We start from the raw sequence: 82,487 nt of genomic DNA, 5'->3' as shown, positions 1-82,487 counted from the left end.
TGCTGCCTGCTTGGTTCAGGGTACCTGTCAGGTTGACGATGCGGCGATAACCGTTGATCCACCATGCATCTGAATTGTCGTCTTTGATGACGCCTTGGCTGTTGTAGGTGCGGATGACGGAAAGATCATTGCCACGGCTGGCGAGGAAACCGTCTTTGTCTTGCAGGACGAGGTTGCCAGTGGCGATATTGACGATGCTTTGTTCACCGGTCTTGCCCTGGCTGGCGGAACCAAGATTGCCGCGCTGTCCCAGGTTGGAGGAAGATGTTAAATTCAGACCTGTGCTATTTCCGCTGACGATTGCTACCATGAATTCATCCTTTTATGTTCTGACTTATTGTTTGCTTTACGCCGCTGGCTTGTGCACACGCGTCGTTTCTTGAAGCAATAGTCCAAACATTTGGGAATTTGTTTAGGTGAAATCGAAAATAAATTTAAAATCCATTTTTAATTCTTAAAATTAGCTAAACGCATATTGATCGTTAATTAAAAATAGAAAATACAATGAATAATATTCAGCATCAAGTTCAAAGAAAAGCAAGGCAACAACGCATCACAAGTATTGTTAATTAAATAATTAGTAATATTTAGACAATCAATCATGGGGTAAATCAAGGCAAGGTGTATGGCGAAAGCGGTGCCAGTTAAGACTGGATTAAGGGTGGGGCGAGTAAGGAATTTGTTGCGTCGCTTCGCTCCTCAAAAACACTTGACTTGCAAAAAACGATACGAAATGAATACGAGTAGGAGTCTGAATGCTGTCATTGCTGGCTTGGATTCTTGCGCCATGGGAACTATTGTGCGAGACGAGCAAGTTTGAGTGCAAATCAGTGGCGGGTTTGAGATGCAAATTGTTGGCATTTTTCCATTGAAAATCTCCGGCTGTTTTGATGAAAACACTCACCAATCGAAATCGTTTTCGAATTTCGTCATTCAATGCACCATTTTGATTGAAATGACCTTTAGCCCATTCGTGTGTATCGTAGTTCTGATTAATGAAGCTCTCCTGTTATGTGACGAAGACCTGTATGGATCAAGACTTCTCCCATTGGCGTGCCAACAAGAGTGGCCAAGCAGACCTTCCGCTTAACCGAAAATTCCTATGCAACCCACAAAAGCTGCAAAATTCCTAATGAATTAAACAAAATTTGGTTCAACCACGAACGCTTCTTATTGATTTTCAATAAGACAAATTAACATTCCATTGCTAGTAAAGAGAATCGACATCCTCCGCTTTGCTGGCGGAGCTTAGCAAGTAGATTGTTTAATGATTAAATATATTCAAAATCGTTGATTTCAAAATCTGACTTTTATCAAAAAAATTTTGACGAATAGATTGTTGCCAGTATGCAGACCCAAGGGAGGTATTTTGCCCCCCCCCCACACATGGTGGGTAATCAAAAACATTTCCCTGTGACGGTAACTCTACTTAGCGTTCAACGAGTTCGTTGGCAAATTTATGAAGCGCCTTACGATGCTTTTCCGGGAACTGGTGATAAAGCAATATCAAATTAGCTAAACGGTCATCCGCACAGTAAAAGTAAACGGCAGGTACATTAAGTACCACTGAAAGCTTGGAGACAAAATTGGGGGAAGGCATGTACATGCCGCTTTCATATCGGCTAATTCGAGCACTACTTGAAGACTCTTCCAAACCAGCAAGTATGCCAAGCTGATATTGCGGAATTCCAGCCTGTGTCCGGACCTGCCTAAGTCGGCGTCCAAATACAGATTTTTCAAGAGTCTGGGTTGATGACATTCTTCGATATTCGTAGAATCTCCTACAAACATCTCTACGAAAAACGTAGAATATGGCGATTTTTGACCAACCAATGCCTTCAAATGGCTAAGGATGATATGAACGACCGAAAGAAACCCGACATGACAGACAATAATTTTGGATTGACCTCTACGATAGCTGCGCTAGAGCAGGTAACAGCCATGGCTAAGGAAGTGCTATCAAATGTATTAGTTGCGCAGCAGCGTCAACAACTGACTATTGATAGTCACAACGAGGGAGAAGGTATGGATATGGTGGCACCGGAACTTGCTTCAGCACTTATTGAGACTAGCGAGTCAAACAGCATGAGTGAATTTACAAACACAGAACCCCAGCTTGCCCCTTGGGACTTGGTTGAAAAAAATGCGCGTACCAAAGGTTTGAATTTCCCTATGGATGCCGAACTGTACGCCAAAATGCATTGGATAACAGAAAACGTACCCAAAATGTCGTTTCAAAAAATCGTCAAAATAGCCACCGAGGAATATGTAGACAGACTTATAGTCGATCTTTACCGGCCTTAATTTACGCACATGTTAGATTGGTAGAAATGCTATTTAGGTCCGAATTTTTTTACAATTTACCCGAGTTTACTGTTTCGATACCTAACGTAGGTATCAAAAAACCTAGCGAATACAATGCTTTGCATGGGAATGGTGTAAATTTTGGTGTAAAAATAGGCTTTCACTGTTTGCTAACAGCAGCTACCAGGTTGTTGTAGGACATTTTAGCTTGATCGTGAAATATCAACTGACAACATGATCTACGTTTAGTACACCCTCTACAACCGTCTCGCGGTACTGGTGTATGGGTAAAGCCGGAGCGGACGCGCCATTCAGAAACTGGCAGCGCATCTTTGAAGTGCCGAAGCAAGCCATCATGGCGCTCCTCAACGAACTGTCACAGCACTAGGACAGCTCTGCCAACCGCGTCACGCTGGCAGAATTTCGTAAGGAAGCGGAGCATGCAAAACACTAACTAGTGTCGTTCTGAATGCAGTCACCACATTTGGCAAGATAAGTTAATAAAGTAGGCAAGCAACAATTCCAATACGCCCGAGATCTCATTGAAGACACATCGAGAAGAAGCCGAACCCAAACTAGCATCCGCCCTTGGTTACTTCGTCCAAGTAAAGGGTATTACCGAGACAATATTTGCTGTAAAAATTGTGACTCAATCTGACAGGATGTGTCACATCGTGAATGCCGTAATTGTGCCGTAAGTACCCATTGCTATTCACTCAATCGGCATCACACTATTGTTCCTTGGCGTCGCATTTTCGTGAAATAAGTCACCTAGGTATTGCGCCAACTCTTCGGAAGGAATTGAGTTGGGGACTATAAATTCAGCAGGGCGACGCTTACCCTCTGCCCCGATGATAAATGTTTTCCACCCGGTGTCCGTGGCCAGAACAGAGACAAACATACCAAAAACATTAAATCGATAATCCGACATAAAACACCATATTGTTGATTTGAGTGATCCTTGCCGATTTGTCACAAAAATTTCCGCGGCGATAGTTGCTTTGTGTCTTGTATGACCGGCTGCAATTTGCCGAATCCAGCCATAAATCAATCTCAAGTGGTGATCCAATCTGACAGATGCTGGCCGGTCGAGTCTAGCTTTCTACATATTAGCCTACCGTGTCGCCCTTGAAACCCTTTACAAAGCGCGAGGCACAACCAACGCACCAGGTTTCGTACTGTAACTCGCATCATCCGGTCATTAGGTAGAGGCTTCCGTCTCATTGCGCGATCCTTTTGATATTGATCTCTAGTTCAGTATCAGATGTAAAAAAAACCGATCTAAGTCGGTTCATTTGATAAGAAGTCAAAGACAAGACTATCTGCACAGCTCTTTAACGGTTATTCCATTCCGCTCTCATCCGAACTTGGTATTCAAGGCCATCGCCATTCTGTCCCGCCAACATACCGAAAACATCGTGAGCCTTGCTTTCCTCAATGAATTTACTAATTGCCTCAAGCACTAATTTTTCGCGAGGCACACCATTGCGAGCCTCGCTAATTTTCGCAAGTTCAGCGTTTACTTCATCAGAGATATTAATCAACACTTTCACGCAACTCTCCTATGATGCAAAAAATATACACAACCGTCGATCGATTCAACGATCTGACAATTTCAAACTTACTAAATTTTAGAACCTTACCGCGCGCGTGCGTAAAGCAATTGACGGTCGAACCGACCATCCAGCAAGATAAATTCAATGCCAACGGGAACAACGTCAATCCTTGCATAGTTGCATCCTGTTCCTACCTTGTTACAAGGAGGGAAATCAACATATAAATATGCTTTTTAACTTCAATCATATATTAATACACTATAAATATATATATATTACTCTTTACCTTGTCACCTTGTTCCCTACCCCATTCTCCCTAAAAGTTGATATTGAAAAGTGTTGAGCTGAATTCAGTCGGAATTTTGAAGTAAAAAATTCTCAATCGATGATATCTGCAGCAGACCTATGGAAATTTGATTAAACCTGAACCAACCAGTCAAAAATCGATTTCTTTTTAACTCTTGTTGCTACTGCTATTTCTGCTATTCCCGCTATTCCTAAAATTGAGCAGACATCAAGCTAACAGAATCGCAGAATTAGCAAAAATAGCAGTGCTGTAAAGAAGCGCGAAAATGCGTTTTTACGCTGATCCAGGCGCGACTTGAAGAGTGGGAGTCAATTCAAAATAGGTTGTTTCAGGTCTTTGAAAGTAACAATGGATTGATTTGATACACCTTTTTTTTGCCATCGACTGACCTGATCCTATGTGCCGCCTCCAAAATAGCTAAAGCTGCATCCATAGTGGCCTTTTGGCGCAATGAACTTGGTCCAAATTGGGCGATTTTTTGGGTAGAAATATCTGTCTTAATTTCTTGAGTGCACTTGTTTAATATCCAACTATCCAACTTCGCAGCATTTTTTTGCTCCGAGGTTAAGGTAACGCCGTCAAGAAAACGAGAGGACTCGCTTAAATGCCACTTCGCTATGCGCGCAGCGCCAAGCATATGCTCTTGTGAAATCGGACCTGTTGCGCCTTCCAAAACGTGAAAAAGTGCCGCCAAGCGAACTGCGTTATCTGCAGTCTTGCTAGCCACATCCCGGACTGATGAGAAATCTCCGTCAGGTGCAAGCTTTTCTTCAATCTCGTCGTGAAAGTTAACCCATGATTCTTTTGCAAAAGGTGACAATGTAAGAAGGGTTGGTTGAAGTTCACCATCAACCATTGGTTGAGGCATCTCTAAAATGTCGGCAATTCGCTTGTGAAATAGAGTCAGGCTACGCCAGTACTTAGGTGCCTCGGTAAAAAATCGGCTGCCTTGTGTGGAGGTTGGCCATGCAATCAAAAACCGCGCTAAAAATCCAGTACCACGCGCCAAGGAGCCTGATGACTCTAGGAATGTGGACAGTGTCGGCTCTTGTACCTGTATTGCAGCTGTAAGTCGTACACCTCTTGCGCTGTAAGATTCACTAGTGCGCCTATCAACCCTGATACCCTTGCCATCCCAAAGCTCATTATAGTTTGCCATGGTACGCATCTGGCTATCCTTACCCATCGCGTGGCCACCAAAAATAGTGCCCCCTTCTGACGACAATACTCCTGCTGAGGGCCAATCATTGGCAAGTGCGTGCGTCAATTTTTCAATGGTCACATCGCTATAGACTAACCTGACAATTTGAGGTGGAACAGGGCGCTCGGTCTCTAGAAGTTGAAGGTCACTCTCGGATTTATTTGTGTCCTTAGAACTTTTTACGCCTAGAGAGATGCGATCCAAGAGTCCTTTCTTCTTTGCCTCCCAGGCAGCATGTGATGCTTTAAATTCCACTACTTTTGGCTTTGATTCTGCCAGCGCACGAGCCTCAAAATTACGGACAGATTCTGAAAAGAAGTTATCCAGCGTTGTTTTCCGCTCGCCAGAATCTGCAATAACCATAATGAATAAGCCAATGGGACCAGTAAGCAATTCTGCTCGTTGAACGTCATACAGAGATTGTGCCGATAACGACAACGCTGCCAAGGCCGAGCAAACAACCATAGGCATCGGTGTTTTCGTGAACTGCTGAACTTCCTGCGCGGCATCCTGAATTAGGGCGGGTAGTGCATCAAATGGATAAGGATCACCAAGTTCACTCGACTGTAGCGATATCGGTGGCAGCCACCCTGCATTTTTCTGCACTGAGGTTGTAGGTTGAAGCAAAATGGAACTAAGATCAACCTTCTTCGCACGCTCCTCATTAGCCAGGTAATGCAGAGTCTTGATTGTTATACCACCGTCCTGTTTAATTGTGTTCCAAGTGTAGCGCACGTCATCCGGGAAATACTTTTCTGGACAAGATTGACTCCATTTATCCGCCAATTGAAACATTTCTTCAGAATCGCTACGGTCTTTCAATGCCATTAATACTGAACGCCACACAGAACGATCTATCGCGGGTATTTGCGATAAATCATTCTGGTAAATATTAATTTCTTCTGGGGTTAAATTTTTAGCTACTACTTGGTGTGAGCTATCTGTAGAAACTTCACATTTGCCAAATTTCTCAGTAACCCAGCTTGGTAAATCCGCTATGGGAGCATAATCAAAAAGATCGCTAGATGCTTCAGTCTCATAGCAACGACCACTTCTATGCACAGACTTAGGGCCAATTACATACCCACCTGGTCCCTTAATGTCGATATTTGAATCTGCACCCAGTTTAGCTCTAAATTTTTGACCTATTTTGGTCAAATAATATCGATGAACACCATTACCCCCGCTAAGCACAGTAGCCGTATCGGGTAGTTTGCCATGAAGCGCCTCAAGAGCATCAAGCGCGTCTAAGCCACCCTCTTTATAACTATCAATATCGATAACGACCAGAGCTTTTCCTGCATGATTGAACTCCCTACCGGTCACAATACCGTAATTGCATCCCTTCTTGTAATCAAACCACATGTTGATGAGCTTAGGGTCGAGCGTAGCCTCAGGTGAGCCTTTCCCCCACGGATGTTTTCCGATCAAATTCTCTTGGCCTTTATGTTGATCGCCACAAGTGCAGGAGCCATCACCTTTAACTCCATGTATCGCAATCACAGGCAATCCAAGGCTGGCGCACTGAAGAGCGGCAGCACGAATCGCGTCTGCTTGCCCACCACCAAGACATGAAGGTGAAGTAACCATTACTCCCCCTCTCCATTGAGCAGCGCTTTGATATCGCGCACATCCCAAGCCAGGCGACCATGCACGCGACGAGGACGAATAGGTCCATTCTCCAAGCATGCCCATGCTCTTAAAGTTTGTGGTTTTCGGCTTAAGTAAAATGCCGCGGCAGCGGTATTGACTGTAGAACGTGTTTCAGATTCCAGCGGTGCAAACATTACTGTCTTAATCATTACGTATCATCTCTGTTGGTTAGTGATGATACGTATTCTTTAACAGAATCTTTTTTTCTCCGATAGTAGCGCTGCTTAGCGCATCGTAGCGCTGCCTGGCACAGGTTAGCGCGTTCCTAGCGCGTGCGCGCTAGCTAGTCATTTACCTTGTCGCTGCTTAGCACTTCGAAACATCCGGTCTCTTAGGTTCCTATTGGTAAAGAACTTTACTTCGTCCCCCGCCCGGTACTTAATAGCATTGTCGACCGTTTCAACCAAACACCCGTGCCCGCGGTCCGCAAGTTTTACCAATTCAGCAAAAACACTATCCGGATTTTCGGGATCGATTGCAGTTAATCTCGCTTGAGCAATTTCTGTATTTAATGGAGACATTCGAGTCTTCGTACGATGAGTCGTATTTTTCAGGCTGGCAGAACTTTTCTCCCGCTCAAGGATATTGACTACCTCTTCATCTTGCCAAACCACGCCCTCGCTGATCAACAGGTCAATAAACGTGTGTTTGGGCACCGAAACCATATCTATGGTTACCTTTATAGGAAACTCAAAATATTCAATTTCAGATTCGCCCATCCAAGGATCGTCATTATCAATAGAGCTCTCAAAAGATCCTGGTCGCATCCAAATACCGGATTGATTGGTAATCACACTTTTCGATTTCGCAATTTCGACACGCTTAGTTTTTACGAAATCCCATGATACATATTCGCTATCACCGGCTGAAAATGCCGGAAATCTAGTCGTCGTTTCACCTGTCAGCATCAATTGTTTTATTTGAAAAGGGCATAACAGTGCGGGCCGCCATCCGCGAGTAACCGCAAATTCAGAATGACCGCCATAACTACGAGTAACTACTCTTGAAGTTTGAGGTGAACTCGCTTCCAATGGTAAAGCTAAACTCATGGCAGCGTCCAATAAGTCATCTGGAGTTTTCCACGCTTTCCCCGTATAGGTGCTAAGCAATTCTAGGGCTTCAGGAACTTTTGTGTAGGTCTTTATTCTTGGAAGAATCATTTTTGACATGATTATCCTGATCACGGTATGAACGCTCCGGCAAGATAATCACTCGGTAAAAAAGTCGAAACTATAGTAGAAATTTCTATTTTTGTCATTGCAGCCATATTGAATAAATGCCCCTCCCACATTTGTGGATAAATGGGAGTTATCTGTTTTCTAGGACTTAACTAATTAGCAATCCTCTAAGGCAAAGTCAATTTGCGCTTGTGCAAGCATCCATTCTTCAATTTTGACGTGCCACATCCGAAGCAGATCCAGTGGTCGACGTATGTAGTTCTGCTCACGCACTCCCTGAGGAGCATGACCTTGGACTTGTGCGGCAATCCCTGCAGGCGTCTCTGTCCACTCACTTAAAGTCGCGAAACTGCGGCGCAATCCGTGGAGGGTGACAAACAATCCCGCCGATTTGCACGCCTTTCTATGTGCAATACTTGGATCGGTAATATGGCCTGATTCTGCCGTTGGGCTACTAAATACCCATTCACTTCTACGAGGTAGCCCCTTAAGGAGATTCGATACATATGGAGTAAGCGGCACCATTCTGAAATCCTCAACCTTGTCGCTCAGCTTTATGCTCTTCCACTGAAAGTCGACATCTGTCCATTTCAACACTGCGAGTTCTTCACGCCGTGCACCGGTTAACAAAAGCGCCTGTAAATACACACTGATAACCCTATTTTCTATCTTTTGGACTTCAGAAAACCAAGACTTTAATTGCTCGCGTTGCAATACGTCATGCTTAACTTTCGGTTTTCCCAGGCTTTCTCTAGCCTTTCGACTTTGAGCTGAATTTGAAATTATGACAGGACCGTACTGCGGATGTGCGGCACACCAAAAAAGACATGCCTTCAGAAGACGTAGCGCCAACCTAGCACTTGTTGCCCTTACATTGGCTTCTTGCTTGGCCCAAGTATCAATGCGTTCCACAGTCAAATCCACGAGGCGAAACTGTCCGAGTGAAGCCAAAGGCCCTGGTCTCGTCAATTCTTTACTTCGTTTGCGAACTTCCCCACCAGCGTGCATTACGCGCAAATGATCACGAAGATGTAACTCTGACCATTGCTGCTTTCGGTCCTGAACATATTTTGGCCAAACTTCTCCCAACGTGATTGACTCACGAATTTCACGAGCTTTCTTGTTTTCTTCTTCTGCCTCTTTGGCTGCTCGTTGTGCTTGTTCTGCAGCTTTGGCAGCTTCCTTCAGGTGGCGCGGATCTTGGCCATTATCGACAATCACTTTCAGCCTTCTAGCCTCACTTTGTGCCGCAGATATTTCCCATATTTTTGGATCACCAATGGTGATGCGCATCGCTTCACCGTCCAATTTAGCTTGAAAAATATATGCTTTTGCACCGCTGGCCGTTACCCGAAGCCCAAGGCCTGGTGCAGTACTGTCCCACGAAAAGGACTGCTTTTTGCCAGGTTCACAAGTAAATGCATCAACGCGACCAGAAGTAAATTTTATTTTTGCCATTAATTGAAAGTCCTTAAATCAGATCCATGTAACCGCCATGTAACCCGAATTAGAGCATATCAATCAGAGTTAATCAACACTCCAAACAACACGAAAACACATAACCAATTGATTTTAAATGGCTTTCTTCAATTTAAGAATGTTAATCAACAGCAATAAATATAGTTTTTCTAGGATTGAAAATCCTTGTGTCGGTGGTTCGATTCCGCCCCGGGCCACCAAGGAATATGTAGTTAAAAAAAGGGCTTACAGCGATGTAAGCCCTTTTTTCGTTGTTGAATCCGTTCTACAAAATTAAGCTCGTTCTACAATTCTTCCTTTCAGGTCATCAATTTCGATACATGCCTGAAGTGTTTCTAGCCTTTCAGCAACAATGAATCGCTCAGAAAGGCGCAACATTTTCCAGTTAAAATTATTCACTACGTCCGCACTCCATATCGCACCATGTGTAATGGAAATCATCGTATCTGAATTTAATGGATCAGGCAGAGGCAACAGGTTGGAAAAATCCGCGCGATCTCTAACGCCCGAATGCCGCATTAACAATACATAGCGACTACTAAGCGGAAAAAATACCATTGTTCCAGCAAGTCCAATTCCTGCTTCAGCCGGAGGTGGGATCTCAGGATTATATAGTGACAGTGGGCTGTCAGAAGTGATGAAAGCGGCGTCGTTTTCAGCTTCAATAACCTCCCATTCCATGGTTTCAAACCACGGATAAAACTCACCCATTGCCATTTTCACATACTCAAAACGAACCGAATTATTCATGTTTAGAGAGAATTTCCCCTCTCGGACTTCGGACATAATATCTTGAGGCCCTAATCGCATAATCATATCCTTGATGAGTTCCTTTGCCATTTCTACTTGGCGCGGCACACGGATTCGCTGGAATTCAAGATACAAAACAAGAATACAAGTATCCTCTTCCGTCAGTAAAGTTGGACTTTGAATTAGTCGGTCAAGTGAATTTTTTGCCCCTGGCTCTAACCACTGACCTAACGTTATTTCCAGAATATTCGGATCAGTGCCGGCTGGCGCCCAGTCCTGTCGATAAAACTTGTTGACGGCCATAATTGCCTTTGGCAAAGTTTTAGTGAATATGCCAGACTGGCGATCAAAACAATGTAATTGGCCATTATGATCGGTGAATCTTTTTAAATATGTCACAGGCACAAAATGGTGTTTCTTAGGAGGAGTAGTTCCCTTTTTTTTAGACATAGCCATCTAAGACTCCGGAAAATTGAGCGTAACCTAAACAGCATACGTCCATTCAACGATAGGTCACAATTTATTTCGTTGCAACGGCCGCACTACCTCGCCACGCCTTTCCCGAGTATATATCTCAGTAGTGCTTCGATTTTTATGTCCAAGTAGGCTTTGTGCGTGCGCTAAATCTTCTGTATCTGTGGCTGCTTTAGCTCTAAGGTCTCTAAATTGAAAATTCACGCCAGATTGCTCCCTGGCTTTATCAAACCTAGAGCGCATTGCTGAATAGGTCAGGCACTGCCCGTCTGGGTCTTGCAGGAGTGCTTTGTTCACTTTGTCACGTGGTTTGGCCATGATCTGGGCTATAACATCGGCCAGCTCACCTTCAATAGCGATTCTCAATTTTTTACCCGTCTTATTTTGTTTTATGGATAGCTTGGCCTCCTATTGCTTGCTATCCCGAGGACGCATCGCTCTTGGCAACGCCTCCCACCGTAAGGGTAAAAATTACGCTTCGTGACGAGTCTGGTACCACGTTAGTATTTGAGCGAAAACTAGAGAACGGGAGCTTCATCGGAAAAAATTTATAAATGCAGTTAGCGACTTTACCGTCGAGGGATCCGGCCCGTCTGAACGAGCGCAAGGTTAGAACTCACTCTACTTTTCCACAAGTTGCACACGGCTTTGTAAATTGCGCGTAATGACCTGACGTTCAACTTCGGATACAAGCGGAGACCCTTTCTTTACGATGATCCTCATCATTGCACCAGTGTTCTGGGTGGTCGCTTCAATTGTTTGATTCAGCTCCATCGATGGTACTTGAACTTCGCCCGTCAGATCCTTTGTGAGAATAGATTGCCCCACAATGGGTGCGCGAATATCACGATGACCTTGCGGCGTGCGGTCACACGCGGAAAAAGAAAGAAGCAAGATCGAGACGACTATAAACTTGAAGAACGAGTTCATGTGAGTTCTAATGCTGAGCTGATCGGAACTACGCGCTAGGCAATATGACGAAGAGCCGATGATTGAAAAAATGCTGAACGAAAAATTGCCAACAGGTGCGGTTTCCGCGTCGAGCGTCGTGTTAGAGAGCATGCTTACCCACCCCATAAAATAATTGCCGCCTTATTTCTGCCGGCCGCCTCATTGAAGAATTGGTACATCGGCTCAAACAGCCATGAATCTGCATCGCAACCGACCTCCTTAAGTAGGCTCTCGAAGAAGGATTTGCCGTTCTTCCTGATTTCTCCCGCAATTGACTTAACCAGATCAGCGCCGAGAAAGACAACGCTAGGATCGTCGAACTCGTCAGTCTCGGCTCTAAGTTCACCAGTAAAGAGTCTCGCCAGAGGTCCGGAGGCTTCCTTCAGAGCCAGCTCCCATGCCGGAAGAGATTCCTCTGCCTTGCACGATTGACTGTTTTCAATATGCAGCTCACCTAGGACGTCATACCACTCGCCCTTGCTCATGCAGTCGGTCAGAAGATCACGCGCGCTGTCTTCAACCTCGTAAAAAAATCCGAAGCTCATTGGTGCACTCTAACGTTAAAGTGAGGAGCGCCGCGCGGCTTCATCGCTCGGCGTCTCTTCGTAAGCGGTCATTTCCGTCCAATATTACCCCGCCGATCCAGGTCATACAAGTCTGAGCGGAGTGGATTCTCAGCAAACAACTGTTTCCAGACGCGTGGCGTAAGCTGATGCACCAGCGAAGCAGGATGTTGACTGATGCGCTGCAAAACATCCACAAAGTAGTCGTAAGGATTGATAGGGTCAATCCCCTCGTAGACTGTACGCCAGAAGTACGACATGTAACCTATACCTACTGGCAAGCTATATTTCCTGCATGCTGGCGGGGTATATAAACTTTTTTGGTTCTTGGGATGATGAACTCCCAGAATAATATTCTAATTGCAATAATTTCGGAATGACACCAAAAATAAAATAATCGTTGGCAACACGAAATCACAGATAACGAGACGCATCCATACGATCATGCAGGATGCGGATAATCGCAATGCCATATGACGTAATACGAAAATAAATCACGTGCCGCTCAACAGTCTGGCGACGATAACCTGGCCGTATGTGGTCACATGCAGGAGCCAGTTTCGGCGACTGTGCCAATTCATCAAAGGCCGATGTCATAATGTCAGTGTAGCGATCGGCTTGCTCCACACTCCACTTGAGTGCCGTATAAGACCAGATAGACTCAAGGTCATTCTCTGCAGCAGGTACGAGGCGGTACTCAGCTATGCTTACTCAACATTCTTTGCTTAAACGCGCTGGTATCAAAAGCACGGGGTTCCCCACTGGATTCTCCTTCAATCAGAGCAGCACGGATAGCCTCTACCTCGACGCTACGTTCTTGTTCACGGCGGATAAGGTCACGGATGTATTCACTGTCGTTTGTGTATTGCCCAGCGTCTATTTGAGCTTTAATCCAGCTGTCTTGCTTGTCAGTCAATGTGATGGTCTTGCGCACGGTTCCCATGGTGTTATCTCCAAGAATGGTTCAATAGTGCGACAAAAATCACACTATTGGTGCATTATCGCGCACATTGGTGCTGGATACCAGTCTTTGATTTGAGAATTTAGAGATAATTCCAATATCAAAATTATATGTATCCGTGCTGCGAAATAATGCCGGATCACCTTCACCTATTCCTATATATGCTGGATTAATAAGCAACTTGAAAAACGAAAAAGCCCCACGCTGGCAAAGGCTTTGCTGTTATCATTCACACAGCTTTTGTAGAGCAAATTTCTTGTAAGCCTTTGATTTTCCTTAAAAATGACAAAGCTTGAAAATCCTTGTGTCGGTGGTTCGATTCCGCCCCGGGCCACCAAGGAATATGTAGTAAAAAGAAGGACTTACAGCGATGTAAGTCCTTTTTACATTGGTCTTTCAGTTCTACAAATTTTGGTATAGTTCTACAATTCTTATACGTTTATTAAATAACTATCATTGAGAAAGAGGACTATGGCTTGTGAATTGAAAGCGTTAAAAGAACTTGCGCCAGTCATTTCAGCGTTCGCAGCATCAATATCTGATCCAAGTCATCATCGACGCCAACCCTTCAGGTTGGCTTTTTTGTTTGCCCGAGGATGACATGCCTCAAAGTCCCCAACTATTACGACGCTTGCTGCGAGCAAAAGACCGGATGGATGGGGCTGCCCATGAGGACTGGCCTATCCACAAGCTGGCTGAAGTGAGCGCAGTATCGGCGGCGCACTTCGCGCGTGAATTCAAGAAGGCTTTTGGCCTGCCTCCCCATCGCTACCTGCTCACACGCCGTATCGAGCGTGCCAAAACCCTGTTGCGCGATACTGATATGCCTGTGACGGATATCGCCCTCCAGACTGGCTGGGCCAGTCTTGGTACCTTTGGCCGTATCTTTCGTGACATTACTGGCGAAAGCCCGGGAGAACTGCGGGCGCGTGAACGCTCAGTTCCGCATGCGGGGGCACATATTCCCGAGTGTGTACTGCGTGGTGTAGAACGCCCCGACCTCAATACAGCAGTTTTGGAGAAGCGGCGTATAGAAGCCGCTGGCAAACTGGAGCCTCAATCAAATCAGGAGGATATATGACTCAAGGCGTTAATGTTGCAGGTCTGTATGTACACGATCAGGATGAAGCGCTGGCATTCTACGTCGGCAAGCTGGGATTCATCGTCCACACCGATGTTCGCAATGGTAATTATCGCTGGTTGACGGTCCAGCATCCGGACCAGCCGTCTTTCCAGCTAGGTTTGTTCGTACCCGGAGCACCTCTGCATGACGCGGCAACTGCGCAAACCCTGCATGAGATGGTCGCCAAAGGTGCCATGCCGGCAAACGTACTCGTGGTGGATGACTGTCGTGCCACCTACGAGCGTTTGAGCAAATGCGGCGTTGAGTTCACGCAAGAGCCAGTGGACCGCTACGGCACTGTGGATGCGGGCTTTCGCGACCCTTCTGGCAATGGCTGGAAAATGATAGAGGCAGCGTCCAAATCACAAGCGGGGAAATCATCATGAGCTGGAGCGATTGGATACGACAAAGCCATCGCTGGCTGTCCATCGTTTTTACGCTGACTGTCATCGCCAACTTCGCGGCAAGAGCAATCAGCCCGGGTGAGCCGTCGCCGTGGATCACATATGCGCCACTGCCTTCGCTGTTTCTGATGTTATTTTCAGGCCTGTATATGTTTGCATTGCCTTATACGAGCAGGTGGCGTACTAAGGCGCAAGCGTAGCCAATGCCATAAAGAATACGGGAAGGCCACACTTCACGCTTTCAATGAGTAATTGCTCTAGCATGGGAGCCTCACAGCAAGACCGCAGACTCCCTGGTTTATCTAGATGCCTATTACCTTTTTCATCGATGCACCTATCTTGCCGCCGCAATAGTCGTCACCATAATCTTCTCGCGCCTTGGCGTCGAGTTTGACCAGGGGCGGTAATGCACTGACGCGTCGCGACAGGTTTGCTGTCTTGGGTGCTGTTTTCTCCAGTAGCTTTTTGATTTTGGGAAAGTGCCCACCTAAAGTCGACCATAAAGTGGCTGTCACTATGTCTGCAATGCCAGGTTGCTCGCCACCTAATAAAAATCCACTGCTTGCCCGCAGGCCGTGGCGCTTGCCGGTTTCCTCCCATAGCGACATCCACTTTTGCAGCCGTGGAACGAATTCCATCCAGCGTTTTTCGGTCCACATCTGGCGGCCGCCATCGAGGGTGATTTCATCAATGACGTCATTGGCATCATTGACTATTTTCATGGTCATGGCGCGGAGTTCTGGGCTTGCTGGCATGAGGTTTAGCGTCTCGCCAAGATACAACACAATGGCAGGCATTTCAGCGATGGCGAATCTGGTTTTTTTGTCGATGAGCAGGGGTGGCCCCATGAAGGGCACGGGCATATTTTTAATCGGCCCACTCATGAGTTTCATGATGGATGCATCGTCGACCTCAGTCCAGGTTTTTCCGGCACATGCCAGGATAGCCCGCACAAACTGGCCACGAAAAGGTACTGACCAATAGTACAACTCATAATCAGGAACTTTTGAAATACTCATGGCGCTATCCCTTTTTCAATGACTTGCCGTGTTCATCCAGGCGACAGGAAACCCTCATCACCGTATGCCATCCTCGATAATCGTCTCTTGACTGACGAGTGCTGTTTGCCTGTCATCTTCAGTGAGTCTGGTGGTTTTCCAGCTGCCTCTGGCAAACCAGCAGATGGCAATCAGGGCGACCACGATATTCGTTACCGGAAATGACCACCATAAGCCCTGGGCATGGAGTTGCGTATGCTTGGATAATACATACGCCAGCGGAAACTGTATCATCCATTGCGACACCAGTGCGATGATCATGGCATTGAGCATGTTGCCGGAGGCACGAAAAGCTGACACGATGCAAAGCTGCACACCTATACCGCCCCAGGCCAGACACATGATGCGCAAGAAGTTTGCGGCCTCGGCAATGACGGCGGCATCATTGGGAATAAAAAAACTGACGATCAAAGGTGCCAGTGCATAAGCGATGAGGCCCACCACGCTCAGTACAGCAAAGCCTATCAAGGTCCCAAGCACAGTAATGCGCGATGCGCGTTCAATATTGCCTGCCCCGATATTTTGCCCCACCAAGGTGGATATCGCCATGGAGATGCCCATGATAGGTATCGTTATGACTTGCAGAATATTTGCACCGACACCGTAAGCGGCAATCGTGACGGTACCAAAGCTGGACACCAGGAAGGACATGACGATTAAACCCAGGCCACGCGTTGACAGTTCGACCGAACCTGGCAAACCCAGGAAGAAAGCGCGACGAATGTATGCCGGATCTGGTTTTAAAGCGCGCCAATCCAGTTGTATGCCATGTCTGCCACGCAAGAAAATGATCATGCCTATCAACGCTGCCAGCGCCTGTGTCACCAGGGTTGCATAGGCCGCGCCCATGACACCCAACGGAGGAATGATATGCCATCCATAGATGAACAAGGGGTCAAGCAAGAAGTTCAGCAGTACCGTTCCTGCGACGATATACAAGGGGATTTTGGTCTGGCCGACACCACGCATCAGTGCCTGGAACATCGCATAAATGAATACAAAAATGATGCCTATGAAAGACACGCGCATGAAACCCAGCGCGCCGTCATGAACTGCTGGCTCTACCCCCAGCAGTGTCAACAGATGCGGTGCCAGGCTATAGCCAGTCAAGCCCAGCACCACCGAGCTGATAGCGACCATGACCATGGTCTGGGCAGCAACATGGTTGACCATATCTTGCCGGCCTGCCCCCATATACTGCGCAGTCAGCGTCGCCCCTGCCATGGCAAGACCAGAGCCCAGGGCAATGACGAGGAAGGTCACAGGAAAACTGATGGAAATCGCCGCTACCGCTGCAGCACCCAATCGTCCTACCCAGAATGCATCTGTCAACTGATAACCGGTCTGTAAAATATTGCCGAGAATAATGGGCAACGTCAGTGTCGCAAGTGCTTTGGTAATGGGACCTTCCAGAAATAGCTTTTGGCGTTCCACGCGATGTCCTTTATTGGCCTTAGTGGTATTCATTATGCGGCGGCAGCAGACAGATAAGTGTGCGGCACCGAACATTTTGCTTTTGAAAGACCTGTCAACGCTCTTTACAGGCTCATATCTAAAATATGCAATGCATGCATTGCATATTCATAGTCGGAAAGATTCGTTTTGTCGCACAAAGTGCACTCATATACTGGGCCGTCTATCAATTGCACCCTAATCCACTCAATATATGAAAAAGAATCTGCTTGCCCTCGCTGTTGGCGTTTTCCTCATGGGAAATGCTGGGGCCGAAACCAAAGAAGTAGTGATCGCCTACCAGGACATGGTCGTGCCCTGGCGTTATGCGCAGGAAACACAGAACCTGGAGCAAAAGACTGGCTACAAAGTCACTTTCCGCAAGATGGCCAGTGGTGCTGACGTTATCCGGGCGCTGGCTTCTGGTTCTGTTCACATTGGCGAAGCAGGTTCGGCCCCGATAGCCTCAGGCTTGTCGCAGGGTTTGAACATACAGTTGTTCTGGATACTCGATAATATCAATGACGCCGAAGCGCTGGTGGTGCGTAATGGCAGCAACGTCAAAACCCTGGCTGATTTGAATGGCAAGCGCATTGCAGTGCCGTTTGTGTCGACCTCACATTTCCATACCTTGTTGGCACTTGAGCATGCCAAAGTGGATGCGCGTGGCGTCAAGATCATCAATTTGCGTCCACCAGAAATTGCTGCAGCATGGGAGCGTGGTGATATTGATGCAACCTTCATCTGGGACCCAGTGCTGGCCAAAGTCAAGAAGACCGGCAAGACCCTGATCTCTTCTGGCGAGATCGCCAAACAGACTGGCACTGCAACCTTCGATGGCATCGTGGTCAACAAGGATTTCGCCAAACAGAATGATGCATTCCTGACAGAGCTGGTGAAATTGCTGGCAGCTACGGATGCCGATTACCGCAACAACAAGGCTAACTGGAAAGCAGACGCAGCACAAATCAAGGCAGTCGCCAAATGGGCTGGCGCTGAGGCTACTGAAGTACCTGCCAGCCTGGCCTTGTATGAGTTCCCGACTTTGCAGCAACAGGCTTCGGCACAGTGGCTGGGTGGCGGTGCGGCTAAATCGCTGGCGGCTACTGCGGCTTTTCTGAAGACCCAGGGCACCATCCAGACAGTCTTGCCTGACTATAGTGTAGGAGTCAATGCCACATGGGTACGCAAAGCGGCAGCACAATAAACGCAACCGCTGCACACAGCGGTGGTCAGCTTGATATACGACGGCTCTCGGTGCGCTTTGCCGGTGCCGGGGCGGATGAAGCGCTGGCCTTATCCGATGTCAACCTGTCTATCGCGCCGGGCGAATTCGTCGTCGCCCTTGGGCCTTCAGGTTGCGGCAAGACGACTTTGCTGAATTGCCTGGCTGGTTTCATACAGGCGTCTGAAGGCGAACTCACGCTCAACGATGTGGCCATCACCGGCCCCAGCCCTGAAGTAGGTGTGGTGTTTCAAAAACATGCGCTGATGCCGTGGTTGAATGTGCTCGACAATGTTGCGCTGGGATTGCGCTTTCGCGGCATTGCGCTAGACCAGCGCAATGCGCTTGCGCTGGATCAATTGCGTTTGGTGGGCTTGGAGCAATTTGCTTTTGCACCAGTCTATCAATTGTCTGGCGGCATGCAACAGCGTGTGGGGATAGCCCGTGCGCTAGCCAATAATCCCCGCGTGCTATTGATGGATGAACCCATGGGCGCGCTTGATGCCCTGACACGCGAGTCCATACAAGAGCTACTGGTCAAGGTCTGGCAAGGCAGTGGCAAAACTATTTTCTTCATTACCCATAGTGTGGAAGAAGCACTTTTTCTGGGCACGCGGGTGATCGTCATGTCGCCACGGCCAGGCCGCATCGCCCAGCAATTCGAATTGCCGTTTTCTGGTGAATATCTGGCTACAGGCGATGCGCGCGCGGTCAAGTCTTCGCCTGACTTTATTGCCTGGCGCGAACGCCTGCTGCAACTTGTGCATCATCCTGTCTGAACTGCCTCTATGCCCCCATCATCCACATCCCTTGTAAGCCCTGCTACCGTTTATACAGAACCTGCAAAAATAGAACCTGCAAAACGCGAGGCAGAACCACTATTACCAGTAGCGAAGGTTTACCCGCGACCAGGGAGTGGCAAGACCCTGGGCGTGACTATCATCACCATCGCCATACTGTTGTCTGGCTGGTGGTTCATCACCGCAAGGGCCTGGGTAGCGCCCTTGTTCCTGCCTTCACCTGCGGCGGTATGGCTAGCCGCTCAACAGGCATGGAATGGCAATATACAAGGCGGGCTGCCATTGCTCCAGCATCTTGCCTGGAGCCTGGTACGCGTGTTTGGTGCATTCTTGCTTGCTGCCATCAGCGCCGTGCCGCTAGGGCTGTTGATGGGTACCAATCGTATCGTGCGTGGCATCTTTGATCCCATCCTGGAATTTTATAGACCGCTGCCGCCGCTGGCCTATCTGCCCTTGATCGTGATCTGGTTTGGCATAGATGAAACGGCCAAGATCTTGCTGATCTACCTGGCCTGCTTTGCCCCCATCGCCGTAGCTACCCGCGCTGGTGTCATCAAGGTGGCGTCAGAACAATTGCATGCGGCACTGTCCATGGGCGCAAGCCAGTGGCAATTATTGCGGCATGTGATCTTGCCTGCAGCCCTGCCCGACATTTTGACCGGCTTGAGAATAGCAATCGGCTTTGGCTGGACTACCCTGGTCGCGGCTGAAATGGTGGCAGCCACGGCTGGCGTAGGGCAGTTAGTGTTGAATGCCTCCAGCTTCTTGCGTACCGATATTGTGATCATGGGTATTATCCTCATCGGTATCGTGGCCTACCTCTTCGATCTGCTCATGCGCAGGCTGGAACACAAACTGGTGCCCTGGAAGGCGCATAGCTAAAACAGCAAGGATATATTTGGATATAAGCAGGGCTTCAAGAGTTCAGGCAGGCGTGGCACAATGCCAGCATCACTCTCAAAAGAAATGCAAGCATGAACAAAAATCCGGCACTATCCGAAAAAGAGTTGCGCGCCTTGCTCAGGGCGAATAAGCAAACCCTCAAGGCCATGACGCTGCCACAGGCTTTGCGCCTGATGGCGGCGTTTTATCAGGATGCCCGTGATTATGATGTCATTCAGGCGGAAGGTGATGGGCTGGTGGTGTATGAGGACATCACCAATCGCGGGGGTGGTACGCGTTTTGAGATAGGCATAGTGCGGCTGTTTTGCCTGCCGCATGACCAAGCTGCAACGGGGCCGCAGCCCGCCCTGCGTTTGCGTTTGTGCTACAAGCTGGACATGGGCATTGTCACTGAGCTGATGGCAGAAGATACCTGGTCTTATGATTGCTGGTCCGTGCCGGACATGGCGCGGTTGCTGGAGAGCGTAGAGAAAGAACCTGCTTACCGCTTATTGCATGACACAATACCTGCTGAAGTCAATATCAATCTGGAAGAGACAACTTATCAGCCAGCTGAAAAACACCCTCGTCCAGACGCGCAACAAAACTGGTGGGGAGTTTGGGATCAGTTTTAACTACATTGCGGCATTTAAGAATAAACGCGATCCGCTGTAGTAGCGGCTTCAGCCGCGAATGCTCAGGCTAGTCAGAGCGGCAAAAGCAGCATATCACGCATAGCCTTTGCAAATAAATGTTCGCGGCTGAAGCCGCTCCTACTTACGACAAACCAGCGATCCAGCGATTCAACTAACAGATTGCCATAAGCGCAGGGCTTCTTCTGCGATCACCTCTGGAAACTCTTCCTGGAAAAACAGCTTCCCTTGCGGAACACTGCGTATGCCACGTGATGCTGGAAAGATGCGGTCCAGGTATTTGGCATCGTCCATGGAAAAGATGGTATCACTGGCACCCCAGACTATCTTGACGGGTACCGTACTGCGTTTCAGTGCGGCTTCTATGCCAGCCAGGGGATTGGGTTCCAGTGCCAGGTGAAAAGCATGGTATTGCGCACGCCGCAAGGCAGAGCTGACCAGGGGCCTGACGTAATAATCGATGGTCTCGGCTGTCAGGCGGGCAGGCTCATGATATACGGCGGCACCAAAAGTGGCACGGGCCAGGGCAGTATCGCTGAGCCATTTTTCTGTGGTATCTGCCAGTGTACCGGCACGGGCCATGGCAATAACTGGCTGCACGTCGCTGGGCGGGCTGTCGGGCTCGACGTCACAATTACTCAGCAGCATACTGCGCACTCTGTCAGGATGGGCGATCAGGAATAACTGGGCGACAGCACCGCCACTGTCGCTGGCGATGATATCAACTTTATCTATGCCCAGATGGTCCAGCAATGCCAGCAACATGGCGCTTTGTGCATCCGCAGTCAAAGCTTGTGATTCCGTGACTTGTGTATATCCCAGGCCCATGAAATCCGGTGCCAGGCAGCGCCGGTAGGGTGACAATAAATCGATGGCCCCGCGCCACTGAAAACTGTTCAAAGGTGCGCCATGTAAAAACAGCGCCACCTCAGCTTTGCCGCGCTCAATATAGGCGATACGGCCGCAGGCCAGCGTGGCGTAACGTCGCTGTGCATGGAAGGCAGCAGCATCTGACGCTGGCTTAGTCTGTGCGCCAGCGCCATAGGCCATGGCGGATGCTGTCAGCAGGCTGCCGCTCATTTGTAAGAATCGTCTGCGTTGCATATTTAGTCTCCCGGACATGAAGTGGATTAGGCATAGCAGCGATGCTAAACGCTGCACATACCTGCTGCGCGCATAAATGGCCGGGAACAGGCACAAACGGATGATTTGTAGTATCTTTATCGTTCTGCGGATTGTTCTGACTGTTCTGACACTTGCCTGTAGCATACGATGAGCCTGCGACCCCTGTGCTATCCCGACCCCGGCGTGACCCTGCGAGAAAACCTTGTCGCTGGACAATTGCCGCTGCTGGATGTGCTGACTTCGCCAGTCCCTTCAGGTTTATTCAATTCACCGCTGGATCAGCGCCATGTACTATGCCTGCATCTGGGCAGCCCGGTAGCCGTATCTTATCGTGCCGGTAATTATGAGCGCCAGGGGCTGCGCTTGCATGGGCAGTTTTGTATGGTCCCGGCTGGTTCCAGCACACGCTGGACGCTGACCCAAAATGCCAAATCCCTGTTGCTGCGCCTGACACCCGCTTTGCTGGCGGATACGGCAAGCGCCATGGGCCTGGGGGCACACAGCATGGACCTGAACCCTGCCATTCATATCCGCGATGCGCACATCGAAAGCATAGGCTGGATGATGCAAGCCGAGGAACAGGATGATTATCCTGGCGGTCGCCTGTTTGCCGATAGCCTGGCTACTGCCCTGGCTGCCCGATTGCTGGCGCTGCAAACGCGCCGCAAGACGTATAGTGGCAAGCACCATCCTACGCTGCCAGCCTGGCGACTGCGCCAGGTGGTGGAATACATAGAAGCCCATCTGGATCAGGATCTCAGCCTGGCGGAACTGGCGGGGGTAGCTGGATTTAGCATGTCGCATTTCAAATCACTGTTCAGGCAGGCGGCGGGCATGCCAGTGCATCGTTTTGTGCTTGAGAGACGTCTGGAAAGGGCGCGCCTGCTGCTCTTAGCAGGCGGTAAAACCATGACCGAGATTGCGCTGGAAACTGGCTTCAGTCACAGCAGCCACATGGCGCGCTGCATGCAACGCGTGCTGGGCATCAAGCCTGCTCAGCTTCGTGCATGAAGAGAGCTGAGCCGCCTTGTCATCACCAGGTCATAAGTAACTTATATCGTCGCTCTTTTTTCATCAAGAGACGATCATGTTACCTACCCGCACGCCAGAATTTGTATTGGCTTCCTCTTTGCTGGTCTTATTGAGCGCCTGTGGCGGCAATAGCCTTCAAACTCTGCCTACCCTGAATGGCGACAAACCTTTGGTGGTTGCCCACCGTGGGGCATCCGGTTATTTGCCGGAAGAGACTTATGAAGCTTATGTGAAAGCCATCGATCTCGGTGCCGATGCGATAGAACCTGATTTGATTTCCACCAAGGATGGTGTCTTGATAGCACGCCATGACCCAAATCTGCTCTACAGCACAGACGTGGACAAGCATCCCGAATTTGCTTCCAGAAAAAAAACCATCAGCGTTGATGGTGAAACCCAGACAGGCTGGTTTGCCAGTGATTTCACTTTTGCAGAAATCAAGACCCTGGGTGGCATTTCCACCGATGCAGAACGCCCACAGCAATACAATGGCTTATATAAAATCGTCAGCTTCCAGGAAATCATCGATCTGGTCAAAGCCAAGACCAAAGACACTGGCCGCACGATAGCCGTCTACCCTGAAACAAAAAACCCCAGCTACCATCGCGCACTGGGCTTGCCGCTGGAAGACAAGCTTATCGACCTGATCAACAAGGCGGGCTGGAATAGTAAAGATGCGCCCATCTTTGTGCAATCATTTGAACCCGGCAGCCTGAAAGAAATGCGCAGGAAGGGTTTGAACGTCAAGATGGTGCAATTGATCGATGCTGACGACGTAGACTTGAAAACTGGTGCCTTGACCTATGCAGCACCGTATGACAGACCGTATGACTGGGCACTGTCGGGTGACAAGCGCATGTTTAGCGACATGGTGACGCCTGCTGGCCTGGCTGAAATCAAGACTTATGCAGACGGCATAGGCCCATGGAAGCGTTACATCGTCAGTATCAAGGGTACGGTAGGCGCAGACGGCAAAATCGTGGATGTGAATGGTGATGGCAAGATCAATGACACTGATGCAGTTACCCTGGCACCCACAAGCTTGATCAGTGATGCCCACAAGGCTGGCTTGCTGGTTCACCCCTATACTTTCCGCAATGAAAAGCGCAGGCTGGCAGCAAATTACAATGGTGACCCGAAGGCAGAATACCTGCAATTCTTCCGCCTGGGCATAGATGGCATGTTCTCGGACTTTGCTGATACCGCCCTGGCAGCACGTGCAGATTATTTGAAAGAAACAGGTCGCTGATCTGGCCAGTCTGGCAAAAGAGGGGCATCAGTGAAGCGCGTCTTGTTCACTGATGCCCGGCTACTGTTCGTTCTGTTCGGCATCACAGCCCTTTGGCAAGCGCACCCAGTCGTGTAATGTCATTGATCAGGAAGGCTGGTACGCAGGGGATATGCTCGGCTGGTTTTGCCGGGCAATCCATGCGATCTATCAGGTTTGCAGCTCCTCGCTTAGTCATGGCCTGGAAGGCTGAATCGGTATTCCCATAAGGCACGGTCGTATCATCGCGACCATGGAAAAATGAGATGGGCGATTGCGGTGTCCAGTCGTTGACATTGCTTTGCACGACGATGGCAGCATCATCATCGTTGAGGAAATTGTCGAGGAAAGTAGGATCGAAGTTGATATCACTACTACTACCCAGCGCAGAGGACAATAAAAGATTGCGCACATTGGCCCTGTCATTTGCCCCGAGTTTTTTCAGGAAACCAGGACTGATAAGTGCACCGACTAGAGGGTTTTGCTTGCGCACTGCATCCAGCATGGCATTCAGGGTGAGCACGACATCATACGGCCCTGCGCCAACGAAAGTACTGACGGGTAAAGCGCCCGTTTTGTTTTGCGTCAGATAGCGCAAAGTTGCCATGGTTGCGTAGGCACCTTCAGAATAACCCGTCAAGAATACCTGGCCATTGTCGGCGATGGTTTTCATTTGCCGCCAGCGTGAAGTTGCTGTCATAAAATCTGCCACGGAAAGCGCCGTAGGCGCAGCCAGCAAATAAGGATGGGGCATGCCCTTAGTCGTGCCATAACCGACATAATCAGTGGCACTGACCAGGTAGCCCATGGAGGCAAACAAGACAGCAGGCTCATCAGCAGTCGCATGATTGCTGGGTGCCTCGGCATCGGTCTTGATGGTGGCATGCTGATAAGCCAGTACCGGGCTGGCCAGACTGCCAGTCTTGCGCGGGATGACAGCAAGGCCAGAAGCAATCACGTTGCGGCCGGCGGTATCAGTGGTGGTATAGGTAATTTTATACGTGTCGACTGAGTACAGGGGCTTGACTACCGCTGTCACTTCTTTAGGCAGGGCTGCCGTGATGTCGGTAACATTAATTGTTTTGATGAAGGTGGCCACTTCAAAATGCCCCGGACCTGCAGGATTGGGCACTTCTGGCGTCACCACCACTGGCGTAGTACCGGTAGTCGACCCACCGCCGCCGCAGGCACTGAGGCCAAGGCCCAAGCCCAGACAGATAGCCAGGCTGGCAACTTTATTCAAGTTGCTCAGGTTTAATAATTCAGGTTTCATATGCATTTCCATGATTGCCAGGAAGAAGCGCGACTTGGACAATTTTACGTAAGTCCCGTTTAAAATGTTTTAGCCTCACTTCAAAGAAGTTGCTGCATTTCCAGTTAAGTTGCAGGAAAATCACCGATACGGACAGGGCAACGCCTGCCGCATCCTACTATAACGCTGCAGAGTGCAATAGGATGACAAAAAGACGCCTTAGTTCCATCCTGGTGAGGTCTATTGCAAAGACAATACATGATTTGCTATACCTTGCAGGGTGCGCCATGCGCCCCCTCTTTCAGTGCATGATGGCGTATGCCTGAGCTATGTTGATCATCCGTGCGGTGCGCACGGCGCAGCCTACAAAATAACTCAGGCATATCAGCCTGCTACTCTGTTCTATGAGATCTGCCGTTGAATTTCAACTACCCAATCAGGCAATGGTGATTTGCCGGAATAACAGATTTGCCTGCCTTCCAGCGCCAGATGGCAAATCACCTGCTTGCCAGAATTATCACGAATAAAAGTCATGTCGCAGAGGGCAATCGCTTTCAACAGATTTTCCAGACTCTCCTGATAGCGCCTGCGTATCACATTTTCATCGATATGATGGCCGCCCCTGGCCACGCGGTTGGCGACACGCTCTATATTCAAATCCGCACTTGCCAGACCCACATAACGTAGCTGTACCAAAAATCCGGCGGCCCTGGCTTCTGCCATGCGTCGCAGTATTCCGTTTCCGGTCAGCGTGGTTTCCATCGTGAATGAAGTCTTGCTGGCAATCACTGCCTGGAACTGGTGTATGGCTTCGCGACCTGCGGCAACATCGGCAGCACGCGGGTCCTGGGGATTAATGATGCGGGCAATGGCATCCGGGTCTATGTGTTTTTTTATTGTGGTATCGGCATCCAGTTCACGCAAGGTGGATTTGCCAGAACCATTGGTGCCGCCATAAAACAGGGCGATAGGCTGGTTCATCATTCAAGGCTTGACGCTGGGTTTATCATACACCCGGGTGATAACACCATCGGGGGTGCGCCTGACCACATAGCCTTCTTCATCGATATAGCTGACGGTCTCGGTTTGGCTGATTTTTTTAATATGCTCAGCGAATTTCTTATCGAGTTCCAGCTCACGCATGACGGTGTCACTGAATTCATTTTTTGTATCAGACTGATTCATCTCTGTCCTCAAATCATCTTGCTGTAAAAATGGTAAATCCGAATTCATTGTAGTCATTTGCCATAAAAACCGCTGGGGACTTACATCGTGTTGCAAACGAATGTGCTCATACGTTTTTTTATTTTTTTTAAAATTCCTTGCCAAAACCAAAAAATGTCGGCTAATATCGAGCCCTCACCTCAACCAACTTAATCTGAAAGGAGATCACAATGCGACTATTACAAAACCTCTCTCCTTCATTGGGTCTGGTTTTTTGCTGCCTGCATTAATTCGTCTTTTGCGCTGCTAATACAATATACAGCGTACACGTCTGCAAGCATTTCATCCTGCTCTTCAGCTTTATCGATACTAGTCCACACTAGTCGATGAAGTGATGCGCCTATATCAGCATACCAGCGCCCAATTCCTAAAAAAATATTATTTGGAATTCCTTTATGGGCAATTTTATTCAGCAATTATCTGAGCGCGTATCACTGATCGCCTCAGACCGCTTGTGGCTAGAAGATAGCGCGATACAGCAACTCAAAACCACAGCACAATTAACACAGATGGTCAGCGTGGTTGGCTTGCCAGATTTACACCCGGGCCGTGGCTACCCTGTGGGTGCGGCATTTTTGTCGCAAGACCATTTCTACCCTGCCCTGGTCGGCAATGACATAGGCTGCGGTATGAGCCTGTATCAGACCGACCTTGCCATCAACAAGGTCAAGCTGGACAAACTGGACAAGCAAATCGGTAATCTTGATGAGCCTGTCGATGAAGATGAGTGGCAGCAATTGCTCAGTCTTGATCCCGAACTGTCAGCAAAAAAACAGGCGGTTGCCGATGGCTTGCTGGCAGCAGGGCTGGACTTATTGCAAATGCGTTCACTAGGCACAATAGGTGGCGGCAATCATTTTGCTGAGCTGCAAATCACTGACAGAGTCGATGATGCTGCCGGATATGAAACAGCGGGCTTGCAGAACAAGCGTGTGCAATTGCTGGTGCATAGCGGCTCGCGTGGCCTGGGGCAATTTATCTTGCGCCAGCATGTCGATGCACATAGTCATGCTGGTCTGGCCAGCGATAGCCCAGCGGCGACAGATTACCTGCGCAAGCATGATGCAGCGCTGGCGTACGCAGCACTCAACCGTGCCATGATCGCCGCACGTATTTTGCGCCGCCTGCGTTGTCATGGGGAGCTGGTACTCGATGTGCATCACAATCTGGTCACGCCAGTACAAGCAGATGGCAAAAGCTTGTGGTTGCATCGCAAAGGTGCCACACCGAGTGACCAGGGTCTGGTGATGCTGCCAGGTTCACGTGGTGACTATAGTTATCTGCTGCGACCAAAAACAGAGAACGCCGCTGCCAGTTTACATTCACTGGCGCATGGTGCTGGCCGCAAATGGCAGCGTACGGATTGCAAGGACAGGCTGTTCAAACTGGCGACGCCAGATCAACTCAGTCGCACAGAATTTGGCAGCCGCGTGATTTGCGCAGACCGTGCCCTGATTTATGAAGAGGCACCGCAAGCCTATAAAAATCTTGATAGCGTACTCGACTGCTTGCTGGGTGCAGACCTGGTCACAGTCATCGCCCGCAGCAAACCCCTGCTGACCTACAAAACACGCGGGGAGTGCTGCTGATGCTGTATCTACAAATCACTGCCAATACCGGCCCGGCAGAATGTTGCCTGGCTGTGGCCAAGGCTTTGCAACTCTTTAATAAGGAAGCAGCAAAAGCAGGTGTTACTGCGCGCGTCATAGAACAAGTTGATGGTCCGTATGCTGGCAGCTTGCGTTCTGCCTTGCTGGAATTGACTAGCGATAAAAATGAAGATGCTGTGCAAAGTCTGGCGCAGACATGGGAAGGTAGCCTGCTGTCGATATGCAATAGTCCTTATCGCCTGGGTCACAAACGCAAGAACTGGTTTTTGGGTTGCAAGGTATTCCAGGCTGGCAGCAGCATGCCAGAAAGTGAAATACGCTATGAAGCTACACGAGCATCTGGCCCCGGTGGTCAGCATGTCAACAAGACTGACAGCGCCATTCGTGCCACACATATAGCGACTGGTATTTCAGTCAAGGTACAGACTGAGCGCAGCCAGCATGCCAACAAACGCCTGGCTGCACAATTATTGAGTAGCAAACTGGCAGAATTGCATGCTGCCAAAGAACGCGACAGCAAGGCTGAGAGACGCATGCAACATCATGATACGGAAAGGGGAAATGCCAAACGTGTGTTTGCCGGCATGGATTTCAAGGAACAAAAAACTTAAAGCTTCTTAAAACTTCTTAAACCTTTTTGTAGCAGGCTTCTTGAAGGCCTGCTTTACCATCGCCGCACCAGCACCGCTGCCGCTATCGGTAGCGGTGCTTTGTGTTGTTGTCACTGGCAGCTCAGGCTGGCAGGTCAGGGAAGCAAAAGTCGTTTGCAATTCTTTCTTGAGAATTTTTAACTGGCGCATGTGTTCATCTATCTGCGCCATCTTGTTCAATAGTTGTTGCTCTATATCCGCACGGGCAAACTTGCCTCCTGCCAGTCGCGGCATGATGGCCAGTATCTCTGCCAGAGAAAATCCCAAAGCCTGGGCACCGCGAACAAAACGCAGGGCTTGTACATCGGCATCACCATACTTGCGATAACCATTAGTCTGCCGGGTAGCAGGCTTGATGAGACCCTGCTTTTCATAATAGCGCACAGTATCTGTCGATACTTCGCAGGCAGTTGCAAACTGGCTGATGTTCATTGTTTGCTCCAGACTGAAATCTTTCTTGACTCTGGAGTGTAGTCCAGGCTTCAGACTGGCTACAAGCACTATTAATGCTTGACTGTGAAACACGCATGCGAAATGATACGGCAGCTGAATAAAAAATAATCGATGATCAGGCATGGATCAATCGGAGGAGACTACATGAATAAATTTATTAAACGTACAGCCATAAGCCTGTTGGTCTTGCTGGCGCTGGGTGGCACGGCTGGGTATCTGAAGCTGCGCAGCTCCGGCCATCCGCAAATCGATGGTGAGATGCGCCTTGCAGGTTTGACTGCCCCGGTTAAAGTCTTGCGCGATGAGTTGGGCATACCCTATATTTTCGCCAGCAATACCCCTGATCTTTTACGTGCACAAGGTTTTGTCACTGCGCAAAACCGGCTCATGCAGATGGAGTTATTTCGCGCCACCTGGCGCGGCGAATTATCTGCCAGCCTGGGGGCAGAGACTGTACCCAGTGATATACGCATGCGCGTGCTCGGCATACGCCGCAATGGTGAACGCCATGCAGAAAAACTCAGCCCTGAGTCACGGGCATTCTTTCAATATTATGTCGATGGCATCAATGCCTATATCCAGGCTTATCCTGATGAGCACCCTATAGAACTCAAGGCAGTAGGCCTGGTGCCGCAAAAATGGACAGTGGCTGACCTGGTGGCGCTGGTGCATTACATACACTATACCCACTCGACCAATTTCAAGGCAGAAGTCATCGCGCAAAAACTGATAGATCATCTGGGCATGGAAAAGGCACGCGAAATTTTCCCGTTGACTGTCAATCCTGACTGGAAAACTGCACCGGCCTCACAAACTGCGCAAGCTGCCAATGCACCAGCCCAAGCGACACAATTAAACCTGGCCTGGAGTGACCTGAATATCGCGCCCGAGACCTTGAATCATCAGGGCCTGGGTTCCAATAACTGGGCAATTGGTCCATCACGCTCGCAATCCGGTAAGGCCATGGTGGCGAATGACCCGCATCTGGATAACCGCATCTTGCCTGGCACCTGGCATCCGGTAGGTTTGTTCACGCCCGAGATACAAGCCGTGGGTGCAGCCATCCCCGGCATGCCGGGGATTATGGTGGGGCGTACCAAGCACGTGGCTTTTGGTGTCACGAATGCTTATGGTGATGTGCAGGATTTATATGTGGAAAACCTGGACCCGACCAACAAAGATCATTACATGGACGGTGGCCGCAGCGTGCCATTCACGGTCATCACTGAAAACATACATATCAAGGACAAGAGCGCCACAGGTGGCTACCGGGATCAAGCACTGGTCATACGCTACACCAAACGCGGGCCAGTGATTACCGATCACCCCGGCCTTGGCCCCAAGGGCGACAAGCTACTGGTCTTGCGTTCTACCGATGCTGAAGTTCTAACGCCACAAATCGGTATAGAAGGTTTGCTGACTGCCGCCAATGCCGCTGACTTTGACAAGCAAGTGCAAAAGATAGATTTGATGATGTTCAATTTTGTCTTTGGGGATGACCAGGGAACTATCGCCCACCGCGCCACGGGCGCAGTACCGATACGCGCGGGTGCTGATGGCGGCTTCCCGCGCCTGCCGCCGGCAGATGGCAGCGATGACTGGACGGCCTTTATCCCCAAGGACAAAATGCCCGGCATGCTTAACCCATCACGCGCCTGGGTCGGTACTGCCAATCATGATACCCGGCCTGAAGATTTCCCCTGGTATTACACCAACTATGTCTCGCCAAATTATCGCTACACCCGCATAGGGCAAGTCCTGGGTGCGGCACAAAAGATGACGGTGGAAGATCACTGGAAGCTCATGCATGACAGCCGCAACCTGCAATCAGATGCCTTGCGCCCTGCCCTCATCGCTGCACTGGAAAATGATCCTGCCCAAAAAGACCTGGCTGCCATACTCAAAAACTGGGATGGCAGGGACGATGCGGCTCTGGCTGCACCCTTGGTGTATCAGGCGCTGTATCGCGAAGTCGTGCTAGGTACTTTCAGTGATGAGCTCGGCGACGATGTTGCCAAGGACATGCTGTCAACCTGGTATTTCTGGCAGCAGCGTTTTGATACCCTGCTGGCCAAGCCTGATTCCATCTGGTTTGATGACGTGCGCACCAGGGACAAGCGCGAAACTCTGGCCGATGTGATACGCACCGCCGCACCACGCGCCCGCGCAGAAATCGAAGCCCTGCAAGGCAAGGACCCTGGTCAATGGCGCTGGGGCAAAGCCCATACTGTGCGCTTTGTCAGTCCCTTGCGCCGCAATGGTGCAGGTCAGGAATTACTGGGTGGCTTCATGGTAGAACGCTCGGGTAGTGGCGAGACGATCAGCCGTGGTGTCTATGATTTCCAAAAACCGTATGAAACGAATTTTTTCGCCTCCATGCAAGTCATCATGGACTTTGGTGACAATGAAAAAATCGAAGCGGCTCTGGCTGGTGGTGTCAGTGAAAGGCATTTCCAGGAACATCAAAATGATATGGCCAGACTATGGGCGAAAGACGAACGCAGACCCTGGTGGTTTGCACCGGCGCAAGTGGAGGCACATGCTAAAAATACGGTGATACTGAAACCATAATTTAGTCATACTCAAAAAAAACAGGTCAATCACAAAATTGTGACTGGCCTGTTTTTTTGATGCTTATAGAAATTTTTTTTAAATTTGCCTGGCGAACGACAAATACTTGTAAACAACGTGCCCATAGCGGAAAACTATCAGTTAAAATCCACTTAACATTTACTTACAATTAGAGATTTGCATGCCGTCCTTTGAACAGTATATAGACGTACCAGGAAATACCGACACCTTCGCATTTTTAAATTCCAGCGGCATCATGTATGGCAGCATCAGCAGCAAACAGGATACGGACTGGTATCGCATGGATATGCAGGCAGGTATCAAATATACGGTAACACTGAATTCATTGACCGCTGGCGCGAGCATGAATCTGGTTTTGCGCGACAACACAGGTAAAGTGATGTACTCCAGCTCCAGCCCGGCCAATGATAGTGGCGGCTTCATGGTTTACTATACGCCCAGTGTTGGTGGCACTTATTACTGGTCGGTAGAAGGGACAGGAACAATAGGCAATTATTCCATGAGTGCTATCAGCTCAGGTGTGGATGATTATACTCAAAGTGCAAAGACCAGCAGTGTATTGACACTGGGACAAATAAAATTTGGCGCAATAGAAGTCTGGTCGGATGCAGATTGGCATATGGTCAACCTGCAAGCTGGTCATACCTACACTATCAGTGATGTGGGCGGTACATTGACCAATCCATTTCTGAGCATCTACTCCAGAGAAGATGGAAGTCCTATCACCTTCTCTGCTTCTGGCTCCCTGACGTTTACTCCCACCGTCAGCGGCAATTATTACGTCGACATCAGTTCCAATTCTCTGAGAGGTACGGGCAGCTATCAATTGAAGGTCACGGATGCCCAGGCTGTCCAGCTCCCGACTATACAGGTAGAAAGTCAGGCTATCACCCGCACAAGTAGCGGCAATAGCGAACTGGTATTCACCCTGAAGTTGTCAGCGGCCTCATCCTCAGCTGTCAGCGTGCTCGTGAAGACCCTGGGCGAAACTGCACAGCCAGGAATAGATTACCAATTGTTCAACCAGACTGTCACCTTTGCGGCAAACAGCACCACAGCAACAGTCAAGATACCGATTTATGGTGATTCCCGCCTGCTGCCCGCACTGGCATTTGAGCTCAATCTCAGCAATGCTGTTGGTGCCACGATCAAACCCAATTACTATGACGCGTCAGGTACATTACAGAACTCGCGTCAGGCAGATGCCTGGGGCGTGATTTTTGGCTCGGACTATGGAACTTTGCCCAGCGATGGCTATTTCCCGTATCAATGGTATTTATTCACCACCAGGACAGAACTGGCCTGGAGCCACGCTACAGGCAAGGGTGTCAAGGTCGCCATTTTCGACCAGGGCATAGATGCCAGCAATATTGATTTGAGCAGCAACACCAAGCCTGGTGTCAATGCCTATAGTTTGACCTCAGGTGGCTCACCGGTACTCGCCAGTGACAGTCATGGCACGCTGGTGGCAGGTGTTATTGGTGCGGCGCGTGATGGCAAGGGTATCGTCGGTGCTGCCTATGATGCACAATTGATCCCCATCTATACTTCTTCTGCCTACGGCGCAAAGTATCTGACAGAAATCAAGAATGCCTTCACCTACGCTAAGTCATTTGACATACTGAATAATTCCTGGGGTTACGGTAACCTGCTTGCCCAGAGCACTAACTGGGCCTTCCTCGACAATGCCAATGACCCTGATTTTGCACCTGCCTTCAAGGCCTTGCAAGACCTGGCGACAAGTGGCCGCAACGGCCTTGGCACTATCGTCGTGCAATCAGCAGGCAATTCCTATAGTGTTGGCGACGACACGAATTTGCATAACTTCCAGAATAGCCGCTACATCATCACGGTCGGTTCTACCGATTACTTTGGCAAAGATTCTGGTTTCAGTACTACCGGAGCATCCATTCTGGTGTCTGCGCCGGGTGGTGCTGGCTACAGAGATTACAATAGCATCGTCACAACTGACCGTAGCGGCAGCGCTGGGGAAAACATATTTGATTATGCCTTTTCTGACGGCACTTCATTTTCCGCCCCTATCGTATCAGGCATCATCGCCTTGATGCTGGAAGCCAATCCAAAACTTGGTTATCGCGATGTACAACAAATCCTTGCGTATACGGCATACCAGACCGGCGATGCCAGTTCATGGGTCAGCAATGGCGCAACGAACTGGAATGGTGGCGGCTTGAAATTTGAAGCTGTCACGCAGTCTTCCGGTTTCGGCCAGGTCGATGCTCTCGCCGCAGTGAGGTTGGCAGAGACCTGGAACACGCCTGCACAAACTGTTGCCAACACCAAAGAATTCATTAGTAGCCAGACCGTTAAGCTGGCTATTCCAGATAACGATAAATCTGGAGTAAACAGCACGATACAGGTGTCCAGTAATCTGATCGTTGAACGCGTGGATGTTACCGTGAACATTACTCATCCCTATATCGGTGACCTGGAAATTATCCTGTTCTCGCCTACCGGCACGGCCAGCTATCTGCTGTACCGCCCCTCTAAAGGCAGCCTGAGTGCGTTTGGGTCCAGTCAGGACAATGTCCATTTCACTTTCGATACTGTGCTGGACATGGGGGAAATTGCCAATGGCAACTGGACCTTGAATGTACGTGACCTGTCGAGTGGCTCGGCGGGTACCTTTGACAGCTGGAGCATAGACCTGATAGGCCATACCAGCAGCAATAATCATACTTTCTTTTATACCAGTACCTTCCCGGACCTGGTCAAGGAAGATGCCAGCCGCGGCATACTGAGTGACCCCAATGGCGGCATTGATACCATCAACGCCGGTGCACTGGGTTTGAATAACCGGATTGACCTGAGTGGCAACACGGCATCCAGTTTGAATGGTGGCACGCTGACTATCGCCAAAGGAACAGTGGTGCAGAATGCCTATGGTGGTGATGGCGACGATGCATTGATCGCGAATCCAAAAGGCAGTACTTTGTATGGCATGGGTGGAAATGACTTTTTACTGGGTGGCATAGGTAAAGACATTCTGGTGGGAGGCAAAGGCAACGATGTTCTCGACGGTGATGCCGGACTCGATACTGCCCTGTATGACAGCGCCAGATCAAATTATCTGATCAGCAAAAACGGCAGCGGTTTTACAGTAAAAGATCTCAGCACCGTGAATGGTACCGACACCCTGCTGAACGTTGAGCGCCTGGTCTTTTCCGATGCCGCCGTGGCTCTGGATATCAATGGCGTTGCTGGTCAGGCTTACCGCATTTATCAGGCGGCATTTGCACGCAAGCCAGACCTGGCTGGTTTGGGTTACTGGATTGCAGACATGGACAAAGGTAGCAGTCTGACCACGGTCGCTGCAGGTTTTTTCCAGTCCAAGGAATTCCAGAACCTGTATGGCGTCAACCCTGGCAATGACAAGCTGATTACCTTGCTATACGCAAATGTCTTGCACAGGGCGCCAGATCAGGCTGGTATGGATTACTGGCGCACTGAGCTTAACAGTGGCCATATCACGGCTGCCGGTGTACTGGCCAGTTTTTCTGAAAGCCAGGAAAACCAGTTGCAAGTCATAGGCTCAATACAAAACGGCATAGACTATCTGGCTTACCAGGCTTGACCAGAGCGGCGGGCCGCTTACTGCAAATCTGCGCTGACCTGCTTGCTCCTGATAGCTTTGGCATATCGATGGCGGGCGCGCAGGCGTGGATTGGTGATGACACGACCCAGTGTCTCACCGATGACCATGGCGATACCCAGTATGGGTAGCGCCAGCATCAGGCCGGGCACACCAGCCAGCTCACCACCGATAAAAATCATTAACACAGAAATCAAGGGATGCATGCGCAGGCTGCGCCCCAGAGTGAGTGGCATGAAAATGAAATCATCCAGCAGGCGTACGGTGACAAACACGGTAATGGCACCATAGGCCAGCAAGGGCGTGTCTGGCGCATCCGTCGCGGCCACCAGCACCACCATGATGCAACCGAGCACAGAACCGACAAAAGGAACCCAGGCCAGGATGGCAGAAATCAAGGCGAGTGTAAAAGGTGCGGATATACCGATACACCACAGGCCCAGCGCCAGGATGATGGTGTCTATCAGCGTCAGCTTCAATAAACCCTGGAAATAACGCCGGGCAGTCTGGTCCACTTCATGCATGAGGAACAGGGTTTCTTCAAAAAAAGCATTCGGCACGGCGTTTGCCAGGAATTGTTTGAACTTGCGACCATCACGCAAGAAAAAGAAAGTCAGGAAAGGTGTCAGAAATACCGCAGGTAAAATAGCTGCCATGGAGACCAGGATATTTGCCACATATTGCTGGGCGAAATTATCGGTATTACTGGCCATCCAGGCGTTCACTGATTCACTGGCATGTGCCTTGCGCAAGATGGAGAAGTTTTCTTCCATGGCTTGCATGCTATTGCGCACGAAGCGTATGCCACCATCAACATAATGTGCCAACATCTCTTGCAATGAACCAGCGCGCAGGGAGACTTTATTGACAGCGTAAGTCAACACCAGCGCCAGCAAAATGAAAAAGATCCCACCTACCAGCATGGCCGCCAACTCGCGTGGGATACCCAGCAGGCTCAGACGGGACACGGCAGGCACGAGTATGTAATACAGTATCATGGCGAACAGAAAGGGTACTAACAGCCACAAGACCTTGGGCAATAAAAACAGCAGCAGGCATGTGGAAAATAATACGCACAGCCAGACAATGGGGCCGGATTGACGCTGGTTCACAAGGCCTCACTACGCGAATTATCATCCAGGGAATCACGCAGGCGGCGGCTGTTCAGTCGTGCCAGCTCCAGCGAAATCTTGTAGCCTATGACGGCATTGGTTTCCAGCAAAGAACTGAAATCAGCCCGGAAAAATACTGCCACCTCACAATTTTCCGAGGCCCTGGCCTGGGCACTGCGGGGAGAATTATCGAGCAAGGCCACGTCGCCGAAAAAATTGCCTGCGCTCAGTTCAGCAATGAATTCATTGGTGTGTTCACGTCTGCGGTTAATGCTGACGATGCCAGACAGGATGATATACAGTGCCTGTCCTTCTTCGCCTTCATCAAAGATGATTTCATTGGCCAGATAAGTCCTGTTATGCAGCATACCGTCTATGATCTTTAATTCACGCGGACTCAGTGTATTGAACAGGGACATGCCTGACAAGCGCTGCAAGCGATCAGAGTTCGGTGGTTGCCGTATCCAGGTGAGTGTCATGTGTATCCTTTTTTATTATTGGTAACTGAGCAATCTACAATTATGCTGCACAGTACCGCACTTGCCCATGAAAATCTCATATACCGTATCCATGGGGCACAGTGCAAGCGTAGATATTATCACCACACATCCAGCAAGACAGCCTGGCATTTATGTTTCACCGCCTGTTTCCACATTCAGGGCTGGCCTGGTGCTGAAAAAATGCCAGTCGCGCTGATTTGCCAGCACAGCCAGCAAGATCATGGACATGCCCAGCAATTGCCAAGTACTCAGGACAGTTGCAAAAAACAGCACATCGACCAGCAATGCCACCAGCGGATAAATAAAGGACAGAGTAGCAATACTTGCTGCTGGCAACTTCTGAAAAGCATCGTACATGAGTTTATACATCAAGCCCGTGTGAACCAGGCCCAGCAGCAATAAACTGCCCCAGCTTTGCCAGTGCCAGTTCCAGCCAGAGAAATCTACCATGGGCAAGAGAACGATAGCACCCGTCAACAATTGCAAACCAGCGATCTGCGCCGGGGCTATGCCTTGCAACTTCCGGGTCGCCAGGGTAGCGAAGGCATATAGCAAGGCGGCCAGCAAAGCCAGCCCCGCACCTGCCAATGCACGACTAACATGTCCATCAGCACTGCGCAGGAAATCATGCCGGATATCCAGACCCGAACTGAACACCACGCCAGCAAAGGCCAGCAGCAAAAAAGGCAGCTTACGCCAGATCTGCCCATCTTTTTGCGTCATGGCCAGCAAGATCAGTAAAAAGAAGGGTTGCACGTGATAGACCACCGTGGCAATCGAAATGCTGCTGAGCCTGTAGGCAGAAAACAGGCATAGCCAGTTGATGATGAGCGCTGCGGCTCCCAGCAATAGCCACTTCACTTGGCTGGCATTCAAATTCTGCCAGCCGCCTTGCCAGTACAGCAAGGCCAGCAGGCTGAGGCCACCAATCAGGCAGCGTAATAAAACCACTGTCATTGCTGGCTGGCCGCTTGCCATTACGAACAGGCCTATGGTGCCGGACAATGTCATTGCCGCTACCATTTGCCATTTTCCAGAATTCCCGGAGTTATCGGAGTTGCTATTCATCGTATCCGCCTGCCTCTGATTTAAGTTGCCTCCATTATCGACAAGCTGACACTCTTCAACAATACGCATAAAATACAAATGATTATTGCCTCCACGGCAAAAATGAAAGGATATGCGCGATGGAAATGCTCAATGAAATGGCGATCTTTGCCCAGGTAGTGGAAAGCGGCAGTTTTTCGGCGGCGGCACGGCAGTTGGGAGTGAACACCTCAGCCATCAGCCGCCATATCACCAGGCTGGAAGCGCATATGGGTGGCAGGCTCTTGCAAAGAACCACGCGCTCATTTGCCCTGACCGAACTGGGGCAGGAAGTGCTGACCGGCAGCATGCGCATCTTGCAGGCAGCACGTGAAACCCATGCGCTGGCGGGTACTTACAGCCAACATCCCAGCGGCGTGATACGTGTGACTGCTCCCGTAGTATTTGGCGAAGTCTGGCTGGCGCCCTTGCTGCCTGGCTTTCTGGATGCTCATCCCGATGTCTCTGTGCACCTGACGCTGATAGATAATACCCTGGACCTCATTGATGAAGGCGTGGATCTGGCGATACGCATTTCCCGCGAACTGGCACCTGGTCTGGCTGCGCGGCCACTGGGCAAGATGCGTTATGTACTGGTGGCGACTCCAGATTATCTGCAGCTATCTGGCCGTCCCGCTGAGCCTGATGAATTAACGACACATCGCTGCATTTATCTGGGCTATGGCAGCTTTGGTGATCACTGGAGCATGCAAAAAGGCAAGCAACAATGCAATGTGCAAATCCCGGCACGACTAACCATCAACAATAGTTCAGCCATACTCGCTGCCACCCTGGCTGGTGGTGGCATAGGCCTGGTCCCGGACTTTACGGCACGTGCGGCAATTGCCGCGAAACAGGTGGAAATCGTTTTACCTGATTGGGAATTTTGCGCACCTTATACGGGCAATATTTACGCGGTATATACGCCAGGCAAACATCTGGCCTTGAAAATCAGAGTCTTCATCGATTATTTGCTACAGGCGCAAAACTCATCGATATCTGAAGACTAGGCATCATACATATTTCAACTATCCAATCTTGATTTTCTTCATAGGTCAATAAGGCATAAGGTAAGCTGGATTTGTTCGTGTACGCGCATAAGGAGCAATGTAATACTGATTTTCCAAATTGTTTTGAAATATCAGGTTCGCCATGCCTTTTGCTCTCCACAGCCGCGTTACACCTACTTCTTCGTCAGACCAGCGAGAAGATGCCCTGGCTATCGCCACTGCTTTGGCCGATCAACTGGCCAGCACCGCCGTAGCACGTGATAGCGCAGGCGGACATGCGCAGCAAGAGCGTGAATGGATACGTGCCTCGGGCTTGTTGACACTTTCCATCCCGGTAGAATTTGGTGGTCAGGGTGCGGACTGGTCGTTAGTGCTCCAGGTGATACGCCTGCTGGCCAAGGCCGACAGCGCGCTGGCCCATGTCTTCGCTTTCCATCATTTGCAACTCACTGGTATACAGTTGTATGGCAATGCACAGCAACAGCGCCGTTTGCTGGCAGCGACGGTAGAACAAAGATTTTTCTGGGGTAATGCCCTTAACCCTCTGGACAAGCGCACTACTGCAACAAGGACAGATGGCGGTTATCTCCTGAATGGCATCAAGAGTTTTTCATCTGGTTCCGTGGGAGCGGAATGGCTGACAATTTCGGCCTGGGATGAGCAGACGCAAAGTGCCCTGATCGCCGCAGTACCAACCACGCAAAAAGGTATCACGGTACAAGCTGACTGGGATGCCTTTGGTCAAAAACAAACGGATAGTGGCAATGTCCATTTTGAAAATGTCTTCCTGCCTGCTGACCTAGTGTTGCAAGCGCCAGCAACACTACCCACTGCGCAGGCGACACTGCGCTCGCAAGTTGCCCAGCTCATCATGACGAATCTATATCTGGGCATAGGCCTGGGGGCCTTTGATGCAGCACGTCAGTACACGCAGGAACATGCCAGGGCATGGTTTGCAGCGGGCGTGGATAAAGCTACGGATGACCCTTACATACAACATCGCTATGGTGAACTGTGGTTGCTGTTACGCCCTGCAGTTGCCCTGGCAGACCAGGCAGCAGCGAGCCTGGAAAAAGCTTTTCGCCAGGGGCCGCTGGTCACGGCAGAAACCCGCGGTGAACTGGCGATTGCCGTGGCAGAAGCAAAATGCCTGGCGCACCGCGCAGGAATAGAAGTCAGCTCGCAAATGTTTGAACTGACTGGCGCCCGCTCCACCTCGGCACGCTATGGCTATGACAGGTTCTGGCGCAATGTCAGGGTACATACCCTGCATGATCCCATTGATTACAAATTGCGCGACCTGGGCCGCTATGTATTGAACGGCAGCCTTCCTGAACCTACGGCATATTCTTGATCGGCAATAAACGTGAGCACACCTCTTATACAAATACAGTCGGTCAGCAAGGCTTTTCCCTTGCCAGATAGCAAGACTTTTCATGCAGTCAAATCTGTCAGTCTCGATATTGAACAGGGCGACATCTTTGGCCTGATAGGCAAGAGTGGCGCAGGTAAATCAACCCTGCTGCGTTTGATCAATTTGCTAGAGCGCCCAGACAACGGCACTGTCACCGTCGCCGGGCAGGAACTCACCAGACTCGGTAAAAAAGAACTACGGGTCGCCAGGCAAAATATAGGCATGATTTTCCAGCAATTCAATCTCTTGCAAAACGCCAGCGTGTTTGAAAACATCGCCTTCCCGCTGAGAATACATACGAAAAAAAACAGGCATGAAATCGCCGAGCGAGTTGCTGAATGCCTGGACATCGTCGGCCTTGCCAACAAGACTGACAGCTATCCAGCCCAATTATCCGGCGGGCAAAAACAGCGCGTCGCAATTGCCCGTGCGCTGGCCAGCAAACCCAATGTGGTTTTGTGCGATGAGCCTACCTCGGCACTGGATGCAGAAACTACGCGTGAAGTGCTGGATACCCTGCGTGATATCAACCAGCGCCTGGGTGTCACTATCGTCATCGTCAGCCATGAATTGTCGGTTCTCAGTACCGTCTGCAACAAGGTGGCTGTTATAGAAGATGGTGAAATTGCCGAGAGTTTTGCATTGGCTGATACAGGCATCCTGCGCAAAACTGCGCTCGGTCGAGAACTGGCTTTTCATGGTCAGGAATATGGTAGCAATGCACAGTGGAAGGAGTTAAGCCATGTTTGAAAATCTGATTTCATTATTGCCTGAGCTGGGTACAGCCGCGCTACAGACTTTCACGATGCTGGCCATAGGCCTGAGTGCGGCAGTGTTGATAGGTGGCCCGCTGGGTGTCTTGCTTTTTTTGGTTGGAGATGGACAGTCACTGCAAAACCGTCCATTGGCAGTTTTCCTGGGCTGGCTGGTAAATACCATACGCTCATTTCCTTTCATTATTTTGTTGGTGGCGCTGGTGCCATTCACACGTTTTATAGTCGGCACCTCAATAGGCCCGCTGGCAGCAGCCGTGCCTCTGTCGATTGCGGCGATTCCTTATTTTGCCCGCCTGGTAGAGCAAAGTTTTCGTGAAGTGCCGCGCGGCGTCATTGAAGCTGCGCATGCCATGGGCGCGTCTGAATTGCAAATCATTGTGCGCGTCTTGCTGGTGGAAGCGCGCAGTGGCCTGGTGCTGGCACTGACTGTGTTGGCGATCAGTTTCCTGTCTTACTCCGCTGTTGCCGGTGTGGTGGGTGGCGGTGGCATAGGCGACCTGGCGATACGCTATGGCTATTACCGCTTCCAGACCGATGTCATGTTCATCACGGTTGCCCTGCTGATCGCGCTGGTACAGATCATACAGTTCACGGGCAACCGCATTGCCCGCCATATCGATAAACGCTAATTCTTTAATTTTCAAAAGGACACTCTCATGTATCGTCGCCCATTCCTGCTTGCTGCACTCACGCTTGCGCTTGCCACTACCTTGACTGGCTCAGCATTCGCCAAAGACCCGAAAGAACTGGTGATAGGCACCAGCGCCGGCCCTTATGCTGACCAGGTCAAGCTGGGTATCAAACCCATACTGGAAAAACAGGGTTACAAGGTCAAGGTGGTTGAATTCAATGACTATATCCAGCCTAACTTTGCACTGGCAGAAGGCTCACTGGATGCAAATGCCTTCCAGCACATTATCTATCTGAAGAAATTCTCGACCGACAATAAACTCGCGCTATCAGAATTGATCAAGGTACCAACTGCGCCAATTGCCATCTACAGCAAAAAACATAAATCCCTGAGCGAAGTCAAAGAAGGTACAACCGTTGCCTTGCCCAATGACCCGACCAATCAGGCGCGGGCGCTGGTCTTGCTGGATCAACTGGGCTGGATCAAGCTGAAGGCAAATATCGACCCTATCCGTGCATCTGAAAAAGATGTGGCGGATAACCTCAAGAAAATCAAACTGATACCGCTGGAAGCAGCGCAATTGCCGCGCTCTCTCGAAGATACTGATTTCTCTTTCGTGAATGGTAATTTCGCACTGGCCTCTGGCCTCAAACTCAATGAAGCACTGGCGCGTGAAAAAATCTCGGCCAATTATCAAAACCTGGTTGCCATACGCACTGATGACAAGAGCAAACCCTGGGTAAAAGACCTGGAAGCAGCTTATCGTTCCAGGGAATTTTTGGAAGTGACGAATAAGCATTTCGCCGGTTTCGCCAAGCCTGACTATCAGCAAGCGCTTGAAGTCGCAGCCAAATAGCTATTTGTATGAGTAAAAAGCTTATCCGCTTCAATGCATTCCAGATGAACACTGTCGGGCATCAATCACCCGGCATGTGGCGTCATCCCAGGGATAATAGTCATCGCTACACTAGCGCTGATCACTGGATTGAGCTGGCACGTTTGCTGGAAGACGGCTTGTTCGATGCCATTTTCCTGGCAGATGTGCTGGGTGTATATGACGTCTATGCCGGGGACACCGATGCAGCATTGCGCCATGCGATACAGGTGCCGCTGAATGATCCTTTGGCGCTGGTGCCACTGATGGCCAGCGTCACCAAACACCTGGGCTTTGGTGTGACTTGCGCACTGACTTATGAACACCCTTATACCTTTGCACGGCGCATCTCTACACTGGATCATCTGACGCAGGGGCGCATAGGCTGGAATATCGTGACGGGTTACCTGGATAGTGCGGCCCGCAACCTGGGTCTGCAAAAACAACTGAGCCATGATGAACGCTATGATCTGGCGGATGAATATATGGAAGTGGTCTATAAATTATGGGAAAAAAGCTGGGATGAGCAGGCGGTAGTACGCGATAAGAAAGGTGGTATTTATACCGACCCCGCGCATGTGCATGCCATTCATCATCATGGCAAATATTACAGCGTGCCCGGCATACATCTGTCTGAACCTTCACCGCAAAGAACACCCCTGTTATTCCAGACGGGTAATTCCGCGCGGGGCACAGCCTTTGCGGCTCAGCATGCAGAATGCACTTTCGTCAGCGGCCCCAGCAAGCACGTCGTGAAACGTTATGTCGATGATACCCGTGCGGCATTGAAAACTGCCGGGCGCGAAGCTGGTGATGTATATATCTATGCACAGGCATTGATCATCACGGCAGAAAGCAGCGAGGCTGCGAAAGCCAAATATCTGGATTATCGCCAGTACATCAATATTGATGCTTCACTGGCTTTATTGTCTGGCTGGACAGGTGTGGATTTTTCGAAGTTGCCACTGGATGCGACTATCGATTACATAGAATCTGAAGCGGGCCGCTCTGCGCTGGCCTCATTCAGCTCTGCTGACCCTGGCAAGAAATGGACAGTGCGCGAAGCCGCAGAATTTATCGCCCTCGGCGGCCGCGGGCCTGTGCTTGTTGGCGATGCAAGGGAGGTGGCTGATCAACTCGAAGCATGGCTGGATGAAACCGGCATTGATGGCTTCAACCTGACATTCGCGCTGGCGCATGAAACCATCAGGGATGTGGTGAAATTCATCGTACCGGAATTACAGGCACGTGGTCGTTACAAGACCAGTTACAGCGATGGCACTTTGCGCCAGCAATTATTCCAGCGCGGTTCACGCTTGCCAGAAAACCATATAGGCAGGAACACGCACCTCCACCAAAATAATCTGACGAGGTAAAACCATTTTCTGCTGTGGCCGCCTTCACTCGCATGAAGTTACAGGATTTGTTGCTCAATAATCGCCAATGAATATGGCCTGACCATTATCCTGGTCGCCCACGATACCGATGAAGCCCTGTATTTCAGTGACCGTATCGTATTGATGAATCAGCATACTGCAACAAGCCTGCAGGATTGCCGGGGCTACTGGAAAGACCAAGTACAAGACCAGGTACCCGGGCAAAGGCGAGCTTGTCGTATTTGAAAGCTAGTATTTTGAAAAGTTTGCTTGTAACACATGCTTTTTGAGCAAGCATGCCTGGGATTGCGCCATCTCCAGCGTTTCTGGCAGCTTGTTTGCTAGTTTTGTGTAGCTTTGCAAAGAAAAAGTGCATAATTTTGCAATCCTGCCCGCCTATTGGTAGGATTAGTCCTTTTCATGCTTGCCATTAATTGTACATATAGGTACTGATGGCATATGAATATAATTCTGACACGATAAGAGATTGAAAATATTTCTCCCGTGAAAGAATTTGGGCAATATGCAGATTTACACTATTTTTCCACCGGATGCCATGCAAAACAGCCTGACGCGCAAGCCTATCGAAATCAAGATTTCTACTGTTGTTGCTGTTGCAATTTTGCTGCATGATTCATCTTTTCCTGTGCTGGAAACAGCATTGAAAGAAATGACAGCAGGTTCTCCCGACTTTTTTGATGATGAATTTGCTGTCATTGATGTCGAAGCCATCACTGAGCAGGCGCTGGACTGGAATGCCCTGATCCCACTATTCAAGGCACATGGACTGAACCCGGTTGCAGTGCGCCATGCGCGCGAAGAAGATCATGCCACCATACGTGGACATGGCCTGAGCATAGACGTAGTCAGCAAACCCAGGGCAGAACCTGAACTTAAAGTTGATGCACAAGTTGAACAGCAAGCAGCACCGGTAGAAGTAGTCGCTGAAGTTGCTGCGGCTCCAGCCCCCGTTGCAGTTGAACCACAGGTCATCATCCGCAATATGCCGGCCGTGGTCATCGATACGCCAGTACGTGCCGGCCAGCGTATTTATGCGCGCGGGGCTGATCTGATCATCACGGCATCGGTGAATAACGGGGCAGAAGTCATCGCCGATGGCAGCATTCATATCTATGCGCCTTTGCGTGGCCGCGCCCTGGCCGGAGCGACGGGAAATACAGAGGCCAGGATTTTTGCCCTGACCATGGAGCCGGAACTGGTCTCGATAGCAGGAATTTACCGTACTTTTGAAAACGGCTTCCCGCCGTTACAGCCTCACCATCCGGTTCAAGTTAAACTGCTGGGTGACAGTATTGAAGTATCATCAGTGAAATCAGCAGGTTAATTGCAGGTTGTACTGGAGATTAGCAGCCTCAATTTTCAGTATCTTCGGATAGATAAAAGGAGTTATTTGTGGCAAGAATCATCGTTGTGACATCCGGTAAGGGCGGCGTAGGCAAGACCACTTCCAGTGCCAGTTTTTCTTCCGGCCTGGCCATGCGTGGCCATAAAACCGCCGTGCTGGACTTTGACGTGGGCCTGCGTAATCTTGACCTCATCATGGGCTGTGAACGCCGTGTCGTCTATGACCTGGTGAATGTCATCAGCGGTGAAGCGACACTGAACCAGGCCCTGATCAAGGATAAACACTGCGACAATTTGTATATTTTGCCTGCATCACAAACCCGTGATAAGGACGCGCTGACAGAAGAAGGCGTGGAGCGGGTATTGAATGACCTGATCAAGATGGATTTTGAATTTATCGTCTGCGATTCGCCTGCCGGTATCGAGCGCGGTGCGGTTATGGCGCTGACCTTTGCTGATGAAGCCATCGTCGTGACCAACCCTGAAGTCTCGTCGGTCAGGGATTCTGACCGTATCCTGGGCATCATCCAGGCCAAGTCCAAGCGTGCCCAGGCAGGCGGAGAACCAGTCAAGGAACATCTGCTGATCACCCGTTATTCACCAAAACGGGTGGAAGCCGGTGAGATGTTGTCTTATACCGATGTACAAGAAATCTTGCGCATCCCCCTGATTGGTGTTATTCCTGAATCCGAAGCGGTACTTCATGCGTCTAATCAAGGTAATCCTGCCATTCACATGAAGGGTAGTGATGTTTCGGATGCTTATGAAGACGTGGTTTCACGCTTTTTGGGCACAGAAGTACCTTTGCGTTTCATTACTTACGAAAAACCGGGGCTGCTGCAACGCATTTTCGGAGGCAAATAATATGGCTCTGCTTTCATTTTTATTTAATACCAAACCTAAAACCGCCAATATGGCGAAGGAGCGCCTGCAAATCATCATTGCACGCGAGCGCACGGGCCGCGAGGGTGGTTATGATTTTTTGCCTGCATTGCGCGAAGAGTTGATCGCCGTAATCTCCAAATATACCAAGGTCAACCCTGAAGACATCAAAGTCTCACTGGACAAGCAAGGTAATCTGGAAGTGCTGGATGTGAATGTCGTTCTGCCGGAACTCGAATTACGTAGCTAGGCTGCAAATCAGGTCTGCGTTGCTGAAGCCAGTAACGCAGTTTAAACGTACTAAATAAACAACAAAATTGCAATTATCGGATTCCTTTGTCGAAAATTTGTAACAACAAGTAAGATGTGTTTTTTTCACATTTTTTCACATTTACTTATTTTTTCACTTGCTTTCGATATAATGGAACTTATTCCACTTAATTTGCCGGACATCAACGGTAACATCCCATGAGAATCGCTGTACTTGACGACGACAATAACTTGCTCGAATTGGTCTGCACCATATTGAATGCAGCCGGTCATACGACTCACCCTTTCCTGAGCGGGAAAGAGATGCTGCATCAATTGCGCAGGGAGAGTTACGACATGCTGATACTCGACTGGCAAGTGCCTGACCTGAGCGGCACCGAGATCTTGCACTGGGTGCGCGAAAAACTCTCGCCTACCCTGCCGGTGCTGTTCATGACCAGCCGTTCTGGTGAAGACGATATCGTGGCTGGCCTGGCTGCTGGTGCTGACGATTACATGATCAAGCCTATACGCCGCAGTGAAATGGTGGCGCGAGTGCAGGCTTTGTTACGTCGTGCCTACCCTACCCAGGCAGCGTCCGAACATCTGCAATTTGGCATCTACAAATTTGAAACCCGCGCAGGCCGCGTCAGTGTCAATGAAGTGCCGGTAGAAATGACACAAAAAGAATTTGACCTGGCCCTGCTGCTGTTCCGCAACCTCGGTCGCCCGCTGTCGCGCGCCTATATATTGGAAGCGGTGTGGTCACGCGACGTGGATATCCCTTCCCGTACCATGGACACCCATATCTCCCGCGTGCGCAGCAAGCTGGAATTGCGACCGGAAAACGGCTACCGCCTGGCGCCCGTCTATAGTTACGGTTACCGCCTGGAACAGATGACACCAGAATAAACACCTCCGGGGCAGCCAAGGCTGCCCCGGAAAGCTTTTCCCAACAAGGAGTCCCGCATGAGACTAAGTCCCCCCTCACTCTTGCGACAAATACCGTCTTGCCTGTTCTTCAGCCTGGCACTCGCAACCCCTGTCTATGTCTTTGCCAACCAGCCTGCGGCTACCCCCGGCAGTTTCATCAATACCCCGCCAGACATGACTTATTTCGCCCTGCAAGGCGATACCCTGTCCGCCATCGCCAAACGCTATACCGAGAAAACCAGCAACTGGCAAATCCTCGGCAAGCGCAACAATATAGGCAATGACAGGACCATACCCATAGGTACTGCCATCCTGATACCTTTGGAGTTATTGCCGGAAGAAGCCAGTGAAGCCAAGGTCATCGCCATGACAGGCAACCCGGCTTATAAAGCCGCCGATGGCACCTCAGGCAACCTGGCATTGGGCAGCGTGTTGAAAGAAGGTACGCAAATCAGTACCGATAAAAATGGTTTCCTGACCCTGGCACTGCCAGATGAGTCACGCATTTCCATCCCATCGAATAGCAATGTCAGCCTCTCCAAGTTACGCAAGACCAAATACACGGCCAGCCCGCGTACTGAAGTCACGCTCCTGCAGGGCAAGGTAGAGTCACGCGTGTCTTCACTGGTCAATAACAAGGGACGCTTTGAAGTACGCACCAATCTGGCCGTTGCTGGCGTGCGTGGCACTAATTTCCGCGTCGGTGTGAATGAGGATGGCATTGCCAATGAAGTACTGGAGGGTGGCGTTGCCGTCAATAATGCTGCCGCCAGGAAGAAAGATGAACTGGTATTGACCGCAGGCAAGGGCAATCTTATTTCTGCGACAGGCATAGGCAAGGTCGTGGACCTGCTGCCACCACCGCAGATGAATGACAGTTATTTGCAGCAAGAACGCCCTACTCTGCAATTCCTGGTGGAAACTACGCCGGAAGCAGCAGGCTATCGCGTGCAAATTGCCAAAGACAAGGACATTATTGATGTCCTGGCAGAAAACCGCTACAAGGACAATCGCTTCAAGTTTGATGGTTTTGCCGACGGCAATTATTTTGTACGCATCACCGCCATCGACAAGCTGGGCCTGGAAGGTCTGCCCTTGGTCAGAGCCGTGACTTTGAAAGCACGCCCGGAACCACCTTTCACTGTGCAACCTAAAAACAAGGTGAGGGCAGAGCGCCTGGATTTTGCATGGACAGAAGCCAGCAATGCCGTCAGCTACCATTTGCAATTAGCCAGGGATGCAGGCTTCAAGGACTTGCTGATCGACAAAGCTGATCTCAAGCAAGTGCAGTTCAGCGCTGATCGCCCCAAGGATGGCGAATATTACTGGCGCGTAGCAACGATAGCGAACAATAGCGGCAAAGCGGATCATGGCCCCTATAGCGACGTACAGAAATTCACGGTCTTGCCTGTCACCAGCCTGGCACCGCCAGATGAAGGCAATGGCAATCTATTGTCCTTTAACTGGGCATCAGAGCCAGGCCAAAAATTCCTGATACAGATCAGCACCGACGCCGAGTTCAAAAAACTGTTTTTGGACAAGGAACTCGACAAGGCTGAACTGAAGATAGCGCGCCCGCAAGCTGGTACTTACTTTATCCGCGTCCGTTCCACTGACCCCGATGGCTATGTCAGTGCTTTCACTGCCACCCAGAAAATCACCCTGCTGCCGCGCTGGACCAGTGGTGATGGTACGGCAATACAAAGTGGCGGCGGGCCGGTAGGCACCAATTATTAAGATATTATTGGGATACAATCACATAAGGTCAGATCAATAGCATCACTACATGAAAAACAGCCACTTACAAGTAGAACGAATTGCACTACGGGAGTGGCTGGTTCTCAGTACCATTATCCTTCTTTTCACCGCTGGCCTTTTGTATTACAAGGCGCTGGAGCGAGCAGACCTGGTCTTGTATGACAGGCTCATGCAAGTCAATTCCCGCCCGGCGCGGGATGACATCATCATCGTAGGCATAGACAGCCATAGTCTCTCGGAACTGGGCAAGTGGCCCTGGCCACGCCTGCGTCATGCAGAACTCATCAAGCAAATCAGCGCCGCCCAGCCGACTGCCATAGGCATGGACTTTGTGTTTACCGAAGCCGAAGAGCGCGATGAGCAAGCCAAAAACGGTGACCAGCAACTGGCAGAAGCCATCGTCCGCAGCAATAATGTGGTCTTGCCCCTGATTTCAGAAAATGCAGGCAGGGGCTTGATGACAGTACGCCCTATCCCCTTGCTGGCCAGTGCGGCCCGCCAGCTGGCGCATATCAATCTAGAGCTGGACAAGGATGGCGTAGCCCGCAGCGTATTTTTGCGTGAAGGCATGAATGGTGAATGGTGGCCGCATTTTGCTTTGGCCCTGGCTGACATAGGCAGCAAAACCACCCCAGGGACAGAAACAGATTTACCAGGCGAGCGCCTGGCTGCCGCCATGCGCAATGCGCCAACCGAACCTGGCACCTGGCAGCGCGATTATTTGATGCATATCCCCTTCGCTGGCAGCAGCGGGCACTTCCGTACCGTGCCTTATGTCAGCGTCTTGCGGGGCGAAGTGCCAGCCGACTTTTTCAAGAATAAGTATGTCCTGGTGGGGCCTACGGCGAGCGCCATGGCCGACTCCTTTCCTACCCCGGTGTCAGGTAATGAAGGCATGATTTCCGGTGTCGAGATCAATGCCAATATCCTGGCTGCATTGCTGGACCAGCGCAGCATACGGACAGCGCCGTCTGTCTATCTCTACCTGTTCAATTTGCTGGCAGTGGCACTGGCCTTGACGGCTTATCAAATGCTGTCACCGCGCAAGGCCCTGCTGGCCACTGCCGTGGTGGCAATGATTGCCATTCTGGGCAGTTGGGCCAGCCTGCGTTACAGCGGCTATTGGGCAGCGCCCACCACTGCCTTGCTGGCGCTGGCGCTGGCTTATCCTTTGTGGAGCTGGCGCAGGCTGGAAGCAGCAATCCGCTTCCTGGCTGAAGAATTCAGGATACTCGACCAGGAGCCGCATCTCTTGCCCGAGTTTATCGATGAAGATGAAGAGCAACCAGGACGCGCCCTGACCGATACCCTGGAACAAAGCATCAATGCCATGCGCGAAGCGGTAGACCGTGTGCGTGACTTGCGCCAGTTTGTCAGCGACAGCCTGGCCAGCCTGCCCGACGCCACCATGGTCACCACCACCGATGGCAATGTCTTGCTGGCCAACCAGCCAGCCCTGAGCTACTTTGCGGGCATAGGCATGCCTAAGGTGCATGATGCCCTGGTGCCTTATCTGTTTGCCAAGATGTCGCCGCCACAAAACGGTGAATCCGGGCTCGATACCAGCTTTAGCTGGTGGGATTTGCTCGATATCAAACATAGCAAGGCCATGTCACAAGGGATAGAAGTGCGCGACCCGCAAGGCAAGGATTTGCTGATCAAGAGTGCACCGAGTTACAACGGTGAAAAGCAATTGGTAGGCTGGATAGTCAGTCTCATCGATATCACCAGCGTGCGCGCAGCCGAGCGCAGCCGTGATGAAACCCTGCATTTTATTTCCCACGACATGCGCGCACCGCAGGCCTCGATACTGGCCTTGCTGGAATTGCAAAAAGATGCGTCAACCGCTTTGACTACTGAAGAATTCATGTCGCGCATAGAAAAAGCCTCGCGCGCCACCCTGGGCCTGGCCGACAACTTCGTGCAACTGGCGCAGGCAGAATCCCAGGATTATCGCTATGAAGAAGCCGATTTCCAGGACATCCTGCTGGTAGCGACCGAAGAAATGTGGTCACTGGCGCGCAGCAAGAATATCCGCATCACAACCAAAATCCAGGATGAAGAATTCCCTGTCATGGTAGACAACTCCCTCATGACCAGGGTATTGACCAATCTGCTCTCAAACGCCATCAAGTACAGCCCCAGGGATACCACGATTACCTGCTCACTGATACGTGAGCAACACCTGGCAGATGCCGTCATCGTCTGCTCCATTGCCGACCAGGGTTATGGTATTACCAGGGCGGACCAGACCAAGCTGTTCCAGCGCTTCCAGCGTTTCAAGACCAATGAGCAACCCAAGAATGATGGCATAGGCCTGGGCATGGTCTTCGTCAAGGCGGTGCTGGACAGACATCAGGCCAGCATCGATTTCACCAGCGTGCCCAATGAGGGTACGACTTTTAATATACGCGTCCCTGCTGATCTGGATTAATGCCCATCAAACAGAATTGCAATGATACATACTTGCTGATTAGCACGTTGCAAAAATAACATAATTCTTGAACCGTAAGGGTTCTTGATATGCATCAAGTAGCTGCGTTCAAGAAAATGCTCATGCAAAGCGTTATAATGCAGGCTTACATCCTCCCTCAGCTTATTTGCAATGCAACTGTCTGCCGTAGGCCTCAACCACACGACCGCGCCGCTGTCCTTGCGCGAAAAGGTCGCCTTCTCGCCTGAGCAAATATCTCAGGCGGTAGTGGCTGCGCGCGCCTGGTTTGGTCGCGATGACAATGTAGCAAGGCATGGGAATGAGGCAGCAATCCTGTCCACCTGCAACCGCACAGAACTGTACGCAGCCTGTACTGGTGCCAATGCGATTGATTCTACTGCGCATTTTCTGGCGGATTTTCATAAGCTGTCTTACACAGATTTACGTCCGCACTTGTATACCCTGCCGCAAGATAATGCGGTAAGACATGCCTTCCGCGTGGCCTCTGGCCTGGATTCCATGGTCATCGGTGAGCCGCAAATCCTCGGGCAAATGAAAGATGCGGTACGCCAGGCAGAAGCTGCCGGTGGCCTGGGCACTTATTTGCACCAGATGTTCCAGCGCAGCTTTGCTGTCGCGAAGGAAGTACGCACTACCACAGAAATAGGCGCGCACAGCGTCTCCATGGCGGCAGCTGCGGTCAGATTATCGCAACGTATTTTTGACAAGATCGCTGACCAGCATGTCCTGTTCATCGGTGCTGGCGAAATGATAGAGTTGTGCGCCACCCATTTTGCGGCACAAAACCCCAAGTCGCTCACCATTGCCAACCGCACGCTGGAACGTGGCGAAGCATTGGCCCACCGCTTCAGCGGCAAGGCCATACGCCTGGCCGATTTGCCGCAGCAACTGGCGCAATTCGACATCATCGTTTCTTGCACTGCATCTTCCCTGCCCATCATAGGCCTGGGCCTGGTAGAACGTGTCGTCAAGGCGCGCAAACACCGCCCCATCTTCATGGTTGACCTGGCAGTACCACGCGATATAGAACCTGAAGTTGCCAAGCTGGATGACGTGTTTTTATATACCGTCGACGACCTTGGCACTGTCGTGCAAACCGGCCTGGAAAACCGCCAGGCTGCGGTGGCACAGGCTGAAGCCATCATAGAAACCCGCGTGCAATCCTTCATGCATTGGGTCGATGGCCGCGCTGTTGTACCAGTGATACAGGACCTGCATGAAAGCAGCGAGCAATTGCGTCTGATAGAACTCGAGCGTGCGCGCAAGATGCTGGCACGTGGCGATGATATAGACGCGGTGCTCGAAGCCCTGTCCAAGGGCATCACCGCCAAATTCCTGCATGGCCCGCAACAGGCCCTGCATCAAGCCAGCGGCGATGAACGCGCCCGCCTGGCAACACTGCTCCCTCAATTATTCCGCACCAAGCGTTAGCGAACGCTACGCTGCTGGCCTGTGCGCGTAAGCGTTTACGGGCATTTTCTTCTGGGTCAAACTGACCCGCCCTATCATTAGCTTCATTAGCCCCATTAGCTATAGAGACCAAGAGTACATCATGAAACCATCAATGCTACACAAGCTGGACCAGCTTGCCGAACGCCTGGACGAAGTCGGCCACTTGCTCATGCAGGAAGGTGCCACCAATGACATGGACACCTACCGCAAACTCAATCGTGAGCATGCCGAGCTAGACCCATTGGTCGCTCTGTACAACAACTACAAACAAGCCCAGGCTGATATCGCCGAGGCCGAACTCATGCTCAGCGACCCGGACATGAAAGCCTTTGCCCAGGATGAAATCGAAGCAGCCAAAAACACCATGCAAACACTGGAAAGTGATTTGCAAACCATGCTGCTGCCCAAGGACCCGAATGACGAGCGCAATATCCTCATGGAGATACGCGCTGGTACGGGTGGTGACGAGGCTGCGCTGTTTGCCGGTGACTTGCTGCGCATGTATATGCGCTTTGCCGAGCGCAATCGCTGGCAGACCGAGATCATGTCAGAATCAGCATCCGAGCTGGGTGGCTACAAAGAAGTCATCGTGCGTCTGGCTGGCCAGGGTGTCTATTCCAAACTCAAATTTGAATCCGGCGGCCACCGCGTGCAGCGCGTACCCGCAACAGAAACCCAGGGCCGCATCCACACCTCGGCCTGTACAGTTGCCGTCATGCCCGAGGCAGATGAGCTGGCCGACGTGGTCATCAACAATGCTGACTTGCGCATAGATACTTTCCGCGCCAGTGGTGCCGGTGGTCAGCATATCAACAAGACCGATTCAGCAGTGCGCCTGACGCACATCCCCACCGGCATCGTGGTGGAATGCCAGGATGGCCGCAGCCAGCATCAAAACAAGGCACAAGCCATGCGCGTGCTGGCAACCCGCATCATGGATGGCCAGTTGCGCGAGAAGCAAGCCAAGGAGGCGGCCACCCGCAAGAGCCTGATCGGCTCCGGTGACCGCAGTGAGCGCATACGCACCTACAACTATCCGCAAGGCCGCATGACGGATCACCGCATCAACCTGACGCTGTACAAACTGGACTTCATCATGGATGGTGAACTCAATGAGCTGACGACCGCCCTGGTAGCAGAACACCAGGCAGAACTGCTGGCTGAACTGGGTGATGATTGACACGGCGGGCACAGCCTATCCCCAGGGTAAAACATGCTTTCGCGTAATATCATGATTTTTTGATTGCGCAATGGCAGTAAACTGTCGGATACTCGCTGCCACTATCATGTGATGCAGAACTAAAACACCAGACCTGCATCCTATACCTATACTTTCATCGCGTTCACCATGAATCTGTCGAAAAAAATTCTGCTGTCGGTTGCCATTACTTGTGTGGGTTTGCTGGCGGCTGCCATGTATTTGCAAATCGTCGAAAAAATGCTGCCTTGCCCGTATTGCGTATTCCAGCGCTACGCCTTTGCCCTGATCGCGATTTTCTGCCTGATTGCGGTAACGACAGATGGCATCCTGCACCGTCTCACTACTGGCATGGCTTTATTATCTGCCCTGATCGGCGCAGGTGTGGCTGGCAAGCATGTCTGGATACTCGAACACCCTGCCCTGTCTTGTGGCATAGACCCACTGGAAACCGGCTTGAACAGTATTTTCCTGGCGCAATGGTGGCCAGCCATGTTCAAGGCGGATGGCTTATGTGAAACCCCTTACCCACCTACCCTGGGCTTGTCCTTGCCAGCCTGGGCAGGCATATTTTTTATATTATTTAGCCTGACACTGTTGATTGTCTTGATACGCAATCAAAAAACCCAGCGCGGCATGTTTGGCCCCTCACGCTAATGCTGGACTGGCTAGAGCCTGGCATCACCCTGGCTGGCTGTGAAAACGCCAGCCCGCTGGAACGCATAGATACCCGTTTGCTGCTCATGCATGGCCTGGGTTTGACGCGCATACAACTGATCACTCAGTCTGAGCTGCAACTCAATCCTGAACAACTCGCCATCATGGATGAGTTATTCAGTCGCCGCATCCAGGGCGAGCCCATCGCCTACATCGTGCAAGAGCGGGAATTCTTTGGCTTGAATTTCCATGTCACACCCGCCGTGCTCATCCCCCGCCCTGACACCGAATTGCTGGTGGAACTGGCGCTGCAATATGCGCCAGACAATTCCAGCCTGCTGGACATGGGCACAGGCTCAGGGGCAATCGCCGTGGCTATTGCCCACCAGAGACCAGACTTGCAAGTGACGGCCCTGGATGTCAGCCCTGCCGCACTGGCAGTGGCCCAGGAAAATGCCAGGCGACATTTGCCTGCCGCTAAAGTGGCGTTTCATCTCAGTGACTGGTATGCGGCTCTGGCAGGCCAGCAATTCCAGACTATCGTCAGCAACCCGCCTTACATCGTCAATAATGATGTGCATTTACAACAGGGGGACCTGCGTTTTGAGCCAGTTGATGCGCTGACTGATCATGCCGATGGCTTATCAGCCTATCGCCACATCATAGGCCAGGCACATGTGCACTTGCAGTCAGATGGCTGGATTTTGCTGGAGCATGGCTACGATCAGGCAGAAGCAGTGCGGGGCTTGTTAATACAGGCTGGTTTGATTGAGGTGCAAAGCTGGCGTGATCTGGCCAGCATAGAAAGAGTCTCAGGCGGGAAATTACAAACACAGACATAAAAAATGGCGCCCTTGATCCTGGCGCCATTTTTTTATGCAGGTAAAACTTAGTTCCTGGATGGGAATATGCCTTCCATGGCGATGATGTAGTTCAAGCCCAGGTAAGGTTGCATGATGGTATTAGTTGATGACACAGTCACCGGGAATGCTGTCGCTGTGCCAGTGCCTGTAGAACCAGAAGTGACACTGACTGTGCCAGATACTGTAGTTACAACACTCTTGGGATTAAGTGGAACCAGGTTAGTCGCATCACCAGTTGTTGGCAAATAAACAGCACCTGAAGTACCACCACCACCAGAATTGCACAGTATGGCATTGGAAGATGGTGCCGTTCCTGATGACGCTGGCGATGCTGGGCCGCTGCTGGTCGCATTCATGACCGATGCGGTAGTAAAGGCAGAACCATTAACAGCTACGCTATGTGTATGGGCTGGCAAGTTCGCTACTGTCAAAGTGACACTACCAGTACCGGTAGAAATAGCAGTCACGTTATTCGTACCCGCTTTTTCACCTTGCGTGACATTGGCAATACCTGGGCCCGCACCCTGGGAGCCAACTACTACACGGCCACGCAAGTCAGGGATGCCAAAAGTAGCCTGGCCATCGCCACCATACATGGTGCCCAGCAAGGCAAACATGGCTGAGTTTTGTGCAATAGAGACAGTCTGCCCATTGCAGAACAGCCAGCCACGTGGAGGATAGTTAAAGCCTACAGCCAATATGGTACCCATGAATGCATCCATTGCATACTCCAATTCAAGTTATCGTTTAAATAAGGATGGTGCTATCTAGTCTATTCTGCATTCAAGCCTCCATTGCGGTTCGAATTCAGAGCTTTCATCAATGGCTTTCATATGCAAAAAAACAAGCAATTTCAAAAAAAGCAAACCAATTCTACAACTGTTATATGGAAATAACACTGCAATTTTTGCATCATTGTGCAACTTTACAAATTTTAACTTTTAGCCTTAAACTCTCTAATTGAGCATAAATTTGATCGCAATATTGCAGGCTGGGTAGTTCTGCTCCCCCCATCTCCCTGGACTTCAATTCAGGGTCACCACTAAAACCCAGATGCCTGTGCTTGGAATGCAAGGCCGAGCGTGCTTTCAGCGTCAATAATTCTTGCGCATTGCAATCCAGTTGAAACAGCGCTAACAACTCATTCCATAAAACATCCGGTAACTGGCTGTAATTCAATAAAATCAGGCGTGCAGATATCGTATGCTCAAAACCAGCCTCCAGCATGCAGGCCAATATGCTTGCTGTATAAGCATTAAAATCTGCGGCTGAGGCAGGCAAGTTTGTCGCTTGCAGGCGGGTGGTATTCAATAAACCGGGTATCATCTGCGGCCCACGCTGGCGCTGATGGGAAGCCAGTACGGCTTGCGGTTCACGGTATAAAAAGATGATGGGTATATCGGGATAAGCCTCGCGCACAAAAGGCAGCCAGGCTAGATGCCAGCTATCAAATTTAATAAAAAAATGACTTTCTTCCTGATGACGCTGTTGCCCGAGCGCGCTGATTAAATGCCTGAAAGTCGCAATCGCATCCGGCATGTCAGGATGCGCATGGTAGTAGCGAAAAAAAGCGTCCATGACTGGCGGCTCAGACATGACCATGCATTGCGGCAGTGATGCCAGCATTTGCGTCAACAGGGTAGAACCACAACGCGAGACGTGGAAGATAAAAGCCGTAGGCGCCACGCATGGCATACCGGCTAACTGCTCACTCAAACTGACCAGCGGTGTCAGGCACAACTGCCTTTGTTCACGGCTTTGCTGATTCAGAGTATCGAGAAAAAAAGACTCAATAAACCTGATCTCACCAAGATGACGCCAGCATACACTCGCCTGTTCTGCACTGATTGCTACCGGAAACCAGCCCAGCATGGAAGGCAAATGCCGGGCATCGATATGCTGAGCTCGCTGCAAAGCTCTTTCTTCCGCGGCGAAGCCTGGCTGACCAGTCATCAATGACACGCTTATTCCCCAGGCACTAGCTGACCCAGCATGATGGCTTCCAGACGCCTGGCGATCTGCAAGCCTGCGCCTGCTCCAGATGCGCGCAACATGCTGATCACTTCCTCCACATTGCCGTCGTGGATGGCCGGATCATCATATTTGGGCCTGGCCCTGGCGACCCAGCCAGCATCGCGAAATACCTGTTCCAGCCAGACATTGCTGACACAATCCAGCATCAGATGGACCCTGGCCTGCGCACTGGCATTGACTACGCCATGCAGGCAACTGGCATTCAGATACCAGGTATCACCCGCCGTGAAATGGACTTCTTCACCATCGATTTTGAATAGCACTTCGGGCGATGTGGTGATCGGAATATGCAGACGGGTAATCCCATCCTCCAGAGAAGTACCGTCATCCCTGTGTTCCTTGATGATGCCACCTGCTTGCAGCGACATCAGGCGCACAGAAGTTTTTTCACATGGGAAAAAATCCACCACTTCCCTGAGATAAGGGCAACTCTGCATCAGCACCGTATCTTGAAAATTGCCTTCATTGACAGGCATGATGTGATCGATACGGCCATCAACAGCACGCAGCGGCAGGCAGGACCAGTCATTCACATAGGCACTGGTATTGAAATGTCGTATCCATACAGAGGCTTCTAATTGCCGCAGCTCTGCACGCAGGCGTGGCAAATCAAAAGAGTATGGCAGCTTGAAATAACGGCTAATTGCTGGCATCGGCCTGTCCGCTATGGCTGACATTGACTCTGGAGAGCATGACTGCCCGCAGGATATTGCTACGCAGCTCAGTCTGCGCATGATCGTGCCAGTACATTTGATCAAACAAGGCATCTGTACTCTGCACAGTAAAACCCAGTTGCATATACAAGCCACGGGCAGCAAAATTGGTTTGCTCTACCGCCAGACGTATACCTTTGCCTTGTTCTTGCGCTTCTGCCTGCATCGCCTGCAAGATGGCCCGCGCAATCCCCTGACGCTGTGCAGATGGGATAATCGCGATATCCAACAGACGCAAATCCGCCTCACCTGTATCAATAATGACACGCCCGACCGCCAGGCCAGCATCCTCCACCAGATAATGCCCGGCATCAGGATAGTTCATCCTGACCCCTTCCATTTGCACATGTTGTTGCATTTTGATCATTTGGGCGATGAAAGCCGCATCCATAGGCATTTGCCGTAAATCCTCACGGCGACTGGCATACAGGGCATCCAGGAAAGCCTGGTCAAGGTCCAGTACTTTACGCAACGCAAGCGCAGCAGGTAATTTGTACACAAGCACTCCCAAGCTGGTTAAAATAACATGCATATCATCCTGCCTATGCTTGTGTTTTCTTGCAAGTGAAACTTTTCACAACATTGACTATGTCCATTAGCCTAGAACAAGTACACCCTCTCATCGGCAACAAGTTTCAAATCGAAACCTCGAATGGCATCATGCATCTGGAACTGGTAGAGGCGGAAGAGCGCCCACGCCGTGGCGTGCCTGAGAGTTTCCGCACACCTTTACTGCTCATTTTTGCTGGATCCTCCAGGCAGCCCCTGGCCCAGGATAATTATTTCATCGAGCACCCTTCTTTGGGGAAACAGGTCTGGACCATCGCCCCCACGCTGGCAGACCATGCCAAGGGGCAATATCAACGCCCACATGAAGACGGCAGCACCTGCCTGTACTACCAAGTCTTCTTCAATTAATTTCCCTCACACCAAGATTTCTGAGCTTGTTTGCGTGACATTCAAATTTTTCATTGATATTGCTTATTTAATTAGCAGTTTTTTTGTTACATTTGCACGCAAAAAAAGTTTTCAATGTTAATATCGCAGTTAGCTTTTTAACACTTAACAATTTATCTTCATGAATAATCAAGATAGATTGCACGTCAGAAATATTGGCATACCAAACTGACTGGCAGCATATGTGAGCTTGCTATAGCACAATAAAACAGCCCTTGCTGATTTCTGATTTGTTTCGTATCGGGTTTCTGCTTAGTCCCGATTTCTTTAGCTTATCGGTGGTGTGCAGATGCCTGGAAGTAAGAAAATAGAGAGCAGTACAGAACCTGCTGCAAACAAAGTCAAAACCTGGTGGCTCAGTGGCCTGCCCGGCGCGGGGAAAACAACACTTGCGCAAAGCCTGGCGCAGCATCTGCGCGAACTGTCTGTCCCAGTCTGTGTGCTGGATGGTGATGAAATCAGGCAGGGTTTATCCAAGGATCTGGGTTTCAGTCTGGCGGACCGTGAAGAGCAAGGCCGCAGGACAGCAGAAATGGCCCGCCTGCTCAACCAGAACGGTATTTCTGCCATCGTCGCTCTCGTCTCCCCCAGTATGCGCGGGCGCGCTTTAGCACGCGGCATCATTGGTCACGACAAATTTGTCGAAACCTATATCTCCACCCCTTTACATATCTGCCAGCAACGCGACCCCAAGGGCTGGTATGCAAAGGCAAAACAAAATCCAACACTGCAACTGACAGGTATTTCCGCGCCTTATGAGGCGCCCACGTCTGCGGAATGCGTAATAGATACTGATCAGGTTCAGATAGCTACAGCAATCAGCCAACTTGCCGCATTTTTAAAAATTTGAAATTCATGGAACAAGCAAAATACCACTTCATCTCTGGACTGCCTCGCTCGGGTTCGACCTTGCTGGCAGCTATTCTGCGTCAAAATCCGCGCTTTCAGGCGGGCATGAGCAGCGCCGTAGGTGCGCTGGTCAATGCGGTACTGACACAAGTGAGCGCCGGGAGTGAAGTATCCAGCCTGGTGAATCAGACGCAAAGAAAAGACCTCATGCGCGGTCTTTTCGATTCCTATTACAAGAATGAGCTGGACAAGGAAGTCATCTTTGATACCAACCGCATGTGGAGCACCAAGCTGCCACTGCTGAAGGACTTGTTCCCGAATTCCAAAATGATTGCCTGCGTACGCAATGTGGCCTGGGTCATGGATAGCATAGAGCGTCAATTCCGCAACAATCCCTATGAAAACAGCAAACTGTTTGGCAGCAGCATGTCACGTACTACCGTGTACCAGCGTTGCGAAGGTCTGACACAGCATGATCAGATGGTTGGTTATTCCTGGGCAGGTTTGCGCGAAGCATTTTATGGTGAACATGCAAAATCCCTGCTGGTGATTGACTATGATTTGCTGGCACAGGCGCCAGAAAAAGTCATGCAACTGCTATACCAGTTTATTAATGAACCTTATTTCCAGCATGACTTTGAAACCCTGGAATACGACGCTCCGGATTTTGACTTGCAACTGGGTGCATCAGGCTTGCACAAGGTAAAGCCCAAAGTTGAATTTACTGAACGACGCACTATCATCCCCCCCGATTTATTTGACAAATACTCGAAACTGACTTTCTGGTCTGACCCCAGCGGTAGTGCAGCAAACGTCATTGCTCCCAAGTTAAATGTGAAAGAAAACGAATCATGAACAACTCCATCATCAATAAACAAACTGACTTCGATATTCTGAGCATTAACACTGGCACGGTTGCACAACAGGAAGCACCGAAATTTGATGCTTCATCCCTGGCAATTCTGACAGCACCTTCCAATTCCAGTGCACCTTATGCCCCACCCGTATCGGGGCGCGTAGAAATTGTCTTTATCGAAGACAATGTGCGCGACATAGATACACTGCTCAAAGGCATAGGCGATGGCCGGGAAGTTCATATCCTTGATTCAAGCAAGGATGGTCTTGCGCAAATGGCCGACATTCTCGCTGGTCGCAAAGATATCGATGCCTTGCATTTGATCTCTCACGGCAAGGAAGCCTCGGTCAATCTGGGTGGGCTGATACTTGATCAATCCACCCTGAGTAGCCATGCAGCAGAACTGAAAACCATTGGAGATTCTTTAAGCAAAGATGGCGACATCCTTCTATACGGCTGTGACATTGGGGCAAATCAGGGAAAAGCTTTCATCGACCAACTGGCCGTCATCACTGGTGCGGACATCGCGGCATCGAATGACTTGACCGGTGGTAAGCCATTTAATGCCAACTGGAATCTTGAGGTCAACAGCGGCAGCATTGAAACAAGCTCTGTCGGGAATCCACAACTGCAGGCGTTGTATCACAATGTACTGAACATTGCTTCGGCAACGCTGAATTTTAATACCGCAGCAAACTTCAACGCTCCAGGGAGCGCAGGCGGTGTTGCAGGCGGTGCTTCAAGTGGCGTGAACGACGTCATCTATCAGGTAAACAATAATTCATCCTATTTATTCAAAATTGACGGCACAGTAAAAGATATTTCCAGAGACCCCGGCGGCTACATCACAACCGATTACTACGATGCCGGTACCGAAACTTCTATTACTTTTTCTTTTCAAACTGGCCAACAGTTTGACGCAAGCTCTATCGTTTTAATTACCCAAAGTCTTGCTCAGGACTTTGTCTTCAAAGGCTATAACGCGAACAATACCCTGGTTGCGACAAACAATAAGTCAATTACCGGCGCTAGCGGCACGACAACGACTCTCAATTTTAGTGGCATGACCGGCGTTACTAAAATTATCATGACAGCGACCTCGAACGGTAACAAGGTGCGTTATGCTGGTTTCGATGACATTGTTCTTGCCAACATACAACCACCTACCTCTATCAACAGCGCCGTCTATAATGCAGCTACCGGCGTACTGACCGTTACAGGCTCAACAATGGTTACTGGCGACACCATTGTTGCCAATAAATTTACATTGACTGGTGAAGGTGGTTCAACTTACACGCTGACCGACACCGCCAATACCACTGCCACGAGTGCCACCGCGTTCACACTGACACTAAGTGCAACTGACAAACTGGCAATCAATGGTTTATTGAATAAAAATGGTACCAGCGCTGCTGGCGGCACGACTTTCAACATTGCCGGCGCAGCTGGCTGGGACTCAACAGCAAGCGCTGCTGCCGATACTACCGGCAATGGCGTGACTGTATCCAGCGTGACAGCACCCACGATTACCTCGGCTACCTATAATTACACTACGAATACATTTGTCGTCACTGGTACCAATCTGGTCAGTGTCAGCGGTGCCAATAACGATATCACCGTCTCTACCCTGACCATAACGGGTCAGGGCGGTGTTACTCGTACGCTTTCTACCACTGGCAATGTGGAAATCAACAGTGCTACCAGTTTCACACTCACACTGGCAGGTGCTGATATTGCTGCAGTCAGAGCACTACTCGATAAGAATGGCAGCATTTCCAGCGGTGGTACTACCTACAACCTGGCTGCAGCAGATGACTGGAATAGCGCCATCACCGGTGGTGACATTTCTGACGCGACTAACGCCATCTCTGTATCCTTTGCGCCACCGCTTATCACGAGTGCCACTTACGATGCCAGCACTGGCCTTCTCACTGTCACCGGTGCCAATATCACCAATGGCGGCACGATAGATGTCAGTAAATTGTCATTGACAGGTGAAGCAGGCGGCTCATATACCTTGACCAATGCCACTGCCAACGTCACTGCTGGCAGCGTCAACGGTTTTTCTGTCACGCTGGGTGCGGCCGACAAATTGAACGTGAATGGCCTGCTGAATAAGAATGGCACGACTGCAGCAAGTACGACGACCTTTAACCTGGCAGCTGCCGCTAACTGGGATGTCACTGCTTCTGCTGCTGCCGATCTGACTGGCAATGGCGTCACCGTCTCGAATGTCACTGCACCGACCATCACTTCAGCAGCTTATGATGCAAGCACCGGTATATTCACCGTCACAGGCACTGGCCTGGTCAAGACAGTAGGTGCCACCAACGATATCACCATCAATAAACTGACCATTACCGGTGAAGGTGGCGTCACCCGCACGATTTCTACTACCAGCAATGTAGAAATCACGAATGACACGACGTTCATTTTCACCCTGGCTGGTGCAGATATTGATGCCGTCAATATCCTCTTCAACAAGAACGGCGCCAGTTCTACTGGTGGCACGACTTACAATCTCTCAGCTGCAGATGACTGGGACGGCCCCATCACTGGTGGAAATATCCAGGATTTGACGAATGCTGTGACGGTATCCAATGCTGCCGTCCCTACCATCACTTCGGCAACCTATAACTCCAGTACTGGTGTTCTGGTCGTTACCGGCACAGGCTTGACTATACTGAACGGTGCAGCGAATGACATCGTCGCCAATAAATTCACACTGACTGGTGAGGGCGGTGCCACCTATACCCTGACGGACACGGCAAATGCAGAGATCACATCGGCTACCAGCTTTTCACTGGTACTGAGCGCCACTGACAAGTCAGGTATCAACCAGATCGTCAACAAAAACGGCACCAGTTCCACCGGTGGTACTACCTACAACGTCGCTGCAGCAGAAGACTGGGCAGCAGGCGCAGATGCAGCGGTTGTCATTGCCGACCTGACTGGCAATGGCATTACTGCCACGGTCGCGGCACCTACCGTCACCTCAGCCACTTATGATGCCAGCACCGGCAATCTGGTGGTCACAGGCACGGGCTTTACCCATCGCGCTGGTGCCACCAACGATATTATTGCCAACAAATTTACGCTGACAGGACAAGGTGGCAGCACATATACCCTGACCGATACACCTAATGTAGAAATCAGTTCTGATACCAGCTTTACATTGACACTGTCTGCGACCGATAAACTGGGTTTGCGCACTCTGCTCAATAACAATGGCACGCAATCGGTAGGCGGCACCACCTACAACCTCGCTGCAGCAGATGACTGGGCCAATGGTGCTGATGCGACGCTCAATATCGCTGACCTGACAGGCAATGGCATTACCGTATCGAATGTCGTATCTCCGACCATCACCTCAGCCACTTATGATGCCAGCACGGGTATTCTGTCTGTCACTGGTACCAATCTCGCCAGTGGCGATACCATTGATGTTTCCAAACTGTCCCTGACTGGTCAGGCGGGTTCATATACTCTGACCACGGCCAATGTCACTGCGACCAGTGCGACTGCATTCTCAGTCACTCTGAGCGCTGCAGACAAAATGGCTGTCAATGGTGTGCTGAATAATAATGGCACTATAGCCGTTGATACGACGACATTTAACCTGGCAGCAGCAGCAAGCTGGGACACGACAGTCACTACACCAGCAGATCTGACTGGCAATGGCGTCACGGTCGGCAACGTCACAGCCCCAACCATCACGTCTGCGACTTATAACGGCACCACGCATGCTTTCGTCATCACAGGTACCAATCTGGTACAAACCATAGGTGCCACCAACGACATTACCATTTCCAAACTGACGATTACCGGTGAAGGCGGGGCCACGCGCACTTTGAGCACCACTGGCAATGTTGAAATCGCGTCCGACACCAGCTTCATCTTCACCCTGGCCGGTGCAGATATTGCCGCTGTCGATAACTTGCTTAACAAGAATGGCCTATCCTCCGCCAGTAGTTCCACCACTTATAACATTGCCGCAGCCGACGACTGGAACAGCGCCATCACCGGCGGCAACATCGCTGACCTGAGCGGCAATGGCATCAATGTCTCCTTTGCAGCACCAAGTATCCTGAGTTCTACCTATGATGCTGCAACCGGGATCCTGAGTGTGTCCGCCGTCAACATTGCCAACAACGACGTCATCGACGTCACCAAATTAACTGTGACTGGCGAAGGCGGGTCTTACACGCTGACCGTTGATACCAGTAACCCAACTGCCGCAAGTGCCAATTCTTTCATCGTCACGCTGGGTGCTGTCGACAAGCTCGCCATCAATGGCATTCTGAACAAAAATGGTACATCTGCAGTTGATACTACGACGTTTAACCTGGCCGCTGCCGCTTCCTGGGACCAGACCAGAACTTCTGGTGCTGACCTGACAGGTAACGGCGTTACCGTCTCGAATGTCGCAGCACCAACGATTACATCAGCTACTTACGATGGTACTAGCCACGTATTCATAGTCACTGGCACCAATCTGGTCAAAACCATAGGCGCGACCAATGACTTGACGATTTCCAAACTGACGATTACTGGTGAAGGTGGTGCAACACGTACATTGTCCACCACCGGCAATGTTGAAATCACGTCAGACACCAGCTTTACCTTTACCCTGGCCGGTGCAGATATTGCCGCTGTCGATAGCTTGCTCAACAAGAATGGCACATCCTCCGCCAGCAGCTCCACCACTTATAACCTTGCTGCTGCCGACGACTGGAACAGCGCCATCACTGGTGGCAATATCGCTGACCTGACTGGCAATGGCATCACTGTCTCCTTTGCGGCTCCTAGTATACTCAGTTCCACCTACGATGCTGCAACCGGTATCCTGAGTGTGTCTGCCGTCAACATTGCCACTAACGACGTCATTGATGTCACCAAATTAAGTTTCACTGGCGAAGGCGGTTCTTACACGCTGACAGCTGCCACCAGCAATCCAACTGCCGCCAGTGCCACGTCTTTCATCGTCACGCTAGGTGCTGCCGACAAACTCGCCATCAACGGTATTTTAAACAACAACGGCACCGCTGCAGTTGACACCACGACGTTTAACCTGGCCGCTGCTGCTTCCTGGGACCAGACCCGAACTTCCAACGCAGACCTGACCGGCAATGCCGTCACTGTCTCCAATGTCACAGCACCAACCATTACGTCCGCAACTTATAACGGCACCACCCATGCCTTCATCATCACAGGTACCAACCTGGTGCAAACCATAGGTGCTACCAACGACATTACCATTTCCAAACTGACGATTACAGGTGAAGGTGGGGCTACACGCACATTAAGCACTACAGGCAATGTTGAAATTACGTCAGATACCAGCTTTACATTTACTTTGGCCGGTGCAGATATCGCCGCAGTCGATAGCTTGCTCAACAAGAACGGCACCTCCTCCGCCAGCAGTTCTACCACCTATAATCTTGCTGCAGCCGACGACTGGAACAGCGCCATCACTGGCGGCAATATTCAGGATCTGACTGGCAATGGCATCACTGTCTCCTTTGCGGCTCCTAGCATACTCAGTTCCACCTACGATGCTGCAACTGGCATCTTGAGTGTGTCCGCCGTTAATATCGTTGGTGGCGATACTATCGATGTCACCAAATTAAGTTTCACTGGCGAAGGCGGTTCTTACACGCTGACAGCTGCCACCAGCAATCCAACTGCCGCCAGTGCCACGTCTTTCATCGTTACGCTAGGTGCCGCCGACAAGCTCGCCATCAACGGCATCTTGAACAAGAACGGCACCACAGCGGCTGATACCACCACCTTTAATCTCGCTGCTGCTGCATCCTGGGATGCCACCACCACATCGAGTGCCGACCTGACCGGCAATGCCGTCACCGTCTCGAATGTGGCTGCACCGACCATTACGTCGGCAACCTATGACATCACCACCCACATCCTGACTGTCACAGGTACTGGCCTGGTCAAGACCATCGGTGCCACCAATGATATTACTGTCACTGCCCTGACCATCACCGGCGAAGGCGCAGCAACGCGTACACTCTCGACGACCGGCAATGTTGAAATTACCAGCGGCACCAGCTTTGCAGTCACCCTGGCCGGTGCAGACCAGGCTGCTGTTGAAGCCCTGTTCAACAAGAATGGCACCACATCCACGGGTGGCACGACTTACAACCTGGCTGCAGCCGATGACTGGGACAGCGCCATTACCGGTGGCAATATCGCGGTAACAACGTCCGCCATTACCGTCAGCAATATCCCGGTCCCGACCATCACCTCCTCAACCTATGATGCCAACACTGGCGTGCTGGTCGTCACCGGTACTGGCCTCAAAGGCCTGACAGGTGCCACCAATGACATCGTCGCCAACAAATTCAGCCTGCAAGGTGAAGGTGGTGCCAGCTATACCCTGACCACTACCGCCAATGTCGAGATCACCTCTGCCACCTCGTTCACCCTGACCCTCAGTGCGGCAGACCGCCTGGGTGCCAACCTCATCATGAACAAGAATGGCACCAGCTCCACCAGTGTCAATACCTATAACCTGATTGCCGCCGAAGACTGGAATGCCGGGGCTGATGCAGCGGTTGTCATTGCCGACCTGACCGGCAATGGCATTACTGTTGCCAACGTGGTGGCACCTACCGTCACATCGGCGACTTACAACGTTGCCACTGGTGTGCTGGTCGTCACAGGCAGCAACTTCCTGACACTGACGGGTGCGGCCAATGACATCACTGCCAACCGTATCCGTTTGCTGGGTCAAGGCGCATTCAACTACACCCTGACTGATACTTCCAACGTCGATATCACGTCCAACACCAGCTTCACCATCACCATGAGCGCCACCGACAAGGCGGCCCTGGCCCTGAGGATGAACAAGGATGGGACTTCGTCCACGGATACCACCACCTATAACCTCGGCATGCTGGAAGACTGGAATACCGGTGCTGATGTTGGCGTCACCATCGCCGACCTGTTTGGCAATGGCATAACCGTCACCGGCAACAACGTCGCCCCGACGATAGGCGGTGTCGTCGCAGGCCAGACTGTGACAGAAACCACCACCGTATCTCCTTTCAGCGGCGTCACCATCACCGACCCTGACGTCGGTGCCAGTGAAACCATCATCATCAGCCCCGACCTGGCAGCCAAAGGCGCTTTCACCGCAGCTTCCCTGGCAGCCACAGGCTTCTCGACTGCCGATGGTGGTTTGACCTACACCCATGCAGCAGGTACGCCTGCAGCAGTCCAGGCCGCCATTCGTGGCCTGGTCTTCCAGCCAGCGGCAGGCAGGGTAGCGGTGGGGGCGACCGAAACCACCACCTTCACCATCAGCGCCAATGACGGTATTGCCTCTGCCGTCCTCAACAACACCACCACCGTCATTGCCACCGGCATCAATGCCGCACCGACCAACATCAGCCTCTCGAATGCCACGATACAACAAGGTTCTGCCGCCAATACCAGCGTTGGCACCCTGAGCGCGACCGACCCCAACCCGGGTGACACGGCCAGCTTCAGCCTGGTGAGCGGCAATGGCGCCAATGACAAAGACAATGCCAGGTTCAGCATCAGTGGCAACAGCCTGGTGGCCAAGAACCCCCTGAGCATGACACCGGGCAACTACACTGTTTTGGTGCGTGCCATTGATGCCGCAGGCTCCGCCTATGACAAAAGCCTGGTCATTGCTGTCAGCGACAATGTGGCACCTACCGCCACCGGCATTACCCGTATCCAGAATGAAAACACCAGCCTGGGCACGATAGAGTACAAAGTCACCTTCAGCGAAGCTGTCACCGGTGTCACCACAGGCGCCTTTGAACTGGCAGGTACCGGCACGGCAGCAGGTACCATCAGCAGCATCATCCAGCTGGACCCCTCGACGTATAGTGTCAAGATCACTGGTTTGACAGGCGATGGCAGCCTGGGTCTCAATCTCAAGGGCAGTGGCACTGGCATCGTCGACACCTCCAGCCTGCCACTCAATGGTGGCTTTACTGGGCAGTTGTACCAGGTTGACCATACCGCACCGACCACCGCCATCGGCAACCTCAAGTTCTCCAATGATGATGGTGTCAGTGGGACAGACTTTGTCACCACCATCAATCTGCAAACCATCACTGGTAGTTTGAGTGCGGGCTTGCTGGCTGGTGAAACAGTGCAAGTCTCGCTCGACAATGGCGCAAGCTGGGTCAATACCGTCACGGCCATTGGTAGTACCAGCTGGAGCTTGTCTAACCAGATACTGGCGGGCGGCAATACCCTCAAAGTCAGGGTAGTTGACCTGGCGGGCAATAGCGGTCCTACCCTCTCGCAGTCCTTTAGCATTACCACGCCACCAGACAATCCCAACACCGGTAATACCGATGTGGATGGCGATGGCATCAGCCAGCAGACAGAAGCAGAAGTGCCCAATCTGCTGGGCGGTGGTAATGGTGACGGGAATGGCGACGGCATCCAAGATCAGTCACAAAAAGACGTCACTTCGCTGATGTGGAATAGTAATACGGCGGCCAACCTGCATTATGTGACCCTGGCCAATAATAACTTCCTGGCACAAACCAAAACTTCGACCATGACTGCCCCGGCGAATCTGCCAGCAGAGCTGAGCTTGCCTTATGGCATCCTCACCGCTCAACTGGAAGGCCTGGCCGCTGGTCAGGAAACCACGCTGTCGCTGTACACCGATGCATTAACGCCTGTGAATGGCTACTGGGTACAAGACAAGGCGGGGACCTGGACAAATATCGCCACCAATATTACCAATACGAATGGCAAGCTGAAGGTGGACTTCAAAATCACCGACGGTGGCTTGTTTGATGCCGATGGCAAAGTGGATGGCAAAGTCCTCATCAGCGGTGGCCTGGGCTTTAAAACCACCATTCCCACCAATCCGAATACCTCTTTGCCCGGTGACAAGGATGGCGATGGTATCCCGGATGCCGTCGAAATCAGGGTAGGCACCAAACCGGACCTGAAAGACAATGATGTATTGCACCGCTCTGATTTGTTTGCCATGCAGTTGTACCGTGATGTCTTGTTCCGCGAGGCAGATACCGCAGGTTTGCAATACTGGCAAGGGCAGATCGATACCGGCAAGATGAGCCGTGCCCAGGTGGCAGCGTCGTTCATGGAATCGTCAGAATTCCAGGGAAGCATAGGCGGCATCACACGCCTGTACTTTGGGGCCTTTGATCGCCTGCCTGACCGTGATGGCCTGGCTTACTGGATGCAGGCGCAAAAGGATGGGATGAATCTCAGCAAGATCAGCGCGTCCTTCGTCGCCAGCACTGAGTTCCAGAAGACCTATGGCGCATTGGACAATACGGCCTTTGTGGAACGGGTCTACCAGAATGTGCTGCACCGGGCTTCTGATACCGCAGGCAAGGATTACTGGCTGGGGCAACTGGGCAATGGTTTGAGTCGTGGCGATGTGCTGGCAGGCTTTACCGAATCGGTCGAGTTCAAGGCCAATTCTCAATCCAAAGTGGCATTGACGCTGGATTACATCGGCCTGCTGGGGCATGCGCCGGATCAAGCGACCTTTGATCATTTGCTGGCGCAGTCGGGCACGGATGTGGTGACGCTGATTGGGCAGTTTATTAATTCGCCTGAGTATCTGGCCAGGTTTATGGCTGGGTAATTTGTCGGGGGAATTTGTGGTGTGCGGAGCTCTCTTGAACAGGGGGCTCCGCATATCTATCTATATTTCACCCTCTACCAGGCTAAATTTCCCTGGTAACAGTCTAAGGCAGCAGTCAACTTAGCCGCCAGTACGCTGAGTCCAGGGAACAACGGTTCCAGCCTCCTTCTTGGCTTGTTTGGCAGCTTTCTTTTCTTTAGGCGTACTGGCCGCCTGCTTCTTGGTTTCTTTGTTACTTTGCTGAACTTTACTCATGATCTTACTCCCGGGAACACCAAGGCCTTGGTGACAAGTCAGTATAGGCTCATCGTCAGCCATTAACCATTTTACAAAAAATATAATCAAGGCACTCCGCTCGCCGTTTCATACCGCGATTTCCGCAATCTGTCTCATTGCCAGGGCAAACCCTGGCGATTTTCTTTACAGTTTCCCCACTCAAACATATCCGATCTATCGATAAAAACAGGGGGACAAGATGCTGGAAATTCGCAATGTCACAAAAAACTTTGGCAAGAAGCTGACTGCAGTAGATAACTTGTCACTCCATCTTGGCCCTGGTGTGCTTGGCCTGATAGGCCATAATGGCGCGGGCAAAACCACGCTGATGCAAATGGTGGCGACGCTGACACGCCCCACTAGCGGCAGCATACTTTTCCAGGGCCAGGACATCGTCAAAAAACCGCAGGCCATACGCCAGCGACTGGGCTTCCTGCCTCAGGATTTTGGTATTTATCCCAACCTGACTGCACTGGAATTCATGCAATACTTTGCTGCGCTCAAGGGTGTGCGTGATCCTGCCCGTATCAGGCATTTACTGGAGATGGTGAATTTGCATGACCAGGCCAAGCGCCAGGCATCAACATTCTCGGGTGGTATGCGGCGACGGCTGGGCATAGCCCAGGCTTTGCTAAACGACCCTGACATTCTCATCGTCGACGAACCCACGGCAGGATTGGATCCGGAAGAACGCCTGCGCTTTCGTCATCTGCTCAGTGAACTGGGCTTTAAAAAACTGGTCATCATGTCTACCCATATCGTCTCTGACGTAGAAAGCATAGCCAGTCAATTGGCCATCATGCGCCAGGGAAAATTGATCGCCTATGCCAGTCCCGATGAAATCCTGGCCCAGGCACATGGCCAGATCTGGACCGCAGAAGTCGCCAGCCATGAATACGATGCCTTGCGCAATAAAGTCCATGTCTTGCAAACCCAAAAACAGGGTAATCAAATGAGCTTGCGCATAGCTCACCCACATCAGCCCTGTGCCGGTGCCCGGCATGCGGCCCCCAGCCTGGAAGAAGCCCTGATGGCACAACGTTATGCAGTGCAGGAGCTTGCAGCATGAACGCCGCCCTATTAAGCTCACTAATAGTAAATGAAGCCCGCCTGCGTCTGCGCAGGCTGAGTAGTGTAGTAGCAGTGCTGAGTGTGATTGCCCTGGCCTGGCTCATGATTCCTGATCCGCAATCAGGCACAACTTTGATGGCGATCAATCATGCCCGGGTGTTATATACCAGCTCTACCCTGGCTTATGGCAGCGCAGCACTGGCCAGCCTGTTGTTTGGCCTGGCCGGTTTTTATCTGGTACGTGGTCGCATTGCAGAAGATATGCGTAGCGGTTGCGGCGGTGTCATTGCGGCTTCACAAATAGGAAATGGCATTTTTCTGTTCGGCCGCTGGCTGGGTGGCGTCGCGTATTTACTGGCTCTTGTCCTGGCATTCCTGGGAGCCATGCTGGTCTGTCATTTGCTACGCGGCGAAGGCCCTATACAACTGTCAGTCTATTTCCAGACCTATGTAGCCCTGTTATTGCCCATGATATTTTTTGCCGCTGGCTGCGCAATTTTGTTTGACAGTTTTTCGCCCCTGATGGGCAAACTTGGTGACGTTATTTTCTTTTTTATCTGGACAGGGCAAATTGCCTTACTGGATAAGGTGGAGATGGGCATCGCTGGCCAGATCAATCCTTACATGTACATCGATTTCATCGGTTCAGCCACCTCCATGGCCAATCTGAAAATACAAATGGCGACTACCAATTTTTCCCTGGGTATCGCCACTTTCAATGCTGCCATCCCCCCCATACTGTTGCCAGATATCATGTGGTCAGGGCAGTTAATGGCAATTCGTTGTGCCAGTGCTCTTCTGGCATTGCTGCCATTGCTGCCAGCGATTGCCTTATTCCATCGTTTTTCGCCGGATCGTGTCAAGGTGAACCAGACACGCAAGCGCCGCTCACCGCTGCACTTGCTGAATCAATTGCTACGTCCCTTTGCCAGACTGGCACAACCACTATTCCGTTTAGCGCAAGCCTTGCCTGGCCTGGCTGGTCAGATATGCGCGGATCTGGCCTTGACTGTGGCGACCAATCCCATGACTGGCCTGGCATTATTAGTCTTGCCTTTGCTGGCTATATTTTGCCTCAACGGCGGCTTGCCCGGTCTATTGACTATCGCTGTCGCCATATGGGGTATCCTGGTGAGCGACATCGCCAGTCGTGATCATCAGGCGGCCACTGGTGAAATGACGGGTACACTATCTGGCGGTATCAGCCAACGCTATCTGCGCCAGTTTGCCAGCGCCGCCTTGTTGGGGATCTTGCTGACCGGCATCATCGCTTTGCGCTGGTCTGTACATGAACCAGTGCGCGCACTGGCCCTCATCATCGGCATATTCAGTATGAGTGCGTTTGCATGTTTATTGGGCCGCTTATCAAAAACACCGCGCACTTTTTTATCCTTATTCCTGTTTGGTCTGTATGTGGCCATCAATGCAGTCAGAGCACCCATGATCGATGTGTTTGGCTTCAATGGCGTGGCCAATAGCGATTCCATGAGCTGGCACCTGATGCTGGGCATAGTGGCACTAACGATGGGCTATCTGTACAACCGGAAATTATCGGCATGAAGTATGTTTATTACTTGTTGATAAGTCGGTGGACAAGCTGTAGACAAGCCAGGGGTTTATTGTGGGTAAGTTGTAGATAAGCTGTAGATAAGCTGGGGATAAGTAAGGAGTAGCCAGGGGCAAGCGGTGAATAAGCACAAGATCAGCAAGTGCCCGCTTGCACTTATATTTCTTCTCAGCAAAACACAAATTGTATTAATTGTAAGCAGACTTTAGTTTGATTGTTTTAGCAAAAGTATCTCCCTATACTTTTGCTGAAGCTTATTTCATCATCAGGATTTAAGTTCGCATCTGACGATGTAGGCCCGATCTGGTCGCCTTGCCAGATCTACCGGAATCCAGTCTGCTGAGTCCCCTGCCGTCATACAGGCCTGTTCATCAGCATCGTTTCCTCCGCATGTTATGAATAGGATAAATTACGCATATGTCTGCCGGACTTACCCTTAAAAAAGATTTAGCCAAAATACTGCTTTATTGCCTGCTTGCGTTGTTCCTGGTACCAGTATTCACTTACTGGTTTGCGCAGTATGTGGAAAGCAAACAGGATGAGAAATTCATCGCCTATGTATCACAGGAAATTTCCAGTGACGCTAAATTGACAGCGGATGAAAAATTCCAGCAACAAGAATTTTTCCGCCTGTACCCCCCGTCCAAAATCTGTGACAACACCATTGTGGAAGCAAACGATTATCGTGCCAGGGTATGCGCGCCTTATTCGGATAACTGGCAATTCATCATGGCCAGGAAAATCTCGGCCTGGACCATCACCGGTGGCGTCGTCTTATTGTTCACCGTATTCTTGCTGGGTGCCCTGGCATTTTTGAATGAAAAGGCGCAATACCTGAGTTTTGTCACCGGCTGGCGGGTGCTGACATTCAGCTGCACTGCTAATACCATCTCCCAGGGTGCCATGCTGATGTGGCTATCCTTCTGGGTTACGGCTTATTTCATGAATCGCTACTCTGTCAAACTGATAGGTGTCGCCGTCGTGTTTGTTGCGATTGCCGTTTTTTATGTGATCGCCAGCATTTTCAAACGCGTCAAGAATGACCATCAAATCCAGGGTGAATTAATTTCCGAACAGGCGGCCCCTGGCTTGTGGCAGCGCATACGTGATCTGGCAGCACGCTTGAAAACGGCGGCACCAGACAATATCGTGGCAGGCATAGATGCCAATTTCTTTGTAACGGAATCGCCTTTGAATGTCAGTGGCAGGAGCTTGCGCGGTCGCAGCCTGTTCATCAGCATCCCGTTATTGCGTTTGCTCAGCCAGTCAGAAGCCGATGCCGTGCTGGCGCATGAACTGGCGCACTTCCGTGGAGGCGACACTGCCAATAGTGCAGCACTCGGCCCCAAGCTGGCGCAATATGATCAATATTGTTTTGAAATGCGTAGCGCCCATGTGCCTATGGTGTTTTATCTGATGTGCCTGTACCGCATGATTTTTGAGATTGCCTCGGCGCGCAATAGTCGCAACCGGGAATTTCTGGCTGATCGTATTGCAGCCAAAATCATCGCACCGGCGGCAGTCGCTCACTCCCTGATCAAGATTGCAGCATATGCCAATTACCGGAACGAGATAGAAAACCAGTTATTTTCTCGTAATGAAAAACAGGGTTCCAGCCTGGGTATAGCGCAATTCGTGGCTTCCGGCCTGCACCCTTATGCCCGTTCTTCTGATTTCCTGACAACCATGAAACATGCGAGTGTGCCGCATCCCTATGACAGCCATCCCAAGATGACAGAGCGTATGGAAAATGTCGGCCATATCATTGCCGAAGCAGGTTATGGGGCGATCGTCACCAGCGTGCCAGTGAAAACCTGGGCAGCAGATATACAAACTGCCGATGAAATTGAAGCACGGCTGTGGGCCAGCTATGAAGAAGATTTTTCTCAAGCCCATGAACATAGTCTGGCCTATCGCTATGAACCGGCCAATGAAGAAGAACAAGCCCTGGTATTGCGCTATTTCCCACCTGTGGAATTTTCTCTCAAGGAAGGTAAAGCCATACAGGTCACCTATGCGGGCTGGATCTTGCCGGATGAAACTGAGCCTGTCTCCTGGGATAGAGTGACGACCTATGAGTACGAGGATGGCATGATGTCGGATACTTTGACCATCAAGCATCCTGAGAAAGGCATGCTGGGTGCCAAGAGTACCAAGGTCAAACTGCCAGGTATCAAAAAGGTACGCGAAGAATTCAAGAATGTCTCAGGCCATTACTGGCACAGGCATCAAGTCATGCGCCACCAGCAAGCCTCGTCATAAAATTCCCGTACTTGCACCAGAAAAATCCCGCCTTGAATCAGGCGGGATTTTTTTTTTACGCATATCGTACGGACCGCTGTACGGACAGTCGTACGGACAAAACGGACAATGGAGCCAATTTAAATATCCATATAAATCAATGACTTAAAACTGGCACGGTTTCTGCTAAACAGTAAGCAAACAACAGTGGAAACATCATGATAAGAGATACTTCAGGCCAGGACATGGTTTTATCTGCCAACAAGGGGCAGACACGTAAACGCATTATCATCGCGCTGGTAGCCAGCACTGTGGGTATTACGGCCCTGGTCTTACTGGTCTCGGCCTGGCGTGGCAGCAGCCAGTCCGTAAATGCGGCACGCTTGCGCATTGCCACCGTCAGCCATGGTAATCTGGTCAGGGATGCTGCGGTAAATGGCCGTATCGTTGCCGCCATCAGCCCCACTTTGTATTCCAGTGCTGGCGGCACGGTGACTCTAAAAGTGAATGCTGGCGAGACGGTAAAAAAAGGCGACATCGTCGCTGAAATTGAATCACCCGACCTCAACGACCAGCTCAAGCGCGAACAATCAAATACCGAGCAACTGGAAGCCGAAGTCGCACGCCAGCAAATCCTCGCCAAGAAACAAAAACTGATCGCCAGGCGTGACGCTGATCAGGCAGAGATAGACCGCGTCGCTGCCCAGCGTGCCTTCCAGCGTATAGAGGCGGCAGGTGTCGTTGGTGTAGTTGCCAAGAATGATTTCCTGAAAGCCCAGGATGCCATGCATTCCACTGAACTGCGTGCCAAGCATGCCGCTCAGGCTGCCGACCTGGAAAGCGAAGATGTCAGCCTGGAATTGAAAACCAAGATGAGCCAGTTGCAACGCCAGCGTCTCGCCACGGACTATGCCAAACGTCGTGTCGATGAATTGAAATTACGCGCACCGGTAGATGGCATCATAGGTAGCCTGGCAATTTCCAACCGCAGCGTGGTAGCTGCCAATACCGCCTTGATGACTCTGGTCGATTTATCGCAGCTTGAAGTCGAAGTGGAAATTCCTGAATCCTATATGACAGACCTGGGACTGGGCATGAAGGCCGAGATCACGATCAACAATAACAAAGTCATGGGTACACTGACAGCGATTTCGCCAGAAGTGGTGAAGAGCCAGATACTCGCCCGCGTGCGTTTCAGTGGTCAGCAACCCGAAGGTCTGCGTCAAAGCCAGCGCGTCGCAGCCCGTTTGCTGATGGAAGAAAAAATTAATGTCATGCTCTTGCCACGTGGTCCCTTTGTCGAGGCAGAAGGCGGACGTTTTGCCTATGTCGTCGAAAATGGCGTTGCCCAGCGTCGCCCCATCAAAATGGGGGTAAGCAGCATCTCTGCAGTAGAAATTCTGAGTGGTTTGAAGGACGGCGATAAAGTCGTGATATCCGGTACCGATACATTTGAAAATGCCAACAGCGTTTCTATCAATAACTAAGAGCAACAATTCACTGAAAAAGGAATTCCCATGTTACGCATGAAAAATCTGAGCAAAATTTACCGTACTCATTTGATAGAAACCCATGCCCTGCGTGGCTTCGACATCCACGTCAAGGAAGGGGAATTTGTGACTGTGACCGGCCCATCGGGTTCTGGCAAGACGACCTTTTTGAATATTGCCGGTTTGCTGGAAGATTTCAATGACGGTGATTACCTGCTCGATGGCATCAATGTCAAAGGCATGAATGACAATGCCCGCACTCGCCTGCGTAATGAAAAACTGGGTTTCATCTTCCAGGGTTTCAATCTGATTCCTGACCTGAATTTATTCGACAATGTCGATGTACCGCTGCGCTATCGCGGCCTGAATGCCACTGAGCGCAAAGACCGCATAGAAGCTGCACTGGCCCAGGTGGGCCTGGCTTCACGCATGAAACATTATCCCGCCGAATTGTCTGGCGGCCAGCAGCAGCGGGTAGCAATTGCCCGTGCGCTGGCAGGCTCACCCAAGCTCTTGCTGGCCGATGAACCGACAGGTAACCTGGACACCCAGATGGCCCGCAGTGTCATGGAATTACTGGAAGAAATCAATGCCAAGGGTACGACGATCCTGATGGTGACACATGACCCTGAACTGGCCGTGCGCGCCCAGCGCAATGTCCATATCATCGATGGTCAGGTCAGTGATCTGGTACGCAAGATGCCTTCGTTGTATGACGCCAAGGCGGATGGACATACAGAGGCAGATTCTGCCAATGAAATCGATCGTTCGGCAGTGGCTTGAGGAGAAGTAGGATGCTTCAATATTATTTCTTACTGGGTATACGCAGTCTGCGCCGCAACCCGGCACTGACTGCCCTGATGGTCCTTACCCTGGCTGTCGGTGTGGCTGCCAGCGTCTCCACCCTGACCATCTTGCATATGATGTCAGGTGACCCTATTCCGCAAAAAAGCAACCGCTTGTTCATGCCCATACTCGACAATGGCCCCTTGAAAGGCTATACCCCGGGAGAGCGGCCGAATGACCATCAAATGAGCTACCGCGACGTCAGTAATCTGCTGGCTGGAACTGGGGGTGAAAGGCGCACCGCCCTGTACGGTGTAGAAATGGCGATAGAACCGGCACGCAAAGACTTGCCTGCCATCGCTGAAGAAGGTGTAGCGACGACCAGGGATTTTTTTTCCATGTTCGATACACCTTTTTTATATGGACAGGGATGGACTGAGAAAGACGATAGCAAAGGCACAGATGTGGTGGTGCTTGGGCGTGAATTGTCTGAAAAATTATATGGAAAATCCAATCCGGTTGGTCAGTACTTGTCCATGATAGGCCACCAATTTCACATTATTGGCGTGCTTGATACCTGGCAACCCAGGCCCCGCTTTTATCGCAATGTAGGCCGTTCCGCCTCATTTGGGATACAGGATGATTTCTTTATCCCGCTTGCCAGCGCAATACGGCATGAAATCACCCATGCTGGCGGAATGTCTTGCTCGGGCGATATGGAGCCGGGCTGGCAAGGCCGCTTGAATTCTGAATGCACCTGGTTACATTTTTGGTATGAATTAAAGTCAGAAGGGCAGCGTCAGGAACTGCAAACTTATCTGGACAATTACACCGCGGATCAGCGCAAACTGGGACGCTATGTGCGTCAGGAAAAAAACCGGCTGTTTAATGTCATGGAATGGCTGGAAGAATCCAAAGTGGTTGGCAACGATAACAAATTATCTGTCTGGCTGGCTTTCGGATTTCTCTTGCTGTGCCTGGTCAATACGGTGGGTCTGCTGCTGGCAAAATTCTCGGTACGCGCTGCAGAAGTCGGTGTGCGGCGCGCCCTGGGTGCTTCGCGTAAAGAAATATTTAACCAGTTCCTCATAGAAAGCAGCGTCATTGGTCTGGCCGGGGGCGTGACAGGATTGCTGCTGGCATTTATCGCCCTGACCCTGATTTCGCTGCAGTCGACGCAATTGACTGCGCTTACCCATATGGATTGGCAAATGCTGCTAGTCACTTTCGTCTTGTCAGTGGCGGCCGCCATATTGGCGGGCTTGTTCCCGACCTGGCGCGCTTGCCAGGTGACCCCTGCGATACAACTCAAATCACAGTGAGAATGCTATGAAATTTAATCTGGAAATACGACCTATTTTGTCTGCGCTGATGCGCAGCAAGACCGGCGCTATACTGGTCGCCATACAGGTCGCAATCAGTCTGGCAATTTTGGCCAATGCCGTCTACATCGTCAAACTGCGCATGGAAATTGTGTCACGTCCCAGTGGCGTGGCACAAGAGAACGACCTGTTTTCTCTCACCATCAGCAATCGCAAGCCAGCAGAGCATGCAGAACAGATAGCCACGCAAAAACAGGATGAAGTCACCATGCGCGGCGTTTCTGGTGTGCAGGATGTTACCCGGGTAAGCCAGACACCGCTCTCCCAGGCAGGCAGTACGACTACTATAGGACTGACCAGACAAGATGATAACGCACGGTCTTTTGTCTCCTTGTATATTACCGCGGAATCCCTGATGAAAACCTGGGGTTTGAAACTGACGGAAGGACGCGATTTCAGTCCCGGTGAATACATGGAACTTGACGAAAGTACCACCAAGGAATTTCCAGGCGTCGTCATCATTACCAAGGCCCTGGCCGACAAATTATTTCCTGACCAGACTAGCGTAGTCGGCAAAACCATTTATTTTGGTAGTGGTGACGATGCCGATGCTACCCGGATAATTGGCGTACTTGACCGCTTGCAAAGCCACGGAGCGCAAATCGGCCTGAAAGGCGAGTATTCGGTCATGGTACCCATCCGTATGTCGCATGATCCGTATACCAAGTACTCCATACGTACTGCCCCGGGTCAACGTGAACGCGTCATGAAAGATGTGGAAATGGCGCTCAGAAAAGCCTCGGCTACGCCTTTGATCATCAATATGCGTACTCTGGAAGGCGATCGTGCCAAACGCTACCAGGCCGACCGGGGTTTGGCCTGGATGCTGATTGTTGTCTGTATCTTGCTCTTGCTGGTCACAGCCAGTGGTATTGTCGGCATCTCCAGTCTGTGGGTCACGCAGCGTCGCAAGCATATCGGTGTGCGTCGCGCCCTTGGTGCACGCAAAATAGACATCGTGCGCTATTTCCTGACAGAGAATCTGATGATCACCAGCTTTGGTATCGCCAGCGGACTGGCACTGGCAGTCGCCCTGAATCAATTATTGGTCAGCAAACTCGAATTGACGAAATTGCCAACCTCTTATTTGCTGGGAGGCAGTGTAATTTTCTGGATACTTGGTATCATCGCGGTGGTGGGGCCGGCAGCACGCGCTGCGTCGATTTCACCAGCCACTGCTACCCGCAGTACCTGAAGCCACTAAGCCTTGAAAACTCAAACACTGACAATGCCTACCGTATTAATTATTGATGACAATACCACCGTCGCGGTGGCACTGGAAGTGCTGTTTTCCCTGCATGATATTGATGCGGTCTGTGCCACGTCACCAGAACAGGGCCTGGCGATACTGGAGCATCAGCCTATCGACCTGGTGATACAGGACATGAACTTCACTGCTGATACGACCTCTGGCGATGAAGGCCGTGCCCTGTTCACCGAGATACGCAAGCGCTACCCTGACCTGCCCGTTATCTTGCTGACTGCCTGGACGCATCTGGATGCTGCCGTGGAATTGATCAGGTCAGGCGCTGCCGATTATCTGGGCAAACCCTGGAACGATCAAAAATTATTGACCACGGTCAGAAACCTCATCGAACTGGGGCAAAGCAATCGCGCCCTGCAGCAAAGATTGCAGCGCGAACGCAAGCAAAAGCGCGAGCTGGAGCAAAAATTCAATCTCTGCAATCTGGTCTGGAATGATGCGGCCACCGAGCGCGTGCTGGGCATGGCATGCCAGGTTGCCCGTGCTGACGTGCCCGTGCTGATCACCGGGCCAAATGGCGCAGGCAAGGAAAGAATTGCCGAAATCATACAAGCCAATTCCAGTGTCAAGGATGGCCCCTTTGTGATACTCAATTGCGGTGCCCTGCCCGCAGAACTGATAGAAGCAGAACTGTTTGGCGCCGAGGCTGGCGCTTATACCGGGGCCAGCAAGGCCCGGGAAGGCAAGTTTGAAGCGGCCGACGGCGGCACTCTGTTCCTGGATGAAATCGGTAACCTGCCACTGGCCGGGCAAATGAAATTATTGCGCGTGCTGGAGACCGGCCGCTTTGAAAGACTGGGTTCGAACAAGGAAAGACAAGTCAAGGTACGCGTCTTAAGCGCCACCAATGCCGACCTGGCGGCCATGATCAAGGCTGGCAGCTTCCGCCAGGATTTGCTATACCGCCTTAACGTCATAGAACTACATCTGCCCACACTGGCAGAACGCACTGGCGACATCCTGCCACTGGCCGAGCACTTTCTG

70 protein-coding genes and 1 pseudogene (1 of these 71 only partly in view) are annotated in these 82,487 nt (G+C 50.9%); 42 read left to right on the top strand and 29 right to left on the bottom strand.

The window, feature by feature from the left end; translation table 11 throughout:
• A partial coding sequence (locus ACO0LF_RS09660) for a hypothetical protein (protein ID WP_423013883.1) occupies positions 1 to 310 on the bottom strand: 310 nt, incomplete at its 3' end.
• A 1,119-nt stretch (positions 311 to 1,429) separates the two neighbouring features.
• On the bottom strand, positions 1,430 to 1,759 hold the full coding sequence (locus tag ACO0LF_RS09655) for a helix-turn-helix domain-containing protein (protein ID WP_423013882.1): 330 nt from the start codon (positions 1,757 to 1,759) through the stop codon (positions 1,430 to 1,432).
• Here ACO0LF_RS09655 and ACO0LF_RS09650 point away from each other — a divergent pair.
• The gene (locus ACO0LF_RS09650) at positions 1,753 to 2,304 is read left to right on the top strand and encodes a hypothetical protein (RefSeq protein WP_423013881.1); all 552 of its coding nucleotides are present in this window, start codon (positions 1,753 to 1,755) and stop codon (positions 2,302 to 2,304) included. The genes ACO0LF_RS09655 and ACO0LF_RS09650 overlap by 7 nt on opposite strands.
• A gap of 712 nt (positions 2,305 to 3,016) precedes the next feature.
• On the opposite strand, the gene ACO0LF_RS09645 is transcribed toward ACO0LF_RS09650, so the two are convergent.
• The 12 genes and pseudogenes from ACO0LF_RS09645 to ACO0LF_RS09590 form a co-directional block, all read right to left on the bottom strand.
• The gene (locus ACO0LF_RS09645; RefSeq protein WP_423013901.1) at positions 3,017 to 3,235 is read right to left on the bottom strand and encodes a DUF7661 family protein; all 219 of its coding nucleotides are present in this window, start codon (positions 3,233 to 3,235) and stop codon (positions 3,017 to 3,019) included.
• Between the two features lie 403 nt (positions 3,236 to 3,638).
• Positions 3,639 to 3,857 carry a hypothetical protein gene (locus ACO0LF_RS09640; RefSeq protein WP_423007353.1) on the bottom strand — a complete coding sequence of 73 codons (219 nt, stop codon included), beginning with the start codon at positions 3,855 to 3,857 and terminating at the stop codon, positions 3,639 to 3,641.
• A 638-nt stretch (positions 3,858 to 4,495) separates the two neighbouring features.
• Complete coding sequence (locus ACO0LF_RS09635; RefSeq protein ID WP_423013880.1) at positions 4,496 to 6,958, bottom strand: DUF3987 domain-containing protein; 2,463 nt, start codon at positions 6,956 to 6,958, stop codon at positions 4,496 to 4,498.
• 350 nt (positions 6,959 to 7,308) lie between these two features.
• On the bottom strand, positions 7,309 to 8,190 hold the full coding sequence (locus tag ACO0LF_RS09630) for a hypothetical protein (RefSeq protein ID WP_423007357.1): 882 nt from the start codon (positions 8,188 to 8,190) through the stop codon (positions 7,309 to 7,311).
• 165 nt (positions 8,191 to 8,355) lie between these two features.
• On the bottom strand, positions 8,356 to 9,657 hold the full coding sequence (locus ACO0LF_RS09625) for a tyrosine-type recombinase/integrase (RefSeq protein WP_423013879.1): 1,302 nt from the start codon (positions 9,655 to 9,657) through the stop codon (positions 8,356 to 8,358).
• A gap of 294 nt (positions 9,658 to 9,951) precedes the next feature.
• Positions 9,952 to 10,884 carry a DUF4238 domain-containing protein gene (locus ACO0LF_RS09620; RefSeq protein WP_423013878.1) on the bottom strand — a complete coding sequence of 311 codons (933 nt, stop codon included), beginning with the start codon at positions 10,882 to 10,884 and terminating at the stop codon, positions 9,952 to 9,954.
• Positions 10,885 to 10,941: 57 nt separating this feature from the next.
• A complete protein-coding gene (locus tag ACO0LF_RS09615) occupies positions 10,942 to 11,295 on the bottom strand; it encodes a tyrosine-type recombinase/integrase (protein ID WP_423013900.1) in 354 nt (117 codons plus the stop codon).
• 228 nt (positions 11,296 to 11,523) lie between these two features.
• Positions 11,524 to 11,832 carry a hypothetical protein gene (locus ACO0LF_RS09610; RefSeq protein ID WP_423013877.1) on the bottom strand — a complete coding sequence of 103 codons (309 nt, stop codon included), beginning with the start codon at positions 11,830 to 11,832 and terminating at the stop codon, positions 11,524 to 11,526.
• A gap of 134 nt (positions 11,833 to 11,966) precedes the next feature.
• Positions 11,967 to 12,398, bottom strand: coding sequence for a hypothetical protein (locus ACO0LF_RS09605; protein WP_423013876.1), 432 nt, complete (start codon positions 12,396 to 12,398; stop codon positions 11,967 to 11,969).
• A 68-nt stretch (positions 12,399 to 12,466) separates the two neighbouring features.
• Positions 12,467 to 12,634: pseudogene (locus ACO0LF_RS09600) on the bottom strand (transposase domain-containing protein); the annotation flags it as partial.
• Positions 12,635 to 12,830: 196 nt separating this feature from the next.
• Positions 12,831 to 13,121, bottom strand: a complete 291-nt coding sequence (locus tag ACO0LF_RS09595) for a type II toxin-antitoxin system RelE/ParE family toxin (protein WP_423013899.1) — start codon at positions 13,119 to 13,121, stop codon at positions 12,831 to 12,833.
• Positions 13,114 to 13,359 (bottom strand): type II toxin-antitoxin system ParD family antitoxin, encoded by a 246-nt coding sequence (locus tag ACO0LF_RS09590; protein ID WP_423013875.1) that lies wholly within the window; start codon positions 13,357 to 13,359, stop codon positions 13,114 to 13,116. The genes ACO0LF_RS09595 and ACO0LF_RS09590 overlap by 8 nt, the downstream gene beginning before the upstream one ends.
• A 619-nt stretch (positions 13,360 to 13,978) precedes the next feature.
• On the opposite strand from ACO0LF_RS09590, the gene ACO0LF_RS09585 reads away from it, so the two are divergent.
• The 3 genes from ACO0LF_RS09585 to ACO0LF_RS09575 are packed head-to-tail and all read left to right on the top strand — an operon-like array spanning position 13,979 to position 15,104.
• On the top strand, positions 13,979 to 14,458 hold the full coding sequence (locus tag ACO0LF_RS09585; protein WP_423013874.1) for a helix-turn-helix transcriptional regulator: 480 nt from the start codon (positions 13,979 to 13,981) through the stop codon (positions 14,456 to 14,458).
• Entirely contained in the window at positions 14,455 to 14,886 is a 432-nt protein-coding gene (locus tag ACO0LF_RS09580) for a VOC family protein (RefSeq protein WP_423013873.1), read from the top strand. Before ACO0LF_RS09585 ends, ACO0LF_RS09580 begins: the two co-directional genes overlap by 4 nt.
• Entirely contained in the window at positions 14,883 to 15,104 is a 222-nt protein-coding gene (locus tag ACO0LF_RS09575; RefSeq protein ID WP_423013872.1) for a hypothetical protein, read from the top strand. The genes ACO0LF_RS09580 and ACO0LF_RS09575 overlap by 4 nt, the downstream gene beginning before the upstream one ends.
• Before the next feature lie 102 nt (positions 15,105 to 15,206).
• Here ACO0LF_RS09575 and ACO0LF_RS09570 read toward each other — a convergent pair whose 3' ends face one another.
• Entirely contained in the window at positions 15,207 to 15,923 is a 717-nt protein-coding gene (locus tag ACO0LF_RS09570) for a glutathione S-transferase (protein ID WP_423013871.1), read from the bottom strand.
• Positions 15,924 to 15,980: 57 nt separating this feature from the next.
• On the bottom strand, positions 15,981 to 17,429 hold the full coding sequence (locus tag ACO0LF_RS09565) for an MATE family efflux transporter (protein ID WP_423013870.1): 1,449 nt from the start codon (positions 17,427 to 17,429) through the stop codon (positions 15,981 to 15,983).
• 199 nt (positions 17,430 to 17,628) lie between these two features.
• On the opposite strand from ACO0LF_RS09565, the gene tauA reads away from it, so the two are divergent.
• The 4 genes from tauA to ACO0LF_RS09545 all read left to right on the top strand — a co-directional run bounded on the left by tauA (position 17,629) and on the right by ACO0LF_RS09545 (position 20,956).
• Positions 17,629 to 18,621, top strand: a complete 993-nt coding sequence (gene tauA, locus ACO0LF_RS09560) for a taurine ABC transporter substrate-binding protein (RefSeq protein WP_423013869.1) — start codon at positions 17,629 to 17,631, stop codon at positions 18,619 to 18,621.
• Complete coding sequence (locus ACO0LF_RS09555) at positions 18,594 to 19,418, top strand: taurine ABC transporter ATP-binding protein (protein WP_423013868.1); 825 nt, start codon at positions 18,594 to 18,596, stop codon at positions 19,416 to 19,418. The genes tauA and ACO0LF_RS09555 overlap by 28 nt, the downstream gene beginning before the upstream one ends.
• A 9-nt stretch (positions 19,419 to 19,427) precedes the next feature.
• Positions 19,428 to 20,321, top strand: a complete 894-nt coding sequence (locus ACO0LF_RS09550) for an ABC transporter permease subunit (protein ID WP_423013867.1) — start codon at positions 19,428 to 19,430, stop codon at positions 20,319 to 20,321.
• A gap of 92 nt (positions 20,322 to 20,413) precedes the next feature.
• Complete coding sequence (locus ACO0LF_RS09545; RefSeq protein WP_423013866.1) at positions 20,414 to 20,956, top strand: hypothetical protein; 543 nt, start codon at positions 20,414 to 20,416, stop codon at positions 20,954 to 20,956.
• A gap of 168 nt (positions 20,957 to 21,124) precedes the next feature.
• Here ACO0LF_RS09545 and ACO0LF_RS09540 read toward each other — a convergent pair whose 3' ends face one another.
• Positions 21,125 to 22,078: an alpha/beta fold hydrolase gene (locus ACO0LF_RS09540; RefSeq protein ID WP_423013865.1), complete on the bottom strand. Its 954-nt coding sequence runs from the start codon at positions 22,076 to 22,078 to the stop codon at positions 21,125 to 21,127.
• A 168-nt stretch (positions 22,079 to 22,246) separates the two neighbouring features.
• Here ACO0LF_RS09540 and ACO0LF_RS09535 point away from each other — a divergent pair, with 168 nt between their 5' ends.
• Positions 22,247 to 23,110 (top strand): helix-turn-helix domain-containing protein, encoded by an 864-nt coding sequence (locus tag ACO0LF_RS09535; RefSeq protein ID WP_423013864.1) that lies wholly within the window; start codon positions 22,247 to 22,249, stop codon positions 23,108 to 23,110.
• A 76-nt stretch (positions 23,111 to 23,186) separates the two neighbouring features.
• Positions 23,187 to 24,380 (top strand): glycerophosphodiester phosphodiesterase, encoded by a 1,194-nt coding sequence (locus tag ACO0LF_RS09530; protein ID WP_423013863.1) that lies wholly within the window; start codon positions 23,187 to 23,189, stop codon positions 24,378 to 24,380.
• A gap of 82 nt (positions 24,381 to 24,462) precedes the next feature.
• Here the strand turns inward: ACO0LF_RS09530 and ACO0LF_RS09525 are convergent, their stop codons facing one another.
• The 3 genes from ACO0LF_RS09525 to ACO0LF_RS09515 all read right to left on the bottom strand — a co-directional run bounded on the left by ACO0LF_RS09525 (position 24,463) and on the right by ACO0LF_RS09515 (position 26,835).
• A complete protein-coding gene (locus ACO0LF_RS09525; protein WP_423013862.1) occupies positions 24,463 to 25,671 on the bottom strand; it encodes an alpha/beta hydrolase family protein in 1,209 nt (402 codons plus the stop codon).
• A 381-nt stretch (positions 25,672 to 26,052) separates the two neighbouring features.
• Positions 26,053 to 26,634 (bottom strand): zeta toxin family protein, encoded by a 582-nt coding sequence (locus ACO0LF_RS09520; protein ID WP_423013861.1) that lies wholly within the window; start codon positions 26,632 to 26,634, stop codon positions 26,053 to 26,055.
• Positions 26,635 to 26,835, bottom strand: a complete 201-nt coding sequence (locus tag ACO0LF_RS09515; protein WP_423013860.1) for a hypothetical protein — start codon at positions 26,833 to 26,835, stop codon at positions 26,635 to 26,637.
• Between the two features lie 434 nt (positions 26,836 to 27,269).
• Between ACO0LF_RS09515 and ACO0LF_RS09510 the strand changes: the two genes are divergently transcribed.
• Both ACO0LF_RS09510 and prfH read left to right on the top strand, forming a co-directional pair.
• Positions 27,270 to 28,463, top strand: a complete 1,194-nt coding sequence (locus tag ACO0LF_RS09510; RefSeq protein ID WP_423013859.1) for an RNA ligase RtcB family protein — start codon at positions 27,270 to 27,272, stop codon at positions 28,461 to 28,463.
• Positions 28,463 to 29,095: a peptide chain release factor H gene (gene prfH / locus ACO0LF_RS09505; protein ID WP_423013858.1), complete on the top strand. Its 633-nt coding sequence runs from the start codon at positions 28,463 to 28,465 to the stop codon at positions 29,093 to 29,095. Before ACO0LF_RS09510 ends, prfH begins: the two co-directional genes overlap by 1 nt.
• A 6-nt stretch (positions 29,096 to 29,101) precedes the next feature.
• On the opposite strand, the gene ACO0LF_RS09500 is transcribed toward prfH, so the two are convergent.
• Positions 29,102 to 29,566, bottom strand: coding sequence for a MerR family transcriptional regulator (locus ACO0LF_RS09500; RefSeq protein ID WP_423013857.1), 465 nt, complete (start codon positions 29,564 to 29,566; stop codon positions 29,102 to 29,104).
• 165 nt (positions 29,567 to 29,731) lie between these two features.
• On the opposite strand from ACO0LF_RS09500, the gene ACO0LF_RS09495 reads away from it, so the two are divergent.
• Both ACO0LF_RS09495 and ACO0LF_RS09490 read left to right on the top strand, forming a co-directional pair.
• Complete coding sequence (locus tag ACO0LF_RS09495) at positions 29,732 to 32,158, top strand: penicillin acylase family protein (RefSeq protein ID WP_423013856.1); 2,427 nt, start codon at positions 29,732 to 29,734, stop codon at positions 32,156 to 32,158.
• Between the two features lie 181 nt (positions 32,159 to 32,339).
• Positions 32,340 to 35,774: a S8 family serine peptidase gene (locus ACO0LF_RS09490; protein WP_423013855.1), complete on the top strand. Its 3,435-nt coding sequence runs from the start codon at positions 32,340 to 32,342 to the stop codon at positions 35,772 to 35,774.
• Positions 35,775 to 35,791: 17 nt separating this feature from the next.
• On the opposite strand, the gene ACO0LF_RS09485 is transcribed toward ACO0LF_RS09490, so the two are convergent.
• The 3 genes from ACO0LF_RS09485 to ACO0LF_RS09475 form a co-directional block, all read right to left on the bottom strand.
• Positions 35,792 to 36,904: an AI-2E family transporter gene (locus tag ACO0LF_RS09485; protein WP_423013854.1), complete on the bottom strand. Its 1,113-nt coding sequence runs from the start codon at positions 36,902 to 36,904 to the stop codon at positions 35,792 to 35,794.
• The gene (locus ACO0LF_RS09480; protein WP_423013853.1) at positions 36,901 to 37,383 is read right to left on the bottom strand and encodes a cyclic nucleotide-binding domain-containing protein; all 483 of its coding nucleotides are present in this window, start codon (positions 37,381 to 37,383) and stop codon (positions 36,901 to 36,903) included. Before ACO0LF_RS09480 ends, ACO0LF_RS09485 begins: the two co-directional genes overlap by 4 nt.
• 150 nt (positions 37,384 to 37,533) lie before the next feature.
• A complete protein-coding gene (locus ACO0LF_RS09475) occupies positions 37,534 to 38,472 on the bottom strand; it encodes a DMT family transporter (RefSeq protein WP_423013852.1) in 939 nt (312 codons plus the stop codon).
• A 119-nt stretch (positions 38,473 to 38,591) separates the two neighbouring features.
• Here ACO0LF_RS09475 and ACO0LF_RS09470 point away from each other — a divergent pair, with 119 nt between their 5' ends.
• The 16 genes from ACO0LF_RS09470 to prmC all read left to right on the top strand — a co-directional run bounded on the left by ACO0LF_RS09470 (position 38,592) and on the right by prmC (position 56,362).
• On the top strand, positions 38,592 to 39,500 hold the full coding sequence (locus ACO0LF_RS09470) for a LysR family transcriptional regulator (RefSeq protein ID WP_423013851.1): 909 nt from the start codon (positions 38,592 to 38,594) through the stop codon (positions 39,498 to 39,500).
• A 142-nt stretch (positions 39,501 to 39,642) separates the two neighbouring features.
• On the top strand, positions 39,643 to 40,854 hold the full coding sequence (locus ACO0LF_RS09465) for an acyl-CoA dehydrogenase family protein (RefSeq protein ID WP_423013850.1): 1,212 nt from the start codon (positions 39,643 to 39,645) through the stop codon (positions 40,852 to 40,854).
• Between the two features lie 12 nt (positions 40,855 to 40,866).
• Positions 40,867 to 41,664, top strand: coding sequence for a methionine ABC transporter ATP-binding protein (locus tag ACO0LF_RS09460; protein WP_423013849.1), 798 nt, complete (start codon positions 40,867 to 40,869; stop codon positions 41,662 to 41,664).
• Positions 41,657 to 42,319 (top strand): methionine ABC transporter permease, encoded by a 663-nt coding sequence (locus tag ACO0LF_RS09455; RefSeq protein WP_423012210.1) that lies wholly within the window; start codon positions 41,657 to 41,659, stop codon positions 42,317 to 42,319. The genes ACO0LF_RS09460 and ACO0LF_RS09455 overlap by 8 nt, the downstream gene beginning before the upstream one ends.
• Before the next feature lie 27 nt (positions 42,320 to 42,346).
• Positions 42,347 to 43,177 carry a MetQ/NlpA family ABC transporter substrate-binding protein gene (locus ACO0LF_RS09450; RefSeq protein WP_423013848.1) on the top strand — a complete coding sequence of 277 codons (831 nt, stop codon included), beginning with the start codon at positions 42,347 to 42,349 and terminating at the stop codon, positions 43,175 to 43,177.
• An 8-nt stretch (positions 43,178 to 43,185) separates the two neighbouring features.
• Complete coding sequence (locus ACO0LF_RS09445; RefSeq protein ID WP_423013847.1) at positions 43,186 to 44,571, top strand: LLM class flavin-dependent oxidoreductase; 1,386 nt, start codon at positions 43,186 to 43,188, stop codon at positions 44,569 to 44,571.
• 523 nt (positions 44,572 to 45,094) lie between these two features.
• Positions 45,095 to 45,916 (top strand): septum site-determining protein MinC, encoded by an 822-nt coding sequence (minC, locus tag ACO0LF_RS09440; RefSeq protein WP_423013846.1) that lies wholly within the window; start codon positions 45,095 to 45,097, stop codon positions 45,914 to 45,916.
• 68 nt (positions 45,917 to 45,984) lie between these two features.
• Positions 45,985 to 46,800, top strand: coding sequence for a septum site-determining protein MinD (gene minD / locus ACO0LF_RS09435; RefSeq protein ID WP_423013845.1), 816 nt, complete (start codon positions 45,985 to 45,987; stop codon positions 46,798 to 46,800).
• Between the two features lies 1 nt (position 46,801).
• On the top strand, positions 46,802 to 47,068 hold the full coding sequence (minE, locus tag ACO0LF_RS09430; RefSeq protein WP_110258154.1) for a cell division topological specificity factor MinE: 267 nt from the start codon (positions 46,802 to 46,804) through the stop codon (positions 47,066 to 47,068).
• A gap of 218 nt (positions 47,069 to 47,286) precedes the next feature.
• The gene (locus ACO0LF_RS09425; protein WP_110258153.1) at positions 47,287 to 47,979 is read left to right on the top strand and encodes a response regulator transcription factor; all 693 of its coding nucleotides are present in this window, start codon (positions 47,287 to 47,289) and stop codon (positions 47,977 to 47,979) included.
• Between the two features lie 57 nt (positions 47,980 to 48,036).
• A complete protein-coding gene (locus tag ACO0LF_RS09420; protein WP_423013844.1) occupies positions 48,037 to 49,737 on the top strand; it encodes a FecR domain-containing protein in 1,701 nt (566 codons plus the stop codon).
• Between the two features lie 49 nt (positions 49,738 to 49,786).
• Positions 49,787 to 52,192 carry a CHASE2 domain-containing protein gene (locus tag ACO0LF_RS09415; RefSeq protein WP_423013843.1) on the top strand — a complete coding sequence of 802 codons (2,406 nt, stop codon included), beginning with the start codon at positions 49,787 to 49,789 and terminating at the stop codon, positions 52,190 to 52,192.
• Positions 52,193 to 52,363: 171 nt separating this feature from the next.
• The gene (hemA, locus tag ACO0LF_RS09410; protein ID WP_423013842.1) at positions 52,364 to 53,644 is read left to right on the top strand and encodes a glutamyl-tRNA reductase; all 1,281 of its coding nucleotides are present in this window, start codon (positions 52,364 to 52,366) and stop codon (positions 53,642 to 53,644) included.
• 121 nt (positions 53,645 to 53,765) lie between these two features.
• The gene (gene prfA, locus ACO0LF_RS09405; RefSeq protein WP_423013841.1) at positions 53,766 to 54,845 is read left to right on the top strand and encodes a peptide chain release factor 1; all 1,080 of its coding nucleotides are present in this window, start codon (positions 53,766 to 53,768) and stop codon (positions 54,843 to 54,845) included.
• 168 nt (positions 54,846 to 55,013) lie between these two features.
• Positions 55,014 to 55,520 carry a disulfide bond formation protein B gene (locus ACO0LF_RS09400; RefSeq protein ID WP_423013840.1) on the top strand — a complete coding sequence of 169 codons (507 nt, stop codon included), beginning with the start codon at positions 55,014 to 55,016 and terminating at the stop codon, positions 55,518 to 55,520.
• Positions 55,520 to 56,362 (top strand): peptide chain release factor N(5)-glutamine methyltransferase, encoded by an 843-nt coding sequence (prmC, locus tag ACO0LF_RS09395; protein WP_423013839.1) that lies wholly within the window; start codon positions 55,520 to 55,522, stop codon positions 56,360 to 56,362. Before ACO0LF_RS09400 ends, prmC begins: the two co-directional genes overlap by 1 nt.
• A 47-nt stretch (positions 56,363 to 56,409) precedes the next feature.
• On the opposite strand, the gene ACO0LF_RS09390 is transcribed toward prmC, so the two are convergent.
• The 4 genes from ACO0LF_RS09390 to ACO0LF_RS09375 all read right to left on the bottom strand — a co-directional run bounded on the left by ACO0LF_RS09390 (position 56,410) and on the right by ACO0LF_RS09375 (position 59,629).
• The gene (locus ACO0LF_RS09390) at positions 56,410 to 57,093 is read right to left on the bottom strand and encodes a phage tail protein (RefSeq protein ID WP_423013838.1); all 684 of its coding nucleotides are present in this window, start codon (positions 57,091 to 57,093) and stop codon (positions 56,410 to 56,412) included.
• A 202-nt stretch (positions 57,094 to 57,295) separates the two neighbouring features.
• On the bottom strand, positions 57,296 to 58,336 hold the full coding sequence (locus ACO0LF_RS09385) for a sulfotransferase (protein WP_423013898.1): 1,041 nt from the start codon (positions 58,334 to 58,336) through the stop codon (positions 57,296 to 57,298).
• A gap of 11 nt (positions 58,337 to 58,347) precedes the next feature.
• Entirely contained in the window at positions 58,348 to 59,070 is a 723-nt protein-coding gene (locus tag ACO0LF_RS09380) for an aspartyl/asparaginyl beta-hydroxylase domain-containing protein (protein ID WP_423013837.1), read from the bottom strand.
• The gene (locus tag ACO0LF_RS09375; RefSeq protein ID WP_423013836.1) at positions 59,057 to 59,629 is read right to left on the bottom strand and encodes a GNAT family N-acetyltransferase; all 573 of its coding nucleotides are present in this window, start codon (positions 59,627 to 59,629) and stop codon (positions 59,057 to 59,059) included. The genes ACO0LF_RS09380 and ACO0LF_RS09375 overlap by 14 nt, the downstream gene beginning before the upstream one ends.
• A gap of 89 nt (positions 59,630 to 59,718) precedes the next feature.
• Here ACO0LF_RS09375 and ACO0LF_RS09370 point away from each other — a divergent pair, with 89 nt between their 5' ends.
• From ACO0LF_RS09370 to ACO0LF_RS09355, 4 genes are all read left to right on the top strand, one after another.
• On the top strand, positions 59,719 to 60,048 hold the full coding sequence (locus ACO0LF_RS09370) for a DUF6916 family protein (RefSeq protein WP_423013835.1): 330 nt from the start codon (positions 59,719 to 59,721) through the stop codon (positions 60,046 to 60,048).
• A 328-nt stretch (positions 60,049 to 60,376) separates the two neighbouring features.
• Positions 60,377 to 60,937, top strand: a complete 561-nt coding sequence (gene cysC / locus ACO0LF_RS09365; RefSeq protein ID WP_423013834.1) for an adenylyl-sulfate kinase — start codon at positions 60,377 to 60,379, stop codon at positions 60,935 to 60,937.
• A 5-nt stretch (positions 60,938 to 60,942) separates the two neighbouring features.
• The gene (locus tag ACO0LF_RS09360) at positions 60,943 to 61,791 is read left to right on the top strand and encodes a sulfotransferase family protein (protein WP_422953523.1); all 849 of its coding nucleotides are present in this window, start codon (positions 60,943 to 60,945) and stop codon (positions 61,789 to 61,791) included.
• Positions 61,788 to 71,426 carry a DUF4347 domain-containing protein gene (locus tag ACO0LF_RS09355; RefSeq protein ID WP_423013833.1) on the top strand — a complete coding sequence of 3,213 codons (9,639 nt, stop codon included), beginning with the start codon at positions 61,788 to 61,790 and terminating at the stop codon, positions 71,424 to 71,426. The genes ACO0LF_RS09360 and ACO0LF_RS09355 overlap by 4 nt, the downstream gene beginning before the upstream one ends.
• A 120-nt stretch (positions 71,427 to 71,546) precedes the next feature.
• Here the strand turns inward: ACO0LF_RS09355 and ACO0LF_RS09350 are convergent, their stop codons facing one another.
• The gene (locus tag ACO0LF_RS09350; RefSeq protein WP_281275181.1) at positions 71,547 to 71,681 is read right to left on the bottom strand and encodes a hypothetical protein; all 135 of its coding nucleotides are present in this window, start codon (positions 71,679 to 71,681) and stop codon (positions 71,547 to 71,549) included.
• A 220-nt stretch (positions 71,682 to 71,901) separates the two neighbouring features.
• Here ACO0LF_RS09350 and ACO0LF_RS09345 point away from each other — a divergent pair, with 220 nt between their 5' ends.
• From ACO0LF_RS09345 to ACO0LF_RS09310, 8 genes are all read left to right on the top strand, one after another.
• Entirely contained in the window at positions 71,902 to 72,771 is an 870-nt protein-coding gene (locus tag ACO0LF_RS09345; RefSeq protein WP_423013832.1) for an ABC transporter ATP-binding protein, read from the top strand.
• Positions 72,768 to 74,333: a hypothetical protein gene (locus ACO0LF_RS09340; protein WP_423013831.1), complete on the top strand. Its 1,566-nt coding sequence runs from the start codon at positions 72,768 to 72,770 to the stop codon at positions 74,331 to 74,333. The genes ACO0LF_RS09345 and ACO0LF_RS09340 overlap by 4 nt, the downstream gene beginning before the upstream one ends.
• 424 nt (positions 74,334 to 74,757) lie before the next feature.
• Positions 74,758 to 76,602 carry a M48 family metalloprotease gene (locus tag ACO0LF_RS09335; RefSeq protein WP_423013830.1) on the top strand — a complete coding sequence of 615 codons (1,845 nt, stop codon included), beginning with the start codon at positions 74,758 to 74,760 and terminating at the stop codon, positions 76,600 to 76,602.
• A 197-nt stretch (positions 76,603 to 76,799) separates the two neighbouring features.
• Positions 76,800 to 78,068, top strand: a complete 1,269-nt coding sequence (locus ACO0LF_RS09330; protein ID WP_423013829.1) for an efflux RND transporter periplasmic adaptor subunit — start codon at positions 76,800 to 76,802, stop codon at positions 78,066 to 78,068.
• Between the two features lie 30 nt (positions 78,069 to 78,098).
• Positions 78,099 to 78,854, top strand: coding sequence for an ABC transporter ATP-binding protein (locus tag ACO0LF_RS09325; protein WP_423013828.1), 756 nt, complete (start codon positions 78,099 to 78,101; stop codon positions 78,852 to 78,854).
• An 11-nt stretch (positions 78,855 to 78,865) separates the two neighbouring features.
• Positions 78,866 to 80,179 (top strand): ABC transporter permease, encoded by a 1,314-nt coding sequence (locus ACO0LF_RS09320; RefSeq protein ID WP_423013827.1) that lies wholly within the window; start codon positions 78,866 to 78,868, stop codon positions 80,177 to 80,179.
• Positions 80,180 to 80,186: 7 nt separating this feature from the next.
• Positions 80,187 to 81,434: an ABC transporter permease gene (locus tag ACO0LF_RS09315; RefSeq protein ID WP_423013826.1), complete on the top strand. Its 1,248-nt coding sequence runs from the start codon at positions 80,187 to 80,189 to the stop codon at positions 81,432 to 81,434.
• A 33-nt stretch (positions 81,435 to 81,467) separates the two neighbouring features.
• Positions 81,468 to 82,487 carry the 5' portion of a sigma-54-dependent transcriptional regulator gene (locus tag ACO0LF_RS09310; protein ID WP_423013825.1) on the top strand. It continues 315 nt past the right edge of the window, so 1,020 of the gene's 1,335 nt are visible here — the first part of the coding sequence; the start codon lies at positions 81,468 to 81,470; its stop codon lies beyond the right edge, outside the window.

Origin of the sequence: Undibacterium sp. Di27W (genome assembly GCF_049340345.1) — a bacterium.
In the GTDB taxonomy this organism is placed as follows: Bacteria; Pseudomonadota; Gammaproteobacteria; order Burkholderiales; family Burkholderiaceae_D; genus Undibacterium.
The sequence above is the reverse complement of the archived record's forward strand: the minus strand, read 5'-3'. Positions and strand labels throughout refer to the sequence as shown.

What these genes read in the sequence shown, in the direction of transcription:
- ACO0LF_RS09650 (WP_423013881.1), top strand. Translation starts at nt 1,753, where the DNA reads ATGACATTCTTCGATATTCGTAGAATCTCCTACAAACATCTCTACGAA.
- ACO0LF_RS09655 (WP_423013882.1), bottom strand. Translation starts at nt 1,759, where the DNA reads ATGTCATCAACCCAGACTCTTGAAAAATCTGTATTTGGACGCCGACTT.
- ACO0LF_RS09645 (WP_423013901.1), bottom strand. Translation starts at nt 3,235, where the DNA reads ATGTCGGATTATCGATTTAATGTTTTTGGTATGTTTGTCTCTGTTCTG.
- ACO0LF_RS09635 (WP_423013880.1), bottom strand. Translation starts at nt 6,958, where the DNA reads ATGGTTACTTCACCTTCATGTCTTGGTGGTGGGCAAGCAGACGCGATT.
- ACO0LF_RS09630 (WP_423007357.1), bottom strand. Translation starts at nt 8,190, where the DNA reads ATGTCAAAAATGATTCTTCCAAGAATAAAGACCTACACAAAAGTTCCT.
- ACO0LF_RS09625 (WP_423013879.1), bottom strand. Translation starts at nt 9,657, where the DNA reads ATGGCAAAAATAAAATTTACTTCTGGTCGCGTTGATGCATTTACTTGT.
- ACO0LF_RS09620 (WP_423013878.1), bottom strand. Translation starts at nt 10,884, where the DNA reads ATGGCTATGTCTAAAAAAAAGGGAACTACTCCTCCTAAGAAACACCAT.
- ACO0LF_RS09610 (WP_423013877.1), bottom strand. Translation starts at nt 11,832, where the DNA reads ATGAACTCGTTCTTCAAGTTTATAGTCGTCTCGATCTTGCTTCTTTCT.
- ACO0LF_RS09605 (WP_423013876.1), bottom strand. Translation starts at nt 12,398, where the DNA reads ATGAGCTTCGGATTTTTTTACGAGGTTGAAGACAGCGCGCGTGATCTT.
- ACO0LF_RS09590 (WP_423013875.1), bottom strand. Translation starts at nt 13,359, where the DNA reads ATGGGAACCGTGCGCAAGACCATCACATTGACTGACAAGCAAGACAGC.
- ACO0LF_RS09585 (WP_423013874.1), top strand. Translation starts at nt 13,979, where the DNA reads ATGCCTCAAAGTCCCCAACTATTACGACGCTTGCTGCGAGCAAAAGAC.
- ACO0LF_RS09580 (WP_423013873.1), top strand. Translation starts at nt 14,455, where the DNA reads ATGACTCAAGGCGTTAATGTTGCAGGTCTGTATGTACACGATCAGGAT.
- ACO0LF_RS09575 (WP_423013872.1), top strand. Translation starts at nt 14,883, where the DNA reads ATGAGCTGGAGCGATTGGATACGACAAAGCCATCGCTGGCTGTCCATC.
- ACO0LF_RS09570 (WP_423013871.1), bottom strand. Translation starts at nt 15,923, where the DNA reads ATGAGTATTTCAAAAGTTCCTGATTATGAGTTGTACTATTGGTCAGTA.
- ACO0LF_RS09565 (WP_423013870.1), bottom strand. Translation starts at nt 17,429, where the DNA reads ATGAATACCACTAAGGCCAATAAAGGACATCGCGTGGAACGCCAAAAG.
- tauA (WP_423013869.1), top strand. Translation starts at nt 17,629, where the DNA reads ATGAAAAAGAATCTGCTTGCCCTCGCTGTTGGCGTTTTCCTCATGGGA.
- ACO0LF_RS09555 (WP_423013868.1), top strand. Translation starts at nt 18,594, where the DNA reads ATGGGTACGCAAAGCGGCAGCACAATAAACGCAACCGCTGCACACAGC.
- ACO0LF_RS09550 (WP_423013867.1), top strand. Translation starts at nt 19,428, where the DNA reads ATGCCCCCATCATCCACATCCCTTGTAAGCCCTGCTACCGTTTATACA.
- ACO0LF_RS09545 (WP_423013866.1), top strand. Translation starts at nt 20,414, where the DNA reads ATGAACAAAAATCCGGCACTATCCGAAAAAGAGTTGCGCGCCTTGCTC.
- ACO0LF_RS09540 (WP_423013865.1), bottom strand. Translation starts at nt 22,078, where the DNA reads ATGCAACGCAGACGATTCTTACAAATGAGCGGCAGCCTGCTGACAGCA.
- ACO0LF_RS09535 (WP_423013864.1), top strand. Translation starts at nt 22,247, where the DNA reads ATGAGCCTGCGACCCCTGTGCTATCCCGACCCCGGCGTGACCCTGCGA.
- ACO0LF_RS09530 (WP_423013863.1), top strand. Translation starts at nt 23,187, where the DNA reads ATGTTACCTACCCGCACGCCAGAATTTGTATTGGCTTCCTCTTTGCTG.
- ACO0LF_RS09525 (WP_423013862.1), bottom strand. Translation starts at nt 25,671, where the DNA reads ATGAAACCTGAATTATTAAACCTGAGCAACTTGAATAAAGTTGCCAGC.
- ACO0LF_RS09520 (WP_423013861.1), bottom strand. Translation starts at nt 26,634, where the DNA reads ATGATGAACCAGCCTATCGCCCTGTTTTATGGCGGCACCAATGGTTCT.
- ACO0LF_RS09515 (WP_423013860.1), bottom strand. Translation starts at nt 26,835, where the DNA reads ATGAATCAGTCTGATACAAAAAATGAATTCAGTGACACCGTCATGCGT.
- ACO0LF_RS09510 (WP_423013859.1), top strand. Translation starts at nt 27,270, where the DNA reads ATGGGCAATTTTATTCAGCAATTATCTGAGCGCGTATCACTGATCGCC.
- prfH (WP_423013858.1), top strand. Translation starts at nt 28,463, where the DNA reads ATGCTGTATCTACAAATCACTGCCAATACCGGCCCGGCAGAATGTTGC.
- ACO0LF_RS09500 (WP_423013857.1), bottom strand. Translation starts at nt 29,566, where the DNA reads ATGAACATCAGCCAGTTTGCAACTGCCTGCGAAGTATCGACAGATACT.
- ACO0LF_RS09495 (WP_423013856.1), top strand. Translation starts at nt 29,732, where the DNA reads ATGAATAAATTTATTAAACGTACAGCCATAAGCCTGTTGGTCTTGCTG.
- ACO0LF_RS09490 (WP_423013855.1), top strand. Translation starts at nt 32,340, where the DNA reads ATGCCGTCCTTTGAACAGTATATAGACGTACCAGGAAATACCGACACC.
- ACO0LF_RS09480 (WP_423013853.1), bottom strand. Translation starts at nt 37,383, where the DNA reads ATGACACTCACCTGGATACGGCAACCACCGAACTCTGATCGCTTGCAG.
- ACO0LF_RS09475 (WP_423013852.1), bottom strand. Translation starts at nt 38,472, where the DNA reads ATGAATAGCAACTCCGATAACTCCGGGAATTCTGGAAAATGGCAAATG.
- ACO0LF_RS09470 (WP_423013851.1), top strand. Translation starts at nt 38,592, where the DNA reads ATGGAAATGCTCAATGAAATGGCGATCTTTGCCCAGGTAGTGGAAAGC.
- ACO0LF_RS09465 (WP_423013850.1), top strand. Translation starts at nt 39,643, where the DNA reads ATGCCTTTTGCTCTCCACAGCCGCGTTACACCTACTTCTTCGTCAGAC.
- ACO0LF_RS09455 (WP_423012210.1), top strand. Translation starts at nt 41,657, where the DNA reads ATGTTTGAAAATCTGATTTCATTATTGCCTGAGCTGGGTACAGCCGCG.
- ACO0LF_RS09450 (WP_423013848.1), top strand. Translation starts at nt 42,347, where the DNA reads ATGTATCGTCGCCCATTCCTGCTTGCTGCACTCACGCTTGCGCTTGCC.
- ACO0LF_RS09445 (WP_423013847.1), top strand. Translation starts at nt 43,186, where the DNA reads ATGAGTAAAAAGCTTATCCGCTTCAATGCATTCCAGATGAACACTGTC.
- minC (WP_423013846.1), top strand. Translation starts at nt 45,095, where the DNA reads ATGCAGATTTACACTATTTTTCCACCGGATGCCATGCAAAACAGCCTG.
- minE (WP_110258154.1), top strand. Translation starts at nt 46,802, where the DNA reads ATGGCTCTGCTTTCATTTTTATTTAATACCAAACCTAAAACCGCCAAT.
- ACO0LF_RS09425 (WP_110258153.1), top strand. Translation starts at nt 47,287, where the DNA reads ATGAGAATCGCTGTACTTGACGACGACAATAACTTGCTCGAATTGGTC.
- ACO0LF_RS09420 (WP_423013844.1), top strand. Translation starts at nt 48,037, where the DNA reads ATGAGACTAAGTCCCCCCTCACTCTTGCGACAAATACCGTCTTGCCTG.
- ACO0LF_RS09415 (WP_423013843.1), top strand. Translation starts at nt 49,787, where the DNA reads ATGAAAAACAGCCACTTACAAGTAGAACGAATTGCACTACGGGAGTGG.
- hemA (WP_423013842.1), top strand. Translation starts at nt 52,364, where the DNA reads ATGCAACTGTCTGCCGTAGGCCTCAACCACACGACCGCGCCGCTGTCC.
- prfA (WP_423013841.1), top strand. Translation starts at nt 53,766, where the DNA reads ATGAAACCATCAATGCTACACAAGCTGGACCAGCTTGCCGAACGCCTG.
- ACO0LF_RS09400 (WP_423013840.1), top strand. Translation starts at nt 55,014, where the DNA reads ATGAATCTGTCGAAAAAAATTCTGCTGTCGGTTGCCATTACTTGTGTG.
- prmC (WP_423013839.1), top strand. Translation starts at nt 55,520, where the DNA reads ATGCTGGACTGGCTAGAGCCTGGCATCACCCTGGCTGGCTGTGAAAAC.
- ACO0LF_RS09390 (WP_423013838.1), bottom strand. Translation starts at nt 57,093, where the DNA reads ATGGGTACCATATTGGCTGTAGGCTTTAACTATCCTCCACGTGGCTGG.
- ACO0LF_RS09385 (WP_423013898.1), bottom strand. Translation starts at nt 58,336, where the DNA reads ATGACTGGTCAGCCAGGCTTCGCCGCGGAAGAAAGAGCTTTGCAGCGA.
- ACO0LF_RS09380 (WP_423013837.1), bottom strand. Translation starts at nt 59,070, where the DNA reads ATGCCAGCAATTAGCCGTTATTTCAAGCTGCCATACTCTTTTGATTTG.
- ACO0LF_RS09370 (WP_423013835.1), top strand. Translation starts at nt 59,719, where the DNA reads ATGTCCATTAGCCTAGAACAAGTACACCCTCTCATCGGCAACAAGTTT.
- cysC (WP_423013834.1), top strand. Translation starts at nt 60,377, where the DNA reads ATGCCTGGAAGTAAGAAAATAGAGAGCAGTACAGAACCTGCTGCAAAC.
- ACO0LF_RS09360 (WP_422953523.1), top strand. Translation starts at nt 60,943, where the DNA reads ATGGAACAAGCAAAATACCACTTCATCTCTGGACTGCCTCGCTCGGGT.
- ACO0LF_RS09355 (WP_423013833.1), top strand. Translation starts at nt 61,788, where the DNA reads ATGAACAACTCCATCATCAATAAACAAACTGACTTCGATATTCTGAGC.
- ACO0LF_RS09350 (WP_281275181.1), bottom strand. Translation starts at nt 71,681, where the DNA reads ATGAGTAAAGTTCAGCAAAGTAACAAAGAAACCAAGAAGCAGGCGGCC.
- ACO0LF_RS09345 (WP_423013832.1), top strand. Translation starts at nt 71,902, where the DNA reads ATGCTGGAAATTCGCAATGTCACAAAAAACTTTGGCAAGAAGCTGACT.
- ACO0LF_RS09340 (WP_423013831.1), top strand. Translation starts at nt 72,768, where the DNA reads ATGAACGCCGCCCTATTAAGCTCACTAATAGTAAATGAAGCCCGCCTG.
- ACO0LF_RS09335 (WP_423013830.1), top strand. Translation starts at nt 74,758, where the DNA reads ATGTCTGCCGGACTTACCCTTAAAAAAGATTTAGCCAAAATACTGCTT.
- ACO0LF_RS09330 (WP_423013829.1), top strand. Translation starts at nt 76,800, where the DNA reads ATGATAAGAGATACTTCAGGCCAGGACATGGTTTTATCTGCCAACAAG.
- ACO0LF_RS09325 (WP_423013828.1), top strand. Translation starts at nt 78,099, where the DNA reads ATGTTACGCATGAAAAATCTGAGCAAAATTTACCGTACTCATTTGATA.
- ACO0LF_RS09320 (WP_423013827.1), top strand. Translation starts at nt 78,866, where the DNA reads ATGCTTCAATATTATTTCTTACTGGGTATACGCAGTCTGCGCCGCAAC.
- ACO0LF_RS09315 (WP_423013826.1), top strand. Translation starts at nt 80,187, where the DNA reads ATGAAATTTAATCTGGAAATACGACCTATTTTGTCTGCGCTGATGCGC.